The 115,343-nt window shown below is 58.1% G+C and carries 101 protein-coding genes and 3 pseudogenes (2 of these 104 cut by a window edge); 74 read left to right on the top strand and 30 right to left on the bottom strand.

The genetic code is table 11. The annotated features are described in order from the left end of the window. On the top strand, nucleotides 1-185 hold the end of the coding sequence (locus V9L13_RS06525) for a ZIP family metal transporter (RefSeq protein ID WP_338801920.1). 745 nt of this gene lie to the left of the window's left edge; the window shows 185 of its 930 coding nt (coding positions 746-930); its start codon lies beyond the left edge, outside the window; its stop codon occupies nucleotides 183-185. 152 nt (nucleotides 186-337) lie between these two features. After that, nucleotides 338-841, top strand: coding sequence for a ferritin-like domain-containing protein (locus V9L13_RS06520; protein ID WP_027613496.1), 504 nt, complete (start codon nucleotides 338-340; stop codon nucleotides 839-841). A gap of 147 nt (nucleotides 842-988) precedes the next feature. Here the strand turns inward: V9L13_RS06520 and V9L13_RS06515 are convergent, their stop codons facing one another. After that, the gene (locus V9L13_RS06515; RefSeq protein WP_027613495.1) at nucleotides 989-1,237 is read right to left on the bottom strand and encodes a DUF6555 family protein; all 249 of its coding nucleotides are present in this window, start codon (nucleotides 1,235-1,237) and stop codon (nucleotides 989-991) included. Nucleotides 1,238-1,563: 326 nt separating this feature from the next. Here V9L13_RS06515 and V9L13_RS06510 point away from each other — a divergent pair, with 326 nt between their 5' ends. Further along, the gene (locus V9L13_RS06510) at nucleotides 1,564-1,830 is read left to right on the top strand and encodes a DUF1652 domain-containing protein (protein WP_081730260.1); all 267 of its coding nucleotides are present in this window, start codon (nucleotides 1,564-1,566) and stop codon (nucleotides 1,828-1,830) included. Between the two features lie 352 nt (nucleotides 1,831-2,182). Here V9L13_RS06510 and V9L13_RS06505 read toward each other — a convergent pair whose 3' ends face one another. Together V9L13_RS06505 and V9L13_RS06500 are read right to left on the bottom strand one after the other, a co-directional pair. Further along, on the bottom strand, nucleotides 2,183-2,593 hold the full coding sequence (locus V9L13_RS06505; protein WP_338801919.1) for a response regulator: 411 nt from the start codon (nucleotides 2,591-2,593) through the stop codon (nucleotides 2,183-2,185). Between the two features lie 265 nt (nucleotides 2,594-2,858). Then, complete coding sequence (locus tag V9L13_RS06500) at nucleotides 2,859-4,082, bottom strand: zinc-dependent alcohol dehydrogenase (protein ID WP_338801918.1); 1,224 nt, start codon at nucleotides 4,080-4,082, stop codon at nucleotides 2,859-2,861. Between the two features lie 186 nt (nucleotides 4,083-4,268). Here V9L13_RS06500 and V9L13_RS06495 point away from each other — a divergent pair, with 186 nt between their 5' ends. Both V9L13_RS06495 and V9L13_RS06490 read left to right on the top strand, forming a co-directional pair. Further along, complete coding sequence (locus V9L13_RS06495) at nucleotides 4,269-4,970, top strand: glycosyltransferase (RefSeq protein ID WP_338801917.1); 702 nt, start codon at nucleotides 4,269-4,271, stop codon at nucleotides 4,968-4,970. A gap of 28 nt (nucleotides 4,971-4,998) precedes the next feature. After that, a complete protein-coding gene (locus tag V9L13_RS06490) occupies nucleotides 4,999-5,244 on the top strand; it encodes a hypothetical protein (protein WP_338801916.1) in 246 nt (81 codons plus the stop codon). Here the strand turns inward: V9L13_RS06490 and V9L13_RS06485 are convergent. Next, nucleotides 5,229-5,492: a YgjV family protein gene (locus tag V9L13_RS06485; protein WP_338801915.1), complete on the bottom strand. Its 264-nt coding sequence runs from the start codon at nucleotides 5,490-5,492 to the stop codon at nucleotides 5,229-5,231. The two genes, V9L13_RS06490 and V9L13_RS06485, sit on opposite strands and share 16 nt — an antisense overlap. Nucleotides 5,493-5,866: 374 nt before the next feature. Between V9L13_RS06485 and V9L13_RS06480 the strand changes: the two genes are divergently transcribed. Together V9L13_RS06480 and V9L13_RS06475 are read left to right on the top strand one after the other, a co-directional pair. After that, on the top strand, nucleotides 5,867-6,310 hold the full coding sequence (locus tag V9L13_RS06480; RefSeq protein ID WP_338802838.1) for a DNA methylase: 444 nt from the start codon (nucleotides 5,867-5,869) through the stop codon (nucleotides 6,308-6,310). Between the two features lie 45 nt (nucleotides 6,311-6,355). Beyond that, on the top strand, nucleotides 6,356-7,183 hold the full coding sequence (locus V9L13_RS06475) for an alpha/beta hydrolase (RefSeq protein ID WP_338801914.1): 828 nt from the start codon (nucleotides 6,356-6,358) through the stop codon (nucleotides 7,181-7,183). Between the two features lie 33 nt (nucleotides 7,184-7,216). Here V9L13_RS06475 and V9L13_RS06470 read toward each other — a convergent pair whose 3' ends face one another. Continuing rightward, on the bottom strand, nucleotides 7,217-8,029 hold the full coding sequence (locus V9L13_RS06470; protein WP_338801913.1) for a DUF1206 domain-containing protein: 813 nt from the start codon (nucleotides 8,027-8,029) through the stop codon (nucleotides 7,217-7,219). A gap of 109 nt (nucleotides 8,030-8,138) precedes the next feature. Between V9L13_RS06470 and V9L13_RS06465 the strand changes: the two are divergent. The 14 genes and pseudogenes from V9L13_RS06465 to V9L13_RS06400 form a co-directional block, all read left to right on the top strand. After that, nucleotides 8,139-8,296: pseudogene (locus V9L13_RS06465) on the top strand (kinase); the annotation flags it as partial. Between the two features lie 629 nt (nucleotides 8,297-8,925). After that, on the top strand, nucleotides 8,926-9,672 hold the full coding sequence (locus tag V9L13_RS06460) for a gamma-glutamylcyclotransferase (protein ID WP_338801912.1): 747 nt from the start codon (nucleotides 8,926-8,928) through the stop codon (nucleotides 9,670-9,672). Nucleotides 9,673-9,918: 246 nt separating this feature from the next. Next, nucleotides 9,919-10,386 (top strand): ester cyclase, encoded by a 468-nt coding sequence (locus V9L13_RS06455; RefSeq protein ID WP_338801911.1) that lies wholly within the window; start codon nucleotides 9,919-9,921, stop codon nucleotides 10,384-10,386. Between the two features lie 225 nt (nucleotides 10,387-10,611). Then, the gene (locus V9L13_RS06450; RefSeq protein WP_338801910.1) at nucleotides 10,612-11,085 is read left to right on the top strand and encodes an adenylyltransferase/cytidyltransferase family protein; all 474 of its coding nucleotides are present in this window, start codon (nucleotides 10,612-10,614) and stop codon (nucleotides 11,083-11,085) included. Nucleotides 11,086-11,172: 87 nt separating this feature from the next. After that, complete coding sequence (locus V9L13_RS06445; protein WP_338801909.1) at nucleotides 11,173-11,745, top strand: hypothetical protein; 573 nt, start codon at nucleotides 11,173-11,175, stop codon at nucleotides 11,743-11,745. A gap of 93 nt (nucleotides 11,746-11,838) precedes the next feature. Continuing rightward, nucleotides 11,839-12,420 (top strand): methylated-DNA--[protein]-cysteine S-methyltransferase, encoded by a 582-nt coding sequence (locus V9L13_RS06440; RefSeq protein ID WP_338801908.1) that lies wholly within the window; start codon nucleotides 11,839-11,841, stop codon nucleotides 12,418-12,420. Continuing rightward, nucleotides 12,417-13,139, top strand: a complete 723-nt coding sequence (locus V9L13_RS06435; RefSeq protein WP_338801907.1) for a 2OG-Fe(II) oxygenase — start codon at nucleotides 12,417-12,419, stop codon at nucleotides 13,137-13,139. Before V9L13_RS06440 ends, V9L13_RS06435 begins: the two co-directional genes overlap by 4 nt. Nucleotides 13,140-13,141: 2 nt before the next feature. Beyond that, nucleotides 13,142-13,786, top strand: coding sequence for a DNA oxidative demethylase AlkB (gene alkB, locus V9L13_RS06430; RefSeq protein ID WP_338801905.1), 645 nt, complete (start codon nucleotides 13,142-13,144; stop codon nucleotides 13,784-13,786). Nucleotides 13,787-13,866: 80 nt separating this feature from the next. After that, on the top strand, nucleotides 13,867-14,058 hold the full coding sequence (locus V9L13_RS06425; protein ID WP_338801904.1) for a hypothetical protein: 192 nt from the start codon (nucleotides 13,867-13,869) through the stop codon (nucleotides 14,056-14,058). Nucleotides 14,059-14,099: 41 nt separating this feature from the next. Then, nucleotides 14,100-14,648, top strand: a complete 549-nt coding sequence (locus tag V9L13_RS06420; RefSeq protein WP_338801903.1) for a methylated-DNA--[protein]-cysteine S-methyltransferase — start codon at nucleotides 14,100-14,102, stop codon at nucleotides 14,646-14,648. Between the two features lie 71 nt (nucleotides 14,649-14,719). Beyond that, nucleotides 14,720-15,295, top strand: coding sequence for a DNA-3-methyladenine glycosylase (locus tag V9L13_RS06415; RefSeq protein WP_338802837.1), 576 nt, complete (start codon nucleotides 14,720-14,722; stop codon nucleotides 15,293-15,295). An 83-nt stretch (nucleotides 15,296-15,378) separates the two neighbouring features. Then, a complete protein-coding gene (gene ada / locus V9L13_RS06410; RefSeq protein WP_338801902.1) occupies nucleotides 15,379-16,443 on the top strand; it encodes a bifunctional DNA-binding transcriptional regulator/O6-methylguanine-DNA methyltransferase Ada in 1,065 nt (354 codons plus the stop codon). A 14-nt stretch (nucleotides 16,444-16,457) separates the two neighbouring features. After that, complete coding sequence (locus V9L13_RS06405) at nucleotides 16,458-17,162, top strand: 2OG-Fe(II) oxygenase (protein WP_338801901.1); 705 nt, start codon at nucleotides 16,458-16,460, stop codon at nucleotides 17,160-17,162. A gap of 362 nt (nucleotides 17,163-17,524) precedes the next feature. Continuing rightward, a complete protein-coding gene (locus V9L13_RS06400) occupies nucleotides 17,525-18,241 on the top strand; it encodes a 2OG-Fe(II) oxygenase (protein WP_338802836.1) in 717 nt (238 codons plus the stop codon). 68 nt (nucleotides 18,242-18,309) lie between these two features. On the opposite strand, the gene V9L13_RS06395 is transcribed toward V9L13_RS06400, so the two are convergent. After that, nucleotides 18,310-18,519 carry a hypothetical protein gene (locus tag V9L13_RS06395; protein WP_338801900.1) on the bottom strand — a complete coding sequence of 70 codons (210 nt, stop codon included), beginning with the start codon at nucleotides 18,517-18,519 and terminating at the stop codon, nucleotides 18,310-18,312. A 332-nt stretch (nucleotides 18,520-18,851) separates the two neighbouring features. Between V9L13_RS06395 and V9L13_RS06390 the strand changes: the two genes are divergently transcribed. Beyond that, on the top strand, nucleotides 18,852-21,440 hold the full coding sequence (locus tag V9L13_RS06390; RefSeq protein ID WP_338801899.1) for a hypothetical protein: 2,589 nt from the start codon (nucleotides 18,852-18,854) through the stop codon (nucleotides 21,438-21,440). 119 nt (nucleotides 21,441-21,559) lie between these two features. On the opposite strand, the gene V9L13_RS06385 is transcribed toward V9L13_RS06390, so the two are convergent. After that, on the bottom strand, nucleotides 21,560-22,177 hold the full coding sequence (locus V9L13_RS06385) for a 3'-5' exonuclease (protein WP_338801898.1): 618 nt from the start codon (nucleotides 22,175-22,177) through the stop codon (nucleotides 21,560-21,562). Next, nucleotides 22,174-22,849 (bottom strand): annotated as a pseudogene (locus V9L13_RS06380) (histidine phosphatase family protein). The gene V9L13_RS06385 and the pseudogene V9L13_RS06380 overlap by 4 nt, the downstream one beginning before the upstream one ends. Nucleotides 22,850-23,620: 771 nt before the next feature. Here V9L13_RS06380 and V9L13_RS06375 point away from each other — a divergent pair. Further along, nucleotides 23,621-24,727, top strand: a complete 1,107-nt coding sequence (locus V9L13_RS06375; protein WP_338801897.1) for an AAA family ATPase — start codon at nucleotides 23,621-23,623, stop codon at nucleotides 24,725-24,727. A 278-nt stretch (nucleotides 24,728-25,005) separates the two neighbouring features. Then, a complete protein-coding gene (locus tag V9L13_RS06370; RefSeq protein ID WP_338801896.1) occupies nucleotides 25,006-27,852 on the top strand; it encodes a UvrD-helicase domain-containing protein in 2,847 nt (948 codons plus the stop codon). A gap of 138 nt (nucleotides 27,853-27,990) precedes the next feature. Here V9L13_RS06370 and V9L13_RS06365 read toward each other — a convergent pair whose 3' ends face one another. Beyond that, on the bottom strand, nucleotides 27,991-28,554 hold the full coding sequence (locus V9L13_RS06365; protein WP_338801895.1) for a hypothetical protein: 564 nt from the start codon (nucleotides 28,552-28,554) through the stop codon (nucleotides 27,991-27,993). A 965-nt stretch (nucleotides 28,555-29,519) separates the two neighbouring features. On the opposite strand from V9L13_RS06365, the gene V9L13_RS06360 reads away from it, so the two are divergent. Further along, a complete protein-coding gene (locus tag V9L13_RS06360; RefSeq protein ID WP_338801894.1) occupies nucleotides 29,520-33,590 on the top strand; it encodes a P-loop NTPase fold protein in 4,071 nt (1,356 codons plus the stop codon). A 286-nt stretch (nucleotides 33,591-33,876) separates the two neighbouring features. Here the strand turns inward: V9L13_RS06360 and V9L13_RS06355 are convergent, their stop codons facing one another. After that, nucleotides 33,877-34,824, bottom strand: a complete 948-nt coding sequence (locus tag V9L13_RS06355; RefSeq protein WP_338801893.1) for a tyrosine-type recombinase/integrase — start codon at nucleotides 34,822-34,824, stop codon at nucleotides 33,877-33,879. 196 nt (nucleotides 34,825-35,020) lie between these two features. On the opposite strand from V9L13_RS06355, the gene V9L13_RS06350 reads away from it, so the two are divergent. The 3 genes from V9L13_RS06350 (at nucleotide 35,021) to V9L13_RS06340 (ending at nucleotide 37,076) form a co-directional block, all read left to right on the top strand. Further along, nucleotides 35,021-36,088 carry a DNA-binding protein gene (locus V9L13_RS06350; protein WP_338801892.1) on the top strand — a complete coding sequence of 356 codons (1,068 nt, stop codon included), beginning with the start codon at nucleotides 35,021-35,023 and terminating at the stop codon, nucleotides 36,086-36,088. A 295-nt stretch (nucleotides 36,089-36,383) separates the two neighbouring features. Further along, nucleotides 36,384-36,527, top strand: coding sequence for a hypothetical protein (locus V9L13_RS06345; protein ID WP_338801891.1), 144 nt, complete (start codon nucleotides 36,384-36,386; stop codon nucleotides 36,525-36,527). Nucleotides 36,528-36,563: 36 nt separating this feature from the next. After that, a complete protein-coding gene (locus V9L13_RS06340; protein WP_338802835.1) occupies nucleotides 36,564-37,076 on the top strand; it encodes an ImmA/IrrE family metallo-endopeptidase in 513 nt (170 codons plus the stop codon). A 123-nt stretch (nucleotides 37,077-37,199) separates the two neighbouring features. On the opposite strand, the gene V9L13_RS06335 is transcribed toward V9L13_RS06340, so the two are convergent. Together V9L13_RS06335 and V9L13_RS06330 are read right to left on the bottom strand one after the other, a co-directional pair. Continuing rightward, nucleotides 37,200-38,495 carry an ImmA/IrrE family metallo-endopeptidase gene (locus tag V9L13_RS06335; RefSeq protein ID WP_338801890.1) on the bottom strand — a complete coding sequence of 432 codons (1,296 nt, stop codon included), beginning with the start codon at nucleotides 38,493-38,495 and terminating at the stop codon, nucleotides 37,200-37,202. A 114-nt stretch (nucleotides 38,496-38,609) separates the two neighbouring features. After that, complete coding sequence (locus V9L13_RS06330; protein ID WP_338801889.1) at nucleotides 38,610-42,941, bottom strand: hypothetical protein; 4,332 nt, start codon at nucleotides 42,939-42,941, stop codon at nucleotides 38,610-38,612. 956 nt (nucleotides 42,942-43,897) lie between these two features. On the opposite strand from V9L13_RS06330, the gene V9L13_RS06325 reads away from it, so the two are divergent. Then, nucleotides 43,898-44,296 (top strand): hypothetical protein, encoded by a 399-nt coding sequence (locus V9L13_RS06325; RefSeq protein ID WP_338801888.1) that lies wholly within the window; start codon nucleotides 43,898-43,900, stop codon nucleotides 44,294-44,296. A gap of 29 nt (nucleotides 44,297-44,325) precedes the next feature. Then, nucleotides 44,326-44,736: a histone-like nucleoid-structuring protein, MvaT/MvaU family gene (locus V9L13_RS06320; RefSeq protein ID WP_338801887.1), complete on the top strand. Its 411-nt coding sequence runs from the start codon at nucleotides 44,326-44,328 to the stop codon at nucleotides 44,734-44,736. 97 nt (nucleotides 44,737-44,833) lie between these two features. On the opposite strand, the gene V9L13_RS06315 is transcribed toward V9L13_RS06320, so the two are convergent. The 3 genes from V9L13_RS06315 to V9L13_RS06305 all read right to left on the bottom strand — a co-directional run bounded on the left by V9L13_RS06315 (nucleotide 44,834) and on the right by V9L13_RS06305 (nucleotide 47,909). Beyond that, a complete protein-coding gene (locus V9L13_RS06315) occupies nucleotides 44,834-45,949 on the bottom strand; it encodes a hypothetical protein (RefSeq protein WP_338801886.1) in 1,116 nt (371 codons plus the stop codon). Nucleotides 45,950-46,335: 386 nt separating this feature from the next. After that, a complete protein-coding gene (locus V9L13_RS06310; protein WP_338801885.1) occupies nucleotides 46,336-46,851 on the bottom strand; it encodes a cupin domain-containing protein in 516 nt (171 codons plus the stop codon). A gap of 149 nt (nucleotides 46,852-47,000) precedes the next feature. After that, entirely contained in the window at nucleotides 47,001-47,909 is a 909-nt protein-coding gene (locus V9L13_RS06305) for a helix-turn-helix domain-containing protein (RefSeq protein WP_338801884.1), read from the bottom strand. A gap of 161 nt (nucleotides 47,910-48,070) precedes the next feature. Here V9L13_RS06305 and V9L13_RS06300 point away from each other — a divergent pair, with 161 nt between their 5' ends. The 5 genes from V9L13_RS06300 to V9L13_RS06280 all read left to right on the top strand — a co-directional run bounded on the left by V9L13_RS06300 (nucleotide 48,071) and on the right by V9L13_RS06280 (nucleotide 54,440). Continuing rightward, nucleotides 48,071-49,429: a glutamine synthetase family protein gene (locus V9L13_RS06300; RefSeq protein WP_338801883.1), complete on the top strand. Its 1,359-nt coding sequence runs from the start codon at nucleotides 48,071-48,073 to the stop codon at nucleotides 49,427-49,429. 203 nt (nucleotides 49,430-49,632) lie between these two features. Beyond that, nucleotides 49,633-50,721, top strand: a complete 1,089-nt coding sequence (locus V9L13_RS06295; RefSeq protein ID WP_003224753.1) for a polyamine ABC transporter substrate-binding protein — start codon at nucleotides 49,633-49,635, stop codon at nucleotides 50,719-50,721. Continuing rightward, on the top strand, nucleotides 50,718-52,019 hold the full coding sequence (locus V9L13_RS06290) for an FAD-binding oxidoreductase (RefSeq protein WP_338801882.1): 1,302 nt from the start codon (nucleotides 50,718-50,720) through the stop codon (nucleotides 52,017-52,019). The genes V9L13_RS06295 and V9L13_RS06290 overlap by 4 nt, the downstream gene beginning before the upstream one ends. A gap of 197 nt (nucleotides 52,020-52,216) precedes the next feature. Next, nucleotides 52,217-53,872, top strand: coding sequence for an MlaD family protein (locus V9L13_RS06285; protein ID WP_338801881.1), 1,656 nt, complete (start codon nucleotides 52,217-52,219; stop codon nucleotides 53,870-53,872). A gap of 16 nt (nucleotides 53,873-53,888) precedes the next feature. Then, entirely contained in the window at nucleotides 53,889-54,440 is a 552-nt protein-coding gene (locus V9L13_RS06280; RefSeq protein ID WP_338801880.1) for a PqiC family protein, read from the top strand. On the opposite strand, the gene V9L13_RS06275 is transcribed toward V9L13_RS06280, so the two are convergent. Then, the gene (locus V9L13_RS06275) at nucleotides 54,398-55,711 is read right to left on the bottom strand and encodes a HAMP domain-containing sensor histidine kinase (protein WP_338801879.1); all 1,314 of its coding nucleotides are present in this window, start codon (nucleotides 55,709-55,711) and stop codon (nucleotides 54,398-54,400) included. The genes V9L13_RS06280 and V9L13_RS06275 overlap by 43 nt on opposite strands. Before the next feature lie 316 nt (nucleotides 55,712-56,027). Here V9L13_RS06275 and V9L13_RS06270 point away from each other — a divergent pair, with 316 nt between their 5' ends. From V9L13_RS06270 to V9L13_RS06245, 6 genes are all read left to right on the top strand, one after another. After that, nucleotides 56,028-56,708 (top strand): histidine phosphatase family protein, encoded by a 681-nt coding sequence (locus V9L13_RS06270; protein ID WP_338801878.1) that lies wholly within the window; start codon nucleotides 56,028-56,030, stop codon nucleotides 56,706-56,708. A gap of 295 nt (nucleotides 56,709-57,003) precedes the next feature. Further along, nucleotides 57,004-58,725, top strand: a complete 1,722-nt coding sequence (gene arnT, locus V9L13_RS06265) for a lipid IV(A) 4-amino-4-deoxy-L-arabinosyltransferase (protein ID WP_338801877.1) — start codon at nucleotides 57,004-57,006, stop codon at nucleotides 58,723-58,725. After that, nucleotides 58,722-60,239 carry a glycosyltransferase family 39 protein gene (locus V9L13_RS06260; protein WP_338801876.1) on the top strand — a complete coding sequence of 506 codons (1,518 nt, stop codon included), beginning with the start codon at nucleotides 58,722-58,724 and terminating at the stop codon, nucleotides 60,237-60,239. Before arnT (V9L13_RS06265) ends, V9L13_RS06260 begins: the two co-directional genes overlap by 4 nt. A 186-nt stretch (nucleotides 60,240-60,425) precedes the next feature. Continuing rightward, the gene (locus V9L13_RS06255; protein WP_338801875.1) at nucleotides 60,426-61,439 is read left to right on the top strand and encodes an iron ABC transporter substrate-binding protein; all 1,014 of its coding nucleotides are present in this window, start codon (nucleotides 60,426-60,428) and stop codon (nucleotides 61,437-61,439) included. Nucleotides 61,440-61,442: 3 nt separating this feature from the next. Then, nucleotides 61,443-63,038 (top strand): iron ABC transporter permease, encoded by a 1,596-nt coding sequence (locus V9L13_RS06250; RefSeq protein WP_338801874.1) that lies wholly within the window; start codon nucleotides 61,443-61,445, stop codon nucleotides 63,036-63,038. Next, nucleotides 63,035-64,093 (top strand): ABC transporter ATP-binding protein, encoded by a 1,059-nt coding sequence (locus V9L13_RS06245; RefSeq protein WP_338801873.1) that lies wholly within the window; start codon nucleotides 63,035-63,037, stop codon nucleotides 64,091-64,093. The genes V9L13_RS06250 and V9L13_RS06245 overlap by 4 nt, the downstream gene beginning before the upstream one ends. Here V9L13_RS06245 and V9L13_RS06240 read toward each other — a convergent pair whose 3' ends face one another. After that, nucleotides 64,094-64,984 (bottom strand): tyrosine-type recombinase/integrase, encoded by an 891-nt coding sequence (locus V9L13_RS06240; protein WP_262141196.1) that lies wholly within the window; start codon nucleotides 64,982-64,984, stop codon nucleotides 64,094-64,096. Nucleotides 64,985-65,421: 437 nt separating this feature from the next. Here V9L13_RS06240 and arnB point away from each other — a divergent pair, with 437 nt between their 5' ends. From arnB to V9L13_RS06170, 14 genes and pseudogenes are all read left to right on the top strand, one after another. After that, entirely contained in the window at nucleotides 65,422-66,570 is a 1,149-nt protein-coding gene (arnB, locus tag V9L13_RS06235) for a UDP-4-amino-4-deoxy-L-arabinose aminotransferase (RefSeq protein ID WP_262141195.1), read from the top strand. Then, nucleotides 66,567-67,598, top strand: coding sequence for an undecaprenyl-phosphate 4-deoxy-4-formamido-L-arabinose transferase (arnC, locus tag V9L13_RS06230; RefSeq protein WP_201137718.1), 1,032 nt, complete (start codon nucleotides 66,567-66,569; stop codon nucleotides 67,596-67,598). Before arnB ends, arnC begins: the two co-directional genes overlap by 4 nt. Beyond that, on the top strand, nucleotides 67,595-69,586 hold the full coding sequence (arnA, locus tag V9L13_RS06225) for a bifunctional UDP-4-amino-4-deoxy-L-arabinose formyltransferase/UDP-glucuronic acid oxidase ArnA (RefSeq protein WP_003224731.1): 1,992 nt from the start codon (nucleotides 67,595-67,597) through the stop codon (nucleotides 69,584-69,586). Before arnC ends, arnA begins: the two co-directional genes overlap by 4 nt. Further along, nucleotides 69,586-70,470, top strand: coding sequence for a 4-deoxy-4-formamido-L-arabinose-phosphoundecaprenol deformylase (gene arnD, locus V9L13_RS06220; RefSeq protein WP_003224730.1), 885 nt, complete (start codon nucleotides 69,586-69,588; stop codon nucleotides 70,468-70,470). The genes arnA and arnD overlap by 1 nt, the downstream gene beginning before the upstream one ends. After that, nucleotides 70,467-72,116 (top strand): lipid IV(A) 4-amino-4-deoxy-L-arabinosyltransferase, encoded by a 1,650-nt coding sequence (gene arnT / locus V9L13_RS06215; RefSeq protein WP_338801872.1) that lies wholly within the window; start codon nucleotides 70,467-70,469, stop codon nucleotides 72,114-72,116. Before arnD ends, arnT (V9L13_RS06215) begins: the two co-directional genes overlap by 4 nt. Beyond that, the gene (gene arnE, locus V9L13_RS06210) at nucleotides 72,113-72,457 is read left to right on the top strand and encodes a 4-amino-4-deoxy-L-arabinose-phosphoundecaprenol flippase subunit ArnE (protein ID WP_003224726.1); all 345 of its coding nucleotides are present in this window, start codon (nucleotides 72,113-72,115) and stop codon (nucleotides 72,455-72,457) included. Before arnT (V9L13_RS06215) ends, arnE begins: the two co-directional genes overlap by 4 nt. After that, entirely contained in the window at nucleotides 72,454-72,867 is a 414-nt protein-coding gene (gene arnF, locus V9L13_RS06205; RefSeq protein ID WP_003224724.1) for a 4-amino-4-deoxy-L-arabinose-phosphoundecaprenol flippase subunit ArnF, read from the top strand. The genes arnE and arnF overlap by 4 nt, the downstream gene beginning before the upstream one ends. Continuing rightward, nucleotides 72,864-74,224, top strand: a pseudogene (locus tag V9L13_RS06200) (UDP-glucose/GDP-mannose dehydrogenase family protein). Before arnF ends, V9L13_RS06200 begins: the two are co-directional and overlap by 4 nt. A gap of 15 nt (nucleotides 74,225-74,239) precedes the next feature. Beyond that, nucleotides 74,240-75,838, top strand: coding sequence for a glycosyltransferase family 39 protein (locus V9L13_RS06195; RefSeq protein WP_338801871.1), 1,599 nt, complete (start codon nucleotides 74,240-74,242; stop codon nucleotides 75,836-75,838). A gap of 72 nt (nucleotides 75,839-75,910) precedes the next feature. Continuing rightward, entirely contained in the window at nucleotides 75,911-76,429 is a 519-nt protein-coding gene (locus V9L13_RS06190) for a GNAT family N-acetyltransferase (RefSeq protein ID WP_338801870.1), read from the top strand. Nucleotides 76,430-76,633: 204 nt separating this feature from the next. After that, nucleotides 76,634-77,812, top strand: a complete 1,179-nt coding sequence (locus tag V9L13_RS06185; RefSeq protein WP_338801869.1) for an MFS transporter — start codon at nucleotides 76,634-76,636, stop codon at nucleotides 77,810-77,812. Nucleotides 77,813-77,965: 153 nt separating this feature from the next. Further along, nucleotides 77,966-78,655 carry an HPP family protein gene (locus V9L13_RS06180; RefSeq protein WP_338801868.1) on the top strand — a complete coding sequence of 230 codons (690 nt, stop codon included), beginning with the start codon at nucleotides 77,966-77,968 and terminating at the stop codon, nucleotides 78,653-78,655. A 254-nt stretch (nucleotides 78,656-78,909) separates the two neighbouring features. After that, nucleotides 78,910-80,016 (top strand): enoyl-CoA hydratase/isomerase family protein, encoded by a 1,107-nt coding sequence (locus V9L13_RS06175; protein WP_103483378.1) that lies wholly within the window; start codon nucleotides 78,910-78,912, stop codon nucleotides 80,014-80,016. Between the two features lie 3 nt (nucleotides 80,017-80,019). Then, entirely contained in the window at nucleotides 80,020-81,171 is a 1,152-nt protein-coding gene (locus V9L13_RS06170; protein WP_338801867.1) for an acyl-CoA dehydrogenase family protein, read from the top strand. A 106-nt stretch (nucleotides 81,172-81,277) separates the two neighbouring features. Here V9L13_RS06170 and V9L13_RS06165 read toward each other — a convergent pair whose 3' ends face one another. The 6 genes from V9L13_RS06165 to V9L13_RS06140 all read right to left on the bottom strand — a co-directional run bounded on the left by V9L13_RS06165 (nucleotide 81,278) and on the right by V9L13_RS06140 (nucleotide 88,279). Then, the gene (locus tag V9L13_RS06165; RefSeq protein WP_338801865.1) at nucleotides 81,278-82,051 is read right to left on the bottom strand and encodes an enoyl-CoA hydratase; all 774 of its coding nucleotides are present in this window, start codon (nucleotides 82,049-82,051) and stop codon (nucleotides 81,278-81,280) included. A 15-nt stretch (nucleotides 82,052-82,066) separates the two neighbouring features. Continuing rightward, a complete protein-coding gene (locus V9L13_RS06160) occupies nucleotides 82,067-83,194 on the bottom strand; it encodes an acyl-CoA dehydrogenase (RefSeq protein WP_103483375.1) in 1,128 nt (375 codons plus the stop codon). A 145-nt stretch (nucleotides 83,195-83,339) separates the two neighbouring features. Next, on the bottom strand, nucleotides 83,340-84,533 hold the full coding sequence (locus V9L13_RS06155; RefSeq protein ID WP_338801864.1) for an acetyl-CoA C-acyltransferase: 1,194 nt from the start codon (nucleotides 84,531-84,533) through the stop codon (nucleotides 83,340-83,342). Nucleotides 84,534-84,545: 12 nt separating this feature from the next. Further along, the gene (locus tag V9L13_RS06150; RefSeq protein ID WP_338801863.1) at nucleotides 84,546-85,307 is read right to left on the bottom strand and encodes an SDR family NAD(P)-dependent oxidoreductase; all 762 of its coding nucleotides are present in this window, start codon (nucleotides 85,305-85,307) and stop codon (nucleotides 84,546-84,548) included. Between the two features lie 15 nt (nucleotides 85,308-85,322). Continuing rightward, on the bottom strand, nucleotides 85,323-86,987 hold the full coding sequence (locus tag V9L13_RS06145) for an AMP-binding protein (RefSeq protein WP_338801862.1): 1,665 nt from the start codon (nucleotides 86,985-86,987) through the stop codon (nucleotides 85,323-85,325). 275 nt (nucleotides 86,988-87,262) lie between these two features. Beyond that, the gene (locus tag V9L13_RS06140) at nucleotides 87,263-88,279 is read right to left on the bottom strand and encodes an AraC family transcriptional regulator (RefSeq protein WP_338801861.1); all 1,017 of its coding nucleotides are present in this window, start codon (nucleotides 88,277-88,279) and stop codon (nucleotides 87,263-87,265) included. A 294-nt stretch (nucleotides 88,280-88,573) separates the two neighbouring features. Here V9L13_RS06140 and efeU point away from each other — a divergent pair, with 294 nt between their 5' ends. Genes efeU through efeO (V9L13_RS06120) form a run of 4 tightly spaced genes read left to right on the top strand, consistent with a single transcriptional unit; the run spans nucleotide 88,574 to nucleotide 92,799 of the window. Continuing rightward, nucleotides 88,574-89,425, top strand: coding sequence for an iron uptake transporter permease EfeU (gene efeU, locus V9L13_RS06135; RefSeq protein ID WP_103483370.1), 852 nt, complete (start codon nucleotides 88,574-88,576; stop codon nucleotides 89,423-89,425). Between the two features lie 8 nt (nucleotides 89,426-89,433). Beyond that, entirely contained in the window at nucleotides 89,434-90,633 is a 1,200-nt protein-coding gene (gene efeO / locus V9L13_RS06130) for an iron uptake system protein EfeO (protein WP_338801860.1), read from the top strand. Between the two features lie 17 nt (nucleotides 90,634-90,650). Beyond that, nucleotides 90,651-91,949 (top strand): iron uptake transporter deferrochelatase/peroxidase subunit, encoded by a 1,299-nt coding sequence (gene efeB, locus V9L13_RS06125; RefSeq protein WP_338801859.1) that lies wholly within the window; start codon nucleotides 90,651-90,653, stop codon nucleotides 91,947-91,949. Between the two features lie 25 nt (nucleotides 91,950-91,974). Next, nucleotides 91,975-92,799 carry an iron uptake system protein EfeO gene (efeO, locus tag V9L13_RS06120; RefSeq protein ID WP_338801858.1) on the top strand — a complete coding sequence of 275 codons (825 nt, stop codon included), beginning with the start codon at nucleotides 91,975-91,977 and terminating at the stop codon, nucleotides 92,797-92,799. Nucleotides 92,800-92,950: 151 nt separating this feature from the next. Here efeO (V9L13_RS06120) and pssA read toward each other — a convergent pair whose 3' ends face one another. Next, nucleotides 92,951-94,294 (bottom strand): CDP-diacylglycerol--serine O-phosphatidyltransferase, encoded by a 1,344-nt coding sequence (pssA, locus tag V9L13_RS06115; protein WP_338801857.1) that lies wholly within the window; start codon nucleotides 94,292-94,294, stop codon nucleotides 92,951-92,953. 215 nt (nucleotides 94,295-94,509) lie between these two features. Between pssA and V9L13_RS06110 the strand changes: the two genes are divergently transcribed. After that, entirely contained in the window at nucleotides 94,510-95,073 is a 564-nt protein-coding gene (locus V9L13_RS06110; RefSeq protein WP_096796073.1) for a TetR family transcriptional regulator, read from the top strand. A 56-nt stretch (nucleotides 95,074-95,129) separates the two neighbouring features. Then, nucleotides 95,130-95,609, top strand: coding sequence for a nuclear transport factor 2 family protein (locus V9L13_RS06105; protein ID WP_103483367.1), 480 nt, complete (start codon nucleotides 95,130-95,132; stop codon nucleotides 95,607-95,609). Between the two features lie 121 nt (nucleotides 95,610-95,730). Here V9L13_RS06105 and sfnG read toward each other — a convergent pair whose 3' ends face one another. Further along, nucleotides 95,731-96,831, bottom strand: coding sequence for a dimethylsulfone monooxygenase SfnG (gene sfnG, locus V9L13_RS06100; RefSeq protein ID WP_338801856.1), 1,101 nt, complete (start codon nucleotides 96,829-96,831; stop codon nucleotides 95,731-95,733). A gap of 251 nt (nucleotides 96,832-97,082) precedes the next feature. Between sfnG and V9L13_RS06095 the strand changes: the two genes are divergently transcribed. Further along, complete coding sequence (locus tag V9L13_RS06095) at nucleotides 97,083-97,862, top strand: TSUP family transporter (protein ID WP_003224680.1); 780 nt, start codon at nucleotides 97,083-97,085, stop codon at nucleotides 97,860-97,862. Here V9L13_RS06095 and nudC read toward each other — a convergent pair. From nudC to V9L13_RS06080, 3 genes are all read right to left on the bottom strand, one after another. After that, entirely contained in the window at nucleotides 97,830-98,660 is an 831-nt protein-coding gene (gene nudC, locus V9L13_RS06090) for an NAD(+) diphosphatase (protein WP_338801855.1), read from the bottom strand. The two genes, V9L13_RS06095 and nudC, sit on opposite strands and share 33 nt — an antisense overlap. Nucleotides 98,661-98,666: 6 nt before the next feature. Then, nucleotides 98,667-99,479 (bottom strand): crotonase/enoyl-CoA hydratase family protein, encoded by an 813-nt coding sequence (locus tag V9L13_RS06085; protein WP_003224676.1) that lies wholly within the window; start codon nucleotides 99,477-99,479, stop codon nucleotides 98,667-98,669. A 256-nt stretch (nucleotides 99,480-99,735) separates the two neighbouring features. After that, the gene (locus V9L13_RS06080; protein WP_103522376.1) at nucleotides 99,736-100,509 is read right to left on the bottom strand and encodes a class I SAM-dependent methyltransferase; all 774 of its coding nucleotides are present in this window, start codon (nucleotides 100,507-100,509) and stop codon (nucleotides 99,736-99,738) included. Between the two features lie 175 nt (nucleotides 100,510-100,684). Between V9L13_RS06080 and V9L13_RS06075 the strand changes: the two genes are divergently transcribed. From V9L13_RS06075 to pncA, 4 genes are all read left to right on the top strand, one after another. Beyond that, entirely contained in the window at nucleotides 100,685-101,218 is a 534-nt protein-coding gene (locus V9L13_RS06075) for a tetratricopeptide repeat protein (protein WP_103483362.1), read from the top strand. Nucleotides 101,219-101,308: 90 nt separating this feature from the next. Further along, nucleotides 101,309-101,767 (top strand): sigma-70 family RNA polymerase sigma factor, encoded by a 459-nt coding sequence (locus tag V9L13_RS06070; protein ID WP_230679381.1) that lies wholly within the window; start codon nucleotides 101,309-101,311, stop codon nucleotides 101,765-101,767. Further along, the gene (locus V9L13_RS06065; RefSeq protein ID WP_338801854.1) at nucleotides 101,764-102,522 is read left to right on the top strand and encodes a transcriptional regulator; all 759 of its coding nucleotides are present in this window, start codon (nucleotides 101,764-101,766) and stop codon (nucleotides 102,520-102,522) included. The genes V9L13_RS06070 and V9L13_RS06065 overlap by 4 nt, the downstream gene beginning before the upstream one ends. Before the next feature lie 50 nt (nucleotides 102,523-102,572). Beyond that, complete coding sequence (pncA, locus tag V9L13_RS06060) at nucleotides 102,573-103,199, top strand: bifunctional nicotinamidase/pyrazinamidase (RefSeq protein WP_103483359.1); 627 nt, start codon at nucleotides 102,573-102,575, stop codon at nucleotides 103,197-103,199. Nucleotides 103,200-103,312: 113 nt separating this feature from the next. Here the strand turns inward: pncA and V9L13_RS06055 are convergent, their stop codons facing one another. Both V9L13_RS06055 and V9L13_RS06050 read right to left on the bottom strand, forming a co-directional pair. Beyond that, complete coding sequence (locus V9L13_RS06055) at nucleotides 103,313-104,614, bottom strand: ATP-binding protein (protein WP_003224665.1); 1,302 nt, start codon at nucleotides 104,612-104,614, stop codon at nucleotides 103,313-103,315. Between the two features lie 4 nt (nucleotides 104,615-104,618). After that, the gene (locus V9L13_RS06050) at nucleotides 104,619-105,320 is read right to left on the bottom strand and encodes a response regulator transcription factor (RefSeq protein ID WP_003224662.1); all 702 of its coding nucleotides are present in this window, start codon (nucleotides 105,318-105,320) and stop codon (nucleotides 104,619-104,621) included. A gap of 276 nt (nucleotides 105,321-105,596) precedes the next feature. Here V9L13_RS06050 and V9L13_RS06045 point away from each other — a divergent pair, with 276 nt between their 5' ends. From V9L13_RS06045 to V9L13_RS06010, 8 genes are all read left to right on the top strand, one after another. Then, nucleotides 105,597-106,754: an efflux RND transporter periplasmic adaptor subunit gene (locus V9L13_RS06045; protein ID WP_003224660.1), complete on the top strand. Its 1,158-nt coding sequence runs from the start codon at nucleotides 105,597-105,599 to the stop codon at nucleotides 106,752-106,754. A gap of 15 nt (nucleotides 106,755-106,769) precedes the next feature. Further along, nucleotides 106,770-109,868: an efflux RND transporter permease subunit gene (locus tag V9L13_RS06040; RefSeq protein ID WP_338801853.1), complete on the top strand. Its 3,099-nt coding sequence runs from the start codon at nucleotides 106,770-106,772 to the stop codon at nucleotides 109,866-109,868. Nucleotides 109,869-110,044: 176 nt separating this feature from the next. Beyond that, a complete protein-coding gene (locus V9L13_RS06035) occupies nucleotides 110,045-110,686 on the top strand; it encodes a DUF1345 domain-containing protein (RefSeq protein WP_003224657.1) in 642 nt (213 codons plus the stop codon). A 166-nt stretch (nucleotides 110,687-110,852) separates the two neighbouring features. After that, nucleotides 110,853-111,881 carry a LacI family DNA-binding transcriptional regulator gene (locus tag V9L13_RS06030; protein WP_338801852.1) on the top strand — a complete coding sequence of 343 codons (1,029 nt, stop codon included), beginning with the start codon at nucleotides 110,853-110,855 and terminating at the stop codon, nucleotides 111,879-111,881. Between the two features lie 152 nt (nucleotides 111,882-112,033). After that, nucleotides 112,034-112,816, top strand: coding sequence for an AP endonuclease (locus V9L13_RS06025; RefSeq protein ID WP_338801851.1), 783 nt, complete (start codon nucleotides 112,034-112,036; stop codon nucleotides 112,814-112,816). Then, nucleotides 112,809-113,843, top strand: coding sequence for a sugar kinase (locus V9L13_RS06020; protein WP_338801850.1), 1,035 nt, complete (start codon nucleotides 112,809-112,811; stop codon nucleotides 113,841-113,843). The genes V9L13_RS06025 and V9L13_RS06020 overlap by 8 nt, the downstream gene beginning before the upstream one ends. A 56-nt stretch (nucleotides 113,844-113,899) precedes the next feature. After that, a complete protein-coding gene (locus V9L13_RS06015; protein WP_338801849.1) occupies nucleotides 113,900-115,198 on the top strand; it encodes an MFS transporter in 1,299 nt (432 codons plus the stop codon). A gap of 14 nt (nucleotides 115,199-115,212) precedes the next feature. After that, nucleotides 115,213-115,343: the 5' end (the start) of a D-glycerate dehydrogenase gene (locus tag V9L13_RS06010; RefSeq protein ID WP_338801848.1), read on the top strand. Its footprint extends 847 nt past the window's final position; only the first 131 of its 978 coding nucleotides appear in the window; the start codon lies at nucleotides 115,213-115,215; the stop codon falls past the right edge of the window.

Raw genomic sequence — 115,343 nt, 5'->3', positions numbered from 1 at the left:
GGATTTCCAACAGCTTCGCATTGGGATATCCCATAGCTCTCGGTTTAGCGGCTGGTGCGATGATTTTTGTGGTGTCCCATGAGGTCATTCCCGAGACTCATCGCAATGGTCATGAGACACCCGCGACCTTGGGACTGATGCTTGGCTTCGGAGTGATGATGTTTCTCGATACTGCTTTGGGTTAGCAACGGGCCTTTTGTCCGCCCCCCTTAAAATATTCGGAACACGTCTCAAATGAGGTTGGTCAGTCTTCATGCACGGCAAGTTTTGCATGCATGTTGATCCCATGCGAACGCCCATCAGGCGACGCCAATACTGACCAGAAGGAAGATTGGAAATGGCTAGAAAAACTGTCGAAGACTTGTTTATCCATGAACTCTCTGACGTTTACAGTGCGGAAAAACAAATTACCAAAGCATTGCCGCGCTTGGCGAAAGCAGCGACTAATCCACTGTTGGCGGACGCGTTTACGTCCCACTTGGAGGAGACCCATGGGCAGATTGAGCGCATTGATCAGCTGGTCGAGCTGACCGGTATAAAGCTCAAGCGTATGAAGTGCGTGGCCATGGAGGGACTTGTCGAAGAGTCGAAAGAGCTGCTGGAAGAAATCGACAAAGGAGCTGTGCTCGACGCCGCACTAATCGGTGCGGCTCAAAAAGTGGAGCACTATGAAATTGCTGCCTACGGCACCTTGATAGCGATGGCCAAGCATCTCAAGCTAGATGACGCTGCAGCCCTGTTGGCCGCAACGCTTGTTGAAGAGAAAGGCGCCGACGAGAAGCTGAGCAAGATCGCAGAGCAGGGCGGTAATCAAGCTGCGACCTTGGAAAAGAAACGTTAAATAAGCGACTTCTGAGTAATCGATCACTCGGTGACGGTGGGAGCTCCGCCACCGAGCCTCATTCAATTCGAGACCTCTACTACGCATTTGAATGGCGAGTCCGTGCCCGTCCAATGTGCTACAGGTGACTCAATGAGGCTGTCAGCCCTACGCTTCCGTCCAGACTAATGCTGCAGTCTCACGCCATTTCACTTCTGTCACTCCGAACCGTTCCGCCTGAGGTTTCGACATGACCTTCAACGGCGGTTTTCCAGGTTTGGGGATCGGTACCAGACCGGCGTCGCAACTCGCCCAGTGCCACGCATCAACATTGCGCATTGTCTTAACGCGGATGACGAATGACATTGGTTTCCCGTGTAGTTTGTACTCGATAACGAATATATCTGTCTGGCTCATGAACTCCTCCTTACGCTCGTAGGCAAAAGAGTGATGCTCACAGAAAAAATTCCAACGTTTTTTGATCGCTTTTGAGGGGTTTCTTTGCCTGGATCTCAACGCTCGAAATTGCTCGTTTTTTGGTGGCGTTCCCCTGAACAGGGGCGCTCTAGAGCGGTCAGAACGATGCACAAGTCTTTATCAAGAAGATTTTTAAGGTTCGGCGTGCCGGTGTAACGTTTCAGCGCCTGGAGCTGAAATGCCTTATCGAATAATGCTTTTGCGAATCTTTGACTACTGCCCCATTTGGACAACAATCAATGAACACTGCTCCTAGGACGAACACCATGATCTCCGCTCTTGAGCTCCGACATATTATTGAGTGCGGCTTCCTACCACTGTCGTGCTCATGCACGTTGAATGTGGATGGTTCGCTAATGATCAAGGTTATAGAGCCATCTTCTGGCAGTGTTGAACTGTTGGTGACAGGGGTGTCGGCGGCACCGCTGACTACAAGTCGCTCAATTGCCAATCTGATAGGTGAGCTTCGCAGTGAGATGTCTGCACGCAAAGTCAGTTTTGGATCGAGTGAGTGCAGAGCTCAAGGGAATTGAGAGAATAGATGCGGGAGTAGGGGCCAAAAAACGCGATCTTTGATGTCAAACTGATATCGGAACATAATATGGTTTCATTTCCATTGAGCCGATCTCGTGTCCTCCGAAAGAACACAGCAACTTGAGCAAGCACTTTTAGCGGTCATCGCATCGGCGTCAAAGATGGGAGTCAGCCGGGAAGCTTTGTGCGCAGAAGCGGTTGGCGGCCTGATGGCAGATCGTTACTGGCGGTGGTTACTCACAGAGCACGAACACGGCGCCGCTGATGAGATAGAGGAAGCTTTAACCAAGCATCTGATGAGGGGGCAACCAAGTCGACCCCGGTCTACCTTGCATCTACAATGTCTTAAAATTAGGCTTTGTGAATCGCGATGCCAGGCTGCAATAGCGCCGCCATAGCGATAACGAAATCATCCAGTGACCATGGTTTGTGCAGATAAATGGTAGAAGCTGGGATAGCCTCAGGGTCTATCAGGTATCCAGAGGTCAGGATTGCCGCAATTGATGGCCATCGACTACCTACCATTTCGATAAATTCGATACCCTGTATCTGGCCAGGTACGCCGTGGTCTGCGATCACTAGACGGCATTGTTCATGAGTTTGGAGCAGATAGGTTAAGGCGTCATCTGCAGTCTGGAACGAGATTGCCTTCCCTCCGACTTCCGATACGATTTCTTCCATCAACTCTCGCAATGTAGGGTCGTCCTCGATGACGATCACCGTTCCCTCTATTGGCAAAAAACCTTCCCATTGGACGATCAATCAAAGATTCCTTAGCTGGGCACACGTGGCCGGCGTCTAATGAGTCAGTGCCTGAGTGTATGCGTGTTTCAGTATTTTGTGGCTCTCCTTGCAATGCTTTTGATGACCCAGGTCACAGATAGACTTCAGCACGTAACGACCTGAGGTTTCAGAATCGACCGAGGCAGGCTTACGGTTGCCACTTTCATATCGACCTCATATGAAGAAGGACGAGAGTTTTCGGTGAGGCACCGAGCCTTCTCGTCCTCTCCACTTATCGACAGATTTAGGTAGTCAGCACCGTCGCGCTTCCGTCGGTTTCCGGCAAAGCGATGTGGTTATCGCCAGGTGTCAGGATGACTTTTCGGCAGTCCTGTTCTTTTTTATCAAAGATTTTATATCCCTCAGCGGCCTGTTCCAGTGACATGCGATGGCTGATGATGACTTCTGGTGCGAGACGACCTGTCTCAATGTGATCCAGGAGCTCGGGTAGGAAACGGTGCACATGGGTCTGCCCCATTTTGAAGGTCAGCCCCTTGTCGAATGCATCTCCGAACAGGAAGCCATGGATGAACCCTGAATAAACGCCAGGGACACTGACGATGCCGCCGCGTCGAACGGCGGCGATGCACTGACGTAAAGCCTTGCCGCTGCTGCCCTCAAGCTTGAGTGTCGCGAGAACTGTTTCCGTCGTACTACCTTTTGCTTCAAACCCTACCGCATCTACGACGCCATCAACTCCTCGCATTCCTTTGGTTTGCCGAATGATCGTATCTGCAGGATCGTCGTCTTCATCGAAGTTGATCGGAATTACACCATACGTTTTCTGCGCGTAAGCCAAGCGGTAAGGATGGTGATCGACCATGAAAATTTGGTCGGCACCGAGCATCCTTGCACAGGCCGCGCTCAACAAACCGACGGGCCCTGCACCATAAATTGCGATGCTGGAACCATTACCAATCCCCGCGTTAGATACAGCCTGATACGCCGTGGGAAGGATGTCTGAAAGGAAAAGAACCTTTTCATCCGACAGTGTCCCCGGCACCTTAAACGGCCCGGTGTTGGCTTTCGGCACGCGCACGTATTCGGCTTGCCCGCCAGGAACGCCGCCGTACATATGACTGAAGCCGAACAGCGCGGCTCCTGGTGGTATCGCCTTTTTATTCATGATCGCTCCGCGCCCTGTATTTGTTGTTTCGCAGGCCGCGAACAGATCCATTGCGCAGAAGAAACAGCTGCCGCAGGCGATTACAAAGGGAATTACCACGCGGTCGCCGGGTTGCACTGCGGTAACCGCTGAGCCTGCCTCTTCAACGATCCCCATGAACTCATGCCCGAAGATATCGCCATGCTCGACAGTCGGAATCTTGCCCCGATAGAGATGGAGGTCAGATCCGCATATCGCCGTCGCGGTAACCCGAAGAATGATGTCATCACTTTCCTGGATAACCGGATCAGGAACCGTGTCGACCTTGACGCTGTGCGCGCCGTGATAGGTGAGTGCTCTCATAACGTCCTACCTACTTTAGCTGGATGGTAAGTGGGAGAGGAGGATCGGAGAAATTAAGTTCAGAGTGATAGATACGCAGATGACTAGCGGTCGCCTAAGTAGACATGCTCGTAATTTTTTAAACCTAATTGAGCGGAAGTGGGTCGACTGCTGGAGTCTTAACTCAGGTAATCGAGGGTGCCGTTTATGATCGGAGTTGTCATACCTGCCCAAAATGAAGAGCACCACATCGCTGCGTGCCTAGAATCTGTTCTGTTCGCGGCTGAGCATCCTGTGTTGGCAGGTCAGCCAGTCTCCGTAGTCGTCGTTTTAGATGCTTGCTCTGATCAGACCGGACAGATTGTTTCAGCACACGGTGTAGGACGGATCGAAGTTTCGTTTCAGAACGTGGGTAAGGCGAGAGCAACCGGTGCAGACCATCTTCTGGCCGCTGGCGCGATGCGGCTTGCCTTCACCGATGCCGACACCGTCGTGCCACATGATTGGCTGGCGCGTCAGATTGGGTTCAAGGCTGATGCAGTTTGTGGAACAGTCGAAGTGGATAGCTGGAATTTCCATGGAGACCTGGTTCGCTCAAAGTACATGGAGCTTTACCAGTTCATCGAGAATCACCGGCACATCCACGGAGCTAATCTTGGCTTGAGTGCCGATGCCTATCGGAACGCAGGTGGGTTCCAGCCTCTCACCGCACACGAAGATGTCCATTTGGTCGCTGACCTTAAGAGGATCGGTGCTCATATCGTTTGGACAGCAACGAATCCGGTCATCACCAGCGCCCGCAAGGATTACAAATGTCGCGGAGGGTTTGGGGAGTATCTAGTCAATCTAGGTGCCTCACTGGGATTGCCTGCGCTTGATCCACAGGTTAGCGCCGGCCTCTCTCTTTAAAAAAGCGCCGTCTGCAGGAGGGAACAAGTTGGAGTACATCGATTACCTGCAATGGCCAGCCATGGTGGTGACGGCAGCCTCTGCCTGGTTCATCGGTTCGCAACGAGCGTATAGGCGCATGATCGCCTTTTGGGGATTTATCACCAGTAATGCGCTTTGGGTGATTTGGGGGCTTCACGCTGATGCCTACGCTCTGATCCTCCTTGAGTGCATCCTTTTGGGGATGAATGCGCGTGGCTTCAAGAAGAATTTCGATGGTCAACGTCCGTCCTGAGAATGCTCGTTTTCTTTACCCTTCGAATTTTTCTTGAGTCCTCGAAGGTTCATCAGGAAAAGACAAACCTGTAATACGATCAATGCATACGCGCCTGCGTAAAATCCCCAAATCACCCACAAAACGTTGCTCACACTGAAGCATACAAATCCGATCATCCACCGCCTTGGCCGCTGCGATCCGATTAGCCATGCGGCGAGAACGGTAACAACCATCGCTGGCCATTGAATCCAATCCAGATAAGCCAAATCATCCCCCCGTTACAGTTCAGCGCAACAAATCTCTTATCGATATAACCCTAATCAATCGGGCTTTTGATGGTTGGATGGGGTTTTCGATTTGCCGAGAATGTAGCAAGGATGAAGCTGACCATTGGGATGGGTTGTGACGACCACAGATATCAATGACCAGCCCTCGTGAAGCTTTAGGTTTGCTTCGTTGGCTGATAGCGATTCCATGACTTGGATTGTGTCGGAAATATGCATTTCGACTTTCTCAAATCGTAAGGTTCAACCATTAGGCGTCGAGCATGAATAAGGGTTCCTTTATCACGGCGTCGCACAGCTGGATCATTCGCGATAGCGCCTGGTCTACATTGAGACCATCGCTTGAGGGTGAACCAGTGAGCAAAATCATCTGCGCACATGACTTACAAATCGACCTTCAAGGTGCGAACGAAGCCGGGTTATTCAAATGGCTGCTTGCCAGTTTCCTGATGGGCAAGAGAATCCAGGGGCCAATTGCTGCCAACGCCTATCAAGTGATCGTCGATAAACATCATCGGGATACGCCGCACAAATTGGCGAGCTGCACTCACCGCCAGTTGGTCATGATGCTTGGTGAGGCTCACTACGTGCGTTACGACGAGACCACCGCGTCGCGGTTGTTGGCATTGGCTAACAAGATGAATGCTGAATATCACGGGAAGGTCAGCAACATCGTCGCAGCAAGCGCAGATCGTAAGGCCTTCGAAAAACGGCTATCTGACTTTGAAGGGATAGGGCCGAAAACCATCGAGATTTTTATGAGGGAAGCGGCTGCGGTGCTCTTCGGAACTTCCCCCTAATTCTGACCAATACGGCGTCCCAATTGCGTGAAGCAAGGAGAAATCATGACAACACACAGGCTAACCACGCAGGGCTTACGGTTGAATGTCTCGATCTGCGGTCAAGGATCGCCGCTGCTTTTACTCAATGGTTTGGGTGGTTTGATTCGTACCTTCAATTCGTTGCGCGAAGAACTGGACGACTTCACGACCATCACGCTGGACGTGCCAGGGGTCGGCAGGTCGCAAATGCCCCGTTGGCCCCTTCGCCTGCCACGCCATGCCGACGTGATTGCAGAGATGCTCCAGCAATTGGGAATCGACCAGGTCGATGTGTTCGGGGTGAGTTGGGGAGGTGCATTGGCTCAAGAATTCGCTCTTCGTTACCCGAGCATGGTACGCAGGCTGATCCTCGCGGCGACCTCTCCCGGCCCAGTGCTGTTGATGAAGCCTGCTGACGTTATGGATTTTTTCCGCAGGAGTAAAAACGCCAAAATGCCCAAGCAAGATAGCTCCCGCAATTCAATTCACACGCTGCTGCGGTTCGGTGTGATGAAAGGCATGCTCTCTGTTAATCCTCGAACCTACTATCTTCAGCTCGCAGCGTTGATAGGATGGACAAGCCTGCTTCGGTTGCCCCGACTGCCTCAACGCACGCTGGTTATTACGGGCGACCGCGATCCGCTAATACAGGCGTACAACGCCCATATCCTGCGCCGCACAATTCGACGTTCAGAACTTCGCATTCTGAAGGGGGAGGGGCACTTCTTTGTGGTGACCAGCGCTAGACGAACTGCCGCACTAATGCGCGAATTTCTCTGTCAGCAGCACCATGATGAAGAACAGGAGGTATCGCTCATCGCAAACGACAGGTTGAGGCCATGCCTGCGCTAACCCGAAAGGCAGACCACCGTTAAATGCGGCAACCTAAGGTCTCGGTACTCCAGGCACGTCCATATTGATCTTGCGCCAGAAAGCTTCAGAGAAACTATAAACAGAGAAGGCAATCAGCCCCGAAGCCATCACCATCAAAATCAGCCATCCAGCGGGGAGATTCTGAAGAGCGTCGAGGGCTTCTTTCATACCAGGTGGATCCATGGCTTGATAAGTGGAACCGCTAATTGCCAGCAGGAAGGCAATTTCTATGAACACCACTCCACGGGCTATTAGGCCGAACCGAGACACTGGCCGGACGTACCGCATGACGTCCTCGTCGGCTTCAAAATATTTCGCAAACGACGCCTTCCATCCTTTGATGATGTGAGCAATTCCAACCCCAAGCGGGATGACAGCGATCAGGTACACCAACAAATTCGAGTGTTCCCAAGACAGAAGATGCACTAGCCAGTCTTTAGTCTGCCCTCCTGAATCCCCGGAGCTTCTGATACCGCTAACGAGTAGACCGATTGCAAAAAACGCCAGAGCAGCGTTGACCAAACCTCCGGCAAACAGACCAGTGCGAATCACCACTCCTTTGAGTTCTTTGCCGTGATGATCGACATCTCGCGTAGCTTGCAAGACACGCCAAGCCGAAAATGCGAGCAGACCTGCCACCACAAGACCAACTAGAAAATATCCGAATGGCTGGTTTAGTAAAGCTTCCAGGCTCTTGTGGCTGTCCTTTGGTTTTGTCGAATCAAGTGCTGCCAGCAGCGCGAAGATACCGATGATCAAATAAAGCACTCCTCGAGCGGCGTATCCTCCCCGAGCGAGTATTACAAGGCTATGTTGCGCGGACATCGGATCTATTCCCGAGAGTAGTACAAAGGCAGACCCCTCTCGTTCGGAGGGGTTCGATACCAAATCGAAGACGCGCTGACCTGGTCGAGAATGTACTGCCCCCGACAATCGCTTAGAAACCAGGAAGATTGATATTCCTTGGCGACGCCGCCAACCTGGCAGTCTGTATTGGATTATGAATAGCCGTGGGATAACGCTCCGTTTGATATAGACACAGCCCTGACGTCTCCTGCGGAGGCAGTGGCAATGATCACCAACCGATTTTGATCCTGGGAGTAGCGCCAGCTAAAAGCCCAACGTAGTAAGGGGTGATCGGCAGACGCTTACGAACGTTCTTCTTTAGCATTCGTATACTGCAATCGTATTCAGGTAATAGCCTTTTGATTTGCTATTAGCTCCGAGAGTCGGGTTAACCTCGCATAGCCCTGAACAAACTGTCGTCGTAAATGAAGGACTTTCAGAAACGGAGTTAACGGGTTCTTGACAGTGCTTGATGCAGACTTAGTCATCGAGTTCCGGAGGAAACCGGCATGGCTCGTTCAGTAAAAAATGGCTGGCTGCAGGCGTCCTTGGGCTACTACTGACACAACCCGCTTTCTCGGCGTCGGCGACTCTATGCTCGGCGAAGGTATTTGATGGGTTGAGAAAGGGGTGAATAAGACGGCCCGTGAAGCGGACATTCCTCAGATACGTAAATGTATGTACTTGACGAGTCATCTGCGTTCGACTTGACCAGTTCGAGCCGCAGTCACGAGAGGCATGCGACTCGAGTCGTGAGAAACACCCTCTTCCACGCGCAAGAATCGGAGTTACCCCAATTCACCTCGTAGGCAAAGTGGCTCTTAAAGCGCAGGTGTAATCCTAGCGCATCGCCACAAATGCCCCACGAGGTAAATATGACCGCCAGCATTTCTTCTGCGCAGCAATCAGCAAGAAGAGAAAAACAAAATCCGTCACCTTTGCTGACTCGTGATTTGGTTGAAGGAGGGCGCATCGAGGTGCTTGCTGCCATTGATTCTCCAAACTTGAAGCTCCTCACAGACGCCGACCGAAAAGCATCGCTGAGTAAGATGTTGTCGTTACGGCCACGCGGTGATGTTTGGGTCTTCGGCTACGGATCGTTGATCTGGAATCCGGCGATTGATTCCGTGGAAAGACGTATTGCCAGAATCGACGGTTGGCACCGATCGTTCTGTCTATCAATCACAGCGCTTCGTGCAACAGCCGATCGCCCAGGATTGATGCTTGCATTGGATCGGGGGGGCTCCTGCTACGGAGCGGCCTACAAATTAGCGGAGGCTCACCTCGAGCACGAATTGCTTTTGCTCTGGCGAAGAGAAATGGTATGTGGTGCTTATGTTCCCCACTGGATCGAGTTAAAAAGCATTGATGGGGAGAATTTAGGGTGGGCAATTACATTCATCATTGATGCCGATGCTCCCCAGTACGCTGGCGATCTTGATGAAGATACGGTGGTGTATAGACTGGCAACTGCATCTGGAGGACTTGGAAGCTCAGCTGATTACCTGTTTCGAACCTGTGACAGCCTGCACGCGAACGGTATTCGTGACACTAAGTTGGAGCGGTTGGCCTCGCTGGTGAAAGATTTCTATATCCAGGATCCTCGCCTGCTAAGGGCTTAAACAATAAATAGATCGGGATGGTGCAACTGGCCTCGACGCGTCAGGGTGTTCGAATGCAATGAGCATGTCTCCAAGGTGATCAGGTGCCCTCTGAGGAGTGGTGGGCTCCATCGCATCGACCAAACCTTCAACCTAGTTTGTGCAGCAAGAATCGGAGTTTCGAATCCCGACCTGGTGCTTATCGTTGCACCAAGGTCATCGAATGTGTCGATGCCCTTTTCGAGACTACTTACGAGGATTGTCGAAATGAGCAACGAAGAACAAAACAAGGCCGTCGTCGGCCGCTGGTTCACCGAGTTCTGGGGCAAGAATCCAAACCTGGCGGTCATTGACGAAATCGCCGCTCCCGACATGCTGCTTCACTACTCTCTGCACGAACCTCGCCGTGGCCGCGATGACATCAAGGCGTTCATGACCGATTTCCGTAGGGCATTCCCTGATCTCAATTTCTGGGGCACAGCCGACCTGATCGCCGAAGGGGATTACGTAGTGGGTCAGTGGGAAGGTGGTGGTACTCACACCGGCCCGGCTCACGACGACTTTCTCATCGGTGGTCTGCCTGCCGCAACGGGTCGCAAAATGCACTTCACCGGCACCACGGTGTTGAAGGTGATTGACGGCAAGATCGTGGAAGAGCGCGGTCTCGATGATGGCGTCGCAGCCCTGACTCAACTGGGTCTGATCAAAGCGACAACCACTAACGGTGATGCTTGATATTCACAAAACAAGGAAAGTCATTCCATTCTTGTTAAGCGTGGAACACTGCTCCTGACCTGCGCAAGGAGGCCCGCATTTTTGCCGGCCTTCTTCGCATTGAGCGTTCTACTTTGCTCTCCACATTTTCTGAGTTTCTGAGCAGGAAACGGAGCGCCCCTAACCCGTTGCAGCGATAGATCTCCACTGTCTAACTCTCAACCCCCGGGAAAAGACACCACCGCCATGATTCGAATCGGCTACGCACCTGGCGCCTACGACCTGTTTCACATCGGACACCTCAATCTTTTGAGGCAAGCCAAAGAGAGATGCGACTTCCTCATCGCCGGTGTTGTGGCTGACGACGTTCTGATTGAGTACAAGGGGGTGAAGCCTGTTATTCCGCTTGTCGAGCGGTTGGAGATCGTACGCAACGTCCGTCACGTCGATGCGGCCTATCCGGCATTCACCAACGACAAAGTGGCGATCTGGAAAGACCTCCGATTCAACGTGATATTCAAGGGTGATGACTGGAAAGGCACGGAGAAAGGTAACCAACTCGAACGACGCTTCGACGTGCTTGGTGTGGAGATTGTTTATCTACCATACGGACAAATAACATCAAGCAGCACGCTGCGACGCACACTAAAAAACATCGATGAAATAGCCAGTCGATTGCGCCGACACCACCGCGTTGTGGACACCGCTTTTACCTTCTGACCAACGCAGCATCGGGTGGGTGCCAACTCCTCACCGCTGGCACCTGTATCTGCTCTGCTGCATCCCTTTTTAAATGAAACCAGCACTATGACCGAAACTGCACAGACCGACTCTTTGACGCAATCACTCATTGCTTGGGTTAAGGCAGTAAAACAGGACTCGCTCTCTCCGGCTGCTACCAGTTCGCGCCTGGATGAGATGCGACTTGAACACCTTGTATTGTGGCTTCTGGATCTCGATCTCGAAGAGGCTGCACAGATCGACGCCCTGTCGAATTCCGTCTACCCATTTGAGCGATCTCCGGAACGCTTCCATGAAGCTCTGCAACAAACCATACGACAATTGAAACTATTCAATCTGTTTGCGAAAACAGGCGACGGCGAATATCACCGAAGCGTTTACCCCTCTGCCTACAACGCGTGCACTGGCGAAAACTATCCGGAAGAAATGGCGCGATGGCGCGCCGATTTTCGGGCCATGTCGCCAGAACAACAAATGGTAGTTACCACCATTGTCTGGATGTATCGCTCAGGCCCTGATTCGATCTGGCTGCGGCGAGTCCCCTGTACGTGGAAGGCCTCTGAAGCGCTGCACTACATGCACGACGCGGGGTGTCTCTCGTTGTGGCTGCAACTCGTCGCCAGATACCCAGGCTGGTAGCTAGCCAAAGAGTTTGACCGCAAGGAGCGGAGTTTCAAGGAAGAGAGCGACCCCTAGACTGAACTCACTCGCCAACCGATAAGAGCCAAGGTCATGAACACTCCCTCCCGTTCTCCTTTCAAGTACAACTTCCGCATTCCGGGCAGCAAAGTGGAAGGCCCCATTCAATTCGCCGTCAGCCAATCAGCGATGGGTAAGGTTCTTATCGGCCGTAGTCAGCGTGGCATCTGCACCATCTTTCTCGGCGACGACGCGCAAGAACTGCGTGAGCAGCTCGCGGCCGAATTTGCGAATGTTGAACTGCAAGCTGATCAAGCCTCTCTAGAACACGAACTCAATCGGGTCATCGGTTTCATCGACAATCAGATGTTCGCAGGTGTTATCCACCTCGATATTGGCGGCACCGTTTTTCAGCAGAAAGTTTGGCAGGCGCTTTGCGACATCCCGGCAGGCAAGACCTGTAGCTACAGCGATGTGGCACGGGGCCTCGGTGTGCCAGAGGCAGTTCGCGCCGTAGCGGGAGCCTGTGCAGCCAACGTGCTGGCCATTGCCATTCCTTGCCATCGCGTGGTGCGTCGTGACGGTTCGATCTCCGGCTACCGCTGGGGTATCGAACGCAAACGTTCATTGCTCAAAGATGAGTCCACCAAGCGAAGCATGGAGTTTTCGGAGTGAACGCTGCGGCGAGTCTCGACAATGTCACGACACTCAATTCCTGCGACTGGGCGAGTATCGAGCGTTCGCTTGAGGCTCACGGAAACGTGCTGCTGCCCGGCCTTTTGACTGCGGGACAGTGCGCGACACTCGCCGCGCTCTATCCACTGGAAGAGGGTTATCGCTCGCGTATCGTAATGGCTCGGCACGGATTCGGGCGTGGCGAATACAAATATTTCGCGTACCCGCTGCCGCCGCTGCTCGACCAACTCCGTCACGCGATTTATTCCAGGCTCGCGCCGATTGCCAATCGTTGGAACTTGAAATTAGGGATCGACGTGCAGTACCCCCGCGATCTGGCCGTCTTTCTGAAGCGATGTCACGAGGCTGGCCAAACGCGGCCAACGCCACTGATCCTTAAATATGGCGAAGGTGACTACAACTGCCTCCATCAAGACCTCTACGGTGAGCATGTCTTTCCGCTCCAGGTGGCCATCCTGCTATCGGAACCCGGCAAGGATTTCGCCGGTGGTGAGTTCGTGATGACGGAGCTTTCAACCAAGGGCCAGCGTGCGGAAGTTGTCTCACTGCACCAAGGGGATGCCGTTGTGTTCACTGTCAATCAACGGCCGGCGACGGGCCTGCGAGGTGCCCGCAAGGTCGCGATGCGACACGGCGTTAGCCGCATCCGTAGCGGCCAGCGCCATACCGTGGGCCTCATTTTTCACGACGCGAGGTGAACATGAGAACACTTGAACTTTTCGAGACACCAGCGCAAAACCTGCGTCTGGGGCCTTCCGCTATCGTATTGCGCGAATTCGCATTGCCTTACATGTCCGAGTTGATGACTGCCATTGAAGCCATCACTGCCGTGTCGCCCTTCCGGTACATGGTGACCCCGGGTGGGTTTACCATGTCAGTCGCGCTGACGAACTGCGGCTCGCTGGGTTGGACGACCGATCGACGTGGTTATCGCTATATCTCCCACGATCCCGACACCGGCAAACCTTGGCCAGTCATGCCGGAGGTATTTACCCGGCTGGCGAGCGATGCCGCGACGAATGCGGGATATGACAACTTCGAGCCGGACGCCTGCTTAGTCAACCGCTACTTACCCGGTAGCAGGCTTTCGTTGCACCAGGACAAAAATGAGCGGGACTATGAGCATCCCATCGTTTCAGTTTCCCTGGGCATGCGAGCCAAATTCCAGTTCGGCGGCCATGCACGCACCGACCCTACGGTAAAGGTGCCGTTGCACCACGGGGACGTTGTGGTGTGGGGCGGAACGGATCGCCTTCGCTACCACGGTGTGATGCCGCTCCAAGACGACCCTCATCCGCTGCTTGGCAGCCAGCGCATCAATTTCACTTTCCGCAAAGCGGGATGATTTTGAGAGTTCAAAAGCAAGGTTCGGAGTTTCTACTAGCTGCGAAGTCACTAGAGTGATCGCAGCAGGCGAGGTTACAAATGAACACGACATCCACAGACAAGATGGAATGGCTCTCCGAGGAGCGCCGCCAGGTCGAAACCTATTGCCAATCGCTGGTGAGTGCCGGGGCGGCGCAATGGCGGATCAACGAGAACGGTGATCCCGAGTTGCATCTGGAAAGCGGCGAAGCCTTTCTTTTCGGCAACGTGGGTGTGACCCGTTTGAAGTAGGCAATCAGATGCCACCAAGCCGATTAAATAAGGAGTGCATCATGAACCTGTTCCTGAGCCATTTGGATTCGCCATTGGGCGCCATACTGCTCGTCACCGATGCAAATGATACTTTGCGTGCACTCGATTTCGTTGACCACCAGTCAAGATTACAGCGCGTTTTACGCCAGCACTATGACGAGGTGGAACTGACTGAAAAGCAAGCTCCAACAGAGATCGCAGATGCACTGGCTCGCTACTTCCAGGGTGAATGGGAGGCGTTAAATTCGCTGCGAACTGCAACTGCCGGTTCGGAACTGCAACGTGGCGTCTGGGCTGCACTTCGCCGAATCCCGGCGGGCCAGACTACGACGTATGGAAAGATTGCCAAGGAGTTGGGATTTGATGATCCGCGTGCTGCCATCGACGTAGGAGCGGCAAATGGCGCCAATCCGATAGCCATCATCGTGCCGTGCCATCGGGTCATTGCCAGCAATGGAGACCTTAAGGGTTATGCCTGGGGCCTTCATCGCAAGCGTTGGCTGCTGGGGCATGAAAAGGCTATTGCGCAGAAAGAAGAACCGCATACCGCCATGTTGCCGGGGTTTTGATTTTGAGCAAGACCATAGCGGACGATCTGTCACCGCGCGCATTCCAGGAAGCTGCTCTGTTCTTGTCCGAGATGGACGAGGACTGGGCTCGTCATATCGCCGTTATTGGCCCCTGTCGGCATGAGGCCAAGCCTGCTCGCGAGCCCTATGAAGCATTGATAAGGGCCATCGCCTACCAGCAACTGCACGCCAAGGCAGGTGATGCGATTTTGGGGCGCCTGTTGGCGCTATATCCGGCTACGTCCTTTCCTACACCGGAACAATTGCTGGCGAGCGAGCCAGAAGTTCAGCGCGCCTGTGGCTTCTCGACCGCAAAGTTGGCAACCATCCGCGCCATTGCTCAAGCAGCCGTTGAAGGCGTTGTACCTAACCTCGAAGAGGCCCGACATCTGTCTGATTCGGCACTGGTCGAGCGCCTGACTTCCTTGCGTGGTGTGGGACGGTGGACTGTCGAAATGTTCCTGATTTATTCGCTGGAGCGTTCCGACATTCTCCCGGTGGACGACTTCGGTGTACGGGAAGGTTACGGTCGCCTGAAACGCCTGGAAAAGGCACCCACACCGCGCCAGATGCGTGAGATTGGCGAGGCTTGGAGTCCTTTTCGGACGGTGGCTGCTTGGTATCTGTGGCGTCTGCCCAGTCGGTAAACATTGGTCGCAAGAATCGGAGTTCTTGCGGCTGAGTCCCCTCATATCCTGACCCTAAGATTGTTGAAGACAGGATTTTTGCCATGATTACGACCATTGCGTATGCGACCGAAGACGACCGCTGGAACGCCGTGCAGGCGCGAGATGCCGCCGCTGACGGGCATTTCGTCTACGCCGTGCGCACAACAGGCGTGTACTGTCAGCCGAGCTCGACGGCACGGCTACCCAAGCGCGAGAATGTGAAATTCTTTGATTCGGCCAAAGCCGCCGAGGCGGCAGGCTACCGATGCAGCCGTCGCGCCCGTGGCGACCAGACGAGTGCTGCCGCCATTCGCGCCGAGTTGGTTGAACGCGCCTGCCGCTTGATTGAGGCATCGGAGACACCGCCCTCATTGGACAGTCTGGCAGCTGATGTGGGCATGAGCCCGTTCCACTTTCATCGCCTGTTCAAAGCCGAAACCGGACTAACGCCCAAAGCCTACAGCTCGGCTTATCGAGCTCGAAAGCTGCGTGAGGAGCTGAGCTGTCCGGAGGCATCCATCACTGATGCTATCTATGGCGCGGGCTTCAATTCCAATAGCAGGTTCTATGAGGCCTCAGATCAGTTGCTGGGCATGCGTGCGCGTGACTATCGGGCGGGTGGTGCTGGAACGGTCATTCGCTTCGCGGTGGGCCAGTGCTCACTGGGTGCCATCCTGGTAGCCCAGAGTCAGCGCGGTATCTGTGCCATTTTGTTGGGCGACGATCCTGATCAGTTGGTGCGTGACCTGCAAGATCAGTTCCCCAAGGCAGAGATCATCGGTTGCGATAGTGAGTTCGAGCAATTGATCGCCCAAGTAGTTGGTTTCATCGAAACGCCTTCGATCGGGCTACACCTGCCGTTGGACGTACAGGGTACGGCCTTTCAGGAGCGTGTCTGGCGCGCACTGCGTGAGATCCCGCCGGGTACGACCGTGAGCTACACGGAGATCGCCGAGCGCATCGGCTCACCCAAAGCTGTACGCGCCGTGGCTCAAGCCTGCGCTACAAATCACATCGCCGTTGCCATTCCCTGCCACCGCGTCGTGCGACGTGATGGCGATCTGGCTGGCTACCGGTGGGGTGTTGATCGCAAGCGCGAGCTTTTGCATCGCGAAGCCTCGGTTTGATGAAGGGATGTCCCATGTCTGAATTCAATAAAACACTTGATCGTCTGGACTGGATGGACATCAGCATGCAACTCGATGTCGAAGGCTATGCTGTGTTGCCCGATTTGTTGGGCGTAGAAATGGCGGGCAGTCTGGCGCAGCAAGTCACAACGTCGGGTATCCGTCGAGTCACTTTGGAGTCCAGTGATTTGGGACGCGGTGAATTGCTGTACTTCGACACAGGCTTGCCGGCGCCGCTGGACACGTGGCGCACAACTCTGTATCGCCGCCTGGTCGTCATCGCCAATCGCTGGAACGAAACCTTGGGCGTCGATTATCGCTACCCGGACGAGCTGGATGATTTTTTGCGGCACAACCGGGAGTCTGGTCAGACACGGGGACAGTCCCATCTGAACAGGCTTGGTGTGGAAGACCATGTATCACTGCATCAGCGAAATGATAGTGAGCTTCTTTTTCCCATGCAGATCGTGGCGCTGGTGTCAGAGCCTGGTTCGGACTTTAAGGGAGGCGAATTCGTGATGACAGAACAACGTCCGCGCATGCAGTCGCGCCCAATGGTGGTACCACTCAAGCTCGGTGACGTAGCCATCATCACCACGGCAGAGCGTCCCTTCAAGGGCACCAAAGGCTATTACCGCGTCAACCTAAAACACGCCATCAGCCGGGTGCGCATGGGGGAGCGCATTGGATTGGAATTGTCATTCCACGATGCAAATTGATACCGGTGGGAGCCGTGAATGCTGACATCGAATAAGACGTTCACCCTTGTTGGGCCCGACGGTAAGACTTACTCCAGTCTCCTGCCTGGCTCCATCGGAGGACATCGTGGTGGCAGGCTGTACGGCCGCCTTGATTGCCGCGCTGCGAGGCAGGCGATTGCTCGCGGTAGTTATGTGAAATATCGCGTTTTCTTTGCCGACGAGACCATCGCAATTGCCGCCGGCTACCGGCCGTGCGCCGTTTGCATGCCTCAGGAATACGCGATTTGGAAGAAGAACCAGCCCGCCCATCTGAGCGGTACCCGTAAAGAGACACACTCATGAGCGCACTACTGTCCATGTCCGCCGACGCGGAAAACCACATGTCGCACGAACGACCCGAGACCCGGATTCAAGCAACGAACTGGAATGTTGTCGAAGACAGTCTGGGGCGCGATGGCTTTGCGGTGCTGCCCTCGCTACTGACAACTGCCCAATGTGAAGAACTCGCAGGCTACTTCTTCGAAGAGGCCCGCTTTCGCAGTCGCATCGTGATGGAGCGCTACGCATTTGGCCGGGGCGAGTATAAATATTTCAGCTATCCGTTGCCCGATGCAGTCGGACGCCTACGCCAGTCGCTTTATCCTCACCTTGCGCCTATTGCAAATCGATGGCATGCCGCAATGCGGATTGAAGAGCGCTTTCCTGCCACCCATGACGAATTTCGGGAAGTCTGTCATGCCGCTGGCCAGCATCGGCCGACACCACTGCTGCTACGGTATCAGGCGAACGATTACTGCTGTCTGCACCAAGACCTCTACGGAGATCACGTATTCCCATTCCAAGTCATCTTCCTGCTCAATGAGCCAGGGCGGGAGTTTGGGGGCGGAGAGCTTCTGCTGACAGAGAGTGATCCGAAGAAACCCGGGCGAGCAGAGGTAGTCCCTCTGTACCAAGGGGACGCTTTGGTGCTTGCGGTCAACAATCGTCCCGTTCGCTCTACGCGTGGCTACTACCGCGTGAGTCTGCGCCATGGAGTCAGCCAGCTGATTTGGGGGCAACGTCATACCCTGGGTATCATCTTTCACGATGCTAAGTAACTTGCTGATATTACCGGTAATGCAGCTCGCGTGACACGCGCTTGAGGTCAAAATAAAGAGAGGCTGACTCATGGGCGCTTTTTGAGCCGGGCTAGACCCTGTTTGATATAACCAGCGTTCTCACCAATTGTGTAAAGCGCACCACGGATGTTGTCCCCCACATCCGCTAACCCTTGTGCCTCCACTTGCAGGGTTAGCTCCATGAGAGCGGCCTCGAGAGCGAGCTGATTTTGATACATCCTTTCCAGCACATCTGATAACGAATATTCACCGTGCATTTTTCAACTCCATGTTGGGAAACGACAGAATAGTAGTGGGTGAGATTATGCGGCTATTAGCTCGAAGCAAGCGCCTTCGACCGCCCCGAGCGAGTGGCGGGTCTCGATAATGGCTCTAGCTTTGATGGAGCACGAGAGCAGCAGCCTCGCGTTTGAATTCAGCGTGAAGGGAGCGACATTGCTTGATCACCAGGCACTTTTTTCTGACGAGCATCATCGCCTAAATGGGTGTCGGTTTCATTCAACCAACATACTTGTTATAGCGCGGTCGCATAGACTGGCGTGTGGAACTACGCTCTGGGTCATATTGATGCGTAAACGAGGAGAGGGGAATGTCAGATGAGCTTCGCGCAGAACTAGCGGGACGAGTGAGATCCCGGCCTCTAAGAATAGCCTTTCTCGTCGAGTCAACAGAGCACGCAGGCTTAGTGCTCGATGGAATATTTGCTGACTGCTATTCGCGGTGGGGTGGGCGATTCAGTCTCATCGCTCCTTGTGCGGATGGTCAAATTGTCGCTGAGTATTGGCAATGGTTGGAGGCTTTTGATCCCGACATTGTTTACGCGTATGCCAATTTAGCCGCAGAACGAGTTCTTGAAATTCATGAGCGCTTAGTCCCAAGTGACTACATCCTTCACCGCTTAGATAACGAACCGAGGCTAAATCTGAATGGATTTCGGCCACAGTATCCTCCCGCACTCTCATCACTCTCAACCGTGTTTCGTCTGGCTCGGCACAGTCCATTGGCAGGCGGGCCAAAAATCAAAATTATCGACAGTTGGTATACGGAAAAGCCGAGTCGATTTTTGACAGACAACTTCGGAACCTACCAGGGGAGCGCGGCTACGGGCATGTACCCTAACGACGCTCGGGTAGCAGCTGGTCTGATGACCATCGTCTCTGACGATCACTATGAAAAGCGTGAATTCGGCGTACCCCGTGACCTTGACCGCGTGGCATCAGAAGAAATGGCTTTTCTTGAGTTTGTGGGTAAGCGCGTCACGAGCCTAAGTATGTTGTCGTCGTTGTACGCGACACGCCTTGAAATACGTGACTATCGATGGAGTGATGCATTCAACTTGGTGATCGGTGACTCTTTCGAGGACAGGCTTATGTTCTGGAATGCGAGGCTGCTGATCCCTGCATGGCTCGACAACGACTTATGTTGTTTCCGGATGACGCTCGATCAGCTGAAAGATGAGGATATGCTCAACCTGCTCGTTCAATTGCTTAACACGCGCAATCATGTAAACGGCGGGGGAGGTGGACAGTCGCAGCTTAGAATACGCTCGGCGTCCCATACTATCGATGAGCTTAACGAAGTACTTGAACGGCTCCGAGCAGCAAAAGCATGGAGCGCTCATGGGCCAGCTGCGGTAATTGTCGGTGGGCATGTCATTCCGAGCGAAGATTCGCTAAAACGAGCTCGTGAGGTGGCCGAGTTCTCAGACGGATTTAGATCTGGAGAGCGGCACGCATTTCGCTGGAAGTCACCGGTTGCTTACCCGCCGGCAAAGGAACCGGAGCATCTTAGGGATGCGCCAACGGGCCAAGTATTCACGCTAGGCCTCTGGGCGCTCGATTTGAGCTTTGAGTATGAGCGGGATAAGCCGAGGCTCGCCCAAGATAACGTATGGATGCTGCCGAAGAGGTGGCGCATGGCGGGTGCCTTTGTCACGAAATTCATAACCAAAGGCTTCGCACAGAACAATCCTTCACCTATGTGTCGTACAAGTAGAAACGGTAACCTGACCCTATTTGCTGGCTTCAACCGAGAGCTTGAGTCAGTAACCGTTCCTACTATTGATCAGGCTTTCAGGAGCGCGATGTGCCTCGATTCTGCGGCGAGGCGTGTCGGCCCTGGCGATCCACCTTGGCCGCAAAAGAAAGCTGCATGGATGAAAGCCTCAAACGAAAGTCCCCATCTAATTGGCATTCTTGGAATGACAGGAGGATTGGCAGGCGCTAAAAGCTTGCTCTTGCATCCGTTCCTGCAGGATGTTTTTGCTAGTTTAGGTGGAGCCCCCAACCTCGCGGATGCAGACGTCAAGGCCACCGCGAACGCGCTCGCAAAGCGTGCGAAAGGACGCCCGATATTCGATCTGCAGCAGGAAGGTGAACGTGAAACCCTCGCCGCGCTGATTGTGAAAGCCGCGCAGTCAATCAAAGCCCCTCGAATGCACGTATCACTCGACTATTTACGAGATTGTTGGAAGGCTCACAGAGAGAGGTATTGGGCGGAGCACCCATTACCTAGATTGGACGTTGAACAGGACGAGGTAGATTGGGATGGTATGGAGCAGCAGGCTATTGATGATCGACTCGCTGAAATGAGGTCGCGTCTAATGCTCTTTCAAGGATACCCATGGAGCTGCGACACCTGCCGGCATCGGAATTGGACTGACTATCAGGCGTTGTCGCCTGCTCTTGTGTGCGATGTGTGTCGAACTGAAAAGGAGCTGCCCGTCGGTATACCTTGGTATTTTCGACCGAACGAATTTCTCATTGAAAGCCTTCGCTCTCGTAGTGTTTTGTCACTCGTTTGGCTCCTGTCAGCTCTTTGTGATCGAGCGAATTCGTCGTTCATGTATCTTGGGCCGACTTGTTTTGGCTATTCGCCCGACTCCAGAAATCCCGATGTGGAAGCGGATCTGCTTGCTGTCGTTGATGGCGAATCCATTCTCTGCGAGGTGAAGTCGGCGTGGCGCAGTCTGCGGGCCGCTCACATCGAGGACTTCGTTCACCTTGCGAAGCGACTTAGGCCGGATCGGGCTATTTTGGCGGTCATGGAAATAGGCGTTCGGCTCGAAGAGGAAATGCGCACGGCTGAGACTGCCCTGAGGGTGGATGGCATTCAATTCGAGTTACTAACACTCGAAAATTACAGCGTCGAAGACGATCCCTATCTTCTTGGTCGATAGTCTATTTGGCTACTTTGAACCTGATTACGCGATGAGTGAGTCTTCCCAATCAGGCCCTGGTATGAAGTGGCGCCAAGGGCGAGGTCGACTCTTCGGGCCAATAGGCCCGGCTCACCAAATTAGCCGAGCATCTCCTTAATGATGGATGCAACGTTCTTGGCATCGTCGATCCCTCGATGATAGGTACCCATCCAAACCAAGCCCAGCGACTCAGCTGCTTGCTTAAGTGATTTGGGTCGATCGTCGTATAAGCCCGCATGCCATTTCCTGGCATTGAAATGCGGCAAGCCTTCAAGCGGGGAAGGGCAGGCAGCAAAGCCTGCATCGCGCTGAAGCTGTCGCGCATCATAGTCACCCCAGGAAGCCCAAGCCGCATCCGGATAGACCGCAGCAAACGTTCGTAGCTCTTCTCCAACCTCCCGATAGGTGAGGGAACCGTCCACGTCCATCTGTTGAATGGATGTGAGCCTTTTGCAGAAGTCGGTGAGAGTAGGATTGATCTGTGGTCGAACAAAACGCTGGAACTCATCGACAACCTCAAGCGTTTCTAGGTCGATCACAACCAGGCCAATTTCAATTGTTTCCATCTCATCAGGGACGACTTTAAGCGGCCTTGGTGATTCCCACTCTTCGACCTCATCGCAGGTTGCTTCAAGGTCTACGCAATAGAGGTAGCGGTATGGCGCGAGGAGGTTATGGATTGCTTGGAGGTGGAGGAACTTTGCTTCGATGCTCATGGCATGGGAGACCTTGCTTGGAGCTTGTTGAGATCAACCGCCCCATCTAGGTCGATTGAATCGCTCACTGTCCACAACGAATCGCTGAAAGCGCGGGACACTACATAACCACAACCATTAGGAACGTGATTATCGATCTCGTACCCGCGCCACTCGATCATCGCTTGGGCATCAATCTGGAGTGGCTTGCGCTCGATGAGCCAAACTACAGCATTGAGAAATTGTCCGTGCGAAAAGACTAGGATGTCTTGCGCCGGGTGTGCGGCGAGGCGACCTAGGAACGATCGTGCGCGGCCAACAAACTCCAGAAACGACTCAGCACCTTCTCCTTCAATATAGGACGGATCTGCGTTCGCCCAATACTGGTCGACCCATGCCTTCCGTTGCCCTACGGTGGTGTTCACACACCTGGTCGGATCAAGGTAGGTGAATTCCTCGATTGGCCATGTTTCGAATGGTGCTTCAGGGAATATGGATAGGGTCGCATCCGCGGTCGTTCGAGCCCGAGAGAAAGGGGAGGCAACGATTAACTCAGGTGCACCGCCCACGGATTGCGCCACTCGTTTAGCGTGCTCGATGCCCTTGTCGGTGAGCGGAATACTTGCGTGATCAAGTGGCTGCACCGGCATTGGCTGCGCTTTCCCCATGACGAAGTAGCCTGACATTCTTCATTGACTTACCTGTCGTTTCGCCGATGCACGAGACCAGTAGCGTTGCTATGGGCATGGCTGGAGTTAAGGTGGGGTGACATCTAGGCTTATGAAAACTCGATCAACAGAGCTCCATTATCGCCCGCATCCAGAGCGAGTTGGTAAAAAAGCAGGGAGGGAAGCCGGTCGGCGTACGACATCGTGGCGTCGTCCGTAGTAGAGAGGCGCGTCGCAATCGCTGGGCCGTGCGTGGGGGCGTCGTCCCTTCGGGCCTTGTGCCCGCCTATGACTGGTGACCCAAACGGCCTGCTAAGTTCTGACTTAAGTACGCGCAAAATTATTGAGAATTATGGAAGGGCAATAATTATGGCTGGCCAGTAATTTAAATAATTCGCAGACGTTTGCCCAGCGTGTCTCACCTCGCGCCGCTATCTGAGGGGCTGCGTGTGTAGCCAGCCTCCGATCCTGACGGTTGTGCACGCTTCTGCCAAATGATCCGCATCCACACCATCTGGCTCGCCACCGAACCGATAGACATGCGCGTCGGTACCGACTTGAGGCTCTGGTTGGCCCTTCTCCAACGCGCCACTAGATCCAAGTTAAGAGCCTCGTTTGACTCGATCAAGGCCGATATGCGGTAGGATGCCCTACGAGATCAATCCAACGATCACGCTTGGTACTCCGCACTCGACTAATTCAGTGCCCTTTGCGCGCGAATCCTGCGGAACTCTGTGCCATCTTTTTTCTCGTCTCGCAAACCCTTAGGCTGTTTCGGCAGACAAGGAGAATTGCTATGTCCCCACTGGCCACTGCACTCATGAATTCCCGGATCGAACATTCGATGTCCAGATTCAGGGCCGCAGAATGCGCAGGCGTGAGTGAACGAACCTGGAGATATTACGAGCAGGGTCAGCGCTCACCGCGCAAAAGCGTCGTACGAAATTTTTTTGACCGATCGGGGATTTCGATGCCCTCGAACATCGCCAAGCTGCTTAAGGTTGCGCGATCAGCCCGCGTGTTGAGCATTACATCTCTCAAGGGAGGGGTCGGTAAGTCGCCCATTACCGTTGATGTAGCAGCATGTTTGGTGGAGCGAGGAAGCAACGTCGCAATCATTACGCACGACTGTTGTTATGAGGATGACGCTTCAAATGGGAAGCACCCCAAGGCCCATTCACTGGCTGCCGGTGTCGACTTCTTTGGCTATACAGACGTATTTTTTAGCGTGGCCGAAAAAAGCAGTTTCACCAAGCGACTGCGACACATCGTGGATCATGGATCCCCCATGGATCGCAGCGGACTGGAGTTCGAAATGGGTGGAACGCTGGGTTCAATGGTCGAAAGGATTGCATCCTCCAGAATGTTCAAGGACATCAAGGCTGACTATGACTATGTCCTGCTTGACCTCAATCTCAAGGTCGACCTCATTCGTGCCCATTCAGACCTGGTTGTGATCATTATCGACAGTGCCTGCCATCAATCAGTGGATAGCGCCAAGCGATTGAATGTGCGATTGCTCACAAGCAAGGGCGGACGCCGTACACCGAGATGCTATGGATTAGTCACGCGCAATGATGTAGGTGGCAGAAGCCAAGAATTGGAGGAGTTTTGTGGAGGCTTGGAGATTCCTCCTGCGCTGGTAGAAGGGCTGGAAGCAAGGCGGCTCAGCTCCAGTAAATTCCGAGAACATATTCTCAAGGACATCAAGTCCTTGCCTTTAACTCGCCTGATGACTCACTTGACCAACGCTCATGAAGTCGTGATCGACAAATACAACTATGACCAACCATTTATGGAGGGTTTTTCGTACTTCGATTCCGTCCTGGATATCTCTCCCGAATCGCATGCGGCGGACGAGATACGTCGATTAGCGGCAGAGCTCGTTGATTATCGGTTATAGCCATGCGTACGCCTGCAGATCGGCAACTGGAAGTTGATAGGGCCGTTAACCGAACCGCAGGGCACTGTGACTGATCACCACCGCTATGATCTGGCCGAAACTCATGATGCGGGGCTGCTCTGCCTTCAACCCACTCTATGATCAATCAGGGTGGCTCATTAGGGTCGGTGTTTAATTTTGGGCCGTTGGGGCCGGATCTTTTTTAAGATATGAATGACGATCCCACAGGGGCGCGAGCAATTGTTCGCTCGCGATCAATCGTCGTAACGGAGGAAGGTTTGAGTAAGGAATACGTTTGGGGCCCTTCGTTTTTCGGCCGGATACTGTCGATGTCACCACCATGGTCACTGCGTCTTGCAGACGGTTTTTTTGAGCTGGATGTTCATGGCGAGCGCGTTGTGATTCGATCCGACGAAGTATCCAGCATGCAAGCGACAAGGGGTCTGTTCTCGGGCCGAGTGAGTTATCTGGGCGGCAGCGTAGGCGGGTTACCGAAAGCTTCAGTTTCGGGGCTCAACGCGGTCATAAAAGATCTCACCAAGGCCCACGACCAATTGCGCGAGGAGATGCTGCGTGAGGCCGAGAAACGCACCCTGGCGCGGCATGAACGCTTTCGAACCGCGTACATGCAGATTCGAGACTGGCTTGGGGAAGCTGCTCGTATCTTCAATGATGCGATGGCCCAGCGGCGATGGGTAACTCATGAGCAGCAGATGGGTTTGCAGGCAACCAGGCCAAGATTGGGAATCCCTGAGTCAGATTTGAATGAGCTACTTCAAGACCATGACTTGAGGGTTGCTCTTAGCATTCGCCTTGAAGATATCGAGCGCGTACTTACTTTCTGGCGATCGGACTGGAGCATTAAGTGGCGCGAGTTCAACAAAGAACACACCAAACGAGAACTCGTTGCTTGTGAACCGCTCCTGTCAAAGGTCGAAAAGCGGCCTCTGAACGATGAGCAGGCGCGGGCGGTGATCTGCTTTGATAATCGCGTTCTGGTTGCGGCCTCAGCGGGCTCCGGCAAGACCTCGACCATGGTTGCCAAGGCAGCGTACGCGATTGATCGAGGTTTTTTTCAGCCAAAAGAAATCGTCATGCTGGCCTTCAACAAGGATGCAGCCAAAGAGCTGGCGGAGCGCGCTGAGGAGTCGTTCAAGCGGCTGAAGATGGAGGGCGTCACGGTACGCGCCAAGACGTTCCACCGGCTCGGCCTCGCCATCATTGGCTACGCCACCAAAAAGAAACCACGAGTTCCTGAGTGGGTTGTAAAAGAGCCGCTGGCATTTAAGAAGCTGGAGGAATTGGTCGATCATCTCAAGGACAACTCGGTGGCATTCCGCAGTCGCTGGGATCTGTTCCGCCTAGTGTTCGGTCGGGATCTTCCCGACTTTAAATCCATGAAAGCACCTCCAAGGGCCGGGACAAAAGCTGGCCGGCTCAATCCGATCCAAGGTGATCCGGTGAAGAGCCTGGAGGAGTGCATGATTGCGAACTGGCTCCACTATAACGGTGTCGAGTACGTCTATGAGCGCCCCTACGAGCATGACACGGCTACTGCGACTCATAGCCAGTACCGTCCTGACTTTTACTACCCAAAGATTGGCTTGTATCACGAGCATTTTGCTTTGGACGAGCAGGGGCAGCCACCGGAGCACTTCGAGGGGTATCTGCAAGACGCGCAGTGGAAACGCGCGCTGCACCGTGAGCGTGGTACCCATCTGATCGAAACAACATCGCACCAAATCCGACAGAACACGTGGGTTGAACATCTCACGCAGGAACTTACCAGCCGGGGGATTGAGCTCGACCCAAACCCTGATCGTCCCGTTCCCCCAGACCGCCAGCCGCCGCTATCCACTACCAAGCTGATTGGTCTCATCCGCACCTTCATCGCCCATGTCAAAAGTAACAGCCTGACGGAAGATGAGTTGCTCAAGCGGGTGGATGAGCTTCCTATGGGGTTGTTCAAACATCGCTACAAGATGTTCCTCGACATATTCTGGCCGGTTATGGAAGCGTGGAACAAGGCCCTCAAGGATGATAAAGGTCTCGATTTCGAGGACATGCTGGTGCAGGCCGCCGAGCATGTGGAACAGGGCAGATGCGTACCGAACTTCCGGTTGGTCATGGCCGATGAGTTTCAAGACGCATCAAAAGCGAGAGCGCGCCTTTGTCGGGCGCTGGTGAGCGTCCCGGGTCGCCACTTCTTTGCTGTCGGCGACGACTGGCAATCCATCAACAGATTCGCCGGCGCTGACGTGTCGGTGATGACTGAGTTCAGGGAGTACTTCGGATCTGGTCAGTTGTTGAAGCTGGAGCAGACCTTCAGGTGCCCCCAGGCTTTGTGTGACGTATCCAGCCGCTTCGTAAGCAGAAACCCGGTGCAGCTGACTAAGACGGTGTACTCGAAAACTCCCGCTGTGGGGCCTGCGCTTAGGGCGGTAATGGTGGCGGATGCAGATAGTATCGACCACGGCATCAACAGCTTCCTAGAAGGCCTGGTAGCTGGGCTGAAAGATGGCACGATCCCAAAAGCAGATGACAGGCTGATCAAGGTCTGCATTCTCGGAAGGTACAACAAGGAGATCAAATTCGTCCCCGGCAACTGGAAGGCACGCTTCGGTCAATTTATTGAAGTGTCATTCTTGAGCGTACATCGCTCCAAGGGTACCGAAGCTGACTACGTGGTCTTGCCATCAATGGTGAGCATGAAGCGTGGCCGCAGTTTCCCCAGCACCATGACTGACGACCCAGTCCTTGGTCTCGTCATGCCCAATGGGGATTCTTATCCGTTCGCTGAAGAGCGTCGCCTCTTTTACGTTGCGTTGACCCGGGCTAGACGCACGGTGGTGATGTACACCGTTGCGAGCAAGGTCTCGATTTTCATAAAGGAACTGGCGATCGACAGTGCGCTTCAGGTTGAGGACGTATACGGAGCTCCGGTCAGGCTCCATCCATGCCCCCGTTGCTGCGTCGGCGACTTGGTCGTGCAGGAGAGCAAGAACGGCCCGTTCGTTCGATGCACCAACTTCCCGGAGTGCGATTACAAGCCTCCAAAGAAAAAGCCTGTGAAGAAAACTCGGTATACAGGCAATCGATACGGCAAAAAAAGGTTTCGCGTGTAGCTAGTTCGTGAGCTGGACAAGTTGATGAAGCAGACTGCCTCAGGGGTGCAGCACTCCGGGGACTCTGTGGGGGATTCCTGCCTGAGCGTATCTATTAGCTTGCGCAGCCCTGGAGGCATCTGCCGACGCCAAAGGTAGTTATTTCCATAGTGAAAGCAACCAGACTGAAAAGATGCCTGCTGCTGCGCTGATTCCAATCCATGTTTTGTCGATTAGGCCCGAGTGCCACACTTTGGCTGAGAGCACAGCGAAACTGATCACTCCCGTCAGCCACTTGAAGCGCTGGAGCGTGGAAGCAAACTTGCGACCGGTCAGTACAAGCCCCAACAGCCAAAGCTGCAGGAATGCTGGGAGGCGGCGATAAATTCGGCCCGCTTTCGTCGTCTTGCATACGCTGACCCATATATGGGAGTCACTGCCAAGCCCGTTGCCTGGAATGACAGTAGGAACATTGACTGAACGTATCAATAAAAGCGTATGGGCCAGGTCGAAAGCGATCTGCCGCCTTTCATTGAATGCTTGAGCAATCCGCTGTTCTTGATGATTGACAGGTTTTTCCAAAACCTCGATGCCCATTACCTCAACGCAGTCGCCTTTGAGTCTTTCCCAGAAAGTGTATTTCGTGAGGCGTTGCTCAGCCGCCTCATCGATGAGTCTGTTCAAGAGGTAGTGCTTGATCCTGAGAGTAAACTGTTCTTTCATGAAGCTGAATTCTCTAAACCTGATTTCAGTGAGTGGCCAAAGTTTGGATGACTCGCGTCCGACACGGTTGTTGCTCGCTGGAAGTTACCCCTGACGCACAAGCTGCACCGGAATAGTGCTCAGCAAACATTCGTTGCTCTTCCCCCAATCTCTTGATAGTTTCGGGCGCCGTCACCGTCTGTTTGTTGAAGGCACCTCAGCCTCTTACAGAAGTCGGTGAGGATGGGATTGATTTGGGGTCGGACGAAGTACTGCAATTCATCGATGATCTCAAAGGTTTCTAGATCGATAAACCACCAGCCCGATTTCAATCGTCTCCATTTGCTCGGGGACGACTGCAAGCGACCTTTGTGATTCCGACTCGCCAACCTAATCACAGGTCGTCCCCAAGCATTACACAATGCAAATAAAGGTATGTGGCAAGGAGGTTTTGGATGGTTTGGAGATGAAGACGTTTTGCTTCGAAGCTCATGTCAGGGTAGACCTTGCTTGTAGTTTATTCAGATTGTACGAGTCATCCACCGCGGCGACTTTGACGCAGGCGCAGCGTAGGCGTTACGGGAACACACCTTGCGAACTCCAGCAATAAGGGGCGGGTAGTTTCCGCGTTTATTCAAGCGGCGTGATCACCCTTATCGCCGGAATTTGCATGTGCCGACGAATCCCTTTCCCTTAACGTTGGACTATGCAGTTCTTTACCTTGAAGACCTGGGGCTGGCGCAAGAGTTTACGCCCCACATCAATCGTGTCTTTTCGGAGCGCCGGTATACTGGCAGTACACTTTGAGAGTCGAGGCAGCGACAGCTACGCAGACCGTCACCGCGACTGGGTTGAGGCTGAAGCACCCTGCCGCTGTCCGGCTCATGCTGTCAGATGACTGCGTTGTTGTGTAGCCGCGTATTCATCCATTAGGCTTAGGCATAGTGGCAGCCCGCCAGTAATACGTTGATGAAGGAACGCAACGCATGCCTGAACCCTACCAACCGATGCCGGCAGTGCTTGATCGGCAAATTGAAAACGAAGCTCAGGATGCTTTTGGGCACAGGCATTTTGCCCAAGCATTACAGAGTTTGGTAGAGGCCAAACACCACAAGCCACCCTTTAGCATTGGCCTGCTCGGGGGCTGGGGTACGGGTAAAAGCTCGATCAAAGAGCTATATACCCGAGGGCTAGCTGATGGTGCGTCTGATGGGGCAGGGAAAGTATCGCGTCGGGGTCGTATCAAAAGCATTACCTTCAACGCCTGGCGATTCGGTGGGAAAGATCAAGACATCAAGCGTGCGCTTCTGCGTCACGTATTCATAGAGCTTGGGGGAGACGAGCAGGCGCTTCACGACAAGCTCTTTCGTAATGTCACGCAGGTCGAAACCCAGTGGAAGGGGTGGAAAGAATACGCGGTTCAGCTGTGGCGAGCGTGGTCACTGCCATTGCCGGCGTTCATTGGCGCAATGCTGCTACTGTTTGGCCTAGTATGGGCCGGACTAGCTATCCTTCCGTGGAGCAACCCCATTGTCCAATCGACGTTCATCTTGGCAATCAGCGGTGCCTACAGCTATTTGTTGAAGAATTTGAAACCTTCGAAGGTCGATAGCTACCGATCTATCACAAAAGTTTCGCTGCCAAGTGCAAGCGCCGAGCAGTATGAGGAAATGCTGCTTGAGCAGCTCAAAGTGTTCAAGGGCCCTGGAGCGGGTATATACACCAAACCCGATCCCTGTGAGCGCCTTGTGATATTCGTAGACGACCTGGATCGGCTTTCGGCCGAAGAAATGGTGCTGGGCCTCGACGCAGTTCGTGCCTTCATGGAAATCCCTCCCGAGAAACTTCCATTGGGTCTTGGCCTCGTCTTCGTTATCTCTTGTGACGAAGCTAAGGTAGCCGATGCCCTGGCTCGCGGCCGCGGCAATCCTGAACAACCTGGTACCGTCTTTACCCATATGGACGCTCGTAGGTACCTCGACCGTATTTTCCAGTTCCGCTTGGAAATTCCGCCTGCACCTAGGGGGGATATGAGGCAGTTCGCGTTGAAGCATCTGTCGTCGTTTATGGATATTGTGAAAGATCTGAACGCGGGGGGTGCAAGCCCAGAAGAAGTGATTGACCGGATGATTCACGTGAACGTTGTCGATCCGCGCAATGCACTTCAGATCGTCAACGCATTTGCTCAGTCCTGGTGGCTCGCAAAGCGAAGAGAATATGAAGGAAGCTCAGGTGAGCGGCCTGGTGGCCTTCATGAAGGTGCGGTGACTAGCCATCCGATCTCGCTGGGAGCGCTGAGTGCTGCCCGTGTGAGTTTTCCTGATTTCTATCGCGATCTTCAGGATGACCCTTTACTGCTTGGCCGCCTGACGGAGTTGCTAGTACATGAAGGAGAGCTCTCGGATCAGCCCGTTGAGGCGCGGGCCCTGCTGGTCAAGCGTTACGTCATCGAAGACAAGGAAGGAAAGACTACAATACGAGAGGGCTGTCGAGACCTGCGTCAGTTCTTATCTAGCCTAGTAGGGGTGCGCTGGCCAGATTCTCTGCAAAGCTTGCTTTTGCTATCCGAGGATCCAATAAGTCGAAAATTCGGCGCTGGCACGAGCGCGCTCTACAACATGCTGGTGTCCGGTGATACCCGAGGGCTGATTGAGCGACTGTCCACTCGCACCGACAAAGTCGCGCTAAGCGAGGATCAAGCACAGCTGCTTCATGAACTGATTAGCGATTTGCACCTGGAAACGGAGTCGCGACGGCACAACGCAATGCGCGTCATAGCGAACTTGCTTGATCATCTCCCACCACGAACGGTGCGATTGATGCTCGGAAAACTCTGCAATGCGTTGACCGCATCATTGGATCTTCGGTCGATGGTTGGGCTGGATAAAATCAACAGCGTTGTGCTGCTCGCCAATGCTCAGGAGCAACGGCAGATAGCGGCTGAGTTGGTTGACGACCTGCTGACTACGCAGCATCAAATTGAATTCCGGTTAGAAACTATGCAGACCCCAAGCTTGGACGAAGCAAAGGCGATGGTGGTCAAGGCTTGTGAAATAGTCCTCAACGTTCGGTCGGTGCATGGTTTGCCTGCCGCACAAGAGCGCAAGCTTATCGAATGGCTGAAGGTGAGAGACGTAAGCATAGGCAAATCCTCCTTCCATTTCGATTTCAATACACTTGAACAGTGGATAGGCAGACACGAGGAGATGCTGCTCACGATGCTAGGGACTGACTACAGCTCGCTTGTAGCAGATGAAGTTGAAGCGGGTAGGTCGCAGGCATTGGAGCTGTCGACCGTTTCAGGCAGGGTTGATCGATTGTTTGGCAGTCTTGCTGCGAAAGGGGAAGAAAGTCGCGCAGACCTATGGAAGCTTGTTGATCGCTATCTGAAGCTCTCACCGCTCGAATTGCAGTCCTGTGCGCTCACTACATTGGAGCAATCTCACCAATTGGCTGGCTCCCAACCGCTGTCCGCGTGCTTGGTCACCATTGTGCGAAACCTCATTGAACACCCCAACCCCGCGGTCGATTACGAGCGGGGATTCCGCTGGGTTCTATCGACTGCGTCTGCCCGTTTTGGAGAACTTTCGAAAGAAGCCAAGTCCAGCCTTGCTGACCTGGATGGCAATTTATCCGGCGGAGATTTCTACCAGGCGGATGCCGTTGCTCTCTTCGAACAGATCATTCAGCGTGAACCTGGAATGTTGGCGCAGGTCAGCGCGAATTGGGTTGAGAGTTTTGCTGAAGGCCTGCCTCTTGAGTGCTGCGCTTCACTGCTGAAAGCTTATGGGGATTTACCGGAAGACGTGCAGAGCAAGGTCATCGCGTATTTTGATACAGGATTTACGGCCACAGCTATGCCCGATCGTTTCGGAGAACTCTATGCCCTCGCCGCAGCGAACATTCCAAGCAAGTCCTGGGGTTCTGGTCTAATGCACGACCATCTAGATCGATCGTTGAGCAGGCTTCCCTCAAGAGTCTCTAGGCCGGTAGAGGAACTGGACGACTTGCTGGGTGGGCTCTCAAAAGTATATCTCCACGGTTCACCGGCGACGATCGCAACCTGTTTGCGAGATACTTTTTCAAGCGCCGCCAGCTATCCGGCTCAACATGAACGACTTCATCAGTATCTCGCCGGCACTTGGCCGTCTACCGATGTGGTGCAGCCCGGTTATGCGCCGGACACCATATTCTCTGACGCGATCAATGTGGGCCGACGAAGCCCAAAAGATGCTGGGCGCGGGCTGCTTAGCTCTCTTGATTCCATGGTCGAGTTGGGGATCGTAGGTCAGGAACGCGACGCGGAACTGATTGAGTTGGCATGTTTAATCTGGCAAGCGCACCCAGTGGAGGCGCAGGAGTTCTTCACTCGCGATTCTAGAAGACTAACACCTAGCCAAATCGCCCAGCTACCTGGCGCCATAAGCTGGGAGTCCCCTGAGGAAGTAGGTTGGCTCAGGGGCGCCTGGGGAAAAACCATATCTGAGCTCGACGCATCGGAACGAACCGCAACGACCTTGCTAGTGCTCGCGCTGGGGCCAGTCGGTAACGCTCAATTACCAGACCAAGCTCTATCCTTATGGATAAATTGCCTCGGTAACGGCGGTTTTCAAGGACTGATACAAGCGTTGATGTCTAACGAAGCCAGCGATGACGGCCGTCGTCGACTCTGGCGCCAGGTAGACTCGCTGAACCCAGCCCCAACGCCAACTGAACTGATCAACCTGAGCATTCGGGTTTTACCAATGGCAGCAGCACCTGAGACTGCTGCGGCTGTGAACAACGACCTGGAGTCCATCTGCACTCGTTTGGGCGACCAAGAGAGCCGGCTAGCCACCGCAAAGCTTCTGCTGGCGACGATCCCAAGCTGCTCATCAGTCACGATCAAAACCAATCTCGCTCGGCTAGCCTTTGGTCTTGGCACACACGCCGCCTTATCCGCGGTTGATGAGTCAACGCTGAGTGATGATGACCTACAGGTCATCGCAGATACTTTCGGAAAAGGGCGGGAACTGACCAAGCTCAAATCGCGTTTTGAGAAGCTTGAACGCTCATAGCTTCGCGACGACCAATGTTGAATGGAGAGGGCCGTTGTATCCGAAGAGGCGGCCATCTCCATGGCATTGAATTACAACCTGAAACGCTTACGAGGTGCTTGGGATGATGCCTTCCCAGAAATCTAAATTTTGCGCTACACCAAATCAGGAGTTTCTCATAGACCGAAAAAATGCCAGCTAATCCAGCATGGGCGGGGTTGAATTCTCTGTTGAGTAATGTCGGATATCCATGTGCGTGTTTACCTCAATACGTCCGTCGGTTGCAGCGGGATGCTTCTATCTGCATTCAGAAGGCCTCCAGTTGCGGTGTGCCTGAATTAGCTTTAAGACCTCCGAAGGAGATAACTGCATCCACGTAGCGCATTGCAGACTTCATATCCTTCCAGCCCACATAGCTCATCAGCCCTTTGATGTCCCACCCATTGGCGGACGCCCAGGTTGCAAAGCCGCGCCGCATTGAGTGGCTGCTATACAGTTCAGCTGGTAATCCTGCCTCTTTGAAAATGCGCCGCAGCACAGGGATCAGGCTATGCGGCTGCATAGCTTTGCCTGAAAGATTGCCCCACCGGTCTATCCGCTGGAACACCGGGCCTTTTGCGATCCCGGCAACTGTTATCCAGTTGATATAGGCCTCCACGGGGCAGAGAATTGTAAGCGCCGGGGTCTGGAAAGTAGTTCCTTCATGCTGGCGGTCACCCTTGGTGTAAGGCAGGAAAAAGGTAATGCCTTCACCACTTATGGCTTGGGTATCCTCGACCATTAGCCTGGCTAACTCATCGCCGCGAAAGCCACGCCAAAACCAAATCAAGATAATCGCCACCGAGCGACGATGGCGCACCAGCGATTTGTAATCTCCCCGTTCAATCGAAGCTGCAGCTTCCCCTTCAAGCCATGTGACCGCCTGCTCTAGGTGCTTCAGCAGCAGTGGGGCGGCCTGTTTCACTCTTGCGGGATGCACGACCTTGATACCCTTGATCATCTGGCGAACATCAGGCGTTTTGGTTGGGTCAGGGAAGCCCTGGGTGATGTGCCATTGCGCAAGGGCTGCCAAGCGCTGCTTCAGAGTGTTGATGGAGAGCTTGTCGGCATACTCCGCCAAGTAGCGAACGACGCCCGCGCCTGTCGTGGGCAGGTACCCGCCCCAAGTCACTTCGAAGTGCTCGATCGCCGCCCGGTAACTCTTTCGCGTGTTCTCCCGGGTACCGGCCCTGAGGTACCGATCTGCCTTTTCCATCGTGCTTTGCCTTCAAAATCGGAGCGTTTTGCTTTCCCAGCGCCACTAGGACGTTTTCTGGGCGCCAGAAAGTATCAAGAAGCCATAAAGCACTATTATAGCTTTTTAATTATTGGATTTTACATTTACAAAATTGGTGTTAGCGTGCCACGTAATTACATGACACGTAACACAGCACGAAATCGTAGGAGTTCAAATGGCTCGTGGCGGCATTAACAAGGCGGTGGTGCAAAAAGCAAGGCAGTCTCTGCTCGTTAGGGGCACATACCCAAGCATCGATGCCGTGCGTGTGGAACTGGGGAATACCGGGTCGAAGACAACCATTGCCCGGTACCTGAAGGAGATCGAATCCTACGATCCACGCCCACTATCGTCCCGCGAACGCATGGGTGAAGAACTTTCGGCAATGGTTGAAAGCCTTCTGGATCGACTCATGGAGGAGGGCCACGAGTCGATCGAACAGTCCCGATCAGCCTTTGATATTGCGCGTGTAGAGCTCCAGGCGCAGATCGCCAGCCTGCAAACTGAACTGACCGCAGCGCGTAGGCAGCTCGACACTCAGCAAGCAGCTATTGAGGCTCAGACCGCAGACTTAAAAATCACGCAGTCCTCGCTTCAGGCAGAACTGACGCGCAATGCCGGACTTAATCAACGGTGTACTGACCTTGAAGCCTTGGTCAGCGACAGGGATAAACAGATCCATTCCTTAGAGGAGAAGCATGTTCATGCGCGCGGTGCTTTGGAGCACTACCGGCAGTCCGTCAAAGAGCAGCGGGATCAGGATCAACGCCGGCATGAATCCCAACTCCACGAGGCTCAAGTGGAGAAGCGCAAACTCCAGGAAACCTTGGTGCTGAAACAGGATGACCTAACTCGTTTAAATCGTGACAACGAGCGGTTGCTTGGAGAGTCCAGGCAGCAGGTGAAACTGCTACATGGCCATGAGGCGCATATACAGACACTGACTTGCGAGATCCAAGGGCTGAAACTGGTAGCGGCGAAATCCGCCGGCGTTGTTGAGCAGCTCCAGGAACAGATCGCCTCGCTTCGACAGGACGCCACGGCACTGAATGAAGCTGCGGCCAAGAGCGGCGAGCGCGAGCTGAAGGCAAGGCTACTACTTGTCGCTGCCCAATCGGAGAATGAGCAACTCCGACGACTGCAGGCTACCGAGGCTGAGACAGTTGAAAGCGATTCGAATACTACATTTACGCCTGCCTCAGAGAAGTCAAAGACAGCACCCACAAAAACGTCGAGGAAGTGACCATGAACAAAGCCACGTTCAAACCGATGGGCCCTTATGAAGAATGCTCAGCGCTTCAGTGGGCTCATCAGCGACTCACTTTGATGCTGGCGAACAGCACATTACCGCCAGCTTTCACACAGCTCGACATTCGCACTCGATTGGCAGCCCGAGATCATTCAAGTATCGAAGCGGCTGGCTCGAATAAAGCAAACTAGTGCTGCGTACCCAGCAACAACATCGCAGGTTCGACAGACTTGAAAACCCTACATATTGGGTTATCATCAAGACTACAACACTACATGCGGTGATTTGCATGGACATGCCAAGTATCGAACAAGAAGCGTCCGAGCTGTTGCGCATGCTCTGGCGCGACCGATATCACCTGTGGGGCGATCAAGATATCACCCCGCTTCAGGCGCGTGATCCAAGAAAGGCGGCGTTAGCGTACGGCTTTTAATATCGGGAGCTTCCGAATCTCGGTGACCCCAAATTCATCCAAGGCGGCTCCGGCCCTAAGATCGCAGGTCTGATTGATCGCCAAGCGAACCGCATCGCCATCTCCCAAGAATTCTCACCCACTGTAAAACTGTTCACGGGTGCTCATGAGATCGGCCACCTTGCCCTACATGAAGGTGAGGTTATGCATAGGGATCGGGCGTTGGATGGCCGTCCAGTCGGCGGGCCGCGAAACCTTGAAGAACGTGAGGCTGATTTCTTTGCAGCTTGTTTTTTGATGCCTGCGAAGCTAGTCGCTGACCGTTTCAGGCGTCTATTTCTATGTGGAGACCAGCTTCACTTTAACGATACGGTCGCATATCACCTCGATGCGCATAACATTGAAGGTTTGTTGTATGCCTCGTCAGACTCCCTGGAACGAGAGCTGGCGCTAGCGCGATGCCAACGCTTCAATAATCTCAACGTCGTATCGCTTGCTACGCAGTTTGGAGTATCCGATTCGGCAATGGCGTTACGGCTCAAGGAGCTCGGTTTAGTACGCTGGCCTTAGCTTGGCGCTTGGAACTAGGCGCTAGGTATTGATCGGGGTATAAAAGAGTGGCGGGGTGGTTAGGACTGTACGCCCAAGCACGCCCGACCATGCGACTTAAAGTCCCCGTCAGATACTGATCAATCATTCCTGCCGACCTACCTCGACCAGCAGATCCAACGCCCTCATGCGCAAACGGATTGCTGTCTTCGAAACGTTAAAATATTCGCTCAGGGAATTGCACACAGCATGAAACTGGATCACGTTGTCCCGCTGACTGTCCAGGTACAGATGGCCGTGACCACGGTTTCGGATGCCAAGATGCTGTAGTAATAACCCAAACGCAGCCTTAAAGTCCTCTTTAGGCATCAAGAGACCTGAAGCGAACGTATTCGCTTGCCACTCCAACCGCTCGACTTCCCCTTTAGGGATGGTGATGAGCTGGCTCTGGTCAATGTCCTGTGCTCGGATGGCCTCTCGTGTCATGTAGCGCTTATGACCTAGAAAGTGATGTCCCAACTCATGGGCGAGGGTGAATCGGGCCAAGTGGGATTGGCTATCTGCCGCGAAGATTTTGATCTCAAGCGGGCTGAACGTGATACTGCCGAGGGCCGACCCCGAGCCCTCAATGAAGCTCACGGACAGTCCACTGGCACCAGCCTCTCTGAACACTAGCTTGGTAAGATCGACCGCTCCCCGAATGTATGAAATGGATTTCAAAGCCTGCTGCGCTAAGCGATCTATTCTGTCCCGCGAAATGAATGCGACCCTGGGTGTTGCGATAAGCGTGGGCTGACGAATCAAACTTAAGTCGTTCTCTTCAAAAGTACTCTCAAGGTCGAGGCCTTTCCAGATGCCTTCCCAACCATCCGTAAAGCCGGCGGGAGTTACGGCATAGGCGCTATAAACGGTAGGCCGAAAATCCACCTGGGTTAGGGCGTATTCGATCTCTGCGCGCTTACGGGCTCTAGCGCTACGCGCCCCGGTTAGCAGGGCGCGAGGAAGCTCCCATCGAAACTCAGACTGATCGAAGTAACGCAAGACACCGAAGCCTCGATTCCGAGCAATGTTGAACGTGCCGGACTGAAATGCACTGGCGGACGCAAAAACACCCTTGGCATTGAAGCCGGCCACTTGGCTTATCTTTGAACCAAATTCTTCGATGTCCCCCACGGGCACTTTGCCGCTGTAGTTCTTGCATTCGATGAGCACAAGCAACGACGGGGTTTCGAAACCAGGCAGGAACACTTCGACAGAAATGTCAAAAATGATGAAGTCTTCTCGGTCACGCGAGTAGTAGCCCTTCTTCCTGAAAATTTTGCAGCACTCAGGTCGGAACGCATAGAAGCGACCCTCATTGATCTCACGAGACAGGAACTCAAAGACTTGCTCCTCGAATCGGTCGCCCTTGGCATAGGTGCTGAGCGCTTCAATTTCCATATGTGGGGGAGGCTCCGGTTAACGTGTCAGAAATTCAGTTGTACGTGAGTAGATGGCGCTCGAGAAAGTAATTCCTGGGGAGCATGCTGCGTGTCAGTCACAGCATGATGAATGCTAATCCACGTTCCTGTTTTCCTCGGTATGACCGCTCTCAGCCGATGCTGGCGCAGGATTTTGGGCTTCTAGCCGAATAGAAGCCAGCGGTGATGGCGCCACGAACGTCCAGAAAGGGACTGCATAAGCGAAGGAAATCTTCGCTTCCAGGGTCACCGTCTTGCTAGGTCGCTCTGCGCGCTGCATCGCAACATGTAGTCTGTGCCCTATGGCTTTGCGGGCCACGGAACTGATTTCTACGCCGGCTAACGTGAGCAGGATCCGTGTGTACGCCAACCTATGGAAATCGTCAGGGCAGCCCGCGTGACGGAACATCGGTTCAAAACAGTACTCAATCAGCTGCAGCATCACACCTAGGTTACAGCGCACCTGTAGGAACATCAGACAGACAAAGTCGACAATAACGGGCACCGCAGTATCAAATGTTAGGTTCGTCTCGGCCAAGTAACTCCGCAACCGGTTGATACCTATGTTTGCAAACGTCTCACCCTGATCCATCATGGTGACAAGGTCGGCAGCTTGGATCGAGACGAAGCTGCGCCTGGTCATCACCAGTTGAACAATTGCCCGGGAGTATTCGGCACGCACCAAACGCCCTGAAACCAGCTCATTTGTCAGTAGCAGTTGAGGAGATGCTCCTTTGATCTCCAGAAACCCTGCGATAGCTCGGAGGCGGGCGTCTAACGACAGCAGGCCACCGCCGTATTCCAGGCAAACGAGCAGGGTTGCATACTCTCCGTCACCCAGGATGTCTTTGAGCGTATGCATCTGTGCCGGTAGCAAGGGGAGGCCGTATGCCGGCACCACCTCACAATACTCATCAATAGCGGCACAGATTGAGTCCAGAAATGCTCTCTCCCGATGCCAACTTTCCTCTGTCTGCTCTTCCATACCAAGTCGCCCATCGTGTGAGAAGAGCGTCCCTCCCTTGCGAAAGCGCGATGACGACTCGATCTTCGTTTCGATCGCCTGCTTGGTGGCGGTAGCTATATAAAGCTTTGGGATGTGCTCCAATACATCAAGCATTCCCAACGTCGAAAGCTCTACCAGCATAGAGAGATCGACAACCCATGGGAGATCACGGGCAGCGTCTACCGAGAATGCATCGTGGGTCTGGCCCACGCCCATCGAGACCTCCAGCAATGGCCCCTCATCGGGCCAGCCTCTGACGAGATCGATCACGTCCACACCGAGCATCCGCGCGATCAGTTCAAGCGTGGCCATGTGCTGGCCATATAGCCCAATTGTGTTCAGACCCTGTGCTTTTTTTCGTTCGATTTGCTCGATGAAGAAGGAGATATCCAGCTCGCCATCCTCACGCGTGGGGATGGTCATGGCGACTAAATTTTTGCTCGGAACGACCGCGTTTGATACCTGCCCATATGATAGGTCGAGCAAACGTCGGTGAATGGTCACTATCCGCTTAACCTTGAACGTCTGCTCTCCTATCAGACTGCGGATCGATGTGGTTTCCCCAACTTTGAGACCAATAAGCGCGAGAGCCTGCGTGGAGCCCGCTGGGATGAACTCCGCGGTCGGCGGGAGCGGTGGGGCGATGTCGAAATCTATTGAAACGTAACCACTCACGCCTTTGCCGTCTTCGAGTTCGACTGAAGTCCCACAAACGACCTCAACTGGGTTGGTGAGGAAATCGTCCATCGTGCCGGATGCCATGACCATGAGTGAGATGTGACCGGCAGCAGCCTCAAGATTGCCCGAGCTAACTCGCATGGTTCGGTAGATGCGAGCGATGCCTCGATCAGGCATCCCCCGACTAATCTCTGCGTTAGCAAGTTTCAATTGATCCTGAGCGGAGCCTTCCAGAAAGACAGGAAGCGTGGCTAAGCACGCGTCCATCTGCTCAGGGTTTATGTTGGCTAGAACCTGGATCAGCAACAACCATGCACTGGCATCAAGAGGGGTCTCAGAAACGATCATCTCTGCGATTTCACGCATCCTGGGCCAATCACCGGCGTTACCGTAAACGTTCAAAGCCACGTTTCGGACATCTGGGGACTGGCGCCATTCAGCAGGAAGCGACTCCAGCAGATCTCGAACCTTCGCACGCTGATCAGTTAGGGCGTAGGCGTGAAGAAGATCAACGTGCAGTGGAGAGAACGAGTCGTGAGGAAGCACGCGTTCAAGCATTGCGATAGCGTCATCGTGCCGCCGTGCATGTAGCATCCACTGCGATGCCATGGACAGTTCCAGCAAATCGCTGCTTTGCGGTGCGAGTTCAGCCACACGATTCTCGAATGCCTGGCGCACTGCTTCGTTATCGATGAAGGCCCGAGCAGCAAAAACCCCATCGGTAATATTGCTGTTCTGGGGAGTGACACCTAGCAGCGAAAGCTCTTGCTGAACTGCATCATTGCGTTGCTGACGCAGCAACAATTCCCAGTGTATGTGGCGGAGTATCCGCAGCACTTTCGCCGACTCCTCCGTGACAGGCCGCTGCACCTGTACACCGTAGGTAGACTTGAGCATTGGCTCTCTGCCCGCAACCAAGCATGCTTGGCCGAAGATCACCAGTGCGTCATCAGGAAGCTGGTCAAGGCGATCGGAAAAGCGATCAACAGCTTCACCCTCACGATTCAAATCGCATAGGGCCTCAAGCTCCACTCTGGCCGTTGTCTCATGTTCTGGAACGCCGCGCTGTCTTCCCTGCTCGATCATGTCCAACGCCTGAGCCGGCTGCCCCAATAGCAGATACGCATAGGCAAGGTGAAACACGACGTCAGTCTTTATCCTGGGACTTTGCTCGGCCCATAGCACAGCCTCACGATCCTCAAACTTAGACATGGCATCTATGATGAGCTCGCGTCGATCCTCAGGCTGGGATCGCGTGCTCACATGGAACGGGTTGTCCGTAGCGAGTCGCAGGGCAAAACGCAGATAGTTTTCAACGATAAAGATGGAGCTGTCAGGCTGCTCCAACGCTGTCTTGATAGCGTTGACGGCACCAAGATCGTCCCCGCCGCCAGCCCTGGAACTGGCCACCATCTGCCAGGCCCCGGACTTTTCGCGAAAGGCCTCGGGAATCTCGTCTTCAGTTAGCTGTTCTCTATTGAGGACTCTTGCGTTGGTGTAAGCGATCCATACCGAATACGACTCCGGAAATCGAGCCTGTGCCGCCTGGCCAATCTGGAGAGCAGCCTGCACGTCATTTTCAAGCATTTGAGCCCGGACATGACCCGCAGCAATACGCTCATCGTCGGCGTAGAGGTTTGCGGCTGTCTCAAGATCGGTCGAGGCTGTCTGATCGTCCCCAAGATGCCAGAAGCACATTCCACGAAGGAAATGCCAACGGGCTTTCTGGTGGATATCAAACGTACCCAGCTCATCTTCGAGGAGCTCCAGCTGAGTTAAGGCATCCTTGTATCGGCGATCGTTGTGCAGCGTGCTGATGCGGTCGAGTTGGCGCGTTGCAAACGGGGTTTCAGATCCTTGGCTTGCGACGGGCAGATCATCAGTCAGTAGTGTGCTGCCGGCAGCGCGGCCAACGGAGAGGAGGGGAGCGAGGTATTCCGCCAGCGGGGTAAGCTCTGATGCGCGTTCTTGGCTGACAGAAATCGTGCCCATTTGGCAGGCGCGTACACTGTCACGTATCAGCTTGGCCGTATGAAATTCCTTGGCAAGCTCGCCTAGATGAGCTGAAGCGGAAGAGAGATCGATTTCTCCGGCCGTGCCATTGAGCTCAGCACACACAGCCAACAACTGCGACCATACCGCGCCGCTGTCTCGGCTTGGCAATGCCTGGGCGATAAATTGCTTTTGGTATCCGGCTTCCTGAGTGCGATCCGAGTCCAGGTCGTGGGGCACGAACTTCAGGTGGAGCGCGAACTGGCGCAGGTCTTCGTCGTTAACCGTGGCCTCATTGTATTGCTCAGCTGCAGCCTTGATGGCGGCGTAAGCAGTCCGGTTGCGAGCGTTACTCAGACCCTCTGAATGCACACGGGTGTACCAGGATTCATGTGAAAGAGACGCCAAGGCTAGCCTGACCACCTCCACCGCGCCTTCCATAGATGACGAGCTGGACACATGGTAGACAATCAGGTTGTCGTCCAGCCCACGCTGAAAAGTTGGCTTAATGAAATCGAGCCACGCAAGCCCTACGGCTTCGGTAAAAACGTCATTGGCAGTCGCCTTGAGTGACCGCTTCATCTGCATTCTGATGGTTGCTTTCTGTCCGGTGCTCAGCGACGAAGCATGGACAACCAGGTCGTCAGTGTTGTGGTCAAATCCTCGTCCTTGGAACAGCAACCCTACGATGACAAATCCTTCACGCAACCCCGCACACGGGATGCCCATGCACATGGCGAGCAGCCGCACCGCCTGCACACGTTGCTCGAATGCACCACCGCGCCCGCCCGTTGAAATAGGACTTGCGACTTTCTTCTGCTGGGGTTTCGGTTTAGGGATGGGAGCTTTCTGTCCCTTTGCCTTTGGAGGCCTTGCCATACCTGGCTCGCACAACTGATAGAGGGCCCTATCTTATCGATCATTCAGCGCCATGCGTAGCGTTGAATTCGCAAGAAATTACGAAGCGTGACACTTGGGGCAGGAGGCGTATCGAGCGCCGACACCGTCTAAAACTCCATGATAAGACCAGCCAAAAACGTGAACAGCGCAGCGAGCACGCCTGAGGAGGGAAGCCTGGCAATACATGGCATATCTATGCCCCTACAGACTGCGTCACCGGTAGGTAATTTTGCAACGAGTTACGAGTCCAAGACTGCCATGCCCGGCAATATATGGCATATCTATGCCCCTGCAGACCGAGTCACCGGTGTGCAGGATTCTCAACAGAAGGAAGGAAGAGTCCGGAGCTGCCTAACCTGGCAATACATGGCATATCTGAGCTCCTAAAAAATTGCGCCTCCAGTGGGGAAAATTCACAACAGAAGGAGAGAAAGTCCGGAACCGGCTAACCTGGCAATACATGGCATATCTGAATCCCTGACGACCGGTTCATCGATGTGCAAAATTTGCAACAGGATAAGAGAAGAGCTCAACGCTGAAGCCTATCATGATCGCCACCGTCGATTTCTATCCACATAATGCGCCCAGACTTCACAACTTTTTATCCTGCATATCTTTCCCCGTCGATCATCGACACTGGGTTGTACTCATAACCTAGGAATTACGGGCTGTGTAGGGGAGAGGGTGAACGTTTTGAGCCTTATAAGCCTAGGTTGTCTACCTATCCACTTCCTGACGTGCTTTCTAGTACTCTACTGATGGGCTAAACTCGGGTTAAGCGATTGAGCCACGGAGCTGGTAGTGCCATGTCAAGATCTCACGAATTCTTAGCCCTTAGACAGGCTGAAAATCGATTGGCTGAAGCCACCAAAGAGGTAGAGACAATCCGCACCTCCCGTGACTTTATTCTTGATGAGCAATTTTTCAAGGCCTTACACAATTTGATGGATGCGTATGGTTTCAATGCTCCAGATGTTGCACGACTACTGCTTTCCCGTGACCCTGATATCAACACTCCAGAACACAATAATTCGACTATGTCTTATTTGGAGAATTTAAGCGCGTTAGTCATTCTGAACGAGGGTGACCTCAGCGAACCCGAGCCGGCAGACATCTGTTATGAGGGGTACAGCCCGGAAGAGTTTCGAGCACGTATTCAAGTTTCAAAAACCAACATCGACAAAACCAGCTCGCACGAAGGATGAAGTTAAGAGAGCTGCTGCGAGGTGGCGTTGTGAAGAAAATTGCTGAAGTTTTTCAAATCAACCGTCGTATTCAGTCCGAGTTTCAAACTGCTGCTGCCTTGTTACGCGATGCAGAAGTCATACGTGCGTTGCGCTTTCTGAACGACCTTGACGAGCTAGCCGAAAAATATCAATTTTCGCCTCGCGACATCCTCATGTACCTCGCGCCTCGAAGAGAATACTCCCAGCTCGCCCATGCTGGGCAAGGCGTGATACAAAAATTGGCGGCAACAGCTGATGCTACGAAATCTTCACGCCGCCCACGGGAATATCCTGTCAAACGATACAAGAATCCTCATACCGGCGATGTGATAGAGACCCGGGGCGGAAACCACACTGTACTCAAGAAGTGGAAGTCCACCTACGGCGGCGCCGTGGTTGAAGGATGGCGATTCGATTGAGAAAGTTGCTGCCGGTCGACGCTCCACAGGCAAAGATGGGGAAGGGGCGCTGATCCTGTTCATCGGATATTTGCCATGGTTCTCACGGCGGTAAGCGTCAAGCGACGCGAGTCGAGCGGCGCACCATTCTGAATGAGATTTTCCGAAAACAATCTGCCGACGCAGCGATACCGGGATCGTCGTCAGCAAGCGCTGCATCAGCAACAAGCTCGCGAATTACCTTTAATTTTGTTGACATGGAATTGTAATTGGAGTCGTAGCCGTCAACATTATTGAGATTGGGGAACAGTGGCAGATTCGGCAATGCGCGGATCAGATCCACTTGTCGTGACTGCAGATATCTTTCAATCAACGGACTCATAGGTGCGGGTAAGCGCAACCAGTTATCCGACACGCCGCAGGATGACGCTGAAAGGCTCCAACCTCCATCAGGCTCGCGCCTTAAGCGGTCGAGTGTGAACTGCGCACTTGGGGTACCAACTATTTGCTTTGCGCTCAGGTTGGTATAGCGCGCAAACCCGAAGTACATCAGCATCTGCAAGGCTTGGCGATGGTGATCGCGTGATGTCAGAGCATTCGCCAAAAGCCAGTCGAGCTGCCTCTCAGTGAGCACGACCGAGCTCTTACTCCAGTTAAGGTTCCTAAAGGCGCTAGAAAATCCATCGGCAGGATTGGCGCGCGAGCTACCTGTGGAGGTTAGGTAGAAGTCAAAGAACTGCTTGGCATGAAAAACCACGTGCGAAAAGGCATCGCGGGTGACGGGCTTCAGCAATCCATTTCTGCCGAGAGAACGTCGAAATAGCCGCCAATCTGGGTTGATAACCCAATCTTTGAACGGAGCCGAGAAGTCCTCCAAAAATCGATTGCGAAGGCACGCCGCCGTGCATTCCACAGGAGGATCGCAGTAGAAACTCAGGAACCCATCCACCTGTTGTTCGCCCCAGTCCAATAGAGGCTTCCGGCTATGAAAGCTCCAAAGCAACATAGCTTCCAGGCACTTGGCCAATTCGACGTACTTGAAGCCAGTGGGATTCGTAATTGCTCTGCGCTTGAGGAATTCCATGCAGTGCCAGGTACCAATGAATGGCTGAGCACCAGGAAATACCTTTTCCAGACGATCGCAGACGGCGATGGACTCGGGAACGTTGGTTCCGCGCTCAGGGCGCCATTGGCTGTAACCAGGGAAAATCGGAAAGAAGATGAATGGACGCATCGCCGTAGCCTCTAGGGAGGTATTATCAAGAGGTGCGATGTATCTGAGTGATATAGGTTTAGTTGCGGACTGAGGCTAAGTCAAATATCACCGTACTTTAATTGCTCTAGTCGGCGATTGGTGAATTGGCTCCTGAGGGTTTGGTTTCAGAAGCATCTCTAAGCGCATGAGGGCGAAAGGGTTCGGTGAAGGTTGACAACGATGTCGGTGAACGTTGACAAGGTCTAGCAGGAGGCGCATAAGGTAATAAATGATTTAACATAATATACATTACACGTAACAAGATGTTTCAGGATTAACCCGGTTACACGCCAGATTTCAATCCAGCGTCTTTTCCCTGAAACCTCACTTTTCACAACCGCGGCCTTGCCGGAAACTGGCGACCCTCAATCAGCGTCCCGCGTCAGCTTTTCAATCAGCGTGCGATGCTGTGGAAATCGCGCAATCAATTTCCGTCGATCAGCCATCTCCATGTCCGCAAAATCAAATCCCGGCGACACGGCTTCGCTGATTAATCCAAATCCGTGCTCACCCTCAAGCAATCGCGAAGCTTTCCAGATTCCACCAGGCACGTGCATTTGCAAATGCTGGCCTGCCAGAACGTCGTTACCCATCACCAGCGTTCGTAACTCGCCGTCACTGAGGATCATGCTGTACTCGACAGGATCGCCCAGATGATAGAAATGCAGGATGTCCGATTGGTTGAAATGAAATTGGCCCACTGGCGAGTCTTCAGTCAGCAAGTAATAGATCGAGGTCATCAGGTAACGTGGGCCACCGGCGGTTTGCAGCATGGCACGGTGATCTGCTTGAAAAGTCCTGCGAAAATAGCCGCCTTCGACATGAGGCTGCAGATCCAGCGCCGTAATCACATCCCCGACGCTTGTTTTCCCTCGATTCATGGCCCACTCCATTGATTTAAGGACAGATGCGACGATAGCTCTACTAAACGGCTATTTAGTGGAGTTAACAGTAGATTGGCGGATTTCGAAGGAATTACCCTTCTTTTTAGCGCGTATTTATTCAAGAAGGCAATATTTAACTAATATCTTCAGGCGCTGTTCTTACGCTTCAGCGTCTCGCTCGGCAGCTCTTTGAACAGCGCCCGATAACTGCTGGAAAACCGCCCCAGATGCCAGAACGACCAGTGCATCGCCACTTCGGCAACCGTGGTATCTGTCGGTGCGCGCTTGAGTAATTCGCGATGTGCGCTGTTCAACCGGCGCAGGCGCAACCAATGGCTTGGCGTCATGCCGGTGAAGTCCTTGAACGCATGCTGCAATTGGCGCAGCGAGACGCCCGCGACCTGCGCCAGTTCCAGCAGATTGACCGTTTCTTCCGGTGAATCGGCGGCCCACTCCCCTACTCGCTTCATGATCGTCCGCTCCTCGCTGCGGCGCTGCAAACCGCCACGATCCAGGTGCACGCGAGCGTTGTCGAGGATGAACAGGCAGTCCTCAAGCAACTGCTGAGTCAGGGCTTCCTTGCTGGGTTGATCAAGGGTTTGCGACAGCTTCGTGAGCGTCGAACTCAACCAGCGACTGAACAATGCGTTTTGTCCGCAATTGAGCGGCGCCATGAACAGGCCTTCGAGTTTCGCCACATCCAGCCCGTGCTGACGAACGAATTCCGGGCCGAACACCACGGCGATTTCCTGATAGTTCTCCGGGGTGATCCAGATGTTGCGGCTGTTTTCGTTGAGCAGATACAGCGCGTTGTCACTGCGATCGAAACAGAACGCCAAGGCCCCCGATGGCGCGCTGAAGGTCTGCTCGACCCGGGTGTTCATCTGCTCCTCGTACACCTGCACGCCCTGCAGATCCAGATAGCGGATCTGCCCGGCGAAATGCCCCGGGGACATCTGCTGGTAATGCTGGACCCAACCCGGCGTGGCGCGGATTTGTTCGGTGACATCAGCCGTATTGAAAGCCTGAACCTGTAGCGGATTACACGTTGTCATGGGAGCCCTTGCGCACTCTTTTGGTGCGCTTTGGTGCTGCTTAAAGTGGATAGATGGAACTGCAAGGCTCGCCCAAGATAGTCGTCAACGCGCCACAGGGGAAGGGGCGGAAGATGAAACCCGCCCTCCCCGGCGTCTATAAAACCAATAACGAGGTCTTTATGAATGCCCCTTTCGATCAGCTGTTCACTTGGCTGAAAGATCACAAGATTACCGAAGTTGAATGTGTGGTCAGCGACCTGACCGGCATCGCCCGCGGCAAGATCGCACCGACCAACAAGTTCCTGCATGAACGAGGCATGCGCCTGCCGGAAAGTGTGCTGCTGCAAACGGTAACCGGGGATTTTGTCGACGACGACATCTACTACGACCTGCTCGACCCGGCCGACATCGACATGGTCTGCAAACCGGTGAGCGACGCCGTGTATGTGATTCCATGGGCGATCGAGCCGACCGCCATCGTCATCCACGACACCTTCGACAAGTTCGGCAACCCGATCGAACTGTCGCCGCGCAACGTGCTGAAAAAGGTTCTGCAGCTGTACACCGACAAGGGCTGGAAGCCGATCGTTGCGCCGGAAATGGAGTTCTACCTCACCCAGCGCTGCGAAGACCCGGACCTGCCGCTCAAGGCACCACTGGGCCGTTCGGGCCGTGCCGAAAGCGGTCGGCAGTCGTTCTCGATCGATGCCGCCAACGAGTTCGACCCGCTGTTCGAAGACGTCTACGACTGGTGCGAGTTGCAAGGTCTGGATCTGGACACGCTGATCCACGAAGACGGCCCGGCGCAGATGGAAATCAACTTCCGTCACGGCGATGCGCTGGATCTGGCCGACCAGATCACCGTGTTCAAACGCACCCTGCGCGAAGCGGCGCTCAAACATAACGTCACCGCAACGTTCATGGCCAAGCCGATTGGCGACGAGCCTGGCAGCGCGATGCACCTGCATCAGAGCGTGGTCGACATCGAGACCGGCAAGCCGATCTTCGCCGATGCCGACGGCACGATGAGCGAGCTGTTCCGCCATCACATCGGCGGGTTGCAGAAGTACATCCCGAAAGTGCTGCCGATGTTTGCGCCCAACGTGAACTCGTTCCGCCGCTTCCTGCCGGACACCTCGGCACCGGTCAACGTCGAGTGGGGCGAAGAGAACCGCACTGTCGGCCTGCGTGTGCCGACCTCCGGCCCAGAATCCATGCGCGTGGAAAACCGCCTGCCGGGGGCCGACGCCAACCCGTATCTGGCGATCGCCGCGAGCCTGCTGTGTGGCTACATCGGCATGGTCGAAGGCATCGAACCGAGCGCCGCCGTCGAAGGCCGCGCCTACGAACGCCGCAACCTGCGCCTGCCGATCACCATCGAAGACGCGCTGACACAAATGGAAGAGTGCACAACCGTTGCCGGGTACCTCGGCAGCAAGTTCGTGCGCGGCTACGTCGCGGTGAAACGCGCCGAGCATGAAAACTTCAAGCGCGTGATCAGTTCGTGGGAGCGCGAGTTTCTGCTGCTGAGCGTCTGACTCCAGCACAAATCCCCTTCCTCCATGGCATGGCTTTTTGTGGGAGGGGGCTTGCTCCCGAAAGCGGTGCATCAGCCAGCTGTAATGTTGGAGGTACCGGCCTCTTCGGGAGCAAGCCCCCTCCCACAAAGAGCAGGGGAACAATGATCCATCTGAAAATCCAGAACCACCCGAAAACTCCAATAATTCCAAGAGGTGTCGATATGCGTCTATTGAAATCCATGGTTCCCGCCGCACTGGCGCTGTTGTGCAGCACCGCAGCCCTGGCCCAGCCCCAGGTCAGCGTCTACAACTGGACCGACTACATCGGTGAAACCACCCTCGCCGACTTCCAGGCCAAGACCGGGATCAAGGTGATCTACGACGTTTTCGACTCCAACGAAACCCTGGAAGGCAAGCTGCTTGCCGGCCGCACCGGCTACGACGTGGTCGTGCCGTCCAACCATTTTCTCGCCCGTCAGGTGAAGGCCGGCGCGTTCCTCAAACTGGATCGCGAGCAGTTGCCGAACTGGAAAAACCTCGACCCGAAACTGCTCGCGCTGCTTGAGAAGAACGACCCGCAAAACGCGCACTCGGTCCCCTACCTGTGGGGCACCAACGGCATCGGCTACAACGTTGACAAGGTCAAGCAAGTGCTGGGCATCGATCACATCGATTCCTGGGCGGTGCTGTTCGAACCGGAAAACATCAAGAAGCTGTCGCAGTGCGGCGTGTCGATGATGGACTCGGCCGACGAAGTGTTCCCGGCAATCCTCAACTACATGGGCATGGACCCACGCAGCGAGAACCCGGAAGACTTCAAGAAGGCTGAAGCCAAACTGCTGAGCATCCGTCCGTACATCACCTATTTCCATTCCTCGAAATACGTCTCCGATCTGGCCAACGGCGATATCTGCGTGGCGTTCGGTTACTCCGGCGACGTGTTTCAGGCTGCCAACCGCGCCAAGGAAGCCAAGAACGGCGTGAACATCGCCTACGCGATCCCGAAGGAAGGCGCCAACCTGTGGTTCGATCTGTTGGCCGTTCCAGCCGACGCCGCCAATCCCAAGGAAGCCCACGCCTTCATCAATTACCTGCTTGATCCGCAAGTGATCGCCAAGGTCAGCGCTTCGGTCGGTTACGCCAACCCGAACCCGCCGGCCAAGCAGTACATGGACGTGGCACTGGTGAGCAATCCAGAGGTTTACCCACCGCAGGAAGTCCTCGACAAACTGTATATTTCCACCACCCCGCCCCAGTCGATCATGCGTCTGATGACCCGATCCTGGAGCAAAGTGAAGTCGAACAAATGAATCAGTACAGCAAAGAACACGCCCGCTCCTATTACGCTGCTTCGGCCCGGGCAAGTACGCCCTGGCCGGTGCTCGACGGTGATCTCACCGCCGATGTCTGCGTGATCGGCGGCGGGTTCACCGGGGTCAACACCGCGATTGAGCTGGCGCAACGCGGGCTGTCGGTGGTGTTGATCGAAGCCCGGCGCATCGGCTGGGGGGCCAGCGGACGCAACGGCGGTCAGTTGATTCGCGGCATCGGTCATGAGGTCGAGGGCTTTGCACGTTACGTGGGCAACGACGGCGTGCGCTATCTGCAACGTGCCGGGATCGACTCGGTGAACCTGGTGCGCCAGCGCATCACCGACAACCACATCGAATGCGACCTGCGCTGGGGCTTTTGCGAGCTGGCCAACACCCCGGCGCAGTTCGCTGCGTTCAAGGACGAACAGGTCAGCCTCGACGAACTCGGCTATCAACACCAGACCCGCCTGGTTGGCCCCGAGCAGATCCGTCAGCAAGTGGTCAACGCCGACGGCTACGCGGGGGGGCTGATCGACATGGGCTCCGGCCATCTGCATCCGCTGGATCTGGTGCAGGGCGAAGCGCGTCTGGCGGCGTCTCTCGGAGTGCGCATCTTCGAGCAAAGCCCGGTGCTGCAGATCATCCACGGCGAAACCGTTGAGGTGCGCTGCGCCACTGGCAGCGTGCGCGCCGGCAGTCTGGTGCTCGGTTGCAATGCGCATCTGGATGAACTCGAACAGCAACTCAGTGGCAAGGTGTTGCCCGCCGGCAGTTACATCATCGCCACCGAGCCGCTGTCCGAGGCTCGCGCCGCGCAACTGATCCCGCAGAATCTGGCGTTGTGCGACCAGAAAGTCGGACTCGATTACTACCGGCTCTCGGCGGATAGACGCCTGCTGTTTGGCGGGGCTTGCCACTATTCCGGCCGCGATCCGGCGGATATCGCCACCTACATGCGCCCGAAGATGCTCAAGGTCTTCCCGCAACTGGCGGATGTGCGCATCGACTATCAGTGGGGCGGCAAGATCGGCATCACCGCCAACCGCTTCCCGCAGGTCGGCCGGCTCAAGCAGCAGCCGAACGTGTTCTACGCTCAGGGTTATTCCGGTCACGGTCTTAACGTCACGCACTGGTGCGCCAAGCTGTTGGGCGAAGCGATTCACGCCGGACACAGTCAGGGCATGGATGTGTTCAGTGCCGTGCCGCACATGACCTTCCCCGGCGGCCCGGCGCTACGTTCGCCGCTGCTGGCACTGGGGATGTTCTGGTACCGCCTGCGTGAACTTGTCGGCTGAACGCATCCCCCCTGTAGGAGTTGCCGCAGGCTGCGATCTTTTGATCTTGATTTTTAAAGATCAAAAGATCGCAGCCTGCGGCAACTCCTACACGTAACCAGCGCCTCGCTATTTGCTCTATCGCCAAGCACTTCTATATTGATGGAGTGCTTTTGCGTTCCTGACGCTCAGCATCCACAAAACCGAGGGGGACATGGATGAAGTCGTCAGCCGCCGATGAGCCACGAGCACCGGGCCAAGCGCCGATCAAGACGCGTCGTTTCAGCATTTCACTGGTGTGGATCGTGCCGATCGTGGCGGTGCTGGTCGGTATTTCGCTGGTGGTGCACAACCTGCTGCAGGAAGGCCCGACCATCGTCGTCAACTTCAAGACCGGCAGCGGTCTGACCGCCAACAAGACCGAGGTCAAGTATCGCAACGTGGTGATCGGTCAGGTGACTGACGTCGAGTTGAGCGCCGACCAGAAGAGCGTCGACGCCACGATCAAACTGGCCAAGCAGGCCGAAACCTTTACCCGCGAAGACTCACACTTCTGGGTCGTGCGCCCGCGCATCGGCGCCGGTGGCGTTTCGGGCATCGACACCCTGCTCTCCGGCGACTACATCGGTGCCGATATCGGCCAATCCGACAGCCGCGCCAAACACTTCAAGGGTCTGGAAAATCCACCGCCGATCACTTACGGCGAACCGGGCAAGCGCTTCATGCTGCACGCCCCGGATCTCGGCTCGCTGGACATCGGGTCGCCGGTTTACTACCGCAAGATTCCGGTGGGTCAGGTCGTCACCTACACCCTCAATCCCGAGGGCAAAGGCGTGGACATCGAGGTATTCATCCATTCGCCGAACGACGCGTTCGTCACCGAAAATACCCGGTTCTGGAACGCTAGCGGCATCGACATCAATGTCGGCGCCAACGGCTTCGCAGTAAAGACCGAATCGCTGTCGACCATGCTGGTCGGCGGCATTGCCTTCCGTGCGCCGGATTACAGCCCCAACGACGTTGCTGCCACGGACGACAAAGACTTCGAGCTGTTCGCCGATCAGCAGACCGCCCTCGCCCCGCCCAACGGCAAGGCGCAATACATGGTGCTGCGTTTCGATCAGTCGCTGCGCGGGCTCAAGGTCGATGCACCGGTAGAGTTTCTGGGCATGGAGATCGGCCGGGTCGTCGGGATCAACCTGGACTTCGACGCGAAAAAACGCAGCTTCCCGCTTAACGTCGGCATCGTCATTTACCCGCAGCGCCTGGGCCAGGCCTACAAAAAGATGCTGACCGAATTCAAGCACGATCCCAACGACGAAGCCGCCGGTATTCGTCTGCTCGGCACCTTCGTCGATAACGGTCTGCGCGCTCAGGCCCGCAGTGGCAACCTGCTGACCGGGCAGCTGTACGTTGCACTGGACTTCTTCCCGAAAGCCGAGAAAGTCGCGTTTGACCCGACGGCCCGGCCGGTGGTTTTGCCCACCGTGCCCGGCAGCCTCGAACAGTTGCAGGAAAAACTCGAAGCCGTGGTCGACAAGCTCAACAAACTGCCGGTCGAGCGGATTGCCGGCAACCTCGACAGCAACCTCGTGGAGCTGCGCAAAGGCCTGCAACAGTTCAACGCGAAAACCCTGCCGAGCGTGCAGACCACCCTGGCCGACGTCAGCAAGACCTTGCAGTCCGCCAGTTCGACCCTCGCCGAAGACTCACCGCAGCGCGAGAAACTCACCGAGACCCTCGACGAACTCGGACGCATGTCGCGGTCACTGCGTGAGCTGTCGGATTATCTCGGGCGCCATCCGGAATCGCTGATTCGCGGTCGCCCCGACAATGCCGCGCCGCTGGATCTGAAAGGACCGCCACGCAATTGAGCACAGGAGCTACCCCATGGCTTTACCGCTGAAGATCACCGTGCTCGCTGCGTTCATGCTGCTGGGTGCCTGCCGCAGCGAGCCGATCAACTTTCACACCCTGACGCCGGTGCAACTGCCGGCGTCCCGGGCCGGTGCGCAAATTCCCATCGAGGCGATCAGCGTGCCGCCACAGGTCGATCGCCCGCAAATTGTCATCCGTCAGGGCAACAATGGCCTGGCGATTCTGGAAACCCAATGGTGGGGGGCGAGTCTGGCGGATGAGTTGCGCAGCGCGTTGAGCGATCAACTGAGCAATACCGGCAGTCGCGGCACCGTTTCGGTGCGCATTGATGTGCAGCGTTTTGACTCGATTCCCGGACAATACGGGCTGATCGACGTCAAGTGGCGCCTGCGCCCGAGCGGTGCGGCGGACAATGCTCTGCTGACGTGTCATTCAACCTTGCAAACACCGTCCGGCCCGAGCATCGATGACCTGGTGGCCGCGCAACAGAACAACGTCAAACGCCTGGCTGCCCTGATCAATCAAGCGGCGGGCAATTCACGCACCTGTCCATCGGCGTCCTGAGTCGCCGCCGGTAGCGTGACGGTGAAACGGCAGCCGTTGGGTTCGCGAGTCACCAACTGAACCTGCCAGTGCTGATGGCTGCAGATCCGCTGCACCAGCGACAACCCCAGGCCAAGCCCTTCACCGCGCTGTTCGTCACCACGCACGAATGGCTGAAACATCGCCTGGCGTTTCTCTTCCGGAATACCGATGCCGCTGTCCTCGACCACGAAACTGTCCTTGAGCAGAGTCAACCGGACGAAGCCCTGATCGGTGTAGTGCCAGGCATTGCGCAACAGATTGCCCATGACCGATTGCAAGAACGTCAGGTCATAGCGCGTGCTGCCAGCCAGTTGCGGCTCGTAAATGAACTCCAGGCCCTTTTCGCGAATCAATCGCCCCCAGATTTCCACCTGGGCGTCAGCGATAGATTTGAGTGTGCAGGTGGATTCGGTGCCAAGCTCTTCCGGCTTGCGCGCCAGCATCAAGAAGGTTTCGACCAGTTGGCGCATTTCAGCGCTGGCCCGGGCAATGCGTTTGACCTGCTCAGTGGAACGTCGATCCAGCGAGGGGTTGGCCAGCAACAGCTCGCAGGAGCTGGCGAGAATCATCAGCGGTGTGCGCAGTTCGTGGCTCACGTCACTGGTGAAGAGCTTTTCCCGGTTCAGAGTCTCGCGCAACCGGCCGAGTGTCTGGTCGAAAGACAGCGCCAACTCCCCTACTTCATCATCGGCGTAATCCGGATGCAGGGCCGGCGCCAACGCGATCAACTGATCGCGATGACGTACCTGCCCCGCCAGGCGAATCACCGGCGCCATGACCTGCCGCGCCAGCAGCCTGCCGAGTGCGACAGCCAACATGACACTGAGGATGAACCCGACAATCACCACGACGAACAGCAGGTGCTCGCGTTGTTCGAAGCTTTCCTGATTGCGCAGCAGCACATACTTGCGTCCGCCGACTGCCTCGACCATGGCGTAGAAATCATCACCGTTGAAGGTGATCTCCTGAAACCCCAGGGGCAGTTTTGCCAGTTGCGGCGTCAGCGCCATGGGCCCCGGACCGTTCTCGAAAAAAAACAGTTCGCTCTTTTCCGGCTCATGGCGCCACTGGTTGATGTCGTCCATCGCCAGCAACCGGCGCAGTCCGCCGCTCAGGGCCGTCATGGTCAACTTGTGCTCGACGACATGCACCGTGGCCACAATGCCCATCGCGAAGACACCGGCTACCACCGCGCTCATCAAGGCGAACACAATCACGATCCGATTGGCGAGGCTTTGCTTGAGGTCCATCCGGTTCAATGACTCCAGTGCTGATGTCAGAGCTGCAAGGGGCGGCGCGACGACGTTGCCCAAAGCGCGCAGCTTCGCCTTGCCCGGCGCAGTTGTTAAGTGCTTCAAGCAAACAAAACGGCTATTTGAGTTTAGTTATCAAATAGCCGTTTCTGTTGATACCTGCGCCTCTCTCGCAAATTTTTCACATGTTCTTCACTGCGCCGCCACGACTCTGAACGTAGTGTTCAGCAGCCATTCAAGCAACCCGCCGTAAAGTACCTAACCTCCTGGAGCTTACGTTGCACTTTGCGTGTGAACTGAATGGAACTCGGGAATGACAAGGGGCAACGTCGTGGTTGAATTAGTACAAATACAATCAGCACCCAAGAGATCGTACCTCTCTCGTCCGCGGGCCTGGGTCGCCATCGCTGCCGGCGTGCTGGTGATCAGCCTGATTTGTGGCTTCGTCTGGCTGCAGCGTTCACCTGCCAACCTGCGTTATGTCAGCGCCTCTACCACACAGCAATGGGTGAAAGCCTGGCAGGCTGGCGAGGTCGTCGCACTGGTGCGCCACGCCGAACGCTGTGACCGCTCGAGCAACATTTGCCTGGGTCCGGCAGACGGTATCACCCAGGCAGGCAGTGTCTCCGCAGCCTCCGTCGGCCGGGCCTTTACGCAATTGGGAATGCAGCAGACCCAAGTGTTCACCAGCCCGCTGACGCGCACTGCGCAGACGGCTCATTACATGTTCGGTCGCGACGCAGTGGCGGCAGAATGGCTGGAAACCTGTGGCCCGACGATGCGCGATGAGTTGGTGGCGCACAAGACCCCGGGGCAGAACATGATCCTCGTGACCCACAGCGGCTGCATCGCCGATTTCGAAAGACAAACCGGTTACCCGCGCGCGGTCGCCACCGAATATGGCGGCGCGGTTTTAGCCCGTATAGATGCACAAGGAAAACTTGAAGTCATTGGCATCATGAACCCCGAAGGCTGGCAGCGATTGACCAAGTAACCAGCAAACTTAATCAAGCAACAAACAGCTCGGCCAATGCTCTGGCACAGGGTATTGGCGCCTATGAAATTGTAATAAGAAATGTTTTTTATTTTGAGCAACTGGACATATTTCATTTTAGAGCTTGTCTTCCCGAGGAGAACTTAAAGCTGGAAGCAGACCCGTTCTCTGAATACAGGACACGCCCTTCGGACGTGCTCGCTTCTGCATTCATTCAACCCAGTGCCGCGCCTGCAACGGAAATCGCCAGGCGCTTCACTGAAACGCACACTTTGTACTGCACCAAGGTCCAGTCATGACGTCTGAGAACAAACCGCTGCACCATGCAGCGTTGAATTTGCCGCGCCTCCACCAGAGCACCCTGGTCGAGCGCTTTGCGATACCCGGTCTGGTGCTGGCATTCGTGGTCTTTTATCTGCTGCCACTGATGACTCACGGTCTGTGGATTCCCGATGAAACCCGTTATGGCCAGATCAGCCAGGAAATGCTGCTGAGCGGCAACTGGGTGGCGCCGCACTTCATGGGCATCCGCTACTTCGAAAAACCGATTGCCGGCTACTGGATGATCGCCATCGGCCAGGCCATTTTCGGTGAAAACCTGTTCGGCGTACGCATCGCCTCGGCGCTCAGCACCGGCGTAAGCGTGTGGCTGGCCTACCTATTGGCCCGTCGCCTGTGGAACAACCCACGAATCAGCGCAGCGTGCGCCCTCCTTTATATGAGCTTCGGCCTGATTGCAGGTCAGGCCGGCTATGCCAACCTCGATCCGCAGTTCACCCTGTGGGTCAATCTCAGCCTGGTGGCGATCTGGTTTGCCATCGACAGCACCACCCCGCGCGCGCGCCTGGGCGGCTGGGCGTTGTTGGGCCTCGCTTGTGGCATGGGCCTGATGACCAAAGGTTTCCTCGCCCTGATGCTGCCAGTGCTGATCGCCCTGCCCTACATGATCTGGCAACGACGCTTTGGCGAGCTGGTGCGTTATGGTCTGGTCGCCGTTGCGGTGGCCGCTCTGGTCAGCGTGCCTTGGGCACTGGCCGTGCATTACCGTGAACCGGATTTCTGGCGGTTCTTCTTCTGGCACGAACACATCCGCCGCTTTGCCGCCGGCGAAGACGCACAGCATGCACGGCCATGGTGGTTCTATCTGCCGCTGCTGTTTGCCGCCACCTTGCCATGGGCATTGCTGCTGCCTTCGACGCTGTTGCGCACCTGGCGCGAAAAGCGTGACCCGAAAATCGCCTTCCTGGCTTTGTGGTTCCTGCTGCCCCTGGCGTTTTTCAGCGCGAGCAGCGGCAAACTGCCGACCTACATCATGCCGTGCCTGCTGCCATTGGCCCTGTTGATGGGCTACACCGTGATGAACTGGCTCGCTGACCAGAACGGCCGCGTCTTGCGTACCAACGGTGTGGTCAACGTGGTGCTGGCCGGCGCCGCGCTGGTGGCGCTGATTTATCTGCAAGCGACCCGTGAAATCTATGCAAACACCGAGATGTTCAGCCTGTCGCTGGCCTACATCGTATTGCTCGGCTGGATCATTGCCGGTTCGCTGCAAGCCTTGCGACCTCTGACGCTGTGGGCGATGCCGGCGCTGGGCATCGGCCTGCTTGTCGCGCTGCTACCCGCTGCAATGCCGGCGACCATCGTCAACAGCAAGATGCCGGATCAGTTCATCGCCGAACATCAGCAGGAACTCAGCCAGACCAGCTCGTTGCTGAGCAACGACCTGGGCGCGGCTTCTGCGTTGTCATGGCGCTTGCGCCGCCCGCAAGTCGACCTGTTCAACACCGTTGGCGAGCTCAAGTACGGCCTCGATGACCCGGCCATGGCCTCACGCAAGGTCAGCCTGGAAGGTGTTGGCCAATGGATGACCGAAGCGCGCAAGAAAGGCTCGGTGGGCGTGGTGATGCGAGTCAACAGCACATCGGACGCGCAACAACTTGAACTGCTGCCAATAGACGGCAAGCACTACCGCCGTGGCCAAATCGAAATCCTCATCTTCAGTCAGAGCCAGCCATGACCCAGACCAGGACTGAACGGAGGCAGTTGCTGCTTCTGCTGGCAGCGACTGCCCTGCTTTTACTACTGGGGTTGGGCAGTCGTGAGCTGTGGGGGCCGGAGACCCGTTGGGCCAACATCGCGTTGCAGATGCTGCAAAGCGGCGATTATTTCGACCCCTATCTCAAGGGCAGCCCGTACTACGACAAGCCGCTGCTGTCGTACTGGCTGATCACCGCCACCTCGTGGTTCACCGGCGGACTGGGGCATTGGTCGTTGCGTCTGTCTTCGGTGATTTCCGCGTGGCTCAGCGTGTGGCTGGTGTACCTGATCGGCGAGCAACTGTTTCGCAAAGGCACCGGGTTGATCGCCGGCTGGATGCTGGCGACCACGTTCTACTTCGTGTTCTGGGCGCGAGTCGCCACCGCCGACATCCTCACCGTTTGCGGTGTACTGGCGGCCGTCTGGTGGTACTGGCGTGGCCCGGATGACACCCGGTTCTGGCGCTACGTGGTGTTCTTCGGCCTGCTGTCGCTGACATCGCTGTTCAAAGGCCTGATCGGTTTCATTCTGCCGGGGCTGGTGCTGCTGCCGCACCTGCTCAGCGAACACCGCTGGAAACGTCACCTGAACCTGCGACTGCTGGGTGCTCTGCTGATCGCCGGGGCGTTCTACATGACGCCGTTCCTGTTGTCCCACCTCTACGGTGCGCCCAACTACGAACAGAGCGGCCTCGGCCTGGTGCTGCGCGAAAACGTCGTGCGGTTTTTTCAGCCGTTCGATCAGTTCGGGCCGATTTACACCTACTTGATCTACCTGCCGGTTTACACCCTGCCATGGGCACCGTGCTGGTTGATCGCCTTGTGGGTGGCCGCGCGCAACTGGAAGCACATCGAACCAGACACCCGCTGGCTGATTCAGGGGCTCGCGTTGCTGATGCTGTTCTTCACCGCGTGTGGCAGTCGCCGCAGCTATTACGTCTTGCCGTTGGTGCCCTTCGCGCAACTGCTGGGAGCCTGGTGGGTGACCCGGCGCATGGCCGCTCGCAACAGCGCAGGTCGTGGTCTGAAGATCGGCTTCGCCGTTACCACGGTGTTGCTCGCCGCGATCCTGGGGGTGCTTTACCCGTGGACCAACAGCGGCGGCGGTGTTATCCGCTTCGGCGAGCAGGTTCGCGAACAGGCCAGTCAGCAGGCACCGTTGAATCAATGGCGGATGGTCATGATCGAGGTCGACAACAAAGTGCCGATGTACCTGCAAACCGGTGGTGCACCGTTCTACTACGTACCGGAAACGATCCAGGACTTCCCGCACAATGGCGACACCGCGACGCTGATCGCCTGGCTGGAAAGAACCAGCGGGGAACATTGGGATCCGCAACGCACGATTTTCGTCGCGCAATACCGTTCCGGTGATGCCGTGCCACTGGATGCGCTGAAGGCTGATCACCAGGTCATCACCACCACGCCCACCTGTGGCGAGCAGCTATTCCACGGGCGTGAAGACCAGAGCGTGGCCTACATCCCCCACTCCTGAGCAATGACGTTAAGACAAAAGTGGAGAGTCGCGGTAAATTTGAATGGCAATGACAAGTATTAACGGCTTCTTTGACGTTTTTTTCTCATTTGCCACCCTACATTGCCGCGACTCGACACTTGCAAATCGTTCGCATTGTTTCCTGCGAGGGTTTGCTCATAACGTCTAAAAACAGGAGCTGCCCGAATGAATCCACGCCTTCCATCCTTCTTCAAGCGCGCATTGCTGGCCACCGCATTGCTCGGCACCGGGCAGGCGTTTGCCGCCGACTCGGTGGGTCTGGTGGTTTACAACGCGCAGCATGAAACGCTGACCAAGGCCTGGGTGGCCGGGTTCACCGAGGAAACCGGGATCCCGGTGACCATTCGCAATGGCGATGACACCGAAATGGGCAACCAGCTCGTGCAGGAAGGCGCCGCCTCGCCGGCAGATGTATTCCTCACTGAGAACTCCCCGGCGATGGTGCTGGTGGACAATGCCAAACTGTTCGCCCCGTTGGCGCCCGCGACCCTTGAGCAAGTCGATTCCGCCTACCGCCCGGCCCACGGCAATTGGGTCGGCATCGCTGCCCGTTCCACCGTGTTCGTCTACAACCCGAGCAAGCTGACTGAAAAAGACCTGCCCAAATCCCTGCTCGACCTCGCCACCCCGGCATGGAAAGGCCGCTGGGCCGCCTCCCCGGCTGGCGCCGACTTCCAGGCGATCGTCGCCGCCGTCCTGCAACAGAAAGGCGAAGCCGCCACGCTGGAGTGGCTCAAGGGCATGAAAACCAATGCAACCATCTATCGCGGCAACAGCGCGGTGCTCAAAGCGGTGAACGCCGGGCAGATCGACAGCGGCGTGATCTATCACTATTACAGCTTCGTCGATCAGTCGAAGACCGGCGAAAACAGCAACAACACCAAGTTGTACTACTTCAAACATCAGGATCCGGGCGCATTCGTCAGCACCTCCGGCGCCGGCGTCCTGGCATCGAGCAAGCATCCGGAGCAGGCGCAGGCGTTCGTCAAATACATCACCAGCAAGGAAGGCCAGGAAGTTCTCGAAACCGGCACCTCCTTCGAGTACGCCGTGGGCAAAGGCGCGCCGTCCAACCCGAAACTGACACCGCTGAAAACCCTCGATGCGCCGAAAGTCGACGCGTCGACCCTCGACAGCAAAAAAGCCGTCGAGCTGATGACCCAGGCCGGATTGCTCTAAGTGATGCCCGAAACCTTGCCTGCACCGGCCGTTGCGACGGCCCCCGCCAGCCTCCTCCACCCTGCCCGCAGGCTTGGCGGGCGCGGCGGCTCGTGGGTGGTGAGCTCGGCGGTGCTGGTGTCATTGTTGTCACTGCTGCCGATTGCGTTCGTGATCGGCGTGTCGTGGTACACCGGTTGGGCAACCATCGAAGCCATGATATTTCGCCCGCGGGTCGGCGAATTGCTGATCAACACCGTGCTGCTGGTGCTGATCACCCTGCCATTGTGCATCGTGCTCGGGACAACCCTGGCCTGGCTGACCGAACGCAGCAACCTCCCCGGCCGACGCTTGTGGTCAGTGCTGGCGGTCGCACCGTTGGCCGTGCCGGCGTTCGTCCACAGTTACGCGTGGGTCAGCCTGATTCCATCGATCCACGGTCTGCCCGCCGGCGTGCTGGTGTCGGTGATCGCGTATTTCCCGTTTCTGTATTTGCCGATTGCCGCGACCTTGCGTCGTCTCGATCCGGCGATTGAAGACGTTGCGCAATCCTTGGGACTCAAGCCTTGGGCGGTGTTCTTTCGGGTGGTGTTGCCGCAATTGCGCCTGGCAATCTGCGGTGGAGCCTTGTTGGTCGGTCTGCATTTGCTGGCCGAGTACGGCTTGTACGCGATGATCCGTTTCGACACCTTCACCACGGCGATCTTCGATCAGTTCAAATCGACCTTCAACGGCCCGGCCGCCAACATGCTCGCCGGGGTTCTGGCGCTGTGCTGTCTGGCGATGCTCACGGCTGAATCCGCCGCCCGTGGCCAGGCGCGGTATGCGCGAGTCGGGTCCGGCAGCGCCCGGGATCAGCGCAGCGTACAACTGGGGCGCGGCGCGACATCTTTGGCGTTACTCCTGCAAACGCTGACCTGCCTGCTGGCGCTCGGTGTGCCGTTGCTGACACTGGGCCGCTGGCTGGTGGCCGGTGGTGTGCAGGTCTGGCAAGGCGACGAGTTAATGCCGGCCCTGCTGCAGACGTTGTCGTATGGCGTGGCCGGCGCGTTGCTGACCAGCATCGCGGCGATTCCCATTGCATGGCTGTCAATCCGCTCTCCCGGCAAACTGCAGCGCTTGCTGGAAGGCTGCAATTACATCACCAGTTCGCTACCCGGCATTGTCGTTGCGTTGGCGTTGGTCACCGTGACCATTCATTTCGCCCGGCCGATCTACCAGACCACCATCACCGTGCTCTTGGCCTATCTGCTGATGTTCCTGCCGCGGGCGCTGGTCAGTCTGCGCGCCGGTTTCGCGCAGGCCCCGGTCGAACTGGAAAACATCGCGCAAAGCCTTGGCCGCTCGCCGTTGCGCGCATTGTGGCTGATCACCGTGCGCCTGGCAGCTCCCGGCGCGGCGGCAGGGGCAGCCCTGGTATTTCTGGCAATCACCAATGAACTGACCGCGACCCTGCTGCTCGCGCCCAACGGCACGCGCACCCTCGCCACTGGCTTCTGGGCGATGACCAGCGAAATCGATTACGCCGCCGCAGCGCCCTACGCGCTCTTGATGATCCTGCTTTCTCTGCCGCTGACGGCCATTCTCTATCACCAATCCAGGCGTACCGCTGGCCGATGAACGCTCTCGAACTGCTCAACCTCAGTAAAACCTTCGGCGCACAAAAGGCGCTCGATGACGTCAGCCTCAACGTGCCGACCGGCAGCCGCACGGTGATCGTCGGCCCCTCCGGTTCCGGCAAGACCACGCTGTTGCGGATGATCGCCGGGTTCGAGTTTCCCGACAGCGGCAGCCTCACGCTCAACGGCCAGACGCTGGTCGACCGCAGCCACGCGGTGCCGGCCTATCAACGGCAGATCGGCTACGTCCCGCAGGACGGCGCGTTGTTCCCGCACATGACCGTGGCGGCGAACATCGGTTTCGGCCTGGCCCTGACCGGCGCCGCGCGCCATCAACGCATTCTGGAGCTGATGGACAGCGTGGCCCTCGATGCGAACATGGCCAACTGTTGGCCGCACGAATTGTCCGGTGGTCAGCAACAGCGCGTATCCCTGGCCCGGGCACTGGCGCAACAACCACGGCTGATGCTGCTCGATGAGCCGTTCTCTGCCCTCGACACCGGTTTGCGTAGTGCCATGCGCAAAATGGTCGCGCGCCTGCTCGAAGACGCCGGCGTCACCACCATTCTGGTGACCCACGATCAGAGCGAAGCGTTGTCGTTTGCCGATCAATTGGCGGTGATGCGCAGCGGCCGGCTGGTGCAGTCCGGGCATCCGATGGATCTCTACCGCTTTCCGAATGATGAGCAGACTGCGCACTTTCTCGGCGAAGCAGTGGTCCTGCCCGCGCGGATCGAGGCAGGTTGGGCGCATTGCGATCTGGGTCAGGTGGCGGTGAACAGCAACGGCTTCAGCGGCGCCGCGCAGATCATGCTGCGCCCCGAACAATTGCAGATCGCCGAAGTGGCGTCTGACAGTCAAGGCTGCCATGCGCTGGTCACCGACCGCGATTTCGCCGGCAATACCTGCACCTTGACGGTTGAACTGAGCTCGTCCGCGACTGAGGATCCGGCCCGTTCGATTCTGGTGCGCAGCTCCGGCATGCACGCGCCGCCCGCCGGCAGCGCGGTGCAACTGTCGGTGCTCGGTGCGGCGCATGTGTTTGGCCTGAACTGATCAGAGATCGAAGCGATCCACCGCCCGCCGCCGCTCGTTGTCATCGCGCACATCGTAGTTGGCGGTGGTCTGGATGTTGCTGTGATGCGCCAGTTTCTGCGCGATCGACAGGTCGTGCTCCTCGATCACCCGGGTGATGAACGAGCGACGGAAATCGTGGGGCATGATCTTCACCCCGACCTGCGTCCCGCGCTGACGGGCGATGTAATAGATCGCGTGCTTGGTGATGCGCTCGCGGGTGATGTGGCTGCCACGGCGGATGCGGTTGAACAGGAAGGCATCGTCGCTCTCGCCTTCCTTGAGCTGTGAACGGCGCAGTTCGAGCCAGGCATTGAGCTTGCTGAACGCCCATGCCGGTGCGTATTTGATCAACTGCTTGTTGCCCTTGGCGGTGACGCACAGGCTGCGCTCGCTGAAATCGACCTGATTCAGGTCCAGATCCACCGACTCCGACTTGCGCATGCCAGTGCCGTACAGCAACGCGATGATTGCCGCATCACGCAGGCCCTGCGGGCGCGGGTCGGCGGCGCAGACTTCCATCAATTCGTGAATCAGCGTGCGCTTGAGATTGCGCCCCTGGGACAGCCGCGTGCCAGCGATGCCCTTGACCGAGCGCATTTTCAACAGATGTTCCTGGCTGATCAGGCTCATGCGCCAGGCTTCATTCATGACCCCGCGCACCGCATTCACATACAACGAAGAAGTGTTGGGTGCGTAGTTGTCTGCGCGCAACGCCGCGACAAGACCCACAACATCTTCGGGTTGTAACGCATGCCAGGGAATCTCTTCGACATTCATGTCTTCAAATCCCAGGCGATCGGCTGCATCTTGCAGCACGTAGCGCATGGTGAGCTGGCTGGAAGGCGCCAAACGCGCGAGGTACAGGCTCATCGGGTTGGGCTTTGGAACGACCGGGGTTGCAGCAACTAAATCAATCAAACGATAAACCTTGAGTAAAAAACGTACAGCACTACAACAACTAACAAATGCAATGTACTTGAAGTAAAGAAGGTACTAGGGCCGCACTGTCCGACAAAAAACTGCGATGGACGGTAGAAGCCTGAACAGCGGCTGTATAAGTGACAGATAAACGATTCGCCAACCGGTTTTTCATGTTCCTTTCACAAAAACCGGCATAACCTTAATTCCCATCGGTTCGGTAGTGGCTTTGCCCAACCTGCCGGGCAAATCGTGAAAAGTCAATCGATCCCGACGTCATGCTTTTTTTGCCAAGTTATTGATGCAGGAGTGCTTTTCTGCGTCTACGCTGAGGTTGGATCCAACGATTCCGTGAATTCATCCTTTATTTTTTTTGCAATGAGGTGCCCATGAGTCAGGCGTTTCTCCCCTTCTCTCGCCCGAGTATCGGCGATGAGGAAATTGCCGCCGTAGAGCAGGTGTTGCGCTCGGGCTGGATCACGACGGGGCCGAAAAACCAGGCACTCGAAGAGCAGTTTGCGCAGTATGTCGGTTGCAAGCACGCGGTAGCCTTGTCTTCGGCCACCGGCGGCATGCACATCACGCTGCTGGCCCTGGGCATCGGCCCGGGCGACGAAGTCATCACCCCGTCGCAGACCTGGGTCTCGACCGCCAACATGATCTCCCTGCTGGGCGCCAAACCGGTATTCGTCGATGTCGACCGCGACACGTTGATGACCGACGCTGCGCGCATCGAAGCGGCCATCACCCCGCGGACCAAGGCAATCATTCCGGTGCACTATGCCGGCGCAGCGTTCGATCTCGATCCGCTGTATGCCCTCGCCGACAAGCACGGCATCCCGGTCATCGAAGACGCCGCCCACGCTGCCGGCACCCGCTACAAGGGGCGTCACGTCGGCTCGCAAGGCACGGCGATCTTCTCGTTCCATGCGATCAAGAACATGACCTGTGCCGAAGGCGCGATGTTCGTCACCGATGACGAAGCCCTCGCCAGCCGTGTGCGCATGCTCAAATTCCACGGCCTGGGCGTCGACGCCTATGACCGTCTGACCGGTGGCCGCAAGCCGCAGGCGCAAGTGATGGAGCCGGGCTTCAAGTACAACCTGGCCGACGTCAACGCCGCGATTGCCCTGGTGCAACTGCAGCGTCTGGAGGAAATCAACGCCCGTCGCACCGAACTGGCCACGAGCTATCTGCAGAAGTTCGAAGGCTTGCCAGTGCAACCGCTGGCCCTGCCCGACTACGCCCAGCAACACGCCTGGCACCTGTTCATCCTGCGCATCGACAGCGAGCGTTGCGGCATGGATCGCGAAGCTTTCATGAAGGCTTTGCAGGATCAGGGCATCGGCACCGGTATCCATTTCATTGCCACCCACCTGCACACCTGGTATCGCCAGCGTGACCCCGACCTCTACCTGCCCAACACCGAATGGAACTCGGCGCGGCTGTGCTCGATTCCGCTGTTCCCCGACATGACCGATCAAGACCTTGACCGTGTTGTCGGTGCCATCGCACAAATCATGGAAAAACGCCTGTGAAACCTTATCCAATCCGCAGTGTGTCGATCGTCATCCCGGTCTACAACGAGCAGGAAAGCCTGCCCGAGCTGCTGCGTCGTACCGAGGCGGCCTGCCGCCAGTTGCATCACGACTTCGAAATCGTGCTGGTCGACGACGGCAGCCGCGACGAATCGGCGAACATGCTCGAAGAAGCCGCCGGGCGTGAAAACAGCCCGTTCGTGGCGGTCATTCTCAACCGTAACTATGGTCAGCACGCCGCGATCATGGCCGGTTTCGAACAGTGCAAGGGCGACGTGGTCATCACCATCGACGCCGACCTGCAGAACCCGCCGGAAGAAATCCCACGGCTGGTGGCCGAAGCCGAAAAAGGTTACGACGTGGTCGGTACCGTGCGCGGCAATCGGCAGGACTCGGCGCTGCGCCGGTATCCGTCCAAGCTGATCAACCTTGCCGTGCAGCGCTCCACCGGCGTTGCCATGAGCGACTACGGCTGCATGCTGCGCGCCTACCGCCGCAACATCATCGACGCGATGCTCGCCTGCCGTGAGCGCAGCACGTTCATCCCGATCCTGGCCAACAGCTTCGCCCGTCATACCACCGAAATCGTCGTGGCCCACGCCGAGCGTGAACACGGCGACTCGAAATACAGCCCGATGCGCCTGATCAACCTGATGTTCGATCTGGTCACCTGCATGACCACCACCCCGCTGCGTTTGCTCAGCATCGTCGGCTTCGCCATGGCCGGTCTGGGTGTGCTGTTCGCCGTTGCGCTGATCATTCTGCGTCTGGCGTTCGGTGCCGGCTGGGCGGGTGGCGGTACCTTCGTACTGTTCGCCGTACTGTTCGTGTTCACCGGTGGCCAGTTCATCGGCATGGGGCTGCTGGGTGAATACCTGGGCCGCATGTACAGCGATGTGCGCGCCCGTCCGCGTTTCTTCATCGAAAAGGTGTTGCGCAGCCAGCCGGCCGATCCGGCCCCTGCCGTCACCGTTGATGGTCTTTCTTCTACCGCTAATTCTTCCACTTCCGATCAGGTTCTCTCATGAGTGCAAAAACTGTTGTCTTCGCCTACCACGATATTGGCTGCGCCGGCATTGAAGCCCTGCTCAACAGCGGCTTTGACATTGCAGCAGTGTTCACTCACGCCGATGATCCGAAAGAAAACGCGTTCTATGCGTCGGTTGCACAACTGTGCGCGAACAAAGGCATTCCGGTACACGCGCCGGAAGACGCCAACCACCCACTGTGGATCGAGCGCATCGCCAAGCTGGACCCGGAGTACATTTTCTCCTTCTACTACCGCAACCTGCTGAGCGAGCCACTGCTGGCCCTGGCGAAAAAAGGCGCGTTCAACCTGCACGGTTCGCTGTTGCCACGTTATCGCGGTCGCGCTCCGGCAAACTGGGTGCTGGTCAACGGCGAAACCGAAACCGGCGTCACCCTGCACCGTATGGTCAAGCGCGCTGACGCTGGCGCGATCGTTGCCCAGCAACGCGTGGCCATCGAGCGCAGCGACACCGGTCTGACCCTGCACGCCAAATTGCGCACAGCCGCCAGCGACCTGCTGCGCGACACCCTGCCGAACATGTTGCAAGGCAAGATCACTGAAACCCCGCAAGACGAATCCAAAGCCACCGTGTTCGGTCGTCGCACCCCAGCGGACGGCAAACTGGTCTGGGCCAAACCGGCCGAAGAACTGTTCAACCTGGTGCGCGCCGTGACCCGTCCTTACCCGGGCGCTTTCTGCGCCGTGGGCGAGCACAAACTGATCGTCTGGAGCGCTGAAGTCGTCAAGGGCAACGAAGGCCAGGCGCCAGGCCGCGTGATCAGCGTCGATCCACTGCGCATTGCCTGCGGTCAAGACTCGTTGGTAATCAACGCCGGTCAGCGCAACGACAACGGTCTGTACCTCAGCGGCCCGCAACTGGCCAACGAACTGGGTCTGGTGGACGGCTCGCTGCTGCGCGGCGCCGAATCCGGTCGTGCGCCACGTCGTACTCGCGTACTGATCCTGGGCGTCAACGGTTTCATCGGTAACCACCTGTCCGAGCGCCTGCTGCGTGACGACCGCTACGAAGTCTACGGCCTGGACATCGGCTCCGACGCCATCGAGCGTCTGCGCAGCCACCCGAACTTCCACTTCGTCGAAGGCGACATCAGCATTCACTCCGAGTGGATCGAGTACCACATCAAGAAGTGCGACGTGGTCCTGCCGCTGGTGGCCATCGCCACCCCAATCGAATACACCCGTAACCCACTGCGCGTATTCGAGCTGGACTTCGAAGAAAACCTGAAACTGGTTCGCTACTGCGTCAAGTACAACAAGCGCGTGATCTTCCCGTCGACTTCGGAAGTCTATGGCATGTGCCAGGACAAGAACTTCGACGAAGACAGCTCGAACCTGATCGTCGGCCCGATCAACAAGCAGCGCTGGATCTACTCGGTCTCCAAGCAACTGCTGGACCGCGTGATCTGGGCTTACGGCGCCAAAGGCCTGAACTTCACCCTGTTCCGTCCGTTCAACTGGATGGGCCCGCGTCTGGACCGTCTGGATTCGGCGCGTATCGGCAGCTCCCGCGCCATCACCCAGCTGATTCTGAACCTGGTGGAAGGCACGCCGATCCGTCTGTTCGACGGCGGCGAGCAGAAGCGTTGCTTCACCGACATCGCTGACGGCGTCGAGGCGCTGGCGCGGATCATCGACAACGACAACGATGTCTGCAACGGCCAGATCATCAACATCGGCAACCCGGACAACGAAGCCAGCATCCGTCAGTTGGGCGAAGAGCTGCTGCGTCAGTTCGAAGCGCACCCGCTGCGTCACAACTTCCCGCCGTTCGCCGGTTTCCGCGACGTGGAAAGCAAGGCGTTCTACGGTGCCGGTTACCAGGACGTGGAACACCGCAAGCCAAGCATCGCCAACGCCAAGCGCCTGCTGAACTGGGAGCCGACCGTGGAAATGCGCGAAACCATCGGCAACACCCTGGACTTCTTCCTGCGTGAAGCCATGCTCGAAATCGCGGACAAGAAGTAATGCAGGCAGGTCTTCGTATCGATGTCGACACCTACCGTGGCACCCGTGAAGGTGTGCCGCGGCTGCTGGAGATGCTCGACGAGGCGCAGGTCAAGGCAACGTTTTTCTTCAGTGTCGGCCCGGACAACATGGGTCGGCATCTGTGGCGCCTGATCCGCCCGCAGTTCCTCTGGAAAATGCTGCGCTCCAACGCTGCCGGCCTCTACGGCTGGGACATTTTGCTGGCCGGCACTGCCTGGCCCGGCAAACCGATTGGCCGTGATCTCGGGCACCTGATGCGTCAGGCCCGGGACGCCGGTCACGAAGTCGGCCTGCACGCCTGGGATCACCATGGCTGGCAGGCCAACGCCGGGCGTTGGAGCGATGCCCAACTGATCGAACAGATTCGTCAGGGCGTCGACACGTTGAGCGACATCCTCGGAGAAAAGATCCAGTGTTCGGCCGCCGCCGGTTGGCGTGCGGACGAGCGCGTGATCGAGGCCAAACAGGCCTTCGGCTTTCGCTACAACAGCGATTGTCGCGGGCAGAGCCTGTTCCGTCCGCTGCTGGCGGACGGCACGCCGGGGACTCCGCAGATTCCGGTGGACCTGCCGACCTTCGACGAAGTCGTCGGCCCGCACGTGGCGGCGAAGGACTTCAACGCCTTCATCCTCGACCGGTTCCAGGCGCAAGCACTCAACGTCTACACCATTCATGCCGAAGTAGAAGGGATTCTGATGGCTCAGGATTTTCGTCAATTGCTGGCCGATGCACGCCAGCGCAATATTGACTTCAAACCCTTGGGTGACTTGTTGCCCGAGTTCTTCAACACGTTGCCCGTGGGCCGCGTACAACGCGGTGCGCTCGAAGGCCGTGAAGGCTGGCTGGGAGTGCAAGGCGCATGACCAGACGCTGGGCACTGCCGCTGTTGATCGGCCTCTGTCTGCTGGCCTATCTGTTGCCGTTGCACACCCATGGCCTGTGGATCCCCGACGAAACCCGCTACGCACAGATCAGCCAGGACATGCTGCTCAGTGGCAACTGGGTATCGCCGCATTTCATGGGGCTGCGTTATTTCGAGAAACCGATTGCCGGCTACTGGATGATTGCCATCGGCCAGGAATTGTTCGGACAAAACCTGTTCGGCGTGCGCTTCGCGTCGGCCCTCAGCACCGTTTTGAGTGTGCTGCTGGCCTATCTGGTCGCGCGCAGGCTATGGAACGATCCGCGCAAGAGCTTCGTCTGCGCCCTGCTCTACATGAGCTTCACGGTCGTCGCCGGCCAGGCCGGATACGCCAACCTTGATCCGCAATTCACCTTCTGGGTCAACCTGAGCCTGGTGGCGCTGTGGTTTGCGCTCGACGGCCGCAGCACCGGGCAACGTCTGGGCGCCTGGGCGGTGTTGGGGCTGGCCTGCGGCATGGGCTTCATGACCAAGGGCTTTCTCGCCTGGTTGTTGCCGGTATTGATCGCGTTGCCGTGGATGCTCTGGCAGAAACGCTGGCGTGAACTGCTGGTATTCGGTCCGGTGGCGATTGCCATCGCGATCATCGTCAGCTTGCCGTGGGCACTGGCGGTGCACGCGCAGGAGCCGGATTACTGGCGGTTCTTCTTCTGGCACGAACACATCCGCCGCTTTGCCGGTGACGATGCGCAGCACGATGCGCCGTGGTGGTTCTATCTGCCGCTGCTGGTGGCGTTCAGCCTGCCGTGGGTCGGTCTGTTGCCGACCGCGTTCAAGCAAGCCTGGCAAACCCGTGCCCAGCCGAAAATGGTCTTCCTGCTGTTGTGGCTGTGGCTGCCGCTGGGCTTTTTCAGCCTGAGCAACGGCAAGCTGCCGACCTACATCCTGCCGTGCCTGTTGCCATTGGCACTGCTGCTGGGCAATGCGCTGGCTGATCGCCTGCGTCTTGAACAAGGTCGGGCGCTGGGGATCAACGGTCTGCTGAACCTGCTGCTGGGTGTGGTCACGCTGATCGCACTGGTTTACCTGCAATTGAACAAACCGGTGTACGACCACGAACTGCACAGCATGGTGCTGGTGTTCATCGCCCTGATCGGCTGGATCATCGCCAACCTCGCGCAAGCGTTCCTGCCGCTGCAATGCTGGGCGGCGCCGGCGCTGGGCAGTCTGTTGCTGGCCGGGATCCTGCCGGCGGCATTGCCCAAGTCGGTGGTGGCCAACAAGACCCCTGATCAGTTCGTCCGTCATCACGTCACTGAACTGTCCGGCGCTACGCATCTGCTGAGCAACGATCTGGGCGCGGCGGCGGCACTGGCCTGGCGCATGAAACAACCGGAGGTCGCGCTGTACAACACGGTCGGCGAACTCAAGTACGGTCTTTCCTACCCGGAAGGCGCCGAGCGCCGACTCACCAAGGACAACGTTCAACAATGGGTACGTGAAGCGCGCCGCAGCGGAGCGGTCGGTGTGCTGATGCGCGTCAAGGGCCAGGACGAGCTCGAAGAGCTGGACCTGCTGCCCAAGGACGGTACCCGTTACGAATCGGGCAATCTGGTGATCATGGTGCTGCCCAAGGATCCGTCATGAGCTGGTTGCTGTTACTGACGGCGTGTCTGCTGACGTGCCTGGGGCAAGTCGCGCAGAAATTCGCCGTGGAGAGCTGGCGCGGCGTTGATTCGTCCTGGGCCGACAAACTGCGTTCGCCATGGTTGTGGCTGGCGCTGGTTTCTCTCGGCAGCGGGCTGTTGGTGTGGCTGCTGGTGTTGCAACGTCTTGAAGTGGGCATCGCTTACCCGATGCTCAGCCTCAACTTCGTGCTGATCACCCTGATTGCCCGCTTCGTCTTTCGCGAGCCCATCGACCGCCAGCATTGGCTGGGCGTGGCGCTGGTGATCGGCGGCGTGGTTTTGCTGGGGCAACAGTCATGAACAAGGCACGTGGTATCGGTTTCGCCCTCGCCAGCGTGGGGTTGGTCAGCAGTGCCCAACTGGGCATGCGCTGGAGCATGACGCGCCTGCCGCAACCGGAACAATGGCTGACGGCGCTGAGCGCCGGCAGTGTCGATCTGTCGGCACTGGCGGTGGTGCTGGTGGCAATTTTCGCCTACGCCCTGTCGATGCTCTGCTGGCTCGCGGCATTGCGCGATCTGCCGCTGGGCCGGGCTTATTCACTATTGAGCATCAGCTACGCGCTGGTGTACCTGCTGGCGGCCAGTCTGCCGCTGTTCAACGAATCGTTCAGTTTCACTAAATCGCTGGGCGTGGCACTGGTCATGCTCGGGGTCATCACTATTAACACTCGTCCGTCTCGTGCGCCCGAATTCAGGAGTGCTCCATGAAAATCACAGTATTTGGTAGCGGTTATGTTGGCCTGGTGCAGGCCGCCGTGTTGGCCGAAGTCGGTCACGACGTCGTGTGCATGGACATCGATCAGAAGAAAGTCGAACTGCTGCGCCAGGGTCACGTCAGTATCTTTGAACCGGGCCTGTCGAGCCTGGTACGCGAAGGTCTGGACTCCAGCCGCCTGCATTTCACGTCCGATGAAAAACTCGCCGTACAACACGGTCGCGTCGCGTTCATCGCCGTGGGTACACCGTCCAGTGAAGACGGTTCGGCCGATCTGAAATACGTGCTGTCGGTGGGTGACGCCGTGGCGCGCCACCGTGAGCAGCCGCTGATCCTGGTGGAGAAATCCACCGTACCGGTCGGCACCGGCGACACCCTGCGTGCACACATTCAAGCCGCGCTGGACAAGGCCGGTCGTGAGCTGCAGTTCGATATCGTGTCTAACCCGGAATTCCTCAAGGAAGGTTCGGCGGTGTCCGACTGTCGTCGTCCGGACCGCATCGTCATCGGTTGCGAAGGTGACGAAGTGCGCGATGTGATGCGCGACCTGTACTCGCCGTTCAACCGCAACCACGACCGCATCATGTTCATGGACCTGCGCAGCGCCGAGCTGACCAAATACGCCGCCAACTGCATGCTGGCGACCAAGATCAGCTTCATCAACCAGATCGCCGAACTGGCTGAACACCTGGGCGCCGACATCGAGTCGGTCCGTCAGGGCATCGGTGCCGACACGCGTATCGGTTACCACTTCATCTACCCGGGCTGCGGTTACGGCGGTTCGTGCTTCCCGAAAGACATGCGCGCGCTGATCCACAGTGCCGAACAGGCGCATTGCTCCAGCGACCTGCTGCAAGCGGTCGAGGCGATCAACGAGCGGCAGAAGCACAAGCTGTTCGACCGCATCAATGCGTTCTACAAAGGTGATCTGCGCGGCAAGACCTTCGCCCTGTGGGGCCTGGCGTTCAAGCCGAACACCGACGACATGCGCGATGCGCCGAGCCGCGTGCTGCTCGATTCGCTGTTCGCCGCTGGCGCCAGCGTTCGCGCGTTCGACCCGGAAGCGATGCAGGAAACCCAGCATCTGTATCCGAACGAAGAAAAACTGATGCTGATGGGCACCCCGGAATCGGTGCTGTCGGGTTCCGATGCGCTGATCATCTGCACCGAATGGCAGCAGTTCAAGGCGCCGGATTTCGACCTGATCGAGCAGCGCCTGAAAGCCCCGGTGATCTTCGACGGTCGCAACCTGTACGACGCCGAGCGTCTGGCGCGCAACGGCTTCAAGTACTTCCCGATCGGCCGTGGTGACTCGCGCAAACTGCCGATCCCGCTGCAACAGTGGCCTAACAAAGCGGACGTCGCTTGATCACGTTGTCGCCTGTCATCCGCCGGCAGTCCCTGATCGCAGGGCTGCTGGCGCTGTTGCTGTTCATAGCCGGGGTTTACGGACAGGCTCCCATTGGCTTCGATTCACGGTTCGTACTGTTTGCCCAGGAAATGCTGAGACACGGGCCGACCGTATTCCCGACCACTTACGGTCAACCTTACGCCGACTATTCAGCGCTCTCGACGCTGTTCATCTGGTTGTTGTCGTTGCCCTTCGGCGCGATCAACACCCTGACGGCATGGCTGCCAAGCGCGATTGCCGGCGGCGTGATCGTGACGTTGATGTATCGCTTGCTGGCGGTGCATTCGCAGCGTTGGGCGTTGATCAGCATTGCGCTGTTGATGCTCACCAGCACCTTCGTCACCGAAGTGCGCGCCGTGTCGCAAGACCTGATGCTCGCCGCCGTGGCGCTGTCGGTGTTTTACCTGGGCTACGCGCACGATCACTTCGGCTCACGTCGTCGCTGGCCGCTGATCTTTATCCTGTTGTTGCTGGGCTTCGGTATTCGCGGGCCCATCGGCCTGGTGGTGCCGACCGGCATGCTCTGCAGTTACTACTTGCTCAACCGCGAGTGGAAACGGCTGTTGGTGTTCGGTGTGCTGGCGTCGATCCTGCTCGCTGCATGCGTCGGCCTGCTGTTGTGGCTGGCTAAACTCAGCGGTGGCGAGGCGTTCCTGCAAGACGTGATTCGTATGCAGTTCATGGGGCGCATGGACGGCAGCGAAGGCGTCAGCGGTTCGCTGTATTACTTCACCAGCTCGATAGGCAATTACGCACTGGCGTATCCGCTGGCGATACTGGCGTTGGCCGCGACCTGGCTGAGCAAGCCGCATCAGCGCGGGCCGGCCTTGCGTCTGGTGCAATACTGCGCGGCCGCCGGGCTGATCGTCATGGTCGGTCTGTCGATTCCACAGGCGAAGAAGGCGCGTTACCTGCTGCCGATGTTGCCGATGGCGGCGATCATTGCGGCGTACCCGTTCCAGGTTGTGCACGGTCGGGTGTTCCGCGTATTGCGCGGGGTAATTCAAGGCATCTGGCTGGTGACGCCGGGGCTGTTGATGGTGGCCCTGCTGGTTGCCAAGCGCCGCTTTCCCGAGCAGCTCGACGGCATCACCCTGGTGCTGATCGTGCTCGGCGTTCTGCAATTGCTCGCGTTGTCGCGTCTGATGATCCCGCGCTGGCGTGCCGAAGTGTTGGCGCTATGCTCGGTGCTCGCGTTGTGGACGGTGTATGCCGCGGTGTTTGAACCGGTAGAACGACGCCTGTACGACACGCAGGTGTTCAGTCGCGCCGCGTTCGCGCAGGTGCAGCAGAACCCGGCACCGCTGGTGCTGCACGGCATGGGCAAAGACGCCAAGGCGATCAAGTTCATGGTCAACGTCGAGCAGGATCTGCAACCGCAGTTCACCGAAACAGTCCAGCAACTCGAAGCCCTCAAGGGCCCGGCCTGGCTGATGATGGACAGCAAGGACCTGCAATCGCTACAGGGCACCCCGCTGGCCGGCTTGCAACCGGTGGTCACGGGCAGTTTCGACAAGAACGATTACGTGCTGCTGTACCTGAAGCCCTTGTAGACCTTGTCGAAGGCTGCGATCTTCTGATTTTGGATCGCAGCCAGCGACAGCGCCTACAGGGATTTCTTGACCATGAGTTTTGTTGTACGCCGGGCGCGGCAGAATGATGCCGCCGCCCTCCCCGCCATCGAACGCTCGGCCGCCGAGCTGTTTCGCACAGATCCAACCCTCGCCTGGCTTGCCGACACCGACGTGGCAAGCGCCGCGCAACACCGCCAAGCCATCGACAATGCCCACGTCTGGGTCGCCGAAACCACCTCGGCGCAACTCGCAGGTTTTATCCGCGCGCTGGATTTCGACAACTTGCTGCACATTGAAGAACTGTCGGTCAGCCTCGCGTTTCAGGGACAAGGCGTGGGCCGTCAACTGCTGCTGGCCGCGATTGAACATGCCCGCTGCGAGCAAATGCGCGCGGTGACCCTGACCACGTTTCGCGACGTGCCGTGGAATGCGCCTTTTTATCAGCGGATGGGGTTTGTGGAAGTCGCACCCGGTGAGCACGAAGCGCATTTGCTCGATGCTCTGCAGAAAGAAATCGAACAGGGTTTTGCCGCCGAACGCCGCTGCGCCATGCGCCTGCCCCTCTATTGATAACACCGCCGATCCCCTCTGTGGGAGCGGGCTTGCTCGCGAAGGCGGTGTGCCTGCTGATAAAGATGCTGGATGTGCCGGCCCCTTCGCGAGCAAGCCCGCTCCCACACGGATTTGCGGTGTGTCAGGTTGACCGCTGAGCGGGACCCGGTGAGGATGGCAAGGCTCACCCGCGCATTCTGAAATAAGGACATTGATCTCTTCGTGGCCACCTACTCCTGCCTGATCCGCCGACTGATGATCACCTCGCTGAGCATCGTCATCAGCCGCGCCCTGATCAGTCCGCTGCTGACCTTGTTTCTCAGCAACAAACTGGGCCTTAACCCGCAGGACGTCGGTCTGCTGTTGGGCATCGCCGTGTTCAGTGCCACGCTGTTGTCGCTGTACGGCGGCTACATCATCGATCGCCTCGACAAGCGTCAGCTGTTGATCCTGACCATGCTTTCCAGCGGTGTCGGCCTGATGCTGCTGACCTTCGCGCAGAATCTGTACCTGGTCACGCTGGTGCTGATCATCAGTGAAACGGCGTCGGCGCTGTTCCTGATCTGCTCCAAAGCGATGCTCAGTGAAAACCTGCCGGTCGGCCAGCGGGTCAAGGCGTTCTCGCTGAACTACACGCTGACCAATATTGGCTACGCCGTCGGCCCGATGATCGGCGTGGTGATTGCCGGCGTTCAGCCTTCAGCGCCGTTTATTGTCGCGGGGCTGATTGCCGCCGGCAGCGTTTTCCTGCTGCTGGGTGTGTCCCGCGAGGCCAGTCCGCTGTCGCAGGTCAGCCAACCGCAGAGTTTCCTGAACACCCTGATCATCCTGAAAAACGACCGCACGATGATCCTGTTCACCTTTGGTTGCCTGCTCAGCACCCTGGTTCACGGGCGCTTCACCCTGTACCTGTCGCAGTACCTGCTGGTGACCCACACGCAGGACCAGACACTCGACACCATGGCCGCCCTGCTCGCCTGCAACGCGATCACGGTGATCCTGCTGCAATACCAGATCGGGCGATTCCTCAAACGTGAGCATCTGCGCTACTGGATTGCCGGCGGCACCGCGTTGTTCATCGTCGGTCTGATCGGCTTCAGCCTGGCCGACAGTCTGGTCGGCTGGTGCGTGGCGATGTTCATCTTCACCCTCGGCGAGATGATCATTTACCCGGCGGATTTCCTCTTCGTCGACACCCTGGCCCCGGAAGAGCTGCGCGGCAGTTACTACGGCGCGCAGAACCTCGCGGCGTTAGGCGGCGCGGTGAGTCCGGTGATGTGCGGGTTCCTGTTGATGCACACGCCGGCGCCGAGCATGTTCTACGCCTTGAGCGCCCTGGCGGCGTTGGGCGGGTATTTGTGTTTTGTCAGTGGACGCCGCGCGGCGATAATTCAAAAATAATGCACTGAAGCAGCATTTATATGAATTTGTCAGCATCGAGTTTGCACGGCACACTGTACGCGTTCCTCCCCCAATAGTTGGAACGCTTCGAGGACTTTCCGAAACGGACAAGTCCTTTTTTTGCCCCGAATTTACCGCAAGGACCCGATGTACATGCTCGCTCGCTGGTTGCCCGCCGCCATCAACACCCGCCCCACCGAATGGAGCCGCGCCGCGATCGGCATGGCGCTGGGCACCTTGTTCAGCGTCTGGGCATGCAGTCAAGTGTTCGGCATTGAGGTCGCGTATCACCTGATCGGGCCGTTGGGCGCCTCGGCCGTGTTGCTGTTTGCCGTGTCTTCCGGCGCACTCGCGCAACCGTGGTCGATCATCGGCGGCTATCTGTGCGCCAGCGTGGTCGCGCTATTGGTGGCCCACGTCCTCGGCCGAACCCTCGGCAGCGCCTGCCTGGCGGCGGGCATGGCGCTGATCCTGATGTGCTGGCTGCGTTGCCTGCATCCACCGGCCGGCGCCTTGGCGCTGACGCTGGTGCTGGCCGATCCGGCCACTATCGCCATGGACTGGAAAGCCATGGAACCGGTGATGCTCGCCGCCGCCTGCATGCTGCTCAGCGCCCTGGCCTACAACAACCTGACGCGCATCCGCTACCCCAAGCGCCCGGTCGAGCCAGCGCCGCTGCTGGCTCCCGTCGATAGCCAGGCAATTACCGCTGAGGATTTGAAACTGGCATTGGCCGACATGGAAGCCTTTATCGACGTCACCCCCGAAGACCTCGAACAACTGATCCACGCCAGCGAGCTGCACGCCAAACGCCGCAGCATCGGCGAAGTTTTCACCCGATAACCACCTGCATCATTGTGACGAGGGAGCTTGCTCCCGCCGGACTGCGAAGCGGTCCGACACCGCGGGATTACGACTGCTGCGCAGCCGAGAGGGAGCAAGCTCCCTCGCCACAACGGCAATCCTCAACCTGCTGCAAAAACGCAAACTCCCCCTGCACATTTCCCGGTTGTAAACGGCAAATTTGCACTGTTACGATCCGTCAACGCTCGCGCGCGAGCTTCTCGAATAAAGATAATAAAAGCAGGGAGTTAGTGATGACTGCTCAGGCTTCATCCCCGCGGACGCCGTCCATGGATGCCACACAAAACGAAGTGCTGGCCGAGGTTCGCAATCACATCGGTCACCTGACCCTCAACCGCCCCGCCGGTCTCAACGCCATCACCCTCGACATGGTTCGTCAGTTGCAGCAGCAACTCGATGCCTGGGCCACTGACCCCAGCGTGCGCGCGGTTGTGCTGCGCGGTGCCGGTGACAAGGCTTTCTGTGCCGGTGGCGATATCCGTTCGCTGTACGACAGCTTCAAAAGCGGCGACACGCTGCACGAAGATTTCTTCGTCGAGGAATACGCCCTCGACCTGACGATTCATCATTACCGCAAACCGGTGCTGGCCTTGATGGACGGTTTCGTCCTGGGCGGTGGCATGGGCCTGGTGCAAGGTGCGGATCTGCGGGTGGTCACCGAAAAGAGTCGTCTGGCGATGCCCGAGGTGGCGATCGGTTATTTCCCCGATGTCGGCGGCAGCTATTTCCTCTCGCGGATTCCCGGTGAACTGGGGATCTATCTGGGCGTCAGCGGCGTGCAGATTCGTGCGGCCGATGCGTTGTACTGCGGGCTGGCCGACTGGTTTGTCGACAGCAGCAAACTGGCGAGCCTCGACGAACAACTCGATCACCTGGAATGGCGCGATACGCCGCTCAAGGATCTGCAGAGTCTGCTCGCGAAAAATGGCGTGCAAACCCTGGCCGATGCACCGCTGGAGAAACTGCGCCCGGCCATCGACCATTTCTTCGCCCTGCCGGACGTGCCGAGCATTGTCGAGCAACTGCGCGCAGTCACCGTCGCCGACAGCCATGAGTGGGCGACCACCACCGCCGACCTGCTGGAGACCCGCTCGCCACTGGCGATGGCCGTAACCCTGGAAATGCTCCGTCGCGGTCGGCACCTGAGCCTGGAACACTGTTTCGCCCTCGAACTGCATCTGGATCGCCAGTGGTTCGAACGCGGCGACCTGATCGAGGGCGTGCGCGCCCTGCTGATCGACAAAGACAAGACACCACGCTGGAACCCGCCGACCCTCGCTGCGCTGGACGCCGGGCATGTCGCGAGTTTCTTCCACGGTTTTACTGAGAGCGGGAGCTGAGCCATGCACGATCTCGAACTGACTGAAGAGCAAGTGATGATCCGCGACATGGCCCGGGACTTCGCCCGCGGCGAAATCGCGCCCCATGCGCAAGCCTGGGAAAAGGCCGGCTGGATCGACGACGCGCTGGTGGCGAAGATGGGCGAACTCGGTTTGCTCGGCATGGTGGTGCCCGAGGAATGGGGCGGCACCTACGTCGATTACGTGGCCTATGCGCTGGCGGTGGAAGAGATTTCTGCCGGCGACGGAGCCACCGGTGCATTCATGAGCATCCACAACTCGGTGGGCTGCGGCCCGGTCATGAACTACGGCAGCGAAGCGCAGAAACAGACCTGGCTGGCGGATCTCGCCAGTGGCCAGATGATTGGCTGCTTCTGCCTCACCGAACCGCAGGCCGGCTCCGAGGCGCACAACCTGCGCACCCGCGCCGAACTGCGTGACGGCCAGTGGGTGATCAACGGCGCCAAGCAATTCGTCAGCAATGGTAAACGGGCGAAACTGGCGATCGTGTTTGCGGTGACCGACCCGGATCTGGGCAAGAAAGGCATTTCTGCGTTCCTGGTGCCCACCGATACTTCGGGGTTCATCGTCGATCGCACCGAACACAAGATGGGCATCCGCGCTTCCGACACCTGTGCGGTGACGTTGAACAACTGCAGCATTCCCGAAGCCAATCTCCTCGGCGAGCGCGGCAAGGGCCTGGCGATTGCCTTGTCCAACCTTGAAGGCGGCCGCATCGGCATCGCTGCGCAAGCCTTGGGCATCGCCCGGGCGGCGTTTGAAGCGGCGCTGGTTTACTCCCGCGACCGAATCCAGTTCGGCAAGCCGATCAATGAGCACCAGAGCATCGCCAACCTGCTGGCCGACATGCACATGCAAATCAACGCGGCGCGACTGATGATCCTGCACGCGGCGCGTCTGCGCACAGCGGGCAAGCCGTGCCTGTCGGAGGCGTCACAGGCCAAACTGTTCGCCTCGGAAATGGCCGAGAAGGTCTGCTCCTCGGCGATTCAGATTCATGGCGGGTATGGGTATCTGGAGGACTATCCGGTCGAGAAGTACTACCGCGATGTGCGGATTACCCAGATCTATGAAGGCTCGAGCGAGATTCAGCGGATGGTGATTGCCCGAGAATTGAAGAACTATCAGTTGTAATGCCAAAAGCTTCGCGAGCAAGCCCGCTCCCACATTGGATCTGCGTCGTACACAAATCCCATGTGGGAGCGGGCTTGCTCGCGAAGGCGTCAGTCAGGTCAGCGCATTATTTGCCCTGAAACTCCGGCGTCCGCTTGGCCACAAACGCGGCCATCCCTTCTTTCTGATCCTGGGTGGCGAACGCCGCATGGAACACCCGACGCTCGAAACGTACGCCTTCAGTCAGGTTGACCTCAAAGGCGCGGTTGACGCTTTCCTTGACCATCATCGCAATCGGCAGCGATTTGCTGGCGATCACCGCGGCGACTTTCAGCGCCTCGTCGAGCAACTCATCGCTCGGCACGATCCGCGCGACGATGCCGCAGCGCTCGGCTTCCTCCGCATCGATCATCCGCCCGCTCAGGCACATTTCCATGGCCTTGGCCTTGCCCACGGCGCGGGTCAGGCGCTGGGTGCCGCCCATGCCCGGGAGCACGCCGAGGTTGATTTCCGGCTGGCCGAATTTGGCACTGTCGCCGGCCAGAATGAAGTCGCACATCAGCGCCAGTTCACAGCCGCCACCGAGGGCGAAGCCGTTGACCGCAGCGATGATCGGCTTGCGTCGGTTGGCCAGGCGGTCGCTGTCGCTGAACAGATCATCCATGTAGATCTGCGGATAGGTGAGTTCGGCCATTTCCTTGATGTCGGCGCCGGCGGCAAAAGCTTTCTTCGAACCGGTGATGACGATGCAACCGATATTGGTGTCGGCTTCCAGGCCGTCGAGGGCGTGGTTCACTTCACTGACCAGTTGCGCGTTCAGGGCGTTCAGCGCCTGTGGTCGGTTCAGCGTGATCAGGCCGACGCGGCCGTGGTTTTCCAGCAGAATCGTTTCGTAAGTCATGGGCAAGATTCCTTGTCAGAGATTGCGCGAAATAACCATGCGCTGAATGTCGCTGGTGCCTTCGTAGATCTGGCAGACGCGCACGTCGCGGTAGATGCGTTCCAGCGGGAAGTCGTTGAGATAACCGTAACCGCCCAGCGTCTGCAACGCCATTGAGCAAACCTTCTCGGCCATTTCCGAGGCGAACAGTTTGGCCATCGAAGCCTCGACCAGCGCCGGCTGACCGCTGTCACGCAGGGCGGCGGCGTAATGCACCATTTGCCGGGCAACGGCGATCTGCGTGGCCATGTCGGCGAGACGGAAGGCCACGGCCTGGTGCTCGATGATCGGTTTGCCGAAAGTGTCGCGCTCACGGGCGTAATCGCGGGCCGCTTCGAACGCGGCACGGGCCATGCCCACCGCTTGCGAAGCGATGCCGACGCGTCCGCCTTCGAGGTTGGCCAAGGCAATCTTGTAGCCTTCACCCTCCTCACCCAAGCGGTTGGCGACCGGCACTTTCACGTCTTCAAACAGAATCTGGCAGGTGTCCGAAGCATGCTGGCCGAGCTTGTCTTCGACCCGGGCGACTTTGTAGCCCGCTGAATCGGTGGGCACGATGAACGCGGTGATGCCGCGTTTGCCGGCACTCGGGTCAGTCACCGCAAACACGATCACGATCCCGGCGTTCTGCCCGGAAGTGATGAACTGTTTGCAGCCGTTGAGCACGTAGTGATCGCCTTCGAGGCGCGCGCGGGTTTTCAGGCTGCTGGCGTCGGAGCCGGCCTGCGGCTCGGTCAATGCGAACGCACCGAGCATCGCGCCGCTGGCCAGCGGTTTGAGGAAGCGTTCGCGCTGATCGTCGTTGCCGAACTTGAGGATCGGCACGCAGCCGACCGAGTTGTGCACGCTCATGATGGTCGAGCAGGCGCCGTCGCCGGCGGCGATTTCTTCCAGGGCCATGGCGTAGGCCAGGTAGCCGGTATCACAACCGCCCCACTGCTCCGGCACCAGCATGCCGAAGAAGCCCAGCTCGGCCATCTCGCCGATGGCTTCCTTGGGGAAACGGTGCTCGCGATCCCACTCGGCGGCGAACGGTTTCAGTCGTTCCTCGGCGAACTGCCGGGCCATGTCGCGAATCTGGGATTGGTCTTCGTTGGGAATCATGGTGAATCCTTAATTCTGGTAACACCACCCGTTCATTGTGGGAGGGGGCTTGCTCCCGAAGAGGCCGGGTCAGTCAAATAACTTCTGAATGACACACCGCTTTCGGGAGCAAGCCCCCTCCCACAAGGACAGTCAGATGTTGGCTTCAGTAGACGCATTCCACGGCCATCGCCGTGGCTTCACCGCCGCCGATGCAAATCGCTGCGATCCCGCGTTTCAGGCCCTTCTGGCGCAGGGCCGAGAGCAAGGTCACCAGAATCCGCGCGCCCGAGGCACCGATCGGATGGCCCAGCGCGCAGGCGCCGCCATGCACGTTGAGCTTGTCGTGGGGGATCTCCAGATGGGTCATCGCCGCCATCGCCACCACGGCGAACGCTTCGTTGATCTCGAACAGGTCGACCTCGTTCAGCGCCCAACCGGTCTTCTTCACCAGCTTCTTGATCGCGCCAATCGGTGCCACCGGGAACAGGCCCGGAGTGTCGGCAAACGCCGCGTGGCCGTGAATCACCGCCAGTGGCTTCAGACCGAGTTTCTGCGCTTGCGACTGGCGCATCAGCACCAGCGCCGCAGCGCCGTCGGAGATCGAACTGGAGTTCGCCGCCGTCACCGTGCCGCCTTCGCGGAACGCCGGTTTCAGTGAGGCGACCTTGTCCAGTTTGGCTTTCGGCGGCTGCTCGTCGTTGCTGATCAGCACTTGTTCCTTGCCGACGGTCACGGTCAGCGGAACGATCTCGGCCTTGAAGCTGCCGTCCTTGATCGCCTGCTGGGCGCGGGTGGTCGAAGCGATAGCAAAGGCATCCTGGGCTTCGCGGCTGAAGTCGTTGGTTTCGGCGCAGTCTTCGGCGAAGGTGCCCATCAGACGGCCCTTGTCGTAGGCGTCTTCGAGGCCGTCGAGGAACATCGAGTCGAGCACCCGGCCATGGCCCATGCGGTAACCGGCGCGGGCACGATCCAGCAGATATGGCGAGTTGGACATGCTTTCCATGCCGCCGGCGATCACCACGTCGGCGCTGCCGGCCCGCAGCATATCGTGGGCGAGAATGGTGGTTTCCATGCCCGAGCCGCACATCTTGTTGACCGTGGTGCAACGGGTGGATTTATCCAGCCCGGCACCCAGAGCCGCCTGCCGTGCCGGCGCCTGACCGAGGCCGGCGGGCAATACGCAACCGAACAGCACTTCGTCGACCGCATCGCTGGCGACGCCTGCGCGTTCAACCGCGGCCTTGATCGCCGCAGCACCGAGTTGCGGCGCGGTGAGGCTTTTCAGTTCGCCCTGAAAACCGCCCATCGGGGTGCGGACGGCGCTGACGATGACAATTGGATCGTTGGAAAGGCTCATGACAAATCCTCCTTACTTGGCGGCCATGCGCAAGGCGCCGTCGAGACGGATCACCTCACCGTTGAGCATGCTGTTTTCGATGATATGCCGAACCAGCGCGGCGTACTCGGCAGGTTTCCCAAGACGCGGCGGGAACGGTACGCCGGCGGCCAGCGACTCGCGCACTTCCGGGGTCATGCCGGCCATCATCGGGGTTTCGAAAATGCCTGGAGCGATGGTCATCACGCGGATGCCGAAGCGCGCCAGTTCGCGGGCGGCCGGCAGGGTCAGGCTGGCGATCGCGCCTTTGGAGGCGGAATACGCGGCCTGGCCGATCTGGCCGTCGAATGCTGCGACCGAGGCGGTGTTGATGATCACCCCGCGCTCGCCGTCGGCATTCGCTTCGCTCTCGGCGATCGCCGCTGCCGCCAGACGCAGCATGTTGAAGCTGCCGATCAGATTGACGTTGATCACTTGGGCAAAACTGGCCAGAGCATGCGGGCCGTTCTTGCCGAGAATCTTCTCACCCCGCACGATGCCGGCGCAGTTGACCAGACCGTTAAGGCTGCCAAAAGCTTTGAGCGTGGCCTGTACGGCGGCTTCGGCAGCGGCTTCATTGCTGATGTCGGCGACGACGCTTTGCGCGCCGAGGCGCTGGGCCTGCGCGGCTACCGCTTCGGCGTTCATGTCCACCAGCATCACTTTGGCGCCGGCGTTGACCAGCAACTCAGCGGTGGCGGCACCCAGGCCGGAGGCGCCGCCGGTGACGATAAAAACCTTGTTCTCGATCTGCATGACTGACTTCCTGATTCAAGCTGAAACGTTGTGCGCCGCGGCCTCTTGAGCCTTGGCGATTTCCTGGTTGCGCAAGATAAAGCGCTGCAATTTGCCGCTTGGGGTTTTCGGCAATTCGCTGACAAATTCGATTTCACGCGGGTACGAATGCGCGGCCAGACGTTTGCGCACGTGCTGCCGCAACTCCTCGGCCAGCGCCGGTTCGGCGCGGTATTGCGGGTTGAGCACGACGAAGGCTTTGACCAACTCGGTGCGCTCCGGGTCAGGCTTGCCGACCACGGCGGCTTCGACCACCGCCGGGTGTTCGATCAGCGCGCTTTCGACGTCGAACGGGCCGACGCGGTAGCCCGAGGTGGTGATCACGTCATCACTGCGACCGACAAAGCTGATGCTGCCATCCGGGTTCCATTCCACGGTGTCGCCGCTGAGGTAGTAATCACCGACGAAGGCTTTGGTCGGCACGCCTTGGTAACCGCCGAACCAGCACATCGGCGACTGTGTACGGTCGATGGCGAGGATGCCCGGCTGGCCGACGCCGAGTTCGTTGTAATTTTCGTCGAGCACCACGATGCGGTGGCCCGGCGAGGCGAAACCGGCGGCGCCAAGGTGGATCGGGTGCTCCAGACCGTGGTGGTTGCACAGGACCATACCCAGTTCGGTCTGGCCGTAATGGTCGTGAATCACCACACCGAGGTTGTCGGCGAACCAGCGGATCACTTCCGGGTTGAGCGGCTCGCCGGCGCTGCTGACGATGCGCAGCTTGCCTTTGATCGATTTGGCGAACTCGTTGCCGCCGGCGATCAGCAGACGATAGGCCGTCGGCGAACCGGTGAGATTGGTGATGCTGTATTTGTTGATCACCCGGCAGGTGCTTTCGAGGGTGAACGGGCCATCGTAAAAGGTGATCGGGTGCCCCATCGACATAGGGCCGGTGACGCCGAAATAGATGCCGTAGGCCCAGCCCGGATCGGCGACGTTCCAGAACGAATCTTCAGGACGCAGATCCACCGCGTCGCGGGTGTAGCTCTGGAACGCGACGATGGCCTTGAGCGGCACCGACAGCGCTTTCGACGGACCGGTGGTGCCCGAGGTGAACATCAGCAGGAACGGGTCTTCGCCCGTCAGCAGTACCGGCTCGCAGACGCTGGAATAGTTGGCCAGCTCGGCCCAGAAACTGAAATCGCCACGGACGATGCCCTGACCTTTCGCGCCGCCGACGGTGATGATGGTCGGGCAATCGTTGACCTCGGCGAGTTTCGGCCGGTTGACCGCATCGGTGACCACCACTTTGGCCGCGGAGCTGTTCAGCCGATGTTCGATGGCCTTGGGGCCGAACGCGGTGAACAGTGGCTGATATACCGCGCCGATGCGCCAGGTGGCGAACACGGTGATGAGCAATTCGATGTTGCGTGGCAGCAGGCCGGCGACCTTGTCGCCCTTCTGCACGCCCTGGGCGAGAAGGAAATTGGCGAAACGCGCGGCTTTGTCTTGCAGCTCGCTGAAGGTGTACGTGGCACTCGCGCCGTCGCGGCCCTCCCAGAACAACGCAATGCGCCCTGGCAAGGCGTGGCGGTCGCAACATTCGACGCAGGCGTTGAGCGCCTCCAGCGTGCCGCTGAGCGCAGCGTCCACGGTGTGCTGATAGTTGAACTGTTCGGTGGCAGACAAGTAATCGCGCATTGCCAGAATCCCTCTGTGTTTTTATTAGGCTGGGAACCGTAAACAACACAGGGATAGTCGCGCTGCGGCGCGGAGGCGGCAATGGTCAAAGCTGTCAATCTGGCTGATTGGTTTGGCCATGTTTGCATAATTGCAAACATGGCCCTGTAGGAGCTGCCGCAGGCTGCGATCTTTTGATCTTGTTTTTAAAAATCAAAGTCAAAAGATCGCAGCCTGCGGCAGCTCCTACAGGTTGTGCGTTTCAAAATGTGGGAGCGCGCCTGCTGGCGATGGAGTCAGACGGCTTCGTTAAGGATCAACGTACGATAATGCCCCGGATTCGACCCCGACCACTTGCGAAACGCCTTGTAGAACGAACTCGCATCGGCAAACCCCAGCCGCATGGCGATTTCGACGAAGCTGATCGACGGCTCGGCCAGCCAGGTAATTGCCAGTTCCTTGCGCACGCTGTCCTTGAGACCCTGATAGGTCTGCCCCTCCTCGGACAATCGCCGGCGCAGGGTCGAGGCGGACATGCACAGTTGTTGCGCCAGCGCCTCGGTCTCCGGCCACTGTTCGGCGGGTAACTGCCGCAGATCCTGTTTGATTCGGCTGGCAAGGCTTTCCGGGTCGCGGTACTTCACCAGAATGTTTGCCGGCGCATGGGCCAGAAAGCGTTTCAGCTCTTCGGCCGTACGCTTGATCGGCAGGTCGAGACAGTCAGCGGCGAAGATCATCCGCGTGCGCGGACGCTCGAAGCGCAGGTTTTCCGAGAACATCACCCGGTAGTCGTCGCAGAAATCCGGCTCGGCGCAGCGCAACTCGATGGCCAGAATCGGAATCCGCCGCCCCGCCAGCCAACAGGCCACGCCATGGACGATCATCCAGTAGGTGAAATAGGTAAACGCCCGGCGCGGCTCGGGATCGTCTTCGAGCAGGACGATTTCCGCCAGACTTTGCTGATGCAGCAGTTGCGCCGGGATTTTTTCCAGCATCAGCGAGAGGAAGTTCAGCCCGCTGTTGAGCCCGGCGGCCAGCGTCGGTTGCGCCATGGCGCTGCGACAGAGGAACTCAAGACTGCCGGACTTGAGCTTGCGCGGATCCATGCCGAAGAACTCGTCATCACCGCGCCGGGCCAGCAATCGCCAGAGTTTCGCGTATTGCGAGGCCGGCACCCGGCCCTGTTCGCTGTGCAGCAGGGCCGGAGCAATCCCGACCTTGTTCAAGACTTCATCCGTGGCCACGCCCGGGGCACAACTTTGCAGCAGCGCTTCACGCACCAGTTGCACGGCGATGGTGTCTTTTTCCGACATGGAGCGAGGCAGACCTTGTTGTTTTCGAGTGAGGGGCATCTTAACGCAGGATGCGAATTCAGCACGAATCCCCCTGTGGGATCGGGCTTGCTCGCGAAGGCGATGTGTCAGCTACATCCTTATCGACTGACGCGCCGCCTTCGCGAGCAAGCCCGCTCCCACAATTGGATCTGAGCAAGGCCAAGATAGGTACCGTTCAGCGAATGTTCAGTTAAATGTCAACCATCCCCATTTGGGAATGAGTGTCATTATGTTACAACTTAGCCACCTATCAAAAAACTCGTGGTTGCCTGAATGCTCGTTCCCTTTCTGATCATGCTGCGCGAAGGCATTGAAGCCGCGCTGATCGTTGGCATCATCGCCAGCTACCTGCAACAAACCGGCCGTGGCCAGTGGATGCCTGCCGTGTGGATCGGCGTGTTTCTCGCTGCGGCCCTGGCGTTGCTGGTCGGTGGTGGCCTGGAACTGGTGAGCGCCGAATTCCCGCAGAAACAGCAGGAGTTGTTCGAAGGCATTGTCGGACTGGTCGCGGTGGGCATTCTCAGCTCGATGGTGTTCTGGATGCGCAAGGTCGCACGCTCGATCAAGCATTCGCTGCAAGCCTCGCTCGATCACGCCCTGACCTCATCAAAGCATCAGGTGATCGCGCTGATCGCCATGGTGTTCTTCGCCGTGGCTCGCGAAGGGCTGGAAACCGTGTTCTTCCTGCTCGCCGTATTTCAGCAGAGCGAAGGCCCGGGCGCGCCGATCGGTGCCCTGCTCGGCCTGGTGCTGGCGATCATTGTCGGCTTCCTGATCTACAGCGGCAGCATGCGCCTGAACCTGTCGGCGTTCTTCAAGTGGACCGGGTTGTTCATTCTGGTGGTCGCCGCCGGGATTCTTGCCAACTCGGTGCAGGCGCTGCATGAAGCCGGGGTGTGGAATCACCTGCAAACCGTGCTCTTCGACTTCAGCGCGACGCTACCGATGGATGGCCCGCTGGGTTCGGTGCTGGCCGGCATGTTCGGCTATCAGGATGCACCGACCGTCAGCACCCTCGGTGCCTATCTGATCTATCTGGTGGTGGCGCTGGTGATGTTCTTCTACCCCGCCGCGCCGGTCAGCACTAAGGCCGCTGCCAAAACGACTTCCGCTTCCAGCCAATAAGGGCATCCATGTCAAAGCCTAATACTCCTCAGGCCTCCCCTCCCCGCGCCTTGCGCTGGGCGGTGGCCGGTTCGGTGGTCGTGATGATCGCCGCCGGTGGCTTGTTCTACTACGCCTCGAAAATGGCCGCGGCCAAGCGGCAGCACAACCATGATGAAGTGGTGGTGAACATCAACGCGCACAGCTGCGATCCGAACGAGCTGACGGTTCCCGCGGGTCGCGCCAGTTTCCGCATCGTCAACCGCTCCGACCGGGCGGTGGAATGGGAAATCCTCGACGGCGTGCTGGTAATCGAAGAGCGCGAGAACATCGCCCCCGGCCTGAGCCAGGTGATCAACGCCAACCTGCAACCCGGCGACTACGCGATTACTTGCGGTCTGCTGAGCAATCCGCGTGGCGTGCTGCACGTAACGCCGACCGCAGCTTCCGACGCGGCTGCGAAGGCCAAGCCGTCGATGGTCGCCTTCGTCGGGCCGCTGTCGGAGTTCCGCGTGTATCTGGCGACTCAAGGCAGCGCGCTGATCAAAGCCGTGACCGCGCTGAATCAGGCAATTGCCGGCGGCGACCTGGCCCAGGCGCAAGCGCTGTACCTGCCGGCCCGTGCCGCTTACCAGCGCCTGGCCCCGGCCGCGCAACGTCTGGCCGAACTGGACAACAGCATCAATGCCCGCGCCGATTACTTTGAAAAACGCGAACAGGATCCAGCGTTCGTTGGCTTCCACCGCGTCGAATACGCGCTGTTCCAGCAACGCAGCCTCGACGGTTTGAACCCGGTGGCCGAGCGCCTGCTGGCCGATGTCACCACGCTCAAACAACAACTGCTGGCCCAATCGCTGCCGCCGGAGCAACTGGTGAGCATCGTGGTGCGCAACCTCAACACCCTGGCCGACGTGCGCGCCGCCAGCGGTGAAGAGGAACGCTACAGCCACGGCGACCTCAACGGTTTTGCCGGCAACCTGGAAACCGCGCACAAAGTGGTCGAGCTGCTGCGGCCGATGCTGACCAAGTCAGCGCCGGATCTGCTGCCGAAAATCGACGCGGCGCTGAGCGATTTCGACAACGTATTGAACAGCTTCAAGGTCAAGGACGGCTACGCCACTTACGACACGGTCAGCGGCGAACAACGCAAACAGATCGCCGACAAGGCTCAGGCCCTGGCTGACGCTCTGGATGGCATCGATCCCGCCCTCGGCCTCTCCGGCCTGTAAGCAGAAGACGAATACCGATGAAAGATTTGCAAAACCTCGATCTGCAACGTCGCCGCCTCCTGATGGGCATGGGCGTCGCTGGCGTCGCCCTGGCCGGTTCGGCCCTGAGCTGTCCGGCGATGGCTGCGGCCCCGGCACAAGTGACCGAAGCGCCGAGCAGCGACAAGACCGAAGATCGCCACGACTTCCATGGCGTGCACCAGACCGGCATCGTCACCCCACGGCCGGCGGCCGGCATGTTCGTTTCGTTCGACGTACTGGCCAGTGATCGCGAAGACCTGGAGCGGCTGTTCCGCACCCTCAACGAGCGCATCGCGTTCCTGATGAAGGGCGGCGCGGTGGCGCAGATCGACCCGAAACTGCCGCCGCCGGATTCCGGCATTCTCGGCCCGGTGGTGACGCCGGACAACCTGACCATCACCGTCTCGGTGGGCGAGTCGCTGTTCGACGAGCGTTTCGGCCTGGCCGACGCCAAACCGAAACGTCTGCAACGCATGGTCGGCTTCCCCAACGATGCGCTGGAGGCCGACTGCTGCCACGGCGACCTGAGCCTGCAGTTCTGCTCGAACACCGCCGACACCAACATTCACGCCCTGCGCGACATCGTCAAGAACCTGCCGGACCTGCTGCTGGTGCGCTGGAAGCAGGAAGGCAGCGTGCCGCCGCAGGCCCCGGCGAAACCGGGTGTGCCGGCGCAATCGGCGCGTAACTTCCTCGGTTTCCGCGACGGCTCGGCCAATCCCGATTCCAACGACGCCAAGGCGATGGACAAGCTTGTCTGGGTGCAACCGGGCAGCGATGAACCGGCCTGGGCAGCACACGGCAGCTATCAAGCGGTGCGGATCATCCGCAATTTCGTCGAGCGCTGGGACCGTACGCCGCTGCAGGAACAGGAAAGCATCATCGGTCGGGTCAAGACCACCGGCGCACCGATGGGCGCCAACCATGAAACCGAAGTCCCGGATTACAGCAAGGACCCGGAAGGCAAACTGACCAAACTCGACGCGCACATTCGCCTGGCCAACCCGCGCACCGCCGCGAGCCAGGCCAACCTGATCCTGCGCCGGCCGTTCAACTACTCCAACGGCGTGAACAAGAACGGCCAGCTCGACATGGGCCTGCTGTTCATCTGCTACCAGGCCGATCTGGAAAAAGGCTTCATCACCGTGCAGACCCGGCTCAACGGCGAGCCACTTGAGGAATACCTCAAACCGGTCGGCGGCGGTTACTTCTTCACCCTGCCGGGTGTCACGGGCGACAAGGATTTCATCGGTCGTTCGCTGCTCAACGCCACACAACCCAAAACAGCTGCATAACCATAAAAACCCTCGGAGCCGCTCCATGAAAAAGTCGCCACTCGCGTTATTGCTGACCCTTGGTTTGCTCAACACCCCGCTGTCGGCGTTCGCCGCTACGGCACCTCTGGATCTGGTCGGACCGGTGTCGGACTACAAGATCTACGTCACCGAGCAACTGGATGAACTGGGCAGCCACACCAAACAGTTCACCGATGCGGTGAAGAAAGGTGACCTGGCCACCGCGCAAAAACTCTACGCACCGACCCGCGTCTATTACGAGTCGATCGAGCCGATTGCCGAGCTGTTCAGTGACCTGGATGCGTCCATCGACTCGCGCGTCGACGACCACGAAAAAGGCGTGAAGGCTGAAGACTTCACCGGTTTCCATCGCCTCGAGTATTCGCTGTTCTCGGAGAAGACCACCGAAGGCCTGACCGCCCTGGCGGACAAGCTCGACAGCGACGTCAAAGACCTGCAGACCCGCGTCGCCGGCCTGACCTTCCCGCCTGAGAAAGTCGTCGGTGGTGCGGCCGCGCTGTTGGAAGAAGTCGCCGCGACCAAGATCTCCGGTGAAGAAGACCGCTACAGCCACACTGACCTGTATGACTTCCAGGGCAACATCGACGGCGCGAAGAAAATCGTCGACCTGTTCCGTCCGCAGATCGAGAAGCAGGACAAGGCGTTCGTCGCCAAAGTCGACAAGAACTTCGCCACCGTGGACAAGATCCTCGCCAAGTACAAGACCAAGGACGGTGGTTTCGAGACTTATGACAAAGTGAAAGATGCAGACCGCAAGGCGCTGGTTGGCCCGGTCAATACTTTGGCTGAAGATCTTTCCACGTTGCGTGGCAAGCTCGGTCTGAACTGAGTTTTTGTAGCGCCTGATACGGCCCCTTCGCGAGCAAGCCCGCTCCCACATTAGGCCTGTGTCGATCACCTTGTTTGTGGTCAACACAGCCCCCTGTGGGAGCGGGCTTGCTCGCGAAAGCGGTCGAAGCCGCACCGAATAATCTGAAGGTTTACAAAATCCGGTAGAGCAACCGCTCAATCCGCACCCGACTCACCCGCTTGAGAAACTTCGCCACCCCCGCCGGGTACTCCGGCAGTGTCTCAAGGCTCTGGAAGCTGGCAATCCGCGTGGTATTGCGGAAAATCTCTTCCTGCTCCTTCGCCCGTGGCGCCAGCCACTCGCCTTGCGGATCATCGATCAGCAGCGCGTTTTCCAAATCCAGGCGGAACGCTCGTGGATTGAGGTTGTTGCCGGTCAGCAGCGTATAACGCTGGTCAACCCACATGCCCTTGAGGTGATAGCTGTTGTCGCCGTCACGCCACAGATGCAGGTTCAACTGGCCGCTGTCGATGTTGCGCTGATGCCGCTTGGCAAAGCGGCGCAGGCTGATTTCGTACAGATACGGCAGCGCCGCGATCACCTTGAACGGCTCGCTGGGCGGAATGTAGAAGTCGTTGGCCGTCTTGTCGCCAACCACGATGTCGATCTTCACCCCACGGGCCAGTGCGCGGTTGACCTCGCGGATGATCGGCAGCGGCAGATTGAAGTACGGGGTGCAAATGGTCAGTTGCTGTTGCGCGCTGGCGATCAGTTCGACAATCACCCGGTTCAACGGGTTGTTCTTGCCCACGCCCAGCAGCGGACTCACCGACAGGCCGGTATGCGCCGTGCTGCCGGCACTGGTGTCGTACGCCGCATATTTGAGACGGCTGCGCAGATCGCCGATGTCGTTGCGCAGGCTGCGGGTGGTCGGCAGGTTCGGCAGATCGAGGCGATGCACGGCCTTGGATTCGATCAGACCGTGCTTGACCAGATGCTGCATCGAGTCGGCCAGTTCGCGGTTTTCGATGACGTGATAGCGGTCGAACCGGTACTTGTCGAACTTGTGCAGATAGACATTGTTCAGGCTCGCACCGCTGTAAACCACGCAATCGTCGATCACGAAGCCTTTCAGATGCAGCACGCCAAACAACTCGCGGGTCTGCACCGGAACGCCGTGGACCGGCACTTCGCTCTGGTGTGTGCGGGTCATTTCCTGGTACCACGCCGAGTTGCCCGGCTGTTTGCCGGCACCGATCAAGCCGCGCTGGGCGCGCAGCCAGTCGACGACCACGACGATTTCCAGCTCCGGACGCTTGAGCTTGGCGGCGTGCAAGGCATCGAGAATTTCCTGACCGGCCTCGTCGTGCTGCAGATACAGCGCAACGATGTAGATGCGTTGAGTCGCCTCGGCGATTTTCTCCAGCAGGCAACGACGGAACTCGGCGGCGCCGGACAAAATGGTCACGGCCTCGGCAGTCAGCGGAAAGCTGCGCAGTTTGGGCAGCAAAGAGCGTTTGAAAAGCAACGGCATAGGGCTCGCAATGGGTCGAATCCGAAGAACCCGAGAGCTTACACCATCAACCGGTTCGGGTCTTGTTACTGTCTGTAATGACGCCTTCGCGAGCAGGCTCGCTCCCACAATGGATCGCATTTCAAATGTGGGAGCGGGCTTGCTCGCGAAAGCGGTATGGCAGACACAAAAATAACCGCTTGACCAAGGAGAACGATCGTTCTACTGTTCGCCACATGAACGAAATCACTGACACCTCGACCCGCGACATCATTCTGGATGTCACCGAAAAGTTGATCTACAAAAGTGGCATCGCCGCCACCGGCATGGATCTTCTGGTGAAAACCGCCGGCGTCTCCAGAAAAAGCATCTACCGCTACTTCGCCAACAAGGAGGAGTTGACCGTCGCGGCCCTGCAACGCCGCGATGTGCGCTGGATGCACTGGTACCGCAGCGCCGTGGATCAGGCCGAGACCCCGGCCGACCGCCTGCTCAACCTGTTTACCGTGCTCAAAAGCTGGTTCGCCTCGGAAGGCTTTCGCGGCTGCGCCTTCATCAATACCAGTGGCGAAACCGGCGATCCCGAAGACCCGGTGCGCCAGGTCGCCAAAGACCACAAACAGAAGCTGCTCGACTACCTGTGCGAGCTGTGTACCGAACATGGCGTCGAAGATCCGCAACGTCTGGCCAGACAATTGCTGATCCTGATTGACGGCGCCATTACCGTAGCGCTGGTGATGGGTGATCACAGTGCCGCTGATAATGCGCAATGCATGGCGCGTAAGTTATTGGACCTGTAACGCCTTAAATAAGCCTCAACCGTTGTTTAATCGTTAATTAGATCGGGAGACTGAAAATGTCGACTGCTGCCCAAGTGCGTCCGCCTTTACCGCCGTTCAACCGTGAATCGGCTATCGAAAAAGTACGTCTGGCCGAAGATGGCTGGAACTCCCGCGATCCCGAGAAGGTGTCGCTGGCCTATACCGTCGACACAAAATGGCGCAACCGCGCCGAGTTCGCCAACAACCGCGAAGAAGCCAAGGCCTTCCTGACCCGTAAATGGGCCAAGGAGCTGGACTACCGTCTGATCAAGGAACTCTGGGCCTACTCCGACACCCGCATTGCCGTGCGCTACGCCTATGAATGGCACGACGATTCGGGCAATTGGTTCCGCTCCTACGGCAATGAAAACTGGGAGTTCGATGAGCACGGGCTGATGTTCCAGCGTTACGCCTGCATCAACGACATGCCGATCAAGGAAAGCGAGCGCAAGTTCCACTGGCCGCTGGGTCGGCGTCCGGATGATCATCCGGGGCTGTCCGATCTAGGCCTCTAGTTCACATAGATCGAAAATGTGGGAGCGGGCTTGCTCGCGAAGGCGTCGTGTCAGTCAATATTCATGCAACTGACAAACCGCTTTCGCGAGCAAGCCCGCTCCCACATTGGTTTTGTAGTGTTCAGGCTACTGCGGCAGTCTTTTCAGCCTCCAGTTCCCGCACCAGCGGCAGCACACGCTTGCCGAAATACTCCACCTCCTCCTGAAAGTGCAGAAACCCTGCCAGCACCAGATCCACCCCCACCGCTTTCAACGCCACAATCCGATCGGCAATCTGCTGTGGCGTGCCGATCAGGTTGGTCTTGAAGCCATCGTTGTATTGCACCAGATCCTCGAACGTCGATTTCGCCCAGTTGCCCTCACCCTCCGGTGATGCCCTGCCCGCCTGTTTCGCGGCGTCACCGAAAGCGTTGACCGCGTCCGGATCGGCCTGATCGATGATCTGCGCCAGTACCGCGCGCGCCTCTTCTTCAGTGTCGCGGGCGATGACGAAAGCGTTGACGCCGATTTTCACCGAATGATTGTTTGCCGCCGCTTTGGCCCGAATGTCATCGACCTGAGCCTTGATCCCCTCGACGCTGTTGCCGTTGGTGAAATACCAATCCGAAACTCGCGCCGCCATGTCTCGTGCGGCACGGGAGCTGCCGCCCTGAAAGATTTCCGGACGCCCGAGCGGTTTCGGTTTGAGGGTGTAATGGTCGAAGCGGTAGAAGTCACCGCGAAAGCTGAAGTCGTCCTGACTCCAGATCCCGCGCAACGAACGGATGAATTCCTCCGAGCGCCGATAGCGCTCGTCGTGTTCCAGCCAGTGTTCGCCGATGGCCTGGAACTCGCCCTTGAACCAGCCGCTGACGATGTTCACCGCGATCCGGCCGTTGGTGAGTTGATCGATGGTCGCCAACTGCTTGGCCGCCAGCGCCGGTTGCCACGGCCCCGGCAGAATCGCCGCGATCACCTTGAGCTTGCTGGTGGCGGCCAGCAGCGCATGACTGAACGCCACTGATTCATGCTGGAACTCGGCGCCGTACCCGGCGGTGAAGCGGATCTGCGTCAGGGCATATTCAAATCCGGCCGCCTCGGCGAGTTGCGCCAGTTTGCGGTTGTAGTCGATGCCCCAGTCGGTGCGCTGCTCGATCTTGCTGACCACCAGACCGCCACTGACGTTCGGCACCCAGTAGGCGAATTTAACGGCTTGCTTGCTCATTGGCGTGTCCTCGGACATTGGGAAGGTCAGTGAGGTAGAGCAGCAAGCGTGCCATCGCTCAGAGGCCTGGTTTTATTGGGTTTGAAGCTGATGGAGTTGCATTCTTGGAGGGTAATTTGTTGTCGAGGTGTTGGGTGGGCAACAGTTGAACAGTCGGTGGCTTAGCTTGCTCGCGAAGGCGTCCGACGGGTCGCCGCAAAAGCCGGATACAGGTAACATGTCAGCCCTTCCCCGCAGCCCCTCTGCGCCCTGCCGAATAAGCCGATTCCATGCCTTTCGAACTCAGCGTTGACCTCACCACCCTGGCCATCCTGGCCCTTGTCGCTTTCATTGCCGGTTTCATCGACGCCATTGCCGGTGGCGGCGGTCTGTTGACCACTCCGGCGCTGCTCACCGCCGGCCTGCCGCCGCATCTGGTGCTGGGCACCAACAAACTGAGTTCGACTTTCGGCTCGGCCACCGCCAGTTTCACTTTCTACCGACGCAAACTGTTCCACCCTCGGCAGTGGATGCACGCGATCGTCGGCACCCTGGTCGGTGCGCTCACCGGGGCCATCGTCGCGCACTACCTGCCGGCGGAATGGCTGAACAAAATGCTGCCGGTGATCGTCTTCGCCTGTGGCCTGTATTTGTTGTTCGGCGGTACACCCAAAGCGCCGCTGGACAGTGACGCGCCGATCAAGAAGAAATGGCAATCGACCCAAGGCTTCAGCCTCGGTTTCTACGACGGCGTGGCCGGCCCCGGCACGGGTGCGTTCTGGACGGTCAGCAGCCTGCTGCTCTACCCGATCGATCTGGTCAAGGCCAGCGGGGTGGCGCGCAGCATGAACTTCGTCAGCAACATTGCGGCGCTGTCGGTGTTCGTGTTTTCCGGGCAAGTGGACTGGATCATCGGCCTGAGCATGGGCCTGTCGGTGATGGTCGGCGCATTCTTCGGGGCGCGCACCGCGATCAGCGGCGGCGCCAAGTTCATTCGTCCGGTGTTCATCACCGTGGTATTGGGCTTGACCGTGCGCCTAGCTTGGCAACACTGGTTCAGCGTGGCCTAAGCGGCGCGCCACGTAGACGTCGATCAGGTAACGGGCAATCGATTTTGACGCCGGCAACGGCGGCAAATCGTGCACGTTGAACCACTGGGCGTCTTCGATCTCGTCTTCCTGGCAGATGATTTCGCCACCGGCATATTCGGCATGGAAGCCGAGCATCATCGAGTGCGGGAACGGCCAGCACTGGCTGCCCATGTACTGGATGTTCTTCACCTCGATACTGACTTCCTCGCGCACCTCGCGAATCAGGCAGTCCTCTGCCGACTCGCCCGGTTCGGCGAACCCGGCCAGCGTGCTGTAGACCCCGGTGACGAAACGCGGTGAGCGCGCCAGCAGGATCTCGTCACCACGGGTCACCAGCACGATCATGCTCGGCGAAATGCGCGGATAACTGCGCAGGTCGCACGGCTGGCAATACATCGCCCGCTCGCCCGGCACCTGTGTCATCGCCTGTCCGCAGTTGCCGCAAAACCGATGCTCGCGGGCCCAGGTGCCGATCTGCGCGGCATAGCCCAGCACTTTATAGACGGTGTGATCACCTTCGAGCATGAACGCCCGCAGGCCTTTCCAGTTGCAGCCCGGCACGTCGCTGGAACGGTGCAATTCCAGCAGATACACCGGCTCGCCATCGAGATGGCCGATGCCGTGTTCGGCGAGGATCGACAAGTCCTGGCGCTTGAGCCATTCCCGCGGGAACAGCGCGCCGTTGTCATCGAACAGAAAGCCTTCGGGGCTGCGCGCCACGGCCCAGCCGCCGGGTTGATCGGTGTCCAGTACTGCAGTGGTCCAGCGAGCTGTCATGGTTTCTCAATCCAGAAATTCGGGTTTCTGTTTACTCATATGGGCGGCCATGGCCACGCGCAAGTCGGTGGATTGCAACATGGCGGCGTTCCAGGTGGCAACGTATTCGAGGCCGTCGTCAATGCGATGGTCGCGCATGTAGCTGATCATTTCCTTGGTCCCGGTCACGGCGATCGGCGATTTGCTGGCGATGTCACGGGCAATGTCCATGACGCCTTCGAGCAGCAGCTCCTTGTCGCCATACACGCGATTGACCAGGCCGATGCTGCGCGCTTCTTCAGCGCCGAAGGTGCGGCCGGTGTAAGCCAGTTCACGCAGCATGCCGTCCCCGATGATCCGTGGCAACCGTTGCAAAGTGCCAACATCGGCAGCCATGCCGATATCGATTTCCTTGATCGAGAACTGCGCGTCTTCGGCGGCGTAACGCATGTCGCAGGCAGCGATCAGGTCGATGGCGCCACCGAGGCAATAACCTTGAATTGCCGCGAGCACCGGTTTGCGGCAGTTGTCGACTGCGTTGAACGAGGCTTGCAGGGTGAGGATCTTGCGCCGCAGCAAGCGTGCGTTACGGCCGACGTCCTTGCCCAGTTCATTGGCGACGCCGGCGAGCATCATCAGGTCGATGCCCGAGGAAAAGTGTTTGCCGTTGCCGCTCAGTACCACCACCCGCACTTCGTCGGTGTCATCGATCCACTGGAAAATCTCGACGATCTCGCTCCAGAACGCAGCGTTCATCGAGTTGATCTTTTCCGGACGATTGATCTGCACATGAGCGATGTTGTCGGCCAGTTCGACGCTGAAGGCGGTGTATTGAGTCATGGCAGTGATCCTTTACCGGGCAAAAAATGAAGCCCGAACTATAACAAGGCATCACGATGGCGGTTCGGCCAAATGCGGGACTGAGTCCAACAAGGAGATTTTTGCTGCGCCTTGATCTCTGTAGGAGCTGCCGACGGCTGCGATCTTTTGACTTTCAAGATCAAAAGATCGCAGCCTTCGGCAGCTCCTACATGGATTGATGACACCCACTTGCCCCTGTGGGAGCCAGCCTGCTGGCGATGAAGTCACCGCCGATCTAACCGCCCTTCACCGCCACATAAGCCGCCGTCTCATAAGGCACCGTCAGCACATGCCGCCCACGCAACGCCGGCTCCGAGGCGATCAACGCGCGGATCTGCTCATCGACCTTGTCCCGTTGCGCCTGCGGCAGTGCCGCGATGAAACTGGTGGAGCGTACCCGATTGAAAATCACATCCTCCGGCGAACCGGTATGTCCATGATGAAACTGCTGCAACTGCAGCGCGCCGAACGCTGGATGCGGGAACGCCTGACGCCACTGGCCGGTGTAGTAACGCGGCGTGTCACCCTCCAGCGCGTTGACGAGGGCATCGAGTTTCGGCACCCAGCTCACCTGCGTGTCGCGCAGGTTCCAGATCAGCCCGAGTCTGCCGCCAGGCTTTAGCACGCGGGCGATTTCGTTCAAGGCTTCGGGAGTGGCGAACCAGTGAAACGCCTGCGCGCAGACCACCGCATCCACCGACGCGTCGGGCAATGGCAGATCCGTGGCGGTGCCGCTCACCGCCAGCACCTGCGGCCAGGCGGCGGAGAGTTTTTCCAGCATCTGCGCCACCGGTTCCACGGCGATTACCTGCGCGTCGGTCGCCACCAGCCGTCCGGTGAACTTGCCGGTACCGGCACCCAGATCGATGACGGTCTTGTGACTGTCCAGACCCAACGTCTGGGTCAACCACTGGCTGACCTGCGGCGGGTAATCGGGGCGACCTTTGACGTAGGTGTCGGCAGCAGTCCTGTAGCCGGCAGCAGCGGAATGATGGACCTGATCTTTCATGGCAGTTCCTCGTGTGTCAGCGCTGGGTCATGGCGAAGCGCTGGATGGACGGCAGGCGTTCCTGAGCATAACCGCGCTATTTGCGCGTACCTTGAACAGAGCCTGACAAAGCAATGAATAAATTGCCGTCCTGCGGTGTTCAAAGTGATACATAACCCTCTGTGGAGCCTTGCCCATGACTATCCGTTCCGTTATGTTCGCCGCCCCGTTGCTGCTGGTGGCCGCGTTGTCCGCATCGATGGCGTTTGCCAACGGTGATGAAGACGCTCCCGTGCAGAAGCCCAATTGCCCCAAAGGCCAGGTCTGGGACAGCAAATCGCAGAAATGCGTGATGCAGACCAGCAGCGCCGTGCCGGATGCCGATCGGACCGATTATGCCTACAGATTGGCCAAGGACGGTCGATACGAAGAAGCCCTGGCCCTGCTCGACACCTTGAAACAACCGAACACCGCCAAGGCCCTCAACTATCGCGGTTACGCCACGCGAAAACTGGGGCGTACCGACGAGGGCATCGGCTATTACCTGCAATCGGTAAAGCTCGATCCGCAATACGCGCAAGTGCGCGAATACCTCGGCGAAGCCTACGTGATCAAAGGCCGCGTCGATCTGGCGCAGGAACAGTTGCAGCAGATCAAATCGATTTGCGGCACCTCCTGCGAGGAATACCAGGACCTGGCTGAAGCCATCAACGATTCATCGAAAACCTGAAATAGATAAAGGAACGCCATCATCGTCAGCGATCAGGCATTCAGAGCGGAACTCGGACAGCATCTGGCGCGACTGTGGCGCTACGGTCTGCTGCTGTCGCGCAATCGGCACGTGGCCGAGGATCTGGTGCAGGCCACGTGCGTGCGGGCGCTGGAGCGTGCCGGACAATATGTGGCCGGCACGCGCATGGATCGCTGGCTGCTGAGCATCCTGCATTCGATCTGGCTCAACGAAGTGCGCGCCCGCCGGGTGCGTCAGGGCGCCGGTCAGGTCGATGCCGACGGGCAACTGGCCTTCGATGGCGAATATGCGGCGCAGACGCACGTGATGGCGGCGCAAGTAATTCGCCGGGTCGATGCTTTGCCGGAAACCCAGCGCGAAACCGTGTATCTGGCTTATGTCGAAGGCCTGTCCTACCGCGAAGTCGCCGAGATCCTGCAAGTGCCGATCGGCACGGTGATGAGCCGGCTGGCCACCGCGCGCCTGAAACTGGCTGAATACCCGCCCCTGCAAGCCGTGCCGAAAACCACCGGAGGTGACCGCCCATGAACAAGCCCTCCGACGAACAACTGGTGGCCTACCTCGATGACGAGCTGGACCCCGCATATCGCAGCCAGCTCGACAGCGCGATTGCCGACGACCCGTTGCTCAGCCTGCGCGTGCAATGGTTCGAACGCAGCAGCCTGCCGTACAAGGAGGCCTATGACGAACTGGCACAACAGGCACCGCTAGAACGTTTGCAGGCGCGCCTCGATGCGATTCCCTCTCCCCAACGGCCGGGCCTGAGTCGGCGCTGGTTTATCGGAGCGGCCGCCGCGAGCCTGCTGGCTGGCGGCGTATTGGCCGATCGCCTGTTCATCGCCTGGCAATCACAGCAAGCGCATAACTGGCGCGCCTTGGTCGGCGATTACATGGCGCTGTATGTGCCGCAAACCCTCGATCATTTGCCGAGCGACGAAGCCAGCCAACGCGCGCAATTACGCGCGGTGGACACGCGGCTGGGCCTGAATCTGTCACCGGCGCTGCTGAAGTTGCCGGGCGCCGAACTCAAACGTGCACAAATGCTCGAGTACGACGGCGTACCGATCGCACAACTGACCTATCTGGACGCGAAACATGGGCCGCTGGCCTTGTGCGTGACGCGCACCAATAGCGGCAGTCGGCCACTGGCGCACGAAAGGCGCCATGAAATGAACGTGGTGTACTGGACCGAAGGTGAGCATGCGTGGATGTTGATCGGGCACAACCCGGCCCCGGCGCTGGAAGACCTCGCCAGACATTTGATCGAACGGTTGAGCGCATGACTGCCGCTACCACTATGCTGAGCGCGTGATTATCCAAGGAGGAAGCACCGATGCAGATTTCACCCCGCACTGCCCTGCTGGTCATCGACGTTCAGAACGACTTCACCCCCGGTGGCCAACTGGCCGTCCCTGAAGGCGATCTGATCGTACCGCTGATCAATCGCCTCAGCGGTCTGTTCAAGCAGGTCATCATTGCCCAGGACTGGCACCCGACCGGGCACGCGTCGTTTGCCTCGAGTCACCCCGGGCGCAAGCCCTACGATGTGATTCAGTTGCCCTACGGCGAACAGACGCTCTGGCCGGATCATTGCGTGCAAGGCACTGCCGGCGCCGAGTTTCACCCAAAGCTGGATCTGCCTCACGCGCAACTGATCATCCGCAAGGGCTGCAACCCGGACATCGACAGCTATTCGGCGTTTCTCGAGGCGGACCGGCGCACCACCACCGGTCTGGCCGGTTACCTGAAAGAACGCGGGATCGACACGGTGTACATGGTCGGTCTGGCGCTGGATTTCTGCGTGATGTACTCGGCGCTGGATGCGCGGGCGGCGGGGTTCAATGCGTTTGTGGTGCTGGATGCCTGTCGCGCCATTGACATGGATGGATCACTGGCGACGGCGATGGAGCGGATGCAAACGGCCGGGGTTGGGTTGATTCAGTCGAACCAACTCATCTGACCAACCTAAAACCCCTGTGGGAGCGGGCTTGCTCGCGAAAGCGGTGTGTCAGATAAATCTATGTCGACTGATGCTCCGCCTTCGCGAGCAAGCCCGCTCCCACAGGTTTAGGGTCAAGCCAGGTTCGGCAACCACAACCTGAACCGCGCCCCCCCCAGCGGTGAGCTTTCCACCGTCAGCGTCCCGCCCTGCGCCTCCAGCGCCCGGCGGCTGATCGCCAGGCCCAGGCCAAAGCCACCGGTGGCCCGATCACGACTGCGATCAAGGCGATAGAACGGTTCGAAAATCCGCTCGCGCTCGTCATCCGGGATGCCAATGCCGTCATCGTCGACCCAGATCCCGCAGCCATCGGGGCTGACTTGCACGCCAATCTGAATGCGTTTCTCGCAATAGCGCATGGCATTGCGCAGCAGGTTCTGGATCGCCCGGGCGGTCAGGCGCGGATCCAGCGAAAAACGTTCGAGCTGGCCATGCAGCAATACGTCGATGACGATGTCCGGCGATTCCAGCTCTTCATCGACGCTGCCCAGAATGCTGTCGATGAACTCATCCAGCGACACCTCTACCTGTTCCGGTAATTGCGCCGGATTCTGCAGGCGGCTGTAAGACAGCAATTCCAGCACCAGCTCATCCAGTTCGCGTATGTGCGCGACCAGCCCTTGCAGGCGCTCGCGACTGGTCGCCGGCAAATCATCGGACAGCGCCAGGGCCAGACCGAAATCCAGCCGGGTCAGCGGTGTGCGCAATTCGTGGGAGACCGCATTGAGCAGGTCGCGCTGCTGATTGAGCAGATCCTCGATGTCGCCGGCCATGGTGTCGAACACGTTGGCCAGGCTGCCGATGTTGGAGCTGGGCGGGATCTGCGTGCGCTCGCTCAAGTGGCCCTTGCCGAAGCGTTCGGCAGCGCCCTTGAGCCGCTCCAGGTCGCGCCAGTGCGGGCGAATCCACAACAGCAGGCAGGCGAGCATGCTCGCGCCGATCAGCACGTTGATGCTCCAGTACAACAGGTTGACGTCCAGCGGATCCGGCGGCACCACCATTTGCACGGCGACGTCATCGTTCAGCGGCGTAACCGCCAAGGTGCGCCATCCCCAATCGCCAATGCGCACCACGTTTTCCCCAGCGCGCAGACGTGCCTGCTCGGGGGCGGTGAAATCGGCGTCGTCGATGCGCGCCAGGGCGATGTGCAACGGCAGGAAGTCCTTGTCCATCGACTGCGCCAGCGCTGGCCACTGGTCTTGCGGCACTGCGTGAAACTGCCGGGTGATCAGCGATTGCAGGCCTCGCGAGTAGTCGAGGTTGTAGGTGATGAAGCGCTCGCGGAACGCCATGATCACCAGGTCCGGCACCAGATAGATCGCCGCGCTGTAGGAGACGATCGTCACCAGATACAGGCGAAACAGGATTCTGAACATCAGCTCAGCATTCCCACTCGGAACGGCTGAACAGGTAACCCTTGCCCCACACGGTTTTGATCTTGCGTGCCTCGCCGGCGTGATCATCGAACTTGCGCCGCAACTTGGAAATCGCCACGTCCACCGAGCGATCAGTGCCGTTGAACTCAATGCCGCGCAGGCGTTGCAGGATTTGATCGCGGCTCAGCACTTCCCCGGCATGCCGGGCCAGCACCACCAGCAAATTGTATTCGCCGCTGGACAGCTCGACCGGCTGCTCGCGCCAGGTCACGGTGCGCTCGGACAGGTCGATGCACAGATTGCCCATGACGATCCGGTCATTGACCGTCATCGGTTCACCAAGGCTGCTGCGCCGCAGCAAAGTACGCACTCGTGCCAGCAGAACCCGTGGTTCGCAGGGCTTGGTGACGTAGTCGTCGGCCCCCATTTCCAGGCCCAGCACCTGATCGTGACTGTCGTCGCGGGCAGTCAGCATCAGAATCGGCAGGGTTGCCGAATCGGCGCGCAGCAAGCGGCAGACTTGCAGGCCGTCGAGACCCGGCAGCATCAGGTCGAGGATCACCAGATCCGGCGGATTGATCCGCGCCCGTTCGCGCACATGGTCGCCACGGCCGATCACGCTGACGGAATAACCGTTGCGCTCCAGGTAGCTGGAAATCAGTTCGGCGAGGGCGGTGTCGTCTTCGACCAGGAGGATGTTGGGCATGGGGTGTTCCAAGGAAAGTGCAGTGGCGACTGTTCGGGCCTCATCGCGAGCAGGCTCACTCCTACAAGGTTCGTGTCTGGCACAGTTCCAATGTAGGAGTGAGCCTGCTCGCGATGGCGGTTTATCTGTCGCAATAAATTTCAAGGCATAAAGGATATACGTCCTCACCCGTCCCTGAGTAAAACCCTTACACAATTTCACACAGCGCCTACAAAGCTTCACCGCTACCCTCGGCGTCTGGCCTTAGGATGCGGGCTTCAATATTGGGGGTAGTACATGTCGAAAAATCTGCTGGCCGGGCTCGGCCTCATCGCCGTTGCGCTGTTGCTGGGCGCCTGTGATTCGTCTTCGAAGGCTGAAGAGGAAGCGCCGCCGGCCACCGTGCGGATCGAGACCATCGAGGCCCGCCCCCTGTCGATCAGCAGCGAACTGAGCGGGCGCATCGCTGCGCCACGGATCGCCGAAGTGCGTGCCCGGGTGGCCGGTGTGGTGCTGCAACGCACCTTTCGCGAAGGCAGCGACGTGAAAAAGGGCGACGTGCTGTTCCGCATCGACCCGGCACCGTTCAAGGCTGACCTGGACAGCGCTGAAGCTGCGCTGCGCAAGGCCGAAGCCAATGCGTTCCAGGCGAAGTTGCAGGAGCAGCGCTACGCGCAGTTGATCGACGACAAGGCCATCAGCGCTCAGGATTACGACAACGCCCGCGCCAATGCCCGGCAAACTGCCGCCGACGTGGCGGCCAACAAAGCCGCCGTGGAGCGCGCGAAGTTGAATCTGGGCTACGCCACCGTCACCGCGCCGATTTCCGGACGCGTCGGCCGTGCGCTGGTCACCGAAGGCGCGCTGGTCGGGCAGAACGAAACCACGCCACTGGCGCTGATTCAACAGCTCAACCCGATCTACGCCGACCTTACCCAGTCGACCCGTGAACTGAATGAACTGCGTCGCGCGTTCCGTTCCGGGCAGTTGCAGGAAGTCGGTCAGGATCAGGTCAAGGCCACGCTGATTCAGGATGACGGCAGCCTCTATCCGTTACCGGGCAAACTGCTGTTCAGCGACATCAGCGTCGATCCGGGCACCGGCCAGATCATTCTGCGCAGCGAATTCCCCAACCCTGACCTCGACCTGCTGCCGGGCAGCTTCATCCGCGTTCGCCTGCAACAAGCGACCGTGCAGAACGGCATCACCGTGCCGCAGCGTGCGGTGCAGCGTGACAGCGCGGGTATCGCCCAGGTGCTGACCGTCGACGAGCAGATGCGCGTCGCCCAGCAGCCGGTGCAACTGGGCGCGGTGCAGAACGACCGCTGGATCGTCACCGGCGGCCTCAAGCCCGGCGACCGCATTGTCATCGAAGGCCTGCAACACGCCCGTCCCGGCGAAAAGGTGCAGATCGACGACACCCCTCTTCCACTTGCCCAGACCTCTGGTCAGTAAGCAGGACGTTTTCATATGCCGCAGTTTTTTATCGATCGCCCGGTGTTCGCCTGGGTCGTCGCCCTGTTCATCCTGTTGGCCGGTGCGCTGGCCATTCCGCAATTGCCGGTGGCGCAATACCCCGACGTCGCCCCGCCGCAGATCGAAATCTACGCCGTATACCCCGGCGCATCGGCACAGACCGTCGATGAAAGCGTAGTCAGCCTGATCGAGGAAGAGCTCAACGGCGCCGATCACCTGCTGTACTTCGAATCGCAGAGCAGCCTCGGCAGCGCCACGATCAAGGCCACCTTCCAGCCGGGCACCAACCCGGAACTGGCCCAGGTCGATGTGCAAAACCGCCTCAAAGTGGTCGAGTCGCGCCTGCCGCAAGCGGTGAACCAGCAAGGCTTGCAGGTGGAGAAAGTTTCCGCAGGCTTCCTGTTGCTGATCACCCTGACCTCCAGTGACGGCAAGCTCGACGACGTGGCGCTCAGTGATTATCTGGCGCGCAACGTGATGAACGAGATCAAACGCATCGACGGCGTCGGCAAAGCGCAGCTGTACGGCGCCGAACGGGCGATGCGGATCTGGATCAATCCGCAGAAGCTGATCGGTTTCAATCTGACTCCGGCCGACGTCAACGCCGCCATCGTCGCGCAAAACGCCCAGGTGTCGGCGGGCAGTATTGGCGACTTGCCCAACCCATCCTCGCAGGAAATCACCGCGACCATCATGGTCAAGGGTCAGTTGTCGACGCCGGAAGAGTTCGCCGACATCGTGCTCAAGGCCAATCCGGACGGCTCCACCGTGCGTATCAAGGATGTCGCACGGGTCGAGATCGGCAGCCAGGAATACCAGTTCGGCACGCGTCTGAATGGCAAGCCGTCCACCGCTGTCGGCGTGCAGCTGGCGCCGGGAGCCAATGCCCTCGCTACCGCGACATTGATCCGGGCGAAGATGGACGAGCTGTCGCGCTACTTCCCGGCCGGCGTCGAATACAAGATTCCGTATGACACCTCGCCGTTCGTCAAAGTCTCGATCACCAAAGTCGTCTACACCCTCGGCGAAGCGATGCTGCTGGTGTTTGCGGTGATGTTTCTGTTCCTGCAGAACATCCGCTACACGCTGATCCCGACGCTGGTGGTGCCGGTGGCCCTGATGGGCACTTTCGCCACCATGCTGGCGCTGGGTTTCTCGATCAACGTGCTGACCATGTTCGGCATGGTGCTGGCGATCGGCATTCTGGTAGACGACGCGATCGTTGTGGTGGAGAACGTCGAGCGGATCATGGCCAGTGAAGGATTGTCGCCGAAAGAGGCGACGCGCAAGGCGATGAAGCAAATCACCGGCGCCATCATCGGCATCACTCTGGTGCTGGTGGCAGTGTTCATTCCGATGGCATTCATGCAGGGTTCGGTGGGGGTGATTTACCGGCAGTTCTCGCTGTCGATGGCAACCTCGATCCTGTTCTCGGCATTCCTGGCCCTGACCTTGACCCCGGCACTGTGCGCCACGCTGCTCAAGCCGATTGCCAAGGGCGAGCATCATGAGAAGTCGGGGTTCTTCGGCTGGTTCAACCGCCGCTTCGAGCAACTGACCGATCGCTATCAAGGCTGGGTCGGCTACGCGCTGAAGCGCAGCGGGCGTTATCTACTGATCTACGGCGTGCTGCTGATCGGCATGGGCGTGTGCTTTGCGCGCCTGCCCTCCTCGTTCCTGCCGGTTGAGGATCAGGGTTACACCATCACTGACATTCAATTGCCACCGGGCGCGAGCAAGAACCGTACGGTGCAGGTGGTGGAGCAGATCGAGGCGCACAACGCCAGTGAACCGGGTGTGGGCGACAGCACGGTGATTCTCGGCTTCAGTTTCTCCGGCAGCGGGCAGAACGCGGCGTTGGCGTTCACCACCCTCAAGGACTGGTCTGAACGCGGCAGCGACGATTCGGCTACTTCCATTGCTGACCGCGCCAACATCGCCCTGAGCCAGATCAAGGACGCCGTTGCCTTTGCGGTGCTGCCGCCACCGGTCGATGGCCTCGGCACGTCGAGCGGCTTCGAATTCCGTCTGCAGGATCGCGGCGGTCTCGGTCACGCCACACTGATGCAAGCACGCACCGAGCTGCTTGCCGCAGCGGAGAAAAGCCCGGTACTGATGAACGTGCGCGAAAGCGCGCTGGCCGAAGCACCCCAAGTACAGCTGGAAGTCGACCGCAAGCAGGCCAACGCGTTGGGCGTGTCGTTCGCCGACATCGGCAACGCGCTGTCCACTGCCATCGGCTCTTCGTACGTCAACGACTTTCCCAACCAGGGTCGGATGCAACGGGTGGTGGTGCAGGCCGAAGGCGATCAGCGCAGTCAGGTCGATGATCTGCTGAAAATGCACGTGCGCAACAACGCCGGGCACATGGTGCCGCTGTCGGCGTTCGTCCAGGCGAAATGGACCCAAGGCCCGGCGCAATTGACCCGCTATAACGGCTACCCGGCGATTGCGATTTCCGGCGAGCCATCGCCCGGGCACAGCACCGGCGAGGCCATGGCGGAGATCGAACGGCTGGTCGCCCAAGGGCCGAAAGGCCTGGGTCAGGAATGGACAGGGCTGTCGTTGCAGGAACGTTTGTCCGGCAGTCAGGCGCCGATCCTGCTCGGTCTGTCGCTGCTGATCGTGTTCCTGTGTCTGGCGGCGCTCTACGAGAGCTGGTCGATTCCGACCTCGGTGCTGCTGGTGGTGCCGCTGGGCGTGCTCGGCGCAGTGCTGGCGGTGACCTTGCGCGGAATGCCCAACGATGTGTTCTTCAAGGTCGGGCTGATTACCATCATCGGTCTTTCGGCGAAGAACGCGATCCTGATCATCGAGTTCGCCAAGAGCCTGTATGACGAAGGCCATGACCTGATCGATGCGACGTTGCAGGCCGCACGCCTGCGTCTGCGGCCGATCATCATGACCTCGCTGGCATTCATCCTTGGCGTAGTGCCGCTGGCCATCGCCACCGGCGCCAGCTCGGCAAGCCAGCAGGCCATTGGCACCGGGGTGATCGGCGGGATGATCACCGCGACGCTGGCGGTGATCTTTGTGCCGTTGTTCTTCGTGGTGGTCATGAAGCTCGTACAACGCTTTACCAAACACCACTGAACCCTGTGGGAGCGGGCTTGCTCGCGAAAACGGTGTGTCAGTCAGATCAATAGTGACTGACACGACGCCTTCGCGAGCAAGCCCGCTCCCACAAGGTCATTCGAACAGTCAAGTCAGTGGTCATCCCGGACGTCGCTGGGCTAAGGTGTGAAGACATCCTGGCCCATCGAGTCTCCATGCGCTTCCTCGCCCGCACCCACCCTCGCCTGTCAGCCGCCGCTCTGGTTGGCCTTGCCACCGGTCTTCTGGTGCCTGCCGACTCCGTCGTCAGCAAAATCCTCATCGGCTGGAACGCCGGCGTCTGGACCTACCTGATCCTGATGTTCTGGCTGACCGTTCGCGCCAAAGCGCCAGACGTCAAACGCATCGCCGTCGTCGAGGACGAAAACGCCGGACTGGTGCTGTTCGTGGTGTGTATCGCGGCGTTGGCCAGCCTGGCCGCCATCACCCTGGAGCTGGCCGGCACCAAGGATCTGGATACCCATCACAAACTGCTGCATTACGCGTTCACCGCAGTCACCGTGGTAGGTTCGTGGCTGCTGATCGGCGTCATTTTCTGCGTGCACTACGCCCGTCTGTTTTACACCTGGGATGGCAAGGAACCGGCTCTGCGTTTCGCTGAAGGTCTGACCACGCCCAATTATTGGGACTTCCTGTATTTCTCCTTCACCATCGGCGTGGCCGTGCAAACCGCCGATGTCGGCGTCGGCACCCGAGACATGCGCAAAATCGTGCTGGCGCAATCGTTGATCGGATTTGTCTTCAACACCGCTATTCTGGGCTTTTCGATCAATATTGCTGCGGGCCTGTTTGGCTGACGATGGCGCGGATATTTCAATAACGCTGACCGCCGCCCGTCGGCGCCAAGTCGAAGTACCACGCGCATTCACTTGACGGAGTGTCGGCTTCTGGTGTTTCCTGAAACCGGTTTCAGCGCCATCGAGGCGCCTGAAACGGATAAATCCAATAACAAGGTTTCAGACCGTGAATGACTTTTCCGCCGCCCAGCGCAGTCGCGTGACGATGCTTGATGTCGCTGAACACGCCGGTGTCTCCAAGGCCAGTGTCTCGCGCTTTATCGGCGATGACCGTGCGCTGCTCTCTGATGCCACTGCCCTGCGCATCGAACAAGCCATTGCCGAACTGGGCTACCGCCCGAACCAGATGGCGCGTGGCCTGAAACGCGGGCGCACGCGCCTGATCGGCATGCTGGTGGCCGATATCCGCAACCCCTATTCAATTGCCGTCATGCACGGGGTGGAAACCGCCTGCCGTGCGCATGGCTACAGCCTGGTGGTGTGCAACACCGACCGCGATGACGAACAGGAACGCCAACACCTGGCGCTGTTGCGTTCGTACAACATCGAAGGGCTGATCGTGAACACCCTCGGCCATCACCGTGACGAACTGCACGAACTGCACCGGGAAATGCCGCTGGTGCTGGTGGACCGCAAGGTCGAAGGACTCGACAGCGACATGCTCGGACTGAACAACCCGCAGGCTGTCGAGATGGCGCTGACGCACCTCGAACAGCGCGGCTACCGCGATGTGTTGCTGGTGACCGAACCTTATGACGGCACCAGTTCGCGGATCGAGCGGGTCAGCAGTTTTCAGACGCAGATCGCCCAGCGCTCCGGGTTGACCGGGGCGGTGCTGGAAACCGGCGACGCACTCGCTACTCATCTGCAAGACTTCTTGAACACCACGGCTACCGGCCCCAAAGCACTGTTCTGCGCCAACGGCGTGGCGGCGCTGGCCTGCACCCTGGCCTTGCGCGAAGTCGGTTGCCGGTTGTTCGAAGATGTCGGGCTGATTGCCCTGGATGATCTGGATTGGTATCCGCTGGTAGGCAGCGGAATTACTGCCCTCGCCCAGCCAACGGCCGAGATTGGCGCGCGGGCGTTTGAGTGTTTGCTCAAGCGCTTGCGGGGGGATGTTGAGGCCGCGCGCAGGGTGGATTTTGCGCCGGTGCTGGTTGAGCGGGGTTCTACCCGAGGGATTGGTGGTGTTTGAGCTGACGACTTCGCGAGCAAGCCCGCTCCCACAGGGGAACGCATTTCCCTTGTGGGAGCGGGCTTGCTCGCGAAGGGGCCGCAAAGAACGACAAAGCAACGCCTGATATTTTTTTTGAACAAAAATGAAACCGGTTTCAGAGGTAGATAACAATGAATAAACCCGCCGTTTCCATCAGCCTGTCCAGCTACGGCGCCGAGCTTGTTCGCCAACGCGGGCAGGACTTCTTCATCGACGTGTTGGCCGCCGCCGGTGCCGATCGCATCGAGTGGCGCGAAGAGTTGCTGACCCGCGAAGTGCCCGCGCAACTGAATGCCGCTACCCAAGCGCAGGGCTTGCAAAGCATCTATTCCTCGCCGACCGAGCTGTGGCTCGCCGGTCAGGCGCGGCCCAATCCCGAGCTGATCAGCGCCCTGCAACACGCAGAGGCATTCGGCTCGAAATGGCTGAAAGTCTCGCTCGGTTACTTCACCGACAACTGTGATTTGCAGGTGCTGAAACAGCTGCTCGGCGCCAGCCCGGTACAACTGCTGGTGGAAAACGACCAGACTTTGCAGGGCGGCCGCATCGAACCGTTCCAGCGTTTTTTCGCGGCGGTCGAGCAGCACAACTTGCCGATCAAGATGACTTTCGATATCGGCAACTGGCAGTGGCAGGATCAGTCCGCCACCAACGCCGCACGCCTGCTCGGACGTCATGTCGGCTATGTGCACTGCAAAGCCGTAGCCCGCCGCGCCGACGGCAAACTGGTGGCGGTACCACCGGCCGTCAGCGATCTGCATTTGTGGGAACAACTGTTAAGGCACATGGCCCAAGGCGTTATGCGTGCCGCCGAATACCCGTTGCAGGGCGATGACCTGGTGGCGTTGACCACCGAACACGTCGCCGCCCTTGCCCGCCTTGGCCAATCGCGCCTGGAGCCTGCCCATGTCTGACATCGATATTCTGTCGTTTGGCGAAACCATGGCGATGCTGGTCGCCGAACAAACCGGTGATCTGGCCGAAGTCGAACACTTTCATCGGCGCATTGCCGGCGCCGACAGCAACGTGGCGATTGGTCTGTCGCGCCTGGGTTTCAACGTAGCCTGGCTGAGCCGCATTGGCGCCGATTCGCTGGGGCGTTTTGTGCTGGAAACATTGGCCAGCGAAGGTCTGGATTGCAGTCATGTCGCGGTCGACAGCGCACATCCGACTGGTTTCCAGTTCAAGTCGCGCACCGACGATGGCAGCGACCCGCAGGTCGAGTATTACCGTCGCGGTTCGGCGGCCAGTCATCTGTCCGTTCAATCGATCAGCGAAACCCTGCTCAGCGCGCGTCATCTGCACGCCACCGGGATTCCACCGGCGCTGTCGGCCACTGCTCGGGAAATGTCTTTCGAGCTGATGACACGCATGCGCCACGCCGGGCGCAGCGTGTCGTTCGACCCCAATCTGCGCCCAAGCCTGTGGGCCAGTGAGCAAGAGATGATCCGCGAGATCAACCGCCTCGCCGCCCTCGCCCACTGGGTACTGCCGGGTTTGAGCGAAGGTCGGCTGCTGACCGGGTTTGAAGATCCGGCGGACATTGCGGCGTTTTATCTCGATCAGGGCGCTGAAGCCGTGGCGATCAAGCTCGGGCCGCAAGGTGCCTATTACCGCACGCATCTGGATCAGGGGTTTGTCGCCGGGGTGCCGGTGGCCAACGTCGTCGATACCGTGGGTGCGGGTGATGGTTTTGCGGTGGGCATGATCAGTGCCCTGCTTGAGCATCAGAGTTTTGCCGAGGCCGTGCAACGCGCGAACTGGATTGGCAGTCGGGCGGTGCAGAGTCGCGGGGATATGGAGGGGTTGCCGACCCGGTCTGAACTCATCGTTGAATTCGAAACCGCCTTCGCGAGCAAGTCGAATCGTCGCACCGTCGCTCCCACATTTGAAATGCATTCCCCTGTGGGAGCGAGCTTGCTCGCGAAGAGGCCCGCTTGATCACCGCAAAAATTTGAACCTGCTGCGACAAAAACAACAAGCTCAGGAGCAACACCATGAAAACTGCAACCCTCGCCGCCCGCCGCTGGTGGTACATCATGCCCATCGTGTTCATCACCTACAGCCTGGCGTATCTGGATCGCGCCAACTACGGCTTTGCCGCCGCGTCCGGTATGGCTGCCGACCTGATGATCACGCCGGGTCTGTCTTCATTGCTCGGCGCGCTGTTCTTCCTCGGCTACTTTTTCTTCCAGGTGCCGGGGGCGATCTACGCGCAAAAGCACAGTGTGAAGAAGCTGATCTTCTTCAGCCTGATTTTCTGGGGTGGCCTCGCCACGCTGACCGGCGTGGTCTCCAACGCCTACTGGCTGATCGTGATCCGCTTCATGCTCGGCGTGGTCGAAGCCGCGGTGATGCCGGCGATGCTGGTCTACCTGTGCCACTGGTTCACGCGTGCCGAACGCTCGCGGGCCAACACCTTCCTGATCCTCGGCAATCCGGTGACCATGTTGTGGATGTCGGTGGTTTCCGGGTATCTGGTGCAGCATTTCAGCTGGCGCTGGATGTTCATCATCGAAGGTTTGCCGGCGGTGATCTGGGCGTTTATCTGGTGGAAACTGGCCGATGATCGTCCCGCTCAGGCCAAGTGGCTGAGTGAGCAGGAAAAGCACGATCTGGAAAGCGCCCTCGCCGCCGAACAGGTCGGGATCAAAGCGGTGAAGAACTACGCCGAAGCATTCCGTTCGCCGAAGGTAATCATTCTGGCGCTGCAGTTTTTCTGCTGGAGCATCGGCGTCTACGGCTTTGTGCTGTGGTTGCCGTCGATCCTCAAGGCCGGCGCGAAAATGGACATGATCGAGGCCGGCTGGCTGTCGGCGCTGCCGTATCTGGCAGCGGTGATCGGCATGCTCGCGGTGTCGTGGGGCTCGGACAAACTGCAAAAGCGCAAACGCTTCGTCTGGCCGCCGCTGCTGATCGCCTCCATTGCGTTCTACGGCTCCTACGCTCTGGGCGCCGAGCATTTCTGGTGGTCGTACACGCTGCTGGTAATCGCCGGCGCCTGCATGTACGCACCTTACGGGCCGTTCTTCGCCATCGTTCCGGAGATCCTGCCGGCCAACGTCGCCGGCGGTGCCATGGCGCTGATCAACAGCATGGGCGCGCTCGGCTCGTTCGGCGGCTCGTATCTGGTCGGTTACCTGAACAGCTCCACCGGTTCGCCCGGTGCCTCGTACCTGCTGATGAGCGGCGCGCTGCTGCTGTCTGTGGTGCTGACGATTTTTCTCAAGCCTGGCGCCAGTGACCGCGTCGTGGCCAAAGCCGTTGTCACGCGTCCCGTGCCGGCGCATTCCTGAAGAGATTTTTGTTCATGAAAAAACATGTCGTGCTGTACAAAAAACTGTCGCCAGCGCTGATGTCGCGTCTGCAGCAACAGTGTGAAGTGACGCTGATCGAAAGCCTCGACGCCGACGGCCTGATGAAACTGCGTGACGCCCTGCC

This window comes from Pseudomonas sp. RSB 5.4, assembly GCF_037126175.1.
GTDB classification, from domain to species: domain Bacteria; phylum Pseudomonadota; class Gammaproteobacteria; order Pseudomonadales; family Pseudomonadaceae; genus Aquipseudomonas; species Aquipseudomonas fluorescens_H.
Note: the sequence above shows the minus strand (reverse complement) of the source record. Positions and strands in the feature narration are given on the sequence as shown.

Bases quoted from the DNA above. Each gene is read 5' to 3' on its own strand.
- V9L13_RS06395 (WP_338801900.1), bottom strand. From the start codon at position 18,519: ATGCACGGTGAATATTCGTTATCAGATGTGCTGGAAAGGATGTATCAA.
- V9L13_RS06390 (WP_338801899.1), top strand. From the start codon at position 18,852: ATGTCAGATGAGCTTCGCGCAGAACTAGCGGGACGAGTGAGATCCCGG.
- arnT (WP_338801877.1), top strand. From the start codon at position 57,004: ATGACGTCTGAGAACAAACCGCTGCACCATGCAGCGTTGAATTTGCCG.
- efeO (WP_338801860.1), top strand. From the start codon at position 89,434: ATGTCAAAGCCTAATACTCCTCAGGCCTCCCCTCCCCGCGCCTTGCGC.
- V9L13_RS06110 (WP_096796073.1), top strand. From the start codon at position 94,510: ATGAACGAAATCACTGACACCTCGACCCGCGACATCATTCTGGATGTC.
- V9L13_RS06245 (WP_338801873.1), top strand. From the start codon at position 63,035: ATGAACGCTCTCGAACTGCTCAACCTCAGTAAAACCTTCGGCGCACAA.
- V9L13_RS06165 (WP_338801865.1), bottom strand. From the start codon at position 82,051: ATGACTTACGAAACGATTCTGCTGGAAAACCACGGCCGCGTCGGCCTG.
- V9L13_RS06295 (WP_003224753.1), top strand. From the start codon at position 49,633: ATGCGTCTATTGAAATCCATGGTTCCCGCCGCACTGGCGCTGTTGTGC.
- V9L13_RS06270 (WP_338801878.1), top strand. From the start codon at position 56,028: ATGACAAGGGGCAACGTCGTGGTTGAATTAGTACAAATACAATCAGCA.
- V9L13_RS06495 (WP_338801917.1), top strand. From the start codon at position 4,269: ATGATCGGAGTTGTCATACCTGCCCAAAATGAAGAGCACCACATCGCT.
- V9L13_RS06250 (WP_338801874.1), top strand. From the start codon at position 61,443: ATGCCCGAAACCTTGCCTGCACCGGCCGTTGCGACGGCCCCCGCCAGC.
- efeB (WP_338801859.1), top strand. From the start codon at position 90,651: ATGAAAGATTTGCAAAACCTCGATCTGCAACGTCGCCGCCTCCTGATG.
- V9L13_RS06415 (WP_338802837.1), top strand. From the start codon at position 14,720: ATGGACGAGGACTGGGCTCGTCATATCGCCGTTATTGGCCCCTGTCGG.
- V9L13_RS06170 (WP_338801867.1), top strand. From the start codon at position 80,020: ATGCACGATCTCGAACTGACTGAAGAGCAAGTGATGATCCGCGACATG.
- V9L13_RS06355 (WP_338801893.1), bottom strand. From the start codon at position 34,824: ATGGAAAAGGCAGATCGGTACCTCAGGGCCGGTACCCGGGAGAACACG.
- arnF (WP_003224724.1), top strand. From the start codon at position 72,454: ATGAACAAGGCACGTGGTATCGGTTTCGCCCTCGCCAGCGTGGGGTTG.
- V9L13_RS06315 (WP_338801886.1), bottom strand. From the start codon at position 45,949: ATGCGTCCATTCATCTTCTTTCCGATTTTCCCTGGTTACAGCCAATGG.
- V9L13_RS06025 (WP_338801851.1), top strand. From the start codon at position 112,034: ATGAATAAACCCGCCGTTTCCATCAGCCTGTCCAGCTACGGCGCCGAG.
- V9L13_RS06365 (WP_338801895.1), bottom strand. From the start codon at position 28,554: ATGAAAGAACAGTTTACTCTCAGGATCAAGCACTACCTCTTGAACAGA.
- V9L13_RS06160 (WP_103483375.1), bottom strand. From the start codon at position 83,194: ATGATTCCCAACGAAGACCAATCCCAGATTCGCGACATGGCCCGGCAG.
- V9L13_RS06055 (WP_003224665.1), bottom strand. From the start codon at position 104,614: ATGTTCAGAATCCTGTTTCGCCTGTATCTGGTGACGATCGTCTCCTAC.
- arnB (WP_262141195.1), top strand. From the start codon at position 65,422: ATGAGTCAGGCGTTTCTCCCCTTCTCTCGCCCGAGTATCGGCGATGAG.
- V9L13_RS06260 (WP_338801876.1), top strand. From the start codon at position 58,722: ATGACCCAGACCAGGACTGAACGGAGGCAGTTGCTGCTTCTGCTGGCA.
- V9L13_RS06470 (WP_338801913.1), bottom strand. From the start codon at position 8,029: ATGTCCGCGCAACATAGCCTTGTAATACTCGCTCGGGGAGGATACGCC.
- V9L13_RS06290 (WP_338801882.1), top strand. From the start codon at position 50,718: ATGAATCAGTACAGCAAAGAACACGCCCGCTCCTATTACGCTGCTTCG.
- V9L13_RS06450 (WP_338801910.1), top strand. From the start codon at position 10,612: ATGATTCGAATCGGCTACGCACCTGGCGCCTACGACCTGTTTCACATC.
- sfnG (WP_338801856.1), bottom strand. From the start codon at position 96,831: ATGTCCGAGGACACGCCAATGAGCAAGCAAGCCGTTAAATTCGCCTAC.
- V9L13_RS06455 (WP_338801911.1), top strand. From the start codon at position 9,919: ATGAGCAACGAAGAACAAAACAAGGCCGTCGTCGGCCGCTGGTTCACC.
- V9L13_RS06400 (WP_338802836.1), top strand. From the start codon at position 17,525: ATGTCGCACGAACGACCCGAGACCCGGATTCAAGCAACGAACTGGAAT.
- alkB (WP_338801905.1), top strand. From the start codon at position 13,142: ATGAGAACACTTGAACTTTTCGAGACACCAGCGCAAAACCTGCGTCTG.
- V9L13_RS06105 (WP_103483367.1), top strand. From the start codon at position 95,130: ATGTCGACTGCTGCCCAAGTGCGTCCGCCTTTACCGCCGTTCAACCGT.
- V9L13_RS06080 (WP_103522376.1), bottom strand. From the start codon at position 100,509: ATGAAAGATCAGGTCCATCATTCCGCTGCTGCCGGCTACAGGACTGCT.
- V9L13_RS06425 (WP_338801904.1), top strand. From the start codon at position 13,867: ATGAACACGACATCCACAGACAAGATGGAATGGCTCTCCGAGGAGCGC.
- V9L13_RS06375 (WP_338801897.1), top strand. From the start codon at position 23,621: ATGTCCCCACTGGCCACTGCACTCATGAATTCCCGGATCGAACATTCG.
- V9L13_RS06280 (WP_338801880.1), top strand. From the start codon at position 53,889: ATGGCTTTACCGCTGAAGATCACCGTGCTCGCTGCGTTCATGCTGCTG.
- V9L13_RS06015 (WP_338801849.1), top strand. From the start codon at position 113,900: ATGAAAACTGCAACCCTCGCCGCCCGCCGCTGGTGGTACATCATGCCC.
- V9L13_RS06040 (WP_338801853.1), top strand. From the start codon at position 106,770: ATGCCGCAGTTTTTTATCGATCGCCCGGTGTTCGCCTGGGTCGTCGCC.
- ada (WP_338801902.1), top strand. From the start codon at position 15,379: ATGATTACGACCATTGCGTATGCGACCGAAGACGACCGCTGGAACGCC.
- V9L13_RS06095 (WP_003224680.1), top strand. From the start codon at position 97,083: ATGCCTTTCGAACTCAGCGTTGACCTCACCACCCTGGCCATCCTGGCC.
- V9L13_RS06515 (WP_027613495.1), bottom strand. From the start codon at position 1,237: ATGAGCCAGACAGATATATTCGTTATCGAGTACAAACTACACGGGAAA.
- V9L13_RS06520 (WP_027613496.1), top strand. From the start codon at position 338: ATGGCTAGAAAAACTGTCGAAGACTTGTTTATCCATGAACTCTCTGAC.
- V9L13_RS06065 (WP_338801854.1), top strand. From the start codon at position 101,764: ATGAACAAGCCCTCCGACGAACAACTGGTGGCCTACCTCGATGACGAG.
- arnD (WP_003224730.1), top strand. From the start codon at position 69,586: ATGCAGGCAGGTCTTCGTATCGATGTCGACACCTACCGTGGCACCCGT.
- V9L13_RS06035 (WP_003224657.1), top strand. From the start codon at position 110,045: ATGCGCTTCCTCGCCCGCACCCACCCTCGCCTGTCAGCCGCCGCTCTG.
- V9L13_RS06240 (WP_262141196.1), bottom strand. From the start codon at position 64,984: ATGAGCCTGTACCTCGCGCGTTTGGCGCCTTCCAGCCAGCTCACCATG.
- V9L13_RS06310 (WP_338801885.1), bottom strand. From the start codon at position 46,851: ATGAATCGAGGGAAAACAAGCGTCGGGGATGTGATTACGGCGCTGGAT.
- V9L13_RS06360 (WP_338801894.1), top strand. From the start codon at position 29,520: ATGCCTGAACCCTACCAACCGATGCCGGCAGTGCTTGATCGGCAAATT.
- efeU (WP_103483370.1), top strand. From the start codon at position 88,574: ATGCTCGTTCCCTTTCTGATCATGCTGCGCGAAGGCATTGAAGCCGCG.
- arnT (WP_338801872.1), top strand. From the start codon at position 70,467: ATGACCAGACGCTGGGCACTGCCGCTGTTGATCGGCCTCTGTCTGCTG.
- V9L13_RS06305 (WP_338801884.1), bottom strand. From the start codon at position 47,909: ATGACAACGTGTAATCCGCTACAGGTTCAGGCTTTCAATACGGCTGAT.
- V9L13_RS06075 (WP_103483362.1), top strand. From the start codon at position 100,685: ATGACTATCCGTTCCGTTATGTTCGCCGCCCCGTTGCTGCTGGTGGCC.
- V9L13_RS06475 (WP_338801914.1), top strand. From the start codon at position 6,356: ATGACAACACACAGGCTAACCACGCAGGGCTTACGGTTGAATGTCTCG.
- V9L13_RS06405 (WP_338801901.1), top strand. From the start codon at position 16,458: ATGTCTGAATTCAATAAAACACTTGATCGTCTGGACTGGATGGACATC.
- V9L13_RS06150 (WP_338801863.1), bottom strand. From the start codon at position 85,307: ATGCAGATCGAGAACAAGGTTTTTATCGTCACCGGCGGCGCCTCCGGC.
- V9L13_RS06335 (WP_338801890.1), bottom strand. From the start codon at position 38,495: ATGGAAATTGAAGCGCTCAGCACCTATGCCAAGGGCGACCGATTCGAG.
- V9L13_RS06255 (WP_338801875.1), top strand. From the start codon at position 60,426: ATGAATCCACGCCTTCCATCCTTCTTCAAGCGCGCATTGCTGGCCACC.
- pssA (WP_338801857.1), bottom strand. From the start codon at position 94,294: ATGCCGTTGCTTTTCAAACGCTCTTTGCTGCCCAAACTGCGCAGCTTT.
- nudC (WP_338801855.1), bottom strand. From the start codon at position 98,660: ATGACAGCTCGCTGGACCACTGCAGTACTGGACACCGATCAACCCGGC.
- arnA (WP_003224731.1), top strand. From the start codon at position 67,595: ATGAGTGCAAAAACTGTTGTCTTCGCCTACCACGATATTGGCTGCGCC.
- V9L13_RS06420 (WP_338801903.1), top strand. From the start codon at position 14,100: ATGAACCTGTTCCTGAGCCATTTGGATTCGCCATTGGGCGCCATACTG.
- V9L13_RS06045 (WP_003224660.1), top strand. From the start codon at position 105,597: ATGTCGAAAAATCTGCTGGCCGGGCTCGGCCTCATCGCCGTTGCGCTG.
- V9L13_RS06345 (WP_338801891.1), top strand. From the start codon at position 36,384: ATGGACATGCCAAGTATCGAACAAGAAGCGTCCGAGCTGTTGCGCATG.
- V9L13_RS06440 (WP_338801908.1), top strand. From the start codon at position 11,839: ATGAACACTCCCTCCCGTTCTCCTTTCAAGTACAACTTCCGCATTCCG.
- pncA (WP_103483359.1), top strand. From the start codon at position 102,573: ATGCAGATTTCACCCCGCACTGCCCTGCTGGTCATCGACGTTCAGAAC.
- V9L13_RS06460 (WP_338801912.1), top strand. From the start codon at position 8,926: ATGACCGCCAGCATTTCTTCTGCGCAGCAATCAGCAAGAAGAGAAAAA.
- V9L13_RS06500 (WP_338801918.1), bottom strand. From the start codon at position 4,082: ATGAGAGCACTCACCTATCACGGCGCGCACAGCGTCAAGGTCGACACG.
- V9L13_RS06145 (WP_338801862.1), bottom strand. From the start codon at position 86,987: ATGCGCGATTACTTGTCTGCCACCGAACAGTTCAACTATCAGCACACC.
- V9L13_RS06050 (WP_003224662.1), bottom strand. From the start codon at position 105,320: ATGCCCAACATCCTCCTGGTCGAAGACGACACCGCCCTCGCCGAACTG.
- V9L13_RS06350 (WP_338801892.1), top strand. From the start codon at position 35,021: ATGGCTCGTGGCGGCATTAACAAGGCGGTGGTGCAAAAAGCAAGGCAG.
- V9L13_RS06445 (WP_338801909.1), top strand. From the start codon at position 11,173: ATGACCGAAACTGCACAGACCGACTCTTTGACGCAATCACTCATTGCT.
- V9L13_RS06510 (WP_081730260.1), top strand. From the start codon at position 1,564: ATGATCTCCGCTCTTGAGCTCCGACATATTATTGAGTGCGGCTTCCTA.
- V9L13_RS06300 (WP_338801883.1), top strand. From the start codon at position 48,071: ATGAATGCCCCTTTCGATCAGCTGTTCACTTGGCTGAAAGATCACAAG.
- V9L13_RS06155 (WP_338801864.1), bottom strand. From the start codon at position 84,533: ATGAGCCTTTCCAACGATCCAATTGTCATCGTCAGCGCCGTCCGCACC.
- V9L13_RS06190 (WP_338801870.1), top strand. From the start codon at position 75,911: ATGAGTTTTGTTGTACGCCGGGCGCGGCAGAATGATGCCGCCGCCCTC.
- efeO (WP_338801858.1), top strand. From the start codon at position 91,975: ATGAAAAAGTCGCCACTCGCGTTATTGCTGACCCTTGGTTTGCTCAAC.
- V9L13_RS06285 (WP_338801881.1), top strand. From the start codon at position 52,217: ATGAAGTCGTCAGCCGCCGATGAGCCACGAGCACCGGGCCAAGCGCCG.
- V9L13_RS06175 (WP_103483378.1), top strand. From the start codon at position 78,910: ATGACTGCTCAGGCTTCATCCCCGCGGACGCCGTCCATGGATGCCACA.
- V9L13_RS06385 (WP_338801898.1), bottom strand. From the start codon at position 22,177: ATGAGCATCGAAGCAAAGTTCCTCCACCTCCAAGCAATCCATAACCTC.
- V9L13_RS06020 (WP_338801850.1), top strand. From the start codon at position 112,809: ATGTCTGACATCGATATTCTGTCGTTTGGCGAAACCATGGCGATGCTG.
- V9L13_RS06275 (WP_338801879.1), bottom strand. From the start codon at position 55,711: ATGGACCTCAAGCAAAGCCTCGCCAATCGGATCGTGATTGTGTTCGCC.
- V9L13_RS06140 (WP_338801861.1), bottom strand. From the start codon at position 88,279: ATGTCGGAAAAAGACACCATCGCCGTGCAACTGGTGCGTGAAGCGCTG.
- V9L13_RS06085 (WP_003224676.1), bottom strand. From the start codon at position 99,479: ATGACTCAATACACCGCCTTCAGCGTCGAACTGGCCGACAACATCGCT.
- V9L13_RS06325 (WP_338801888.1), top strand. From the start codon at position 43,898: ATGTCAAGATCTCACGAATTCTTAGCCCTTAGACAGGCTGAAAATCGA.
- arnE (WP_003224726.1), top strand. From the start codon at position 72,113: ATGAGCTGGTTGCTGTTACTGACGGCGTGTCTGCTGACGTGCCTGGGG.
- V9L13_RS06180 (WP_338801868.1), top strand. From the start codon at position 77,966: ATGCTCGCTCGCTGGTTGCCCGCCGCCATCAACACCCGCCCCACCGAA.